Source organism: Actinophytocola xanthii (assembly GCF_001921205.1).
Classification (GTDB): Bacteria; Actinomycetota; Actinomycetes; order Mycobacteriales; family Pseudonocardiaceae; genus Actinophytocola; species Actinophytocola xanthii.
The window spans coordinates 56,649-171,991 of the sequence record NZ_MSIE01000008.1 but is presented as its reverse complement, the minus strand read 5'-3'; the positions used below and the strand labels follow the sequence as shown (position 1 = coordinate 171,991).

Annotated in this window: 103 protein-coding genes, 3 tRNA genes and 1 pseudogene (2 of these 107 cut by a window edge); 47 read left to right on the top strand and 60 right to left on the bottom strand. The window is 70.7% G+C overall.

Going from position 1 to position 115,343, the window contains the following annotated elements:
• From BU204_RS07230 to BU204_RS07220, 3 genes are all read left to right on the top strand, one after another.
• Window positions 1-164: the 3' portion of a hypothetical protein gene (locus BU204_RS07230; RefSeq protein ID WP_075124843.1), read on the top strand. Its footprint begins 79 nt before the window's first position; 164 of the gene's 243 nt are visible here — the last part of the coding sequence; the start codon falls outside the window, past its left edge; it ends in the stop codon at window positions 162-164.
• A 14-nt stretch (window positions 165-178) separates the two neighbouring features.
• A complete protein-coding gene (locus BU204_RS07225; protein ID WP_075124760.1) occupies window positions 179-541 on the top strand; it encodes a hypothetical protein in 363 nt (120 codons plus the stop codon).
• 302 nt (window positions 542-843) lie between these two features.
• Window positions 844-1,494, top strand: a complete 651-nt coding sequence (locus BU204_RS07220; RefSeq protein ID WP_075124759.1) for a TetR/AcrR family transcriptional regulator — start codon at window positions 844-846, stop codon at window positions 1,492-1,494.
• 9 nt (window positions 1,495-1,503) lie between these two features.
• Here BU204_RS07220 and BU204_RS07215 read toward each other — a convergent pair whose 3' ends face one another.
• Window positions 1,504-2,715, bottom strand: coding sequence for an alanine racemase (locus BU204_RS07215; protein ID WP_075124842.1), 1,212 nt, complete (start codon window positions 2,713-2,715; stop codon window positions 1,504-1,506).
• A gap of 71 nt (window positions 2,716-2,786) precedes the next feature.
• On the opposite strand from BU204_RS07215, the gene BU204_RS07210 reads away from it, so the two are divergent.
• The gene (locus BU204_RS07210) at window positions 2,787-4,106 is read left to right on the top strand and encodes a D-arabinono-1,4-lactone oxidase (protein ID WP_075124841.1); all 1,320 of its coding nucleotides are present in this window, start codon (window positions 2,787-2,789) and stop codon (window positions 4,104-4,106) included.
• A gap of 8 nt (window positions 4,107-4,114) precedes the next feature.
• Here the strand turns inward: BU204_RS07210 and BU204_RS07205 are convergent, their stop codons facing one another.
• From BU204_RS07205 to BU204_RS07195, 3 genes are all read right to left on the bottom strand, one after another.
• Window positions 4,115-4,762 carry an NAD(P)H-binding protein gene (locus BU204_RS07205; protein ID WP_075124758.1) on the bottom strand — a complete coding sequence of 216 codons (648 nt, stop codon included), beginning with the start codon at window positions 4,760-4,762 and terminating at the stop codon, window positions 4,115-4,117.
• On the bottom strand, window positions 4,762-5,382 hold the full coding sequence (locus BU204_RS07200) for a hypothetical protein (RefSeq protein WP_083661087.1): 621 nt from the start codon (window positions 5,380-5,382) through the stop codon (window positions 4,762-4,764). Before BU204_RS07200 ends, BU204_RS07205 begins: the two co-directional genes overlap by 1 nt.
• Before the next feature lie 381 nt (window positions 5,383-5,763).
• Window positions 5,764-5,846, bottom strand: a tRNA-Leu gene (locus tag BU204_RS07195).
• 115 nt (window positions 5,847-5,961) lie between these two features.
• Here BU204_RS07195 and BU204_RS07190 point away from each other — a divergent pair.
• The 8 genes from BU204_RS07190 to BU204_RS07155 all read left to right on the top strand — a co-directional run bounded on the left by BU204_RS07190 (window position 5,962) and on the right by BU204_RS07155 (window position 16,654).
• Window positions 5,962-7,062: a DUF3662 and FHA domain-containing protein gene (locus tag BU204_RS07190; protein WP_075124757.1), complete on the top strand. Its 1,101-nt coding sequence runs from the start codon at window positions 5,962-5,964 to the stop codon at window positions 7,060-7,062.
• 87 nt (window positions 7,063-7,149) lie between these two features.
• Complete coding sequence (locus tag BU204_RS07185) at window positions 7,150-7,608, top strand: FHA domain-containing protein FhaB/FipA (RefSeq protein WP_075124756.1); 459 nt, start codon at window positions 7,150-7,152, stop codon at window positions 7,606-7,608.
• Window positions 7,605-9,050: a PP2C family protein-serine/threonine phosphatase gene (locus BU204_RS07180; protein ID WP_075124755.1), complete on the top strand. Its 1,446-nt coding sequence runs from the start codon at window positions 7,605-7,607 to the stop codon at window positions 9,048-9,050. Before BU204_RS07185 ends, BU204_RS07180 begins: the two co-directional genes overlap by 4 nt.
• Window positions 9,050-10,498, top strand: coding sequence for an FtsW/RodA/SpoVE family cell cycle protein (locus BU204_RS07175; RefSeq protein WP_075124754.1), 1,449 nt, complete (start codon window positions 9,050-9,052; stop codon window positions 10,496-10,498). The genes BU204_RS07180 and BU204_RS07175 overlap by 1 nt, the downstream gene beginning before the upstream one ends.
• Complete coding sequence (locus BU204_RS07170) at window positions 10,495-12,015, top strand: peptidoglycan D,D-transpeptidase FtsI family protein (RefSeq protein ID WP_075124753.1); 1,521 nt, start codon at window positions 10,495-10,497, stop codon at window positions 12,013-12,015. Before BU204_RS07175 ends, BU204_RS07170 begins: the two co-directional genes overlap by 4 nt.
• A gap of 6 nt (window positions 12,016-12,021) precedes the next feature.
• Window positions 12,022-13,509, top strand: a complete 1,488-nt coding sequence (locus BU204_RS07165; protein WP_075124752.1) for a serine/threonine protein kinase — start codon at window positions 12,022-12,024, stop codon at window positions 13,507-13,509.
• 81 nt (window positions 13,510-13,590) lie between these two features.
• A complete protein-coding gene (gene pknB, locus BU204_RS07160) occupies window positions 13,591-15,615 on the top strand; it encodes a Stk1 family PASTA domain-containing Ser/Thr kinase (RefSeq protein WP_075124751.1) in 2,025 nt (674 codons plus the stop codon).
• A 4-nt stretch (window positions 15,616-15,619) separates the two neighbouring features.
• Window positions 15,620-16,654 (top strand): NAD(P)/FAD-dependent oxidoreductase, encoded by a 1,035-nt coding sequence (locus BU204_RS07155; protein WP_075124750.1) that lies wholly within the window; start codon window positions 15,620-15,622, stop codon window positions 16,652-16,654.
• 6 nt (window positions 16,655-16,660) lie between these two features.
• On the opposite strand, the gene BU204_RS07150 is transcribed toward BU204_RS07155, so the two are convergent.
• The 3 genes from BU204_RS07150 to BU204_RS07145 form a co-directional block, all read right to left on the bottom strand.
• Complete coding sequence (locus BU204_RS07150) at window positions 16,661-17,314, bottom strand: aminodeoxychorismate/anthranilate synthase component II (protein WP_075124749.1); 654 nt, start codon at window positions 17,312-17,314, stop codon at window positions 16,661-16,663.
• A 231-nt stretch (window positions 17,315-17,545) separates the two neighbouring features.
• On the bottom strand, window positions 17,546-17,701 hold the full coding sequence (locus BU204_RS40630; protein ID WP_198942793.1) for a hypothetical protein: 156 nt from the start codon (window positions 17,699-17,701) through the stop codon (window positions 17,546-17,548).
• Window positions 17,701-18,615, bottom strand: coding sequence for a class E sortase (locus tag BU204_RS07145; protein WP_233159568.1), 915 nt, complete (start codon window positions 18,613-18,615; stop codon window positions 17,701-17,703). Before BU204_RS07145 ends, BU204_RS40630 begins: the two co-directional genes overlap by 1 nt.
• 127 nt (window positions 18,616-18,742) lie before the next feature.
• Here BU204_RS07145 and crgA point away from each other — a divergent pair, with 127 nt between their 5' ends.
• Both crgA and BU204_RS07135 read left to right on the top strand, forming a co-directional pair.
• Complete coding sequence (crgA, locus tag BU204_RS07140; protein WP_075124748.1) at window positions 18,743-19,009, top strand: cell division protein CrgA; 267 nt, start codon at window positions 18,743-18,745, stop codon at window positions 19,007-19,009.
• Between the two features lie 106 nt (window positions 19,010-19,115).
• A complete protein-coding gene (locus BU204_RS07135; RefSeq protein WP_233159542.1) occupies window positions 19,116-19,544 on the top strand; it encodes a PH domain-containing protein in 429 nt (142 codons plus the stop codon).
• Between the two features lie 24 nt (window positions 19,545-19,568).
• Here BU204_RS07135 and BU204_RS07130 read toward each other — a convergent pair whose 3' ends face one another.
• Together BU204_RS07130 and BU204_RS07125 are read right to left on the bottom strand one after the other, a co-directional pair.
• Window positions 19,569-20,480, bottom strand: a complete 912-nt coding sequence (locus tag BU204_RS07130; RefSeq protein ID WP_075124747.1) for a rhomboid family intramembrane serine protease — start codon at window positions 20,478-20,480, stop codon at window positions 19,569-19,571.
• Window positions 20,481-21,041: a peptidylprolyl isomerase gene (locus BU204_RS07125; protein ID WP_233159679.1), complete on the bottom strand. Its 561-nt coding sequence runs from the start codon at window positions 21,039-21,041 to the stop codon at window positions 20,481-20,483. It abuts the gene before it with no gap.
• A gap of 82 nt (window positions 21,042-21,123) precedes the next feature.
• Here BU204_RS07125 and BU204_RS07120 point away from each other — a divergent pair, with 82 nt between their 5' ends.
• A complete protein-coding gene (locus BU204_RS07120) occupies window positions 21,124-21,978 on the top strand; it encodes a hypothetical protein (protein ID WP_075124746.1) in 855 nt (284 codons plus the stop codon).
• A gap of 63 nt (window positions 21,979-22,041) precedes the next feature.
• Here BU204_RS07120 and BU204_RS07115 read toward each other — a convergent pair whose 3' ends face one another.
• The 3 genes from BU204_RS07115 to BU204_RS39895 form a co-directional block, all read right to left on the bottom strand.
• Window positions 22,042-22,584 (bottom strand): DUF2020 domain-containing protein, encoded by a 543-nt coding sequence (locus tag BU204_RS07115; protein WP_075124745.1) that lies wholly within the window; start codon window positions 22,582-22,584, stop codon window positions 22,042-22,044.
• A gap of 139 nt (window positions 22,585-22,723) precedes the next feature.
• A tRNA-Ala gene (locus BU204_RS07110) sits at window positions 22,724-22,796 on the bottom strand.
• Between the two features lie 104 nt (window positions 22,797-22,900).
• The gene (locus BU204_RS39895; RefSeq protein ID WP_233159677.1) at window positions 22,901-23,044 is read right to left on the bottom strand and encodes a DLW-39 family protein; all 144 of its coding nucleotides are present in this window, start codon (window positions 23,042-23,044) and stop codon (window positions 22,901-22,903) included.
• Window positions 23,045-23,225: 181 nt separating this feature from the next.
• Here BU204_RS39895 and BU204_RS41110 point away from each other — a divergent pair.
• Window positions 23,226-23,489: pseudogene (locus tag BU204_RS41110) on the top strand (class I SAM-dependent methyltransferase); the annotation flags it as partial.
• 352 nt (window positions 23,490-23,841) lie between these two features.
• On the opposite strand, the gene BU204_RS07100 reads toward BU204_RS41110, so the two are convergent.
• The 9 genes from BU204_RS07100 to dnaA all read right to left on the bottom strand — a co-directional run bounded on the left by BU204_RS07100 (window position 23,842) and on the right by dnaA (window position 36,670).
• A tRNA-Ile gene (locus tag BU204_RS07100) sits at window positions 23,842-23,915 on the bottom strand.
• 57 nt (window positions 23,916-23,972) lie between these two features.
• Complete coding sequence (locus tag BU204_RS07095) at window positions 23,973-24,704, bottom strand: DUF3566 domain-containing protein (protein WP_408607991.1); 732 nt, start codon at window positions 24,702-24,704, stop codon at window positions 23,973-23,975.
• Window positions 24,705-24,923: 219 nt separating this feature from the next.
• Window positions 24,924-27,542, bottom strand: coding sequence for a DNA gyrase subunit A (gyrA, locus tag BU204_RS07090; protein WP_083661068.1), 2,619 nt, complete (start codon window positions 27,540-27,542; stop codon window positions 24,924-24,926).
• A 496-nt stretch (window positions 27,543-28,038) separates the two neighbouring features.
• Window positions 28,039-30,006, bottom strand: a complete 1,968-nt coding sequence (gene gyrB, locus BU204_RS07085) for a DNA topoisomerase (ATP-hydrolyzing) subunit B (protein WP_075124743.1) — start codon at window positions 30,004-30,006, stop codon at window positions 28,039-28,041.
• A gap of 185 nt (window positions 30,007-30,191) precedes the next feature.
• Window positions 30,192-30,725: a DciA family protein gene (locus BU204_RS07080; protein WP_075124742.1), complete on the bottom strand. Its 534-nt coding sequence runs from the start codon at window positions 30,723-30,725 to the stop codon at window positions 30,192-30,194.
• Window positions 30,726-30,891: 166 nt separating this feature from the next.
• Entirely contained in the window at window positions 30,892-32,049 is a 1,158-nt protein-coding gene (gene recF, locus BU204_RS07075) for a DNA replication/repair protein RecF (protein ID WP_075124741.1), read from the bottom strand.
• Window positions 32,050-32,051: 2 nt separating this feature from the next.
• Window positions 32,052-32,978 carry a phosphogluconate dehydrogenase (NAD(+)-dependent, decarboxylating) gene (gene gnd, locus BU204_RS07070; RefSeq protein WP_269844630.1) on the bottom strand — a complete coding sequence of 309 codons (927 nt, stop codon included), beginning with the start codon at window positions 32,976-32,978 and terminating at the stop codon, window positions 32,052-32,054.
• 17 nt (window positions 32,979-32,995) lie between these two features.
• The gene (dnaN, locus tag BU204_RS07065) at window positions 32,996-34,129 is read right to left on the bottom strand and encodes a DNA polymerase III subunit beta (protein ID WP_075124740.1); all 1,134 of its coding nucleotides are present in this window, start codon (window positions 34,127-34,129) and stop codon (window positions 32,996-32,998) included.
• 984 nt (window positions 34,130-35,113) lie between these two features.
• Window positions 35,114-36,670, bottom strand: coding sequence for a chromosomal replication initiator protein DnaA (dnaA, locus tag BU204_RS07060; protein ID WP_075124739.1), 1,557 nt, complete (start codon window positions 36,668-36,670; stop codon window positions 35,114-35,116).
• Window positions 36,671-37,118: 448 nt separating this feature from the next.
• Between dnaA and rpmH the strand changes: the two genes are divergently transcribed.
• The 8 genes from rpmH to BU204_RS07020 all read left to right on the top strand — a co-directional run bounded on the left by rpmH (window position 37,119) and on the right by BU204_RS07020 (window position 42,647).
• Window positions 37,119-37,256, top strand: a complete 138-nt coding sequence (gene rpmH, locus BU204_RS07055) for a 50S ribosomal protein L34 (RefSeq protein ID WP_075124738.1) — start codon at window positions 37,119-37,121, stop codon at window positions 37,254-37,256.
• A gap of 5 nt (window positions 37,257-37,261) precedes the next feature.
• Entirely contained in the window at window positions 37,262-37,651 is a 390-nt protein-coding gene (gene rnpA, locus BU204_RS07050) for a ribonuclease P protein component (protein ID WP_075124737.1), read from the top strand.
• Window positions 37,648-38,034, top strand: a complete 387-nt coding sequence (gene yidD, locus BU204_RS07045) for a membrane protein insertion efficiency factor YidD (protein ID WP_408607989.1) — start codon at window positions 37,648-37,650, stop codon at window positions 38,032-38,034. The genes rnpA and yidD overlap by 4 nt, the downstream gene beginning before the upstream one ends.
• A 4-nt stretch (window positions 38,035-38,038) precedes the next feature.
• Entirely contained in the window at window positions 38,039-39,226 is a 1,188-nt protein-coding gene (yidC, locus tag BU204_RS07040; RefSeq protein WP_075124736.1) for a membrane protein insertase YidC, read from the top strand.
• Window positions 39,227-39,348: 122 nt separating this feature from the next.
• Window positions 39,349-39,858, top strand: a complete 510-nt coding sequence (locus BU204_RS07035) for a Jag family protein (RefSeq protein ID WP_075124834.1) — start codon at window positions 39,349-39,351, stop codon at window positions 39,856-39,858.
• A gap of 49 nt (window positions 39,859-39,907) precedes the next feature.
• Window positions 39,908-40,618 carry a 16S rRNA (guanine(527)-N(7))-methyltransferase RsmG gene (gene rsmG / locus BU204_RS07030; RefSeq protein WP_075124735.1) on the top strand — a complete coding sequence of 237 codons (711 nt, stop codon included), beginning with the start codon at window positions 39,908-39,910 and terminating at the stop codon, window positions 40,616-40,618.
• 138 nt (window positions 40,619-40,756) lie between these two features.
• On the top strand, window positions 40,757-41,656 hold the full coding sequence (locus BU204_RS07025; protein ID WP_075124833.1) for a ParA family protein: 900 nt from the start codon (window positions 40,757-40,759) through the stop codon (window positions 41,654-41,656).
• Window positions 41,657-41,669: 13 nt separating this feature from the next.
• The gene (locus BU204_RS07020) at window positions 41,670-42,647 is read left to right on the top strand and encodes a ParB/RepB/Spo0J family partition protein (RefSeq protein ID WP_075124734.1); all 978 of its coding nucleotides are present in this window, start codon (window positions 41,670-41,672) and stop codon (window positions 42,645-42,647) included.
• 54 nt (window positions 42,648-42,701) lie between these two features.
• Here BU204_RS07020 and BU204_RS07015 read toward each other — a convergent pair whose 3' ends face one another.
• Together BU204_RS07015 and BU204_RS07010 are read right to left on the bottom strand one after the other, a co-directional pair.
• A complete protein-coding gene (locus BU204_RS07015) occupies window positions 42,702-43,664 on the bottom strand; it encodes a D-alanine--D-alanine ligase family protein (protein ID WP_075124733.1) in 963 nt (320 codons plus the stop codon).
• 87 nt (window positions 43,665-43,751) lie between these two features.
• The gene (locus BU204_RS07010; protein WP_075124732.1) at window positions 43,752-45,065 is read right to left on the bottom strand and encodes an aminotransferase-like domain-containing protein; all 1,314 of its coding nucleotides are present in this window, start codon (window positions 45,063-45,065) and stop codon (window positions 43,752-43,754) included.
• A gap of 139 nt (window positions 45,066-45,204) precedes the next feature.
• On the opposite strand from BU204_RS07010, the gene BU204_RS07005 reads away from it, so the two are divergent.
• The gene (locus BU204_RS07005) at window positions 45,205-45,840 is read left to right on the top strand and encodes a GNAT family N-acetyltransferase (protein WP_143229338.1); all 636 of its coding nucleotides are present in this window, start codon (window positions 45,205-45,207) and stop codon (window positions 45,838-45,840) included.
• Window positions 45,841-45,903: 63 nt separating this feature from the next.
• On the opposite strand, the gene BU204_RS07000 is transcribed toward BU204_RS07005, so the two are convergent.
• The 9 genes from BU204_RS07000 to BU204_RS06960 all read right to left on the bottom strand — a co-directional run bounded on the left by BU204_RS07000 (window position 45,904) and on the right by BU204_RS06960 (window position 56,421).
• Window positions 45,904-47,052 (bottom strand): N-acetylmuramoyl-L-alanine amidase, encoded by a 1,149-nt coding sequence (locus tag BU204_RS07000; protein ID WP_075124731.1) that lies wholly within the window; start codon window positions 47,050-47,052, stop codon window positions 45,904-45,906.
• 205 nt (window positions 47,053-47,257) lie between these two features.
• On the bottom strand, window positions 47,258-47,587 hold the full coding sequence (trxA, locus tag BU204_RS06995) for a thioredoxin (protein WP_075124730.1): 330 nt from the start codon (window positions 47,585-47,587) through the stop codon (window positions 47,258-47,260).
• 10 nt (window positions 47,588-47,597) lie between these two features.
• Entirely contained in the window at window positions 47,598-48,602 is a 1,005-nt protein-coding gene (gene trxB, locus BU204_RS06990; RefSeq protein WP_075124729.1) for a thioredoxin-disulfide reductase, read from the bottom strand.
• Window positions 48,603-48,761: 159 nt separating this feature from the next.
• Complete coding sequence (locus BU204_RS06985) at window positions 48,762-49,595, bottom strand: hypothetical protein (protein WP_075124728.1); 834 nt, start codon at window positions 49,593-49,595, stop codon at window positions 48,762-48,764.
• A complete protein-coding gene (gene sigM / locus BU204_RS06980; RefSeq protein WP_075124727.1) occupies window positions 49,592-50,218 on the bottom strand; it encodes an RNA polymerase sigma factor SigM in 627 nt (208 codons plus the stop codon). The genes BU204_RS06985 and sigM overlap by 4 nt, the downstream gene beginning before the upstream one ends.
• Before the next feature lie 57 nt (window positions 50,219-50,275).
• On the bottom strand, window positions 50,276-51,826 hold the full coding sequence (locus BU204_RS06975) for a protein kinase family protein (RefSeq protein ID WP_075124726.1): 1,551 nt from the start codon (window positions 51,824-51,826) through the stop codon (window positions 50,276-50,278).
• Between the two features lie 106 nt (window positions 51,827-51,932).
• Window positions 51,933-53,597 (bottom strand): murein biosynthesis integral membrane protein MurJ, encoded by a 1,665-nt coding sequence (murJ, locus tag BU204_RS06970; protein WP_075124725.1) that lies wholly within the window; start codon window positions 53,595-53,597, stop codon window positions 51,933-51,935.
• A gap of 43 nt (window positions 53,598-53,640) precedes the next feature.
• Window positions 53,641-55,851: a DUF6049 family protein gene (locus BU204_RS06965; protein ID WP_075124724.1), complete on the bottom strand. Its 2,211-nt coding sequence runs from the start codon at window positions 55,849-55,851 to the stop codon at window positions 53,641-53,643.
• Between the two features lie 6 nt (window positions 55,852-55,857).
• Window positions 55,858-56,421, bottom strand: coding sequence for an NUDIX hydrolase (locus BU204_RS06960; protein ID WP_075124723.1), 564 nt, complete (start codon window positions 56,419-56,421; stop codon window positions 55,858-55,860).
• 77 nt (window positions 56,422-56,498) lie between these two features.
• Here BU204_RS06960 and BU204_RS06955 point away from each other — a divergent pair, with 77 nt between their 5' ends.
• Window positions 56,499-57,938, top strand: a complete 1,440-nt coding sequence (locus tag BU204_RS06955; protein WP_233159540.1) for a CCA tRNA nucleotidyltransferase — start codon at window positions 56,499-56,501, stop codon at window positions 57,936-57,938.
• On the opposite strand, the gene BU204_RS06950 is transcribed toward BU204_RS06955, so the two are convergent.
• On the bottom strand, window positions 57,913-59,235 hold the full coding sequence (locus BU204_RS06950; RefSeq protein WP_233159525.1) for an MFS transporter: 1,323 nt from the start codon (window positions 59,233-59,235) through the stop codon (window positions 57,913-57,915). The two genes, BU204_RS06955 and BU204_RS06950, sit on opposite strands and share 26 nt — an antisense overlap.
• A gap of 272 nt (window positions 59,236-59,507) precedes the next feature.
• Here BU204_RS06950 and BU204_RS06945 point away from each other — a divergent pair, with 272 nt between their 5' ends.
• The gene (locus BU204_RS06945) at window positions 59,508-60,089 is read left to right on the top strand and encodes a YqgE/AlgH family protein (protein ID WP_075124721.1); all 582 of its coding nucleotides are present in this window, start codon (window positions 59,508-59,510) and stop codon (window positions 60,087-60,089) included.
• Here BU204_RS06945 and BU204_RS06940 read toward each other — a convergent pair.
• On the bottom strand, window positions 60,051-60,488 hold the full coding sequence (locus tag BU204_RS06940; protein WP_075124720.1) for an SdpI family protein: 438 nt from the start codon (window positions 60,486-60,488) through the stop codon (window positions 60,051-60,053). The two genes, BU204_RS06945 and BU204_RS06940, sit on opposite strands and share 39 nt — an antisense overlap.
• Before the next feature lie 196 nt (window positions 60,489-60,684).
• On the opposite strand from BU204_RS06940, the gene leuS reads away from it, so the two are divergent.
• Both leuS and bla read left to right on the top strand, forming a co-directional pair.
• Window positions 60,685-63,504: a leucine--tRNA ligase gene (gene leuS / locus BU204_RS06935; protein ID WP_075124719.1), complete on the top strand. Its 2,820-nt coding sequence runs from the start codon at window positions 60,685-60,687 to the stop codon at window positions 63,502-63,504.
• 2 nt (window positions 63,505-63,506) lie between these two features.
• Entirely contained in the window at window positions 63,507-64,409 is a 903-nt protein-coding gene (gene bla / locus BU204_RS06930; RefSeq protein ID WP_075124718.1) for a class A beta-lactamase, read from the top strand.
• A 354-nt stretch (window positions 64,410-64,763) separates the two neighbouring features.
• On the opposite strand, the gene BU204_RS06925 is transcribed toward bla, so the two are convergent.
• The 7 genes from BU204_RS06925 to BU204_RS06895 all read right to left on the bottom strand — a co-directional run bounded on the left by BU204_RS06925 (window position 64,764) and on the right by BU204_RS06895 (window position 72,007).
• Window positions 64,764-65,951, bottom strand: a complete 1,188-nt coding sequence (locus tag BU204_RS06925; RefSeq protein WP_075124717.1) for a glycine C-acetyltransferase — start codon at window positions 65,949-65,951, stop codon at window positions 64,764-64,766.
• Entirely contained in the window at window positions 65,951-66,994 is a 1,044-nt protein-coding gene (gene tdh, locus BU204_RS06920) for an L-threonine 3-dehydrogenase (RefSeq protein ID WP_075124716.1), read from the bottom strand. Before tdh ends, BU204_RS06925 begins: the two co-directional genes overlap by 1 nt.
• A 14-nt stretch (window positions 66,995-67,008) precedes the next feature.
• Complete coding sequence (locus BU204_RS06915) at window positions 67,009-67,584, bottom strand: DUF1707 SHOCT-like domain-containing protein (RefSeq protein ID WP_083661083.1); 576 nt, start codon at window positions 67,582-67,584, stop codon at window positions 67,009-67,011.
• Window positions 67,585-67,654: 70 nt separating this feature from the next.
• Window positions 67,655-68,944: a serine--tRNA ligase gene (gene serS / locus BU204_RS06910; protein ID WP_075124714.1), complete on the bottom strand. Its 1,290-nt coding sequence runs from the start codon at window positions 68,942-68,944 to the stop codon at window positions 67,655-67,657.
• A gap of 38 nt (window positions 68,945-68,982) precedes the next feature.
• The gene (locus tag BU204_RS06905; RefSeq protein ID WP_083661082.1) at window positions 68,983-69,642 is read right to left on the bottom strand and encodes a response regulator; all 660 of its coding nucleotides are present in this window, start codon (window positions 69,640-69,642) and stop codon (window positions 68,983-68,985) included.
• 8 nt (window positions 69,643-69,650) lie between these two features.
• Complete coding sequence (gene macS / locus BU204_RS06900; protein WP_408607990.1) at window positions 69,651-70,820, bottom strand: MacS family sensor histidine kinase; 1,170 nt, start codon at window positions 70,818-70,820, stop codon at window positions 69,651-69,653.
• Complete coding sequence (locus BU204_RS06895) at window positions 70,820-72,007, bottom strand: AI-2E family transporter (RefSeq protein ID WP_075124712.1); 1,188 nt, start codon at window positions 72,005-72,007, stop codon at window positions 70,820-70,822. Before BU204_RS06895 ends, macS begins: the two co-directional genes overlap by 1 nt.
• A 201-nt stretch (window positions 72,008-72,208) precedes the next feature.
• On the opposite strand from BU204_RS06895, the gene BU204_RS06890 reads away from it, so the two are divergent.
• Entirely contained in the window at window positions 72,209-72,952 is a 744-nt protein-coding gene (locus BU204_RS06890; RefSeq protein ID WP_075124711.1) for an SDR family oxidoreductase, read from the top strand.
• Window positions 72,953-72,960: 8 nt separating this feature from the next.
• A complete protein-coding gene (locus BU204_RS06885) occupies window positions 72,961-73,962 on the top strand; it encodes an RNA polymerase subunit sigma-70 (RefSeq protein WP_075124710.1) in 1,002 nt (333 codons plus the stop codon).
• Here the strand turns inward: BU204_RS06885 and dnaB are convergent.
• The 6 genes from dnaB to BU204_RS06855 form a co-directional block, all read right to left on the bottom strand.
• Entirely contained in the window at window positions 73,929-75,302 is a 1,374-nt protein-coding gene (gene dnaB / locus BU204_RS06880) for a replicative DNA helicase (protein WP_075124709.1), read from the bottom strand. The two genes, BU204_RS06885 and dnaB, sit on opposite strands and share 34 nt — an antisense overlap.
• Before the next feature lie 465 nt (window positions 75,303-75,767).
• The gene (gene rplI, locus BU204_RS06875; protein ID WP_075124708.1) at window positions 75,768-76,220 is read right to left on the bottom strand and encodes a 50S ribosomal protein L9; all 453 of its coding nucleotides are present in this window, start codon (window positions 76,218-76,220) and stop codon (window positions 75,768-75,770) included.
• 16 nt (window positions 76,221-76,236) lie between these two features.
• Window positions 76,237-76,482: a 30S ribosomal protein S18 gene (rpsR, locus tag BU204_RS06870; RefSeq protein ID WP_075124707.1), complete on the bottom strand. Its 246-nt coding sequence runs from the start codon at window positions 76,480-76,482 to the stop codon at window positions 76,237-76,239.
• A 44-nt stretch (window positions 76,483-76,526) separates the two neighbouring features.
• Window positions 76,527-77,009 (bottom strand): single-stranded DNA-binding protein, encoded by a 483-nt coding sequence (locus BU204_RS06865; RefSeq protein ID WP_075124706.1) that lies wholly within the window; start codon window positions 77,007-77,009, stop codon window positions 76,527-76,529.
• 13 nt (window positions 77,010-77,022) lie between these two features.
• Window positions 77,023-77,319 carry a 30S ribosomal protein S6 gene (gene rpsF, locus BU204_RS06860; RefSeq protein WP_075124829.1) on the bottom strand — a complete coding sequence of 99 codons (297 nt, stop codon included), beginning with the start codon at window positions 77,317-77,319 and terminating at the stop codon, window positions 77,023-77,025.
• A gap of 73 nt (window positions 77,320-77,392) precedes the next feature.
• Entirely contained in the window at window positions 77,393-78,403 is a 1,011-nt protein-coding gene (locus tag BU204_RS06855) for a hypothetical protein (protein WP_075124705.1), read from the bottom strand.
• 168 nt (window positions 78,404-78,571) lie between these two features.
• Here BU204_RS06855 and BU204_RS06850 point away from each other — a divergent pair, with 168 nt between their 5' ends.
• A complete protein-coding gene (locus BU204_RS06850; protein WP_075124704.1) occupies window positions 78,572-79,342 on the top strand; it encodes a deoxyribonuclease IV in 771 nt (256 codons plus the stop codon).
• Window positions 79,343-79,398: 56 nt separating this feature from the next.
• Window positions 79,399-80,844 (top strand): glycosyltransferase family 87 protein, encoded by a 1,446-nt coding sequence (locus BU204_RS06845; protein ID WP_408607988.1) that lies wholly within the window; start codon window positions 79,399-79,401, stop codon window positions 80,842-80,844.
• Window positions 80,845-80,871: 27 nt separating this feature from the next.
• Here BU204_RS06845 and BU204_RS06840 read toward each other — a convergent pair whose 3' ends face one another.
• The 3 genes from BU204_RS06840 to BU204_RS06830 form a co-directional block, all read right to left on the bottom strand.
• Window positions 80,872-82,464, bottom strand: a complete 1,593-nt coding sequence (locus tag BU204_RS06840; protein ID WP_075124703.1) for a glycosyltransferase family 87 protein — start codon at window positions 82,462-82,464, stop codon at window positions 80,872-80,874.
• A 129-nt stretch (window positions 82,465-82,593) separates the two neighbouring features.
• A complete protein-coding gene (locus BU204_RS06835) occupies window positions 82,594-85,527 on the bottom strand; it encodes a transglycosylase domain-containing protein (RefSeq protein WP_143229337.1) in 2,934 nt (977 codons plus the stop codon).
• Between the two features lie 70 nt (window positions 85,528-85,597).
• Window positions 85,598-86,002, bottom strand: coding sequence for a DUF5318 domain-containing protein (locus BU204_RS06830; RefSeq protein WP_075124702.1), 405 nt, complete (start codon window positions 86,000-86,002; stop codon window positions 85,598-85,600).
• A 231-nt stretch (window positions 86,003-86,233) separates the two neighbouring features.
• Here BU204_RS06830 and BU204_RS06825 point away from each other — a divergent pair, with 231 nt between their 5' ends.
• Together BU204_RS06825 and BU204_RS06820 are read left to right on the top strand one after the other, a co-directional pair.
• The gene (locus BU204_RS06825; protein ID WP_075124701.1) at window positions 86,234-86,803 is read left to right on the top strand and encodes a PadR family transcriptional regulator; all 570 of its coding nucleotides are present in this window, start codon (window positions 86,234-86,236) and stop codon (window positions 86,801-86,803) included.
• A 14-nt stretch (window positions 86,804-86,817) separates the two neighbouring features.
• Window positions 86,818-87,909 (top strand): inositol-3-phosphate synthase, encoded by a 1,092-nt coding sequence (locus BU204_RS06820; protein ID WP_075124700.1) that lies wholly within the window; start codon window positions 86,818-86,820, stop codon window positions 87,907-87,909.
• A gap of 8 nt (window positions 87,910-87,917) precedes the next feature.
• Here the strand turns inward: BU204_RS06820 and BU204_RS06815 are convergent, their stop codons facing one another.
• A complete protein-coding gene (locus BU204_RS06815) occupies window positions 87,918-88,298 on the bottom strand; it encodes a winged helix-turn-helix transcriptional regulator (protein ID WP_408607987.1) in 381 nt (126 codons plus the stop codon).
• A gap of 103 nt (window positions 88,299-88,401) precedes the next feature.
• On the opposite strand from BU204_RS06815, the gene BU204_RS06810 reads away from it, so the two are divergent.
• The 7 genes from BU204_RS06810 to BU204_RS06780 all read left to right on the top strand — a co-directional run bounded on the left by BU204_RS06810 (window position 88,402) and on the right by BU204_RS06780 (window position 99,424).
• A complete protein-coding gene (locus BU204_RS06810) occupies window positions 88,402-89,040 on the top strand; it encodes an LUD domain-containing protein (RefSeq protein WP_075124698.1) in 639 nt (212 codons plus the stop codon).
• 104 nt (window positions 89,041-89,144) lie between these two features.
• Window positions 89,145-91,193, top strand: a complete 2,049-nt coding sequence (locus tag BU204_RS06805) for a PhoX family protein (protein WP_075124697.1) — start codon at window positions 89,145-89,147, stop codon at window positions 91,191-91,193.
• 127 nt (window positions 91,194-91,320) lie between these two features.
• Window positions 91,321-93,381: a PhoX family protein gene (locus BU204_RS06800; protein ID WP_075124696.1), complete on the top strand. Its 2,061-nt coding sequence runs from the start codon at window positions 91,321-91,323 to the stop codon at window positions 93,379-93,381.
• A gap of 21 nt (window positions 93,382-93,402) precedes the next feature.
• Entirely contained in the window at window positions 93,403-94,083 is a 681-nt protein-coding gene (locus BU204_RS06795) for an SDR family oxidoreductase (protein WP_075124695.1), read from the top strand.
• 90 nt (window positions 94,084-94,173) lie between these two features.
• Entirely contained in the window at window positions 94,174-94,746 is a 573-nt protein-coding gene (locus tag BU204_RS06790) for an RNA polymerase sigma factor (protein ID WP_075124694.1), read from the top strand.
• Entirely contained in the window at window positions 94,743-95,684 is a 942-nt protein-coding gene (locus BU204_RS06785; RefSeq protein WP_075124693.1) for a CU044_5270 family protein, read from the top strand. The genes BU204_RS06790 and BU204_RS06785 overlap by 4 nt, the downstream gene beginning before the upstream one ends.
• A gap of 44 nt (window positions 95,685-95,728) precedes the next feature.
• Complete coding sequence (locus BU204_RS06780; protein WP_075124692.1) at window positions 95,729-99,424, top strand: S8 family serine peptidase; 3,696 nt, start codon at window positions 95,729-95,731, stop codon at window positions 99,422-99,424.
• Between the two features lie 33 nt (window positions 99,425-99,457).
• On the opposite strand, the gene BU204_RS06775 is transcribed toward BU204_RS06780, so the two are convergent.
• The 7 genes from BU204_RS06775 to BU204_RS06745 form a co-directional block, all read right to left on the bottom strand.
• Entirely contained in the window at window positions 99,458-100,768 is a 1,311-nt protein-coding gene (locus tag BU204_RS06775) for an amidohydrolase family protein (protein ID WP_075124691.1), read from the bottom strand.
• An 18-nt stretch (window positions 100,769-100,786) separates the two neighbouring features.
• A complete protein-coding gene (gene trmB / locus BU204_RS06770) occupies window positions 100,787-101,419 on the bottom strand; it encodes a tRNA (guanosine(46)-N7)-methyltransferase TrmB (RefSeq protein WP_233159642.1) in 633 nt (210 codons plus the stop codon).
• A gap of 240 nt (window positions 101,420-101,659) precedes the next feature.
• Entirely contained in the window at window positions 101,660-102,223 is a 564-nt protein-coding gene (locus tag BU204_RS06765) for a hypothetical protein (RefSeq protein ID WP_075124826.1), read from the bottom strand.
• 384 nt (window positions 102,224-102,607) lie between these two features.
• Entirely contained in the window at window positions 102,608-103,369 is a 762-nt protein-coding gene (locus BU204_RS06760; RefSeq protein ID WP_075124689.1) for an ABC transporter permease, read from the bottom strand.
• Window positions 103,370-103,373: 4 nt separating this feature from the next.
• On the bottom strand, window positions 103,374-104,342 hold the full coding sequence (locus tag BU204_RS06755; protein ID WP_075124688.1) for an ABC transporter ATP-binding protein: 969 nt from the start codon (window positions 104,340-104,342) through the stop codon (window positions 103,374-103,376).
• Window positions 104,343-104,586: 244 nt separating this feature from the next.
• Window positions 104,587-105,243 carry a response regulator gene (locus BU204_RS06750; protein WP_075124687.1) on the bottom strand — a complete coding sequence of 219 codons (657 nt, stop codon included), beginning with the start codon at window positions 105,241-105,243 and terminating at the stop codon, window positions 104,587-104,589.
• A 25-nt stretch (window positions 105,244-105,268) separates the two neighbouring features.
• Entirely contained in the window at window positions 105,269-106,423 is a 1,155-nt protein-coding gene (locus BU204_RS06745) for a sensor histidine kinase (RefSeq protein WP_456297877.1), read from the bottom strand.
• Window positions 106,424-106,560: 137 nt separating this feature from the next.
• Here BU204_RS06745 and BU204_RS06740 point away from each other — a divergent pair, with 137 nt between their 5' ends.
• The 5 genes from BU204_RS06740 to BU204_RS06720 all read left to right on the top strand — a co-directional run bounded on the left by BU204_RS06740 (window position 106,561) and on the right by BU204_RS06720 (window position 113,607).
• Window positions 106,561-108,153 (top strand): dynamin family protein, encoded by a 1,593-nt coding sequence (locus BU204_RS06740; protein WP_075124824.1) that lies wholly within the window; start codon window positions 106,561-106,563, stop codon window positions 108,151-108,153.
• Between the two features lie 7 nt (window positions 108,154-108,160).
• Window positions 108,161-108,670 carry a hypothetical protein gene (locus tag BU204_RS06735; RefSeq protein ID WP_075124686.1) on the top strand — a complete coding sequence of 170 codons (510 nt, stop codon included), beginning with the start codon at window positions 108,161-108,163 and terminating at the stop codon, window positions 108,668-108,670.
• Window positions 108,667-110,502, top strand: a complete 1,836-nt coding sequence (locus BU204_RS06730; protein WP_075124685.1) for a dynamin family protein — start codon at window positions 108,667-108,669, stop codon at window positions 110,500-110,502. Before BU204_RS06735 ends, BU204_RS06730 begins: the two co-directional genes overlap by 4 nt.
• Window positions 110,503-110,581: 79 nt before the next feature.
• The gene (locus tag BU204_RS06725; protein WP_075124684.1) at window positions 110,582-111,400 is read left to right on the top strand and encodes a hypothetical protein; all 819 of its coding nucleotides are present in this window, start codon (window positions 110,582-110,584) and stop codon (window positions 111,398-111,400) included.
• 383 nt (window positions 111,401-111,783) lie between these two features.
• On the top strand, window positions 111,784-113,607 hold the full coding sequence (locus BU204_RS06720) for a phosphoenolpyruvate carboxykinase (GTP) (protein WP_075124683.1): 1,824 nt from the start codon (window positions 111,784-111,786) through the stop codon (window positions 113,605-113,607).
• A gap of 183 nt (window positions 113,608-113,790) precedes the next feature.
• Here the strand turns inward: BU204_RS06720 and BU204_RS06715 are convergent, their stop codons facing one another.
• Together BU204_RS06715 and BU204_RS06710 are read right to left on the bottom strand one after the other, a co-directional pair.
• Window positions 113,791-115,131: an RNA polymerase sigma factor gene (locus BU204_RS06715; protein ID WP_075124682.1), complete on the bottom strand. Its 1,341-nt coding sequence runs from the start codon at window positions 115,129-115,131 to the stop codon at window positions 113,791-113,793.
• Window positions 115,119-115,343 carry the 3' portion of a YciI family protein gene (locus BU204_RS06710; protein WP_075124823.1) on the bottom strand. Its footprint extends 132 nt past the window's final position, so only the last 225 of its 357 coding nucleotides appear in the window; its start codon lies beyond the right edge, outside the window — the gene reads right to left on this strand; it ends in the stop codon at window positions 115,119-115,121. Before BU204_RS06710 ends, BU204_RS06715 begins: the two co-directional genes overlap by 13 nt.

Below are 115,343 nucleotides of genomic sequence, written 5' to 3'. Positions count from 1 at the left end.
GTTGCGGTGACATCGTCAACCGTGAGCGCTGCCTCACCGTGCTCGTCGAACGCAATCGGGTGGTCCTGGTAGGACCGCCGGGCGAAACCGCGGTCCTCACGGCCGGCCAGCTCGGCCAGCTTCGTAACGCGCTTCGCGAGGCCGCCGAGCAGGCGGAAAGGTAACGGTGACTCCTCCGATGGACGAGATACTCGGGCAGGTACTGCGCAACGCGGTGTGGGAGCGACTCGACATGCTCTCCGAGCTCGCCAACCGCGCCGACGCGCCGTCCCTGCTTTCGGTGGCCCGCTCCGAACTGCCCCGGCTCACCGAGGGCTGGCGTGCCATGCTCGCCGCCCACGAACCGGACGAGAAGGGCAACTGCCCCGTCTGCTCGACCCGCTGGCGGCAGCAGAAGGCCCCGTGTTCGGTGTGGCAGGCGGCCTACGAGCACCTGGTCGCCGGTGGTCTCGCCCCGAGCCAGAGCAACGCCCGGCACGCCGAGAAGAAGGCGAAGACCCGCCAGTCCTCGGCGCCCGGCCGGCTCGCGAACGCCCGCTGAGCCGCTCATCGCACGAACAGTCACAACCTGAACAGACACAGTGCGAACAGCCAGACTGTGAACTCGCACGAGCCGCCCAGGTGACAACTCAACAGGTATCCACTGGATAACCCCCAGTCTCCGCGAACCGGTGCTGTTGTACTCCCCCTCCCCCGACCAGCATCGGTTCGCGGCTCCACTTCGGGCGACCCCGCCAGCGCTCCCGCCGGCGGGGTCGTTCTGTATTTCCGCACTTCAATGGTCGTTTCCGACGATTTTTCGTGTACAAAGTTCTGTGGAGCTCGCGACCCATCTTGGGCACCATGGGGATAGGTCCGGGTCTAGGAGAACGTGTGGCAACATCTGTATCGTTGCGAAAGCAACCAGTTCAGCAGCGCAGTGCGAAACGCGTCGAGCTCATGCTTGAGGCATGCGCGGCGTTGATCGACGAGCTCGGCTACGACGGCGTCACCACGACGCTGATCGCCGAGCGCGCCGGGGTGGCCGTCGGCTCGCTCTACCAGTTCTTCCCTGACAAGCGCGCCGTCGTGCAGGCTCTCACCAAGCGCAACCTCGACCACTTCACGGCCGAGATCGACCGTCGCCTCGACTGGGCCAGCCTCGAGCACTGGTGGGACGGCGTCGACACGGTCATCGACATCTATGTCGAGATGTACCGCACGATCCCCGGGTTCTCCCGGGTCCGCTTCGGTGACGTGATCGACATGCGGTTCATCGAGGACGAGCGGGACAACAACACGGTCATCGCCGAGAAGCTCGCCGGCCTCATCTCGACGAAGGCGAACCTCCCGGTCGAGAGCCTCTTCCGGCAGATCACCATCGCCAACGACATCGGCGACACCATCCTCGCGCTCGCCTTCCGCCGCAAGCTGTTCGGCGAGCAGGACATGATCGACGAGGCCAAGCGAGTCGTCCGCGCCTACCTCGCCGAACAGCACGACCAGCACGCCTGAGGAAGCGCCCTAGCCGAAGCAGCGCCCCTCGCCCCGGTAGGTGGGCACGGTCGCGGTCACCCGGTCGCCCTCGACGAGGTGGTACTCGGTGAACCGCTCGGCGAGCTCACCGGCCTTGGTGTGGCGGAACCACACCCGGTCGCCCACCCGTAACCCGCGTGCCGCCCGACCGGCCACCGGGGTCTGCACCTCGCCAGCGCCCTCCGGCCCGAGCAGGGACAGCCCGGCCGGCAGGTACGGGCTGGGCAGGCGGTCCTTGCCGGCCGGTCCCGAGGCGATGTAGCCGCCGCCGAAGACCGTCGCGATCCCCCGCCTGGGCTTGCGCACCACCGGCAGCGCGAACAGCGCGGCCGGCGCGGGCGCGAAGCGGCGGTAGTTGTCGAACAGGGTCGGGCCGATCAACCCGGACCCGGCGGCGACCTCGGTGACCGAGGTGTCCTGGCCGGTGGTCTCGATGCTGCCGGTGCCACCGCCGTTGACGAACTCCAGGTCCGCCACGGCTCGGACGGCGGCGACCGCGTCGGCACGACGTCCGGTCAGCTCCGCTGCCGAGCGGGCCTGCATCCACCGCAGGACGGCACCCAGCAGCGGCCGGCCGCGCGGGTTGTCCCCGAGCCCGGCGATCTGGCCCTCGTAGCCCATCAACCCGACCAGCTCGAACCCCGGTCGCGAGGCCACCGCCGCGGCCAGGGCTCCCGCCTGCCCCGGCCCGAAGACCGGTGAGCGGCGGGTGCCGACGTGGGCGAGGTCCCGACCGAGCAGAGGGCGCCACGACACGTCCAGCTCGAGGCACACCCGGACGTCGGGGTGTCCCGCCCCCAACGCGGCGTCCACCAGGTCGAGGTGGGCCGTCGAGTCGATGACGACCGAGATCCGCGCCCGGGCGTGCGGGTCCGCGGCCAGGGCCCGCAGCGCGGTGTGGTCGACGGTCGGGTAGGCGACCAGGATGTCGGTGTCCGCGAGGTCCGTGCCGGCCCACTCACCGGCCAGCCACAGCGCCTCGGGCAGCGAGTACGCCATAACCCCGGCGAAGCCCGGTCGGCGCAGCACCCGCTCCAGCAGGAACCGGCAGCGGACCGACTTGCTCGCCACCCGGATCGGCCGACCGGCGGCGCGGCGCACCAACTCACTCGCGTTGTGGTCGAATGCCTCCAGATCGACGACGGCGAACGGCGCGTCGAGGTGCTTGGTCGCGGTGTTGAGCTGCTCGGCCTCCGGCACGCGCCAACCGTACGACCCCGGGAGGATCCTTGGCAGCCCCTCCGTCCCCAGCACCTCCGTCCACAGCACCTCTGTCCACAGCCTGGCGCAACTGGGCCGGGACCGAGGCCGCGGTGGCTACCGGTGTCAGTCGGCCCCGCCACCTCGAGGAGCTGAGCAGTGCCGTGCGCGCGGCGGCACAGGCCGGCGGGACCGTCCGGGCCCGCGGCAGCGGGCACTCGTTCACCGCCGTCGCCGCCGCTCACGACCTCGCGCTGGACCTCACCAACTGGACCGGTGTGGTGTCCGCCGACCAGGACAGCGGCCTGGTCACGGTGCGCGCCGGCACCACGCTGCGCGAGCTCAACGCCGAGCTGGACCGGCTCGGCCTCGCGATGACCAACCTCGGCGACATCGACGCGCAGACGATCGCGGGAGCCATCTCGACCGGGACCCACGGCACCGGTGCCCGGTTCGGCGGGATGGCCACCCAGGTCGCGGCGCTCCAGCTGGTGCTGGCCGACGGATCGGTGACGACCTGCTCGGCGGACGAGCGGCCCGAGCTGTTCGCCGCCGCCCGGGTCGGGCTCGGCGCACTGGGCGTGATCTCCACCGTGACGCTGCGAACCGAGCCGTCGTTCGTGCTGGAGGCCCAGGAGCGGCCCGAGCCGCTGGAGGAGGTGCTCGCGGCGCTGGAGGAGAACTGCGCGACCAACGACCACTTCGAGTTCTACTGGTTCCCCTACGGCCGCTACGCGCTCACGAAGCGGAACAACCGGCTGCCGGCGGGGACCTCGCCGCGGCCGCTGTCCCGGGCTCGCCGGTTCGTCGAGTACCGCCTGATGGAGAACACGGCGTTCGGGACGCTGTGCCGGGTCGGTCGCGCGGTGCCGGGGCTGGTGGCGCCGCTGAACCGGCTGTCCTCCTCCGCGCTCTCGACGCGGTCGTACTCCGACGTCTCGCACCGGGTGTTCGCGACCAACCGGAACGTGCGGTTCGTCGAGTCGGAGTACGCGGTTCCCCGCGCGGCACTCGGGGAGGTGCTCGCCGAACTGCGGGCGCGGGTGCCCAGGCTGGCGGACCCGGTGATGTTTCCGGCGGAGATCCGGGTCGCCGCGGCCGACGACATCTGGTTGTCCACCGCCTACCAGCGCGACTCGGCCTACATCGCGGTGCACCAGTTCGTCGGCATGCCCTACCGGGAGTACTTCGACCTGTTCGAGTCGGTGGCCGGTGCTGTCGGTGGCCGACCGCACTGGGGGAAGATGCACTCCCTGGACGCGGCCACGCTACGTGAGCGGTATCCCCGGTTCGACGATTTCGTCGCGCTCCGCGCCGAACTCGACCCGGCCGGCACGTTCAGCAACCCGTACCTGGACCGAGTGCTGGGAAAGGCAGCGGAGAAGCCCTAGCGCACGTCCTAGCCGCGCAGGGAGTCCTCGACCGGCGTGTCGCCGCCGACGAGCTCCAACACCTGCCCAGCGGTGTGTGGCGCGTCCAACAAAGCAACCAACACGGCGGCGACGTCGTCCCTGGGGACGCTGCCCGGTGTGACGCTCGTTCCCAGCTCGACGAGGCCGGTCGCCGGCTCGTCGGTGAGGTGGCCGGGGCGCAGGATCGTCCAGTCCAGGGTGCGAGCGGTCAGGTCCTGCTCGGCGGCGGCCTTGGCGCGAAGGTATGCGCCGAAGACGGGCTCGGTGTCCGGGTCGTCCGCGCGGTCCAGACCCATCGCGCTGACCTGGACGAAGCGGCGGACTCCCGCTTGCTCGGCCGCGTCGGCGGCGAGCACGGAAGCGGCCCGGTCGACGGTGTCCTTGCGGGCCGCGCCGCTGCCCGGGCCGGCACCGGCGGCGAACACCAGCGCGTCGGCCCCGGTGACCGCGGCCGCGACCTCCTCGACCGGAGTCGACTCGAGGTCGAGTACGAGGGCATCACCGCCGGCCGCGCGCACGTCGCCGACGTGGTCCGGATTGCGCACCAGTCCGATGACCGTGTCACCGCGAGCGGCGAGCCGGGCAGTGAGCAGCAACGCGATCTTGCCGTGCCCACCGGCGATGACCACGCGCATCAGGCGGCGGTGGCCAGGATCTGCTCGTAGGCCAGCTCGGTCAGCCACCGCTGGGTGCCGTCCACCGGCGCCGGAGCCCGCTCACCGCGCCCCGGCAGATCAAGGTCGACGTCGGGACCGGGTGCGGAGCTGATCACGCCCACGCCGTAGGCCCGGGCCCGCGGCAGACAGTTGACCAGGTAGTCATTGGTCAGCACGACCGACATCGGGAGCACCATCGCCGCGTCGGACCAGCGGAGGAACGGCACCGCGTTGACGAGGCCGGTCCGCCAGTGCCGAGCGACGGCGAGCACCCCCACCACGCGAACGGCCGGCTCCGGGACCCGGCCGCAGAACTCCGGCCAGACCCAGGTGGACACGGTCGCCCGGTCGACCTCCGGCCCCTGGCCGAGGCAGATTCGTTCGGCATGCGCGTCCGGGATGAGCTGCGCCACAAGACAGACCCTGCGGCCGAGCAGCTTCATCTCCGGCAACACAACCCCCTGCCAACCGAGCTCGCGCGCCGCGGTGGCGGCCAGCTCGTCGACCTGCGCGGGCAGCTCCACGGGAGGGACAAGAGGTGACGGCACAGCCGTCAGGTTGTCCACTGCCGCAGCCGCGCGCCCTGGAATGCCCGTCACGAACTCAGCCCTCTCCATTTACCGTCGCGCTTATCGGCTCGCCATCCCCTGCCAAGCGCGGCGTTTCCTGGTACATGTCTGGCCTACCAGGTGGTGCACGTGCAGACGCAGACGAGGCAGGTCCTCCTGCGACCGACGGCGCCCCGGGGGCGTTAACCGGTCGACGACCGGTATCAGAAGTTCGGCGCGGCAGTGCGGCCGTCTGGGTGAGTCGACAGTCGGGCGGTCGACGCCGCCGAGGCCCGGAATTCCGTGCTCCCGACCGGACGGAGTTGCTCAGTGCAACTGGTCGTCGGGCGTGGGAACGCCGGCGACGAGGTCCGGATATGACCGAGCCGGCAGGTCCGCGACCTCCGCGAACGACCTGCCGGCCAAGGGTTGTGGGCGAGGGGGGAGTTGAACCCCCACGTCCTTACGGACACACGGACCTGAACCGTGCGCGTCTGCCATTCCGCCACTCGCCCGAGTGGAACGACGCGAAGCCTACACGGTCCACGAGCGGGTTTGCACATCGCACTGTCCTACGCGCCGTACCCGGATACGATCGAACAAGGAGCACTCGTCTGGAAGGAGGTACCCATGGGCATCGGGGAGCGGCTCAACCGCAAGCTGGAGAACATCGTGGGTAACTCCTTCGCCCGGGTGTTCGGTGGCAGCGTGGTGCCCCAGGAGGTGGCGCAGGCGCTGCTGCGTGAAGGTGAGGCCAACGTCCGCGAGCTGGCTGGGGGCCGGTTACTCGTGCCGAACCACTACGTGGTGACGCTCGGCGCGACCGACCACCAGAACTTCGCCGGGGACGAGGCCCGTACAACCGCGCTGCTCGCGGACTGTGTGGCGGAGTACCTCTCCGAGCACCAGTGGGACACCTATGGTGACGTCGTAGTCTCCCTGGAGCGCTCCGACGCGCTGCACACCGGACAGTTTCGAATACGCTCGGCCGTCGACCCGGATGTGAAGGCATCCGGCAAACAGCGGTCAGCACCACCCCGCAACGCAGGAGACCGATCCATGAGCCAGCCTCCCGGCTACGGCCAGCCGCCCGAGGGCGATCCCTACGGTCAGCAGTACGGCTACGGCCAGCAGCAAGGTTACGATCAGGGCTACGGCCAGCAGGGCTATGGCCAACAGGGCTACGACCAGCAGCAGGGTTACGGCCAGCAAGGCGGCTACGACCAGGGCTACGGCCAACAGGGCTATGGCCAGCAGGGCGGCTACGACCAGCAGGGCTACGGCCAGCAGGGCGGCTACGACCAGGGCTACGGCCAACAGGGTTACGGCCAGCAGGGCGGCTACGACCAGGGCTACGGCCAGCAGGGCTACGGCCAGGGCGGCGGCGACCCCTACGCCCAGCAGGGCTACGCGCCCCCGGCCGTGCAGACCGGCCCCCGGCAGCTGAACGCGAGCCTGCAGCTCGACGACGGCTCCAACCGGACGTACTCGCTCAAGCAGGGCGGCAACGTCGTCGGTCGCGGACAGGACGCCGACTTCCGGCTGCCGGACACCGGGGTCTCCAGACGACACCTGGAGATCACCTGGGACGGGCAGAGTGCGACACTCGCTGACCTCGGCTCCACCAACGGGACGACGGTGAACGGCACCCCGGTCCAGACCTGGCAGCTCGCCGACGGCGATGTGATCCGCATCGGACACTCGTCGCTGGTGTTCCGCACCCAGGGCTGACCGCCGCCACCGGCAGACCCGACCACCGCAGGCACAGCGCCATGCGGTCCTCACCCATACCCCTACCGGCGGGAGCGTTCGCAACAGGTGCCAGAGCTGGTTGTGCAGCTGACCAGAGCAGGGTTTCTCGCCCTGCTCTGGTTGTTCGTGCTGGCCGCGTTGCGGGTCGTTCGCTCCGACCTGTACGCAGCGGCCGGCCTACGCGTTTCGGTCCCGGGATTCCGCCGGTCGGCGGCCAAGAAGACCCGGGGCAAGGCGCCCCGTCAGCTCGTGGTGACCCACGGGGCGCTGGCCGGAACCAGGATCTCCCTGGACGGCAGGCCGATCATGATCGGCCGGGCTGACGACTCAACCCTGGTGCTGGACGACGACTACGCGTCCACCCGGCACGCCAGGATCTCGTTGCGCGGAACCGACTGGTACGTCGAAGACCTGGGCTCGACGAACGGGACATACCTGGACCGGGCTAAGGTCACGGCACCCCTCCGGGTGCCCCTGGGCGTCCCGATCCGAATCGGCAAGACGGTGATCGAGCTACGGTCATGACCCTCGTCCTTCGCTATGCGGCCCGCAGCGACCGGGGCCTGGTCCGCTCCAACAACCAGGACTCCGTGTACGCCGGCCCTCGCCTGCTCTCACTCGCCGACGGAATGGGCGGGCACGCCGCGGGCGAGGTGGCCAGCAAGGTAGTCATCGCGGCACTCGCCCCCCTGGACGACGACGAGCCGGGCGAGGACCTGCTCGGACAGCTGCGCGAAGCAACCCAGGCCGGCAACGGCGCCATAGCCGAGCTCGTGGCGAGCGACCCCGAGCTGGACGGCATGGGCACCACGCTCACCGCCATCCTGTTCGCGGGCAACCGGATCGGCCTGGTGCACATCGGCGACTCGCGGGCCTACCTGCTGCGCAACGGCCAGTTCGCCCAGATCACCCATGACGACACGTTCGTCCAGTCGCTGATCGACGAGGGTCGTATCACCGAGGACGAGGCGGCCACCCATCCGCAGCGCTCGCTGCTGCTCAAGGCGCTCACCGGGCACGAGGTCGAGCCGAACCTGATGATCCGGGAGGCGCGGGCCGGCGACCGGTACCTCCTGTGCTCGGACGGGCTCTCCGGCGTGGTCACCCACGAGACGCTGGCCGACACGATCAAGATCCCGGACGCGCAGGCCTGCGCCGACCGGATGATCGAGCTCGCGCTGAAGGGCGGTGGGCCGGACAACGTCACGGTGATCGTCGCCGACGTGGTCGACATCGACTTCGGTGAGGACGTCCCGATCGTCGGCGGTGCCGCCGGCAACGGACAGGACGAGGTTCCCCAGCCGGACTCGCCGGCCTCCCGCGCCGGCGCCCTCACCGCGCCGAGGATGGAACCGGTCCGACCGGAGCCCACCCAGCCCCCACCGGACCCCAAGGCCAAGCGGCGCAAGCGGGTCCGGCTGTTCGTGATCCTGTTCCTGGTGCTGCTCGTGCTCGCCGGCGGCAGCGTGACCACCTGGATCGTGGTCAACAAGCAGTACTTCGTCGGCGAGGCCGAGGACGGCGAGATCGCGATCTTCCAAGGAGTCCGCGGCAGCGTCTTCGGCATCTCACTGAACAACCAGGTGCAGGGCTCGTGCGACCCCAACGCGCCGACCTGCGACCGCTTCTACGTCGATGACCTGCGCCCGCTCGGCCAGGAGACGGTGCGGTCCGGCACCGAGAGCTTCGACAACATCCCGGCCGCCCGCCAGTTCATCCAGGATCTGCGAACCAGGTACCCGCTGCCGACGTGTGACTCGTTGATGAAGCAGCAGGAGCGCGAGGTCAACCGGCCGACGAGCACGCCGAGGAACACCTCGGCGCCGCCCGCGACGGCCGGCACGTCCACGTCGGCCCCGTCGAGCGGCGCCAACGCCGCGAGCTCGTCGGCGGCCAGCACGCAGGCCGAGGAACCCGAGCCGGGAGTCAACTGCCGCGAGCCACGCGGGGACGAGGGCGGGGGCTGATGTCTCAGCCGGGGCCAGCGGGGTCGTTGGCAGCACAGGGCAGCGACACGCCAGGCAGTTCGACTCCGACCCGGCGCGGTACCGAACTGGCGATGCTCGCGTTCGCGGCCGGCCTGGTCACCGGCGCGCTGATGTTGGTCGAGGCCAACCAGGAACAGCAGCTCACGATGCGCCTGGTCTACTACGGCCTGGCCTACCTGGTGCTGTTCGCAGTCGCGCACGGCGCGGTTCGGCGGTGGGCACCGTACGCCGACCCGCTGATCCTGCCGTGCGTCGCGCTGCTGAACGGGATCGGCCTGGTCATGATCTACCGGATCGACCTGGCGCTGACCGAGCGGTACGGCGACAACTGGTCGGAGGCCGCACCCAAACAGGTGCTGTGGACGGCGATCGCGCTCGTGATGTTCATCGCCGTGCTGAAGTTCCTGCCCGACCACCGGACGCTGTCCCGCTACGCCTACATGTTCGGCCTGGCCGGCCTGGTCCTGCTGGCGCTGCCCGGCATGCTGCCCTCGAGCCTGTCCGAGGTCAACGGCGCCAAGATCTGGCTTCGGCTCGGCATCTTCTCGATCCAGCCGGGTGAGTTCGCGAAGATCCTGCTGATGGTGTTCTTCGCGGCCTTCCTGGTCTCCAAGCGGGACCTGTTCACCGTCGCCGGACGCCGCATCCTCGGGGTCGACCTGCCGCGTGCGCGCGACATGGGCCCGATCCTGTTCGCCTGGGGCATCTGCGTGGCGATCATGGTGTTCGAGAAGGACCTGGGCACCGCGCTGCTGTTCTTCGGCGTCGTGCTCGCGCTGCTGTACGTGGCCACCGAGCGGTTCATCTGGGTCGGTGTCGGGCTCGTCCTGTTCGTCGGCGGCTGCCTGCTGGCCTACCAGCTGTTCGGCCACGTGCAGGGCCGGGTGGAGAGCTGGCTGGACCCGTTCGGCAACTACGAGGGCGGCGGCTACCAGCTGGCGCAGGCGTTGTTCGGGTTCGGCACCGGCGGCATGTTCGGCACCGGGCTCGGCTCGGGCCGCCCGGAGATGCTGCTGCTGCAGGCCAACTCCGACTTCATCACCGCGGCGATCGGTGAGGAGCTCGGGTTCATCGGGCTGGCCGCACTGCTGCTGGTGTACATGCTGCTGGCCATGCGCGGCATGCGCAGCGCGGTCGCGGTCCGGGACAGCTTCGGCAAGCTGCTCGGCGGCGGCCTCTCGTTCACCCTGGTCATGCAGATCTTCCTGGTCGTCGGCGGGGTGACCACGCTGATCCCGCTGACCGGCATCACCGCGCCGTTCCTGTCCGCCGGTGGTTCCTCGCTGCTGGCGAACTACGTGTTGATCGCGCTGCTGCTGCGGATCTCCGACGCCGCACGCCGTCCGCAGACCGGTGCCAAGCCCAAGCCCGTCCAGCAGGCGCCGATCGCCGAGGCGCACACGGTGATGGTGGAGCGACCCTCATGAACACCCCGTTGCGCCGCGTCGGCCTGGTCATGCTCGCCATGGTCGTGCTGCTGCTCGGCAACACCACCTACATCCAGCTTGTCGACGCCGACGACTACCGCAGCGACGCCCGGAACCAACGCGTGCTCTACGAGGAGTACGCCCGCCAGCGGGGTCGGATCATCACCGCCGACGAGCAGATCATCGCCAACGTCAAGGCGACCGACGACCGGCTGCGCTTCCAGCGGACCTACGCCAACGGGCCGATGTACGCGCCGGTCACCGGGTTCTACTCGGTCCGCTACGGCGCCACCGGCCTGGAGCGGGCCGAGGACGAGATCCTCAACGGCTCCGACGACCGCCTGTTCGTCCGCCGGCTGTCCGACCTGGTCACCGGGCGGGACCCGCGCGGCGGCAACATCGTCCTGACGGTCGACTCGCGGGTGCAGAAGGCGGCCTACGACGCCATGACCCGCAACCAGTTCAAGGGCGCGGTCGTCGCGATCAAGCCGGACGACGGGCAGATCCTGGCGATGGTGTCCACCCCGTCGTTCGACCCGACCGGGCTCGCCGACCACGACCCGGACGTCCAGGAGAAGACCTACAACCAGTACCGGGACGAGAACAACCCGAACAAGCCGATGCTGAACCGGGCGATCTCCGACAACTACACCCCTGGATCGACCTTCAAGCTGGTCACGGCGGCCGCCGCGCTCGAGGACGGTCGGGACAAGGACACCCAGCTGATGGCGTCGCCCGGAATCGACGTCCTCACCGGCGACCCCTGCGACCCCTCCGACGGCAGCACCCGCTGCATGAGCAACTACAACGACAACCCCTGCGGCAGCGGCCAGACCGCCTCGCTGGCGACCGCCATCGAGCTGTCCTGCAACACCGCGTTCGCCCAGCTGGCCGGCGAGCTGGGGGTGGACAAGCTGCGCGACCAGGCGGTCCGCTTCGGGATCGGGCAGACCGACCTGACGATCCCGCTGTCGGTCGTGCCGTCCTGCATCGGACCGCTGAGCGACGGCAACTGTCTGAACATCCCCGACCGCCCGTCGCTGTTCCAGAGCGGTATCGGCCAGAAGGACGTGCGGGTGACCGCGCTGGAGAACGCGGTCGTCGCGGGGACCATCGCCAACGACGGCATCCGGATGCGCCCACAGCTCGTGCAGAAGATCCTCGCGCCGGACCTGGAGCTCATCTCCGACTACCACGCCGAGGAGGTCGGTGACGCGATGTCGCCGAGCTCGGCCGAGGCGTTGCGGGACATGATGATCCTGTCCGAGGACCACACCGGCGGCGACGGCAAGCGGGACGACATCCAGGTGGCCTCGAAGACCGGAACCGCGGAGACCGGCGCCGATCCCAAGAACACCCCGCCGTTCGCGTGGTACGTCGCCTTCGCACCTGCCGAAGACCCTCAGGTTGCCGTGGCAGTGGTGGTAGAAAGCAGGGATGTCGCGGCCACCGGTGGCAAGGTGTCGGCCGCCATCGGACGCGCGACCATGGACGCCGCGCTGGCCAGGGGGAACTGAGAGCACATGCTGACGTCAGGCCAGCTCCTCGCCGAGCGGTACCGGCTGTCACGCCGGATCGCCGTCGGCGGCATGGGCGAGGTCTGGGAAGCGGCGGACACCCGGCTCGACCGCCGGGTCGCCGTGAAGGTGCTCAAGCCCGAGCTGTGCGGGGACGCGGAGTTCCTGCACCGGTTCCGCACCGAGGCACGCACCACCGCCTCGCTCAACCACCCCGGCATCGCGGCCGTCCACGACTACGGCGAGACCGCCTCGATCGTCGACGGCCCCAAGGACACCGCCTACCTGGTGATGGAGCTCGTCGAGGGCGACCCGCTGGCGGCCATCCTGGCCAAGGAACGCCGGATCAACGCCGAGCGCACGCTCGAGATCCTCGAGCAGGCCGGCAACGCACTGCAGGCCGCACACGAGCGGGGCTACGTGCACCGCGACGTCAAGCCGGGCAACATCATGGTCACCCCCACGCCGGACGGCAGGGTCGTGGTCAAGTTGACCGACTTCGGCATCGCCAAGGCGGCCGACGCGGCACCGGTCACCCGCTCCGGCATGGTCATGGGCACGGCCCACTACATCGCCCCGGAGCAGGCGCTCGGGCACGAGGCCGAGCCGGCGAGCGATGTGTACTCGCTGGCCGTGGTTGGCTACGAGTGCCTCGCCGGGCATCGCCCGTTCCTCTCCGAGAACGCGGTGACCGTGGCGATGATGCACATCCGGGACATGCCGCCACCGCTGCCCCCGGACGTCCCCCCGCACGCCCGCGCGGTGGTCGAGGCGACCCTGGTGAAGGACCCCGCCCAGCGCTACGGCAGCGGAGGGGAGTTCGCCGCCGCGGTCGCGGCGGTGCGCGCCGGTCTGCCGCTGCCGGCACCCTCCGGTCGCGCGCTCGCCCCCGCTAGCATGGGTGGTCCGGCGAGTGCCAGCAACCCGCAGATGCTCGCCGTGGGACCGCCGAGCGCGCCGCACCAGACCACGGGCACCGGGTCGTTCCCACACACCTCGTACGCTCCGCCGCGTCGTAACCGGACGGCATTGTGGGTACTCGTCGTCGTGCTCTCGTTGGCGCTGCTCACGCTGGCCGGTTTCGGACTGGCGGCGCTGCTCGACGGCGACACCGGAGGCCAGTCCCAGCCGCAGACCTCCACTCCCGCCGGGGGGAACGAGGAGAGCGGCGAGGGTGGAGCGGGCGGGGCCGGGCAGAGTGGGGACGGCACCAGCGTCGGCAACGGCACGGAGCCGGGGAACCCGCCAATGCCCGGTGAGGTCCCGGCCGACATGGTTGTCGTGGACGGCGACGACTACGTGGGCCAACCCGCGAGCGAGGTCGCCGAGCGACTGTTCCGAGCGGGCCTGGAGCCGGTGGTGGAAGCCGAGGGTGGTCGGCTTCCGCAGGACCCGGACACCTGCATCGTGACCTCCGTCGAGGCGGACGGTCGGGTGCGGGTCGGTTCGGAGGTTCCCGTTCACTGCGTGGAGGAAGAAGGGCCGTCCCGATGAGCCGGGCAGGTGGCGACACATGACCGGCATGATTTGTCCGAGCGCCGCACATCCGCAGACGAGGATCGAGACGACAGACCGATGACCAGTCCTAGACTGCTCTCCAACCGGTATCAGCTGGGCGAGGTGCTCGGCTACGGCGGCATGTCCGAGGTGCACAAGGGTCGTGACGTCCGACTCGGTCGGGACGTCGCAGTGAAGGTGTTGCGCGCCGACCTGGCCCGCGACCCACAGTTCCAGGAGCGCTTCCGCCGCGAGGCGCAGAACGCGGCCGCGCTGAACCACCCGGCCATCGTCGCCGTCTACGACACCGGTGAGACCAGAACCGACCACGGTCCGCTGCCCTACATCGTCATGGAGTACGTCGACGGGCGGACGCTGCGCGACATCGTGAAGACCGAGGGCCCGCTGCCCGGTCAGCGCGCGATGGAGATCATGGCCGACGTCTGCGCGGCACTCGACTTCTCCCACCGGCACGGGATCGTGCACCGGGACGTGAAGCCGGCGAACGTCATGATCACCAAGACCGGCGCGGTCAAGGTGATGGACTTCGGCATCGCCCGCGCGGTCGCGGACGGCCAGGCCGCCGTCACCCAGACCGCCGCCGTCATCGGCACGGCGCAGTACCTGTCCCCGGAGCAGGCACGCGGCGAGGCGGTGGACGCGCGCAGCGACGTCTACGCCGCCGGGTGCGTGCTGTTCGAACTGCTCACCGGGGACCCGCCGTTCACCGGTGACTCCCCGGTCGCCGTGGCCTACCAGCACGTCCGAGAGGACCCGAAGCCGCCGTCGGCGCTCAACCCCCGGGTCTCCCCGGCGTTGGACGCGATCGTGCTGAAGGCGATGTCGAAGGGTGCGCCGAACCGGTACCAGTCGGCCGCGGAGATGCGTACCGACCTGGTTCGGGTGCTCTCCAACCAGCGGCCGCTGGCGCCGATGGTGATGACCGAGGAGGACCGCACCACGATCCTGGCCCAGGGTCGAGCTGCGGCCGAGCCGACCAGGGGTGGCCGGCACCGCCCGCAGACGCTGGCCAAGGACTACGACGACTACGACCCCTACGGGGACGAGGAGGCCGAGCGCCGGCGCCGGGCCAAGCGTGGCTGGTTGATCGCGCTGGTGACCGTGCTCGCGATCGCCCTGATCGGCACGCTGATCTGGCTGGTCAGCAGCACGCTCAACACCGAGGCTCCCTCCGACGAGGTCACGGTGCCGAACGTGATCGGCAAGAACGGCAACGACGTCCAGCGCGACCTGCAGGACCAGGGCTTCAACGTCCGGGTGGAGAACGTGCCCTGCCAGCAGGGTCCGGACGGTCAGCCCGGGCCCTGCGGCCCGGACAGCATCGGCAAGGTGATCGACACCAGGCCGAAGCCGGACCAGACGATGAAGAAGGGCGACCGGCTCGTGCTGATGGTCGGCGCCCCGGCCGAGCGGGTCGAGATACCCGACGTCGGCAGCCGCACGCCGGAGGAGGCCAAGCAGCTCCTCTCCGACGCCGGCCTCGCGGTTGCCCCGGACCAGCGGGAAGAGGAGACCGACGACGAGGACCTGGTCGGCAAGGTGATCCGCCAGGTCCCGGCGGCCGGTCAGCTGGTGGCGAAGGGCAGCCAGGTTCGGCTCACGATCGGCAAGGCGCCGGAGACGGTCACCGTCCCGGACCTGACCGGCCAGGACGTGGAGCGCGCCTCCACCAACCTGGAGAACCTCGGGTTCGACGTCAACGTGGAGGAAGTGTCCTCCGCGGAGCCGGCCGGCACCGTCCTCGAGCAGGACCCCAACGACGGCGAGCTCCCGCCGGGCAGCACGGTCACGCTCCGAGTCTCCAAGGGAGACCAGGAGGAGAAGATCACTATGCCCAACCTCGACGGCCTGCTGCCGCAGGAGGCCGAGGGCCGGCTGCGGGAGCTGGGCTGGAACGGCAGCCTGAACGTGCAGGGCGGCGGCGAGACCGACGACCCGGGTCAGCTCGGCCGCGTCGTCGAGCAGGAGTTCAGCGAGGGGCAGGAGATCGAGAAGGACCAGAACGTCGGGGTCCGGTTGGCCACCCAGGTGACCGACGGCGAAGGCGAAGGCGAAGGCAACGGCGAAGGCAACGGGAACTGAGGTCATGCGGGTCGCGGTCGTCGGTGCCGGTGTCATCGGCCTGGCCACCGCGGACGCACTGCTGCGCCGGGGCGCCGAGGTCGTCTGTCTCGAGGCCGACGAGCCGATGGCCGCGCGGTCGGCCGGCAGCTCGCGCATCTTCCGGCTGGCGCACGCCGATCCCGCCCTGGTCGCCTATGCGTCCCGTGCCCGCGAGCTCTGGTCGGTCTGGTCGCAGCGCCACGGCAGCCCGCTGGTCGGTACCGAGGGCGCGGTGCTCACCGGTCCGGTAGCCCCTGCCTGGGCGCTCGCGATGGCCGGTTTCGAGCACTCGTTCCTGGAGGAGACCGGGAGCCTGGACCTACCGGCCCGCTCGGTGCCCGGCCCGGCCCTGGTCGACCCGGCAGGCGGCGTGATCGACGTGCCGGCCACCGCAGCGTTCCTCCGCACCGCGGTGGGACCGGCGCTGCGCCGGGCCCACGTGTACCGGCTGACCGTGGGCGAGCAGACAGCGCGGCTGTCGTCGTCGGAAGGCGAGCTCGAGGTCGACCGGGTGGTGGTGGCCGCCGGTCGCGGCACCTGGCAGTTGGCGGCCCACGCAGGCGTGTACGTACCCACCGCGCTGGCCCACCACGTGCGGTTCACCTTCCGGCTGCGGGACCCCTCGGCGCGCCCGCCGTGCTGGATGGACCGGACGGAGTTCTGGCAGCCCGGCTTCACGACCTACCAGCAGTGTTCCGGGCCCGGGGAGTGGTCGGTCGGAGCCTCCCTGCCGCCCGAGGACCAGGCATGGGAACGGGGCCGGGCGGCGGTGACCGCGCGTTCGCGCGACCTGGTCCGCAGGTATGTCCGGGAGGCCCTGCCCGACGTCGAGGACGAGGTCCTCGCGGAGCTCTACTGCGATTTCCCGCCGGGCCTCGGGGACGGCATCCACCACGCGACCGCGGGTACGGCCACGTTCGTCTGGGGCGACAACCTGTTCAAGCACGCGCCCGCGATCGGCGACGCGTTGGCCGCGGCGACGCTGGCAGGCGGTGTGCCGGACATTCCGGCCGCGTGATGCGGGTCAGGGGATTGACGCGGCGTCGGCGAGCACGCGCATCTGCAGAGTCAGCTCGGCCACTCGCGGCTCCGGGACGACGTGGCCGCACACCGCGAGCCAGTTCGCCAGCATGCGGTGCCCGCCCTCGGTGAGGACCGACTCCGGGTGAAACTGCACACCCTCGACCGGCAGCTCCCGGTGCCGCATCGCCATCACGATGCCGCCTGCCGTCCGGGCGGTCACCTCGAACTCGTCCGGGATCGTCTCGGGCAGCACGGTCAGCGAGTGATACCTGGTCGCGGTGAACGGGTTCGGCAGCCCGGCCAGGACGCCGGCGTCACTGTGGTGCACGACGCTGGTCTTGCCGTGCAGCAGCTCCGGGGCACGGTCGACGGAGGCGCCCCAGGCAACGCCGATGGCCTGGTGGCCGAGGCAGACGCCGAGCACCGGTACGGCCTCGGCCGCGCAGCGGCGGACGACCTGGACGCTCGCGCCCGCGCGCTCCGGGGTGCTCGGACCGGGACTGACCAACACCCCGTCGAAGCCCGCCAGGGCGTCCGAGCCGGTCAGGGCATCGTCGTCGTTGCGCCGAACAACGCACTCCGCCCCGAGCTGGGCCAGGTACTGGACCAGGTTGTAGACGAAGCTGTCGTAGTTGTCGACCACCAGTACGCGCATGACTGAGCACCTTACCGAGAAGAGCGCCGGATAGCGGCCACTCTCTCGGGTACCACTCCCGACGACTCGCCCAGCGGCATGAACCTCGCGATCAACGCCACGGTGTTTGGCGCGTTTACGCCAGCCCGATCGGGATCGTCGTCGACGAAGTTGTTGCTATTTCTGGTCATTCATCTGTCCACATCAGACTAGTCTTCTGTGGACAGACCGTGTGGATAGACGACTACCAACTCACTCGGCGGTCACATTGTTGAACGGCAACAACGGCTCGAGCCAGGGGAACACGACGAACAGCAGCAGCGCCGCCACGCCGAGCGCGAGGACCACCGCGAGCGCCACCCGGACCGCGACCGGCCCGGGCAGATGCCGCCAGATCCACCCGTACATCAGCCGGTCTCCTCCAGCTCGACCGGCCGCTCGTCGGGCTTGCTCGGGTCCTTCGCCCACTGGTCGGTGAGCACCGCGTGCACGATGAGGCGCTCCTTGTCCGAGAAGCGGGGGTGGCAGGTGGTCAGCGTCATCAGCGAAGCCATCTCGCCGGAGCTGAGCGTGACGTCGGGGTTGTGCGGCACCGGAGCGATCACCCCGCCGTTGGTCGGGAGCACGATCTCCTGACCGACGAGGGCCTCGTACGGGCCGCCCAGGGGCTCGACGCCCTTGCAGCGCGGGTCCTTGCCCTTGCCCTCGGCCCAGCCGGCCTTCTCCTCCTCGAGCGGGACCATCCGGTAGACGAACCAGCTGTGCTGGGTCTCCACGACGATCGCGTCGCACGACTGGATGAGGTTGATGTCGTTGAACGGCGCACCCTTGCCGACGCGGTGTCCGGCGACCGAGAAGTTGCCTGGCTGGCCGGGGTAGGCGGTGTCGGTGTAGTGACCCGGGCCGACCTCGAGGCTCTCCGCCGTGGTCCCCTCCACGATCGTGAACTGGTAGTCGGCGCCGAAGGCGGGGATGTACATCTTGGCGAAGCCGTCACCCTCGCCGAGGCCCTCGAAGTGGTCGCTGCGCTGCGCTTCGGCGGTGTCCTGCTCGTGCCAGCGGTCGTCCAGCTGCGCGGTGGCCTCCCGCTGCTTGCCGGCCGAGATGAGGTCGGTTATGTAGACCTCATAGATCACGAACAGCAGGACCACCATGCCAAGGGTGATCAACACCTCGCCGACGGTCCGCACGATCGTCCGGGTACGGTCCTTCTCGGGCGGCGTGGGTCCGGGGCGGGGACGGGGTCGCGGAGACGGCGCCAGCTCGCCGAGATCGCCGGAGATCCGTCCTGCGCCGCGGCCGAGGTGCTCCACAGTGCCCACAGCGCGCTCCTTTCGGTCCTCGACCTGTTGGTTCGCCGCCCTACTGGGCTACGTTAACGTGTTGCACAGTGGCGGTGTTCGACGTGAACACTGTCGCGACCAAAGCTACACGCCAGGTGAGGACGAGATGCCCAAGTCCAAGGTCCGCAAGAAGGCGGTTTACACGGCCCCCGCCGACCGCCGCACCCCGGTGAAGGTGAAGGCGGCCGGCCCGTCACATCCTATCTACGTGGCCGTCATGCTCGGCGTGATGCTCCTCGGTCTGGCGTGGTTGGTGGTCAACTACATCGCCGGCGAGGACATCCCGTTCATGGCCGACCTGCAGAACTGGAACTTCGCGATCGGGTTCGCCCTGATGATCGGCGGTCTCCTGATGACGATGCGGTGGCGATGATACTCCGTTCGGAGCAGCGCCACTAAACCACACGGGTGTAAGTATCCCCAGTGTGGACAACCACTGTGGATAACTTTCCGAGGATGTCACCCGTCTGATCCGGAGTGTGACCGCCGTGTCCTCCCCGAGCGTCCAGACCTGGGCCCCCAGGCTCGAACTCGCGGTGCTGGCCTGGGTCCTGGCCGTCGCGGCCGGGACCTGGGCCGTGTTCACCGACGACGCGCCGGGCAGGATCCTGCTGGGAGCCGCGGCGCTGGTGTTCGCGCTGACCGGGCTGTTCTGCTCGATCGCCCGGCCCCGGCTCACGGCGGACGTGACGGGGGTCACGGTACGCGGACTCGCCGGGTCGCGGTCCTGGCCGTGGGCCGAGGTGAACGTACGGCTGGTCCGCACCCGCCGGCTTGGTCGGGAGAGCACGACGCTCGAGCTCGATGCGGACCGGGCCGAGGTCCCCGACCTGGTCGTGCTCGGCCGGCTGGACCTCGGCGCGGACCCGGAGGACGTCGTCGAGGCCTTGCTCGCGCTGCGGACCTGACCCGCTCTCGGCGCCGCCCCGGGGTCAGATGCCGAAGCAGCTGACCCCGAGCGGCGTCGTGATGCAGTCCATCGACATGCTCTGGACGGCGACGGCCACCAGCAACATCACGGTCAGCGCCACACAGGCACCGACCTGCACCTGGGTCCGGCTCCTCGCCGGCGCGTAGACCATCGCCGCGGTCGCCAGGGCGCCCGCGACCAGCCCCCCGACGTGGCCGAGCAGCGAGATCCCCGGTAACGCGACGCTGAGGAAGATGTTGATCGCGATCAGCGTGAGCACCGGACCGGGGTTCAGCTTGGCCTTGAACACCACCACGGCGATGCCGCCGAACAGCCCGTACACCGCGCCGGACGCGCCGGCGACGCCCCCGTCGGGTTCGCCGAACAGCATGATGGCCGTGGACCCGCCCAGCAGCGCCAGCAGGTACACGACCAGGAACCGGACACGACCGAGCGCGACCTCCAGGTCCTTGCCGATCACCCACAGGGCGACCATGTTGAACAGGAGGTGGACCGGTCCGTAGCCGCCGTAGTTGCCGAAGTGCAGGAAGCCCGAGGTGACCAGCCGCCACCACTCACCGGCCGACACGAACACGGGCCGCAGCACGCCCTCGATGAACGCCGTCGAGCGTTCGTTGTCGACGATGCTGCCCGCCTGTACGGCGGTGAGCACGAAGGCGGCGAGGTTGACCGCGACGAGCGCCGGCACCACGACGAGCCGGCGCGACCGGGACACCCGGGCGCCGGCGACCGTGCGAGGTGCCCGAACGGTTCGGGCTCCCTCCTGCACGCAGTCGACGCACTGGTAGCCGACCGAGGCCTCCCGGAGGCAGTCCGGGCAGGCCGGGCGGTCACAGCGGACGCAGCGCAGTCCCGTCGGCCGGTCCGGGTGCCGAACGCAGGCCGGGAGGTCGTGCTGCCGGTTGACCGACACTCAGCCCTCGGCGCGCTCGACGGTGACCCGCTCGACCACGATGTCCTCGACCGGCTTGTCGTGCGGCGGCGAGGTCTGGGTCCGGGCTATGCCGTCCACGACGTCGCGCGACTCCTGGTCGGCGACCTCGCCGAAGATCGTGTGCTTGAAGTTCAGCCAGGTCGTCGGGGCGACCGTGATGAAGAACTGCGAGCCGTTCGAGTCGGCGATGCCGGGGTTGGCCATCCCGAGCAGGTAAGGACGGTTGAACTGCAGCTCGGGGTGGAACTCATCGGCGAACGTGTAGCCGGGGCCGCCGCGGCCGGTACCGGTGGGATCGCCGGTCTGAATCATGAAACCGTCGATCACCCGGTGGAAGATCATGCCGTCGTAGTACGGACCGCTGCTCTCGCCCTTGGCATTGCGTTCGGTGTACTGCTTGGTGCCCTCGGCGAGGCCGACGAAGTTGGCCACCGTCTTGGGCGCGTGATCGGGGAAGAGAGTGATTCGGATGGGGCCCCGCGACGTGTGCAGGGTAGCCGTTACCTTCACTCCCACGAGGGATCCATTGCTGTCTGCCACCCGGCCATCGTGCCATCCGAGCGAGATCGGTCCGGAAGCGGCAGGATGGTAACTGTCCGATGAAGCCACCTGGGAGCGAAGTATGGACGAAGTGAAGGCCATGTCCCGAGCCGGGTCGCGTGCCGGCGAGACGGTCGGCAGGGCTGTCGGCTCCGGCTGGCTCGCGGTGCGGCGTGGGGCCACACGTGCTGGTCACGCCAGCGCCGAGGCCACCATGAAGGCCGCGCAGGCCGCTGATCGGAAGCTGACGGAGCGCGGTGTCGCGCCCCAACAGCTGACCGTGGCCCTGGCCGAGGGCGCCGAGCTGGCCCGCCAGGAGGTTGTGAAGACCACCCGGCGGACGCGCAAGAAGCTCGCGCGCACGGCGAAGAGCACCCGCAAGGAGCTGGCGAAGGCGGCCAAGCAGGCACGCAAGGACGCCAAGAAGAGCAAGCCGGCGAAGCGGGCGGCGAAGACGGCCAAGCAGGCCAGGGCGGACGCCAAGAAGCTGAAGGCGTCGCTCCGGGCCGAGGCCGGCAGGATGAAGGCGAGGGCCAGGGACGAGGCAGTGGCCCTGAAGCTGATGCAGGCGCCCAAGAAGCGCCGGCGTTGGCCGAAGGTGATGCTGTTCGCGATCATCGCCGCCGGGGTTGCCTACGTGGCACGCGGCAAGGCGACCACGCCGCCGGCGTCGGCCCCGGGGCGCGCCGCGTCCACGACGAAGAAGGACACGGCCGCCGCAGGCTCGACGGCTACCGGTTCGACCGCCGGTTCGACCGCCGGTTCGACCGCCGGTTCGGCGACCAGCCCGACCCCGGCCAGCTCGACGAAGACCGAGTCGACGACGGGTTCCACGGTGCCGGACAAGGCGCCCGGCTCGGCCGCGGGCGACGCGACGAGCGGGAACGGCCAGCAGAACGGCCGGCCGTCCAAGGAGTCGACGACCAAGCACGGCTGAGAGACCGGTTCGGCCCGCCAGGCCCCTCGCGCCTGGCGGGCCGAACCATGTCCGGAGCCGGGGTCAGAGCCCCAGCGCGCTGATCGTCTCCTCGGCGACGAGCTTGGCCTTGAGGCTCTGCTCCTGGTTGGTGACCACGACCACGGCGGTGCCCTCCTTGGCGACCGCGTAGACGGCGCCGTGTTCGGTGGGCTGGGCGCCCCCGCTCCACCCGCCGTCGAGCGTGGCGGGGTTGGCGGTGTCGACCGGCGCCAGCTGGTCGACGAAGGCCTTGGCCACGGCGGGGTCACCCCGGTAGATCTGGACACCCAGCTGCACGCTGCCGTCGGACCGGAAGAAGTGGCAGGCCGGCGGGTCGTCCGTGGTGATCTTGGTGTCGGCGACCCGCTGCCCGTTGGTCTCCTCGACGAACGCGTCATCGAGGTAGGGGCAGGGTCCTTCCTCCTGTGGATCCGCGATCGGCGGCGGCACCGCGGCGGGCGATGACTCGCTGGTGGCCTCGGTGGTCGGAGGGTTGATCGGGGTGGGATCGTCCGCCGCGTTCTCGGAACCACAGGCGACGAGCACGACCAGCAGCGGACCGAGCAGGAACGAAACGCGCCTCATGGCCGCGAAGTCAACCACATACCGTGTCATCGTCTTCGCGCACCGTCGCTCCCTGTGGACAAGCGCACGACGAAACGGCGTTGACCAGGGGATATGGCGATCTGTGAGGTGTGCACAGCCTGTGGACACCCGGCACTCGTGGAGACGAGGGGAATCGAACCCCTAACCCCTGCCTTGCAAAGGCAGTGCTCTGCCAATTGAGCTACGTCCCCGACCCGACGAAGGCAGGAAGACCCCCGTCGGCACTACATCAGGACTAGTCATGCATGAGGTAGCCATCCATTGGATGACTAGTCATACAGGCGCTGGGTGCGCCTCAGGCCTTCTTGACGTTGTTGGCCCCCGCGGCCGGAGCAGTAGCCTCGCGCCACAGGTCATCCTGCGCCTTGGCCGACTTGCTGCGCCGCACCACGAAGAGCACGCCACCAGCGACGGCCACCAGAGCGAGAAGCTTCTTCACGTCCATTGCCTCCTTCGGCAAGCCACAACGATCCACACACCGCGACCGGTCAGGACCTCCGCGGCGAGACCCCAAGTCTGCCACACCCCCGAATCACCACCCGGGGCCGCCTCGACGCCCTCCAGCCGGCTTCGAGGGCACGGAAACGGCGGTCTGGTTGCGGCGGACAGCCTTCCCTCTCGTGTCCGAGCCTGCCTATGTCACCAGGACCCGGGCCGCCTACGACACCGTCGCTGACCTGGGCTGCGGGCCGGGCCGGTTGACGGGCTACCTGGCCTCGCTCGGGCTCGACGTGTTCGGAGTCGATCTCTCCCCCCGGATGGTCCGAGCGGCCCGCCGCGCGCATCCGGAGCTGCGCTTCGAGATCGGTTCACTGGAGGCGTTGACGCTGGATGACGGCTGCCTGGCGGGCGCGTTGGCCTGGTACTCGCTGATCCACACTCCGCCGGAGCGGTTGGCGTCGGTGGTGGCGGAACTGGCGCGGGTGCTGGCACCGGGGGGGACGACTGCTGGCGACGTTCCAGGTCGGTCAGGAGGCTCGCCGCATCACCCATGGGTACGGCCATCGGGTCACCTTGGATGCCTACCGGTTGCAGCCGGACTTCGTCGCCGAGACGTGCACTGCCGCGGGCCTGGACGTGGAGGCACAGCTGACGCGACAACCGCGGCCGCCACACGAGAAGACACCACAGGCATACCTGCTGGCCCGCAAGCCGGGCGGCCCCCGGGCGCATGCCGGAGCGGGCGCAGACAAAGTCAGGGGCCGCCCACCCGGAGTGGACGGCCCCTGACATACGTGGGCCTAGGAGGACTTGAACCTCCGACCTCTTCGTTATCAGCGAAGCGCTCTAACCGCCTGAGCTATAGGCCCTCGACCAGCGAGACGAGACTATCGCACCGTGGTCGCGGGTCGCACACCAGTACCCCGTTACTCCCGTTCCGCGAGGGTGACCTCGAGACCCCCGGCGAGATCGGCGGAAACGTTGTAGATGAACGCTCCCACCGTGGCCAGCGCGCTGAACAGGACGATGTTCACCGCCCCGATGATGGCCGCGATGCCGAACACGCGCCCCGCGCTGATCAATGGTTCCGAGTTGCCCGCGGCGCCGCCGTCGTCGGAGATCTGGAGGAAGTCGCTGGAGATGCCGTTGAGCTTGTCCCAGACGCCCATTCCGCCGAGGACGGCGTAGAGCACCCCGACGGCGACCAGCCATACGAAGAACAACGCCACCGACAGCACGAGCGACAGCTTCAGCACCGACCACGGGTCGAACCGCTTGATCTGGAGGTTGGCTCGGCGTGGGCCGCGGCCGGGTCGGCGGAGGGCACTGGGGGTGGCACCGGCCCCGATGCGCAGCGGCCCGGTGGACGGGTTGCTGGCGTCGAGATGGACGGTGGTCCGGTTCTGCCCGCCGGCGCCGGGGAGGCTGCTGGCCGTCGGAACGCTGTCGGAGAACAGGCGGGCGGCCGCCGCACCGGTGAGCACCGGCCGCTCGACCTGCACGGTGGTCTCCCCCGGCCCGGTGCTCGGGCTGACCGGCATGGTCTGGTGCCCCGCCTGGGCCGGCGAGGACTGCGCCTGAACCGGCTGGCCGGACGATGCCGGCTTCGCGGGCTCGCTCGGGCCCCGCTGCCACGGGGGCGGGGTGCCCGGCCCCACCTCGAGATCGTCGCTGGTGAGGCGGGTGGTCGGCGGGTCCCCGGCCGGTTTGCCCTGCTCACCGTTCGCCCCGCCACTCCCACCGGTCTCCTGCTCGACCGACTTCGCCTGGCCGTCGGTAGCGACGCCGGACGGGCGTTCCGGCTCTCGCTCCGGGTTCTGACCGGTGCTGCCGGACTTCTCGGGTGGTGTCACGGGAATCCCCTACGTCTTCGCGGCTTACTGGGGCTGCTGGCCGTTGCCGGTCGGGTCGACCGGTCCCGTCTCGGTGGACGTCGGGCCCGGGGGCTCGGTTGCCTCGCCCGTCGGGTCGGCCGCGACGTCTCCGTCGGTCGGGATGTCCACCTCCGGCGCGGGAGCCGTGCCGGCGTTCTCGGCCGAGACCTCGGCACTGCGGGCGACCGCTACCAGGGTGGTGCCTTCACCCAGGTTCATCAAGCGCACCCCCTTGGTCTGCCGGCCGGCCTTGCGCACCTCACGGGCTGTGGTCCTGATCACTCCACCGGATGAAGTGATCGCGTACAGCTCGTCGTCGACGTCGACGATGAGTGCGCCTACCAGCCTCCCACGCCGCGTGTCGTGCTGAATCGTGAGCACGCCCTTCCCGCCGCGACCCTGGACCGAGTAGTCCTCGATCGGGGTGCGCTTGGCGTAGCCGCCGTCGGTGGCGACCAGGACGAACGTGCCCTCGCGGACCACGCCGAGGGTGAGCAGCTCGTCCCCGTGGTTGAACCGCATGCCGAGCACGCCGGAGGTCGCGCGACCCATCGGCCGCATCGCCTCGTCGGTGGCCTGGAACCGGATGGACTGGCCGCCGGCGGACACCAGCAGCAGGTCGTCCTCGGCGGCGCAGAGCACCGCGCCGACCAGCTCGTCGTCCTCACGCAGGTTGATACCGATGAGACCGCCGGCGCGGTTGCTGTCGAAGTCGGAGAGCCTGCTCTTCTTCACCAGGCCGCTCTTGGTGGCGAGCACGAGGTAGGGGGCTGCCTGGTAGTCCTTGATCTGGATGACCTGAGCGATGTGCTCGTCCGGCTGGAACGCCAGCAGGTTCGCCACGTGCTGGCCGCGGGCGTTGCGGTTGGCCTCCGGCAGCTCGTAGGCCTTGGCCCGGTAGACCCGCCCCTTGTTGGTGAAGAACAGGATCCAGTCGTGGGTCGAGCTGACGAAGAAGTGGGCGACGATGTCGTCCTGCTTGAGGCCCGCCCCCTGCACACCCTTGCCGCCGCGCTTCTGCGCCCGGTAGAGGTCGGTCTTGGTCCGCTTCGCGTACCCGGTGCGGGTGATCGTGACGACCACGTCCTCGACGGCGATCAGGTCCTCGATCGAGACCTCGCCGTCGAAGGGAATGATCTTTGTGCGCCGTTCGTCGCCGTGCTTCTCGACGATCTCCATCAGCTCGTCGCGGACGATCGTGCGCTGCCGCTCCGGCTTGGCGAGGATGTCCTGAAGCTCGGCGATGTAGCCCTCGATCTCGGCGAGCTCGTTGACGATCTTCTGCCGCTCGAGGGCGGCGAGTCGACGCAGCTGCATCTCGAGGATCGCGTTGGCCTGCAGCTCGTCCACGTCGAGCAGCGCGATCAGGCCGGTACGGGCCTCGTCGACCGTGGGTGAGCGGCGGATGAGCGCGATGACCTCGTCGAGCGCGTCGAGCGCCTTGACGTAGCCACGCAGGATGTGGGCCCGCTCCTCGGCCTTGCGCAGCCGGTAGCGGGTGCGTCGGACGATGACCTCGACCTGGTGGCGCACGTAGTGCCGGATCATCTGGTCCAGCCGCAGCGTGCGGGGCACGCCGTCGACCAGGGCCAGCATGTTCACCCCGAAGTTGTGCTGCAACTGGGTGTGCTTGTAGAGGTTGTTCAGCACGACCTTCGCGACCGCGTCCCGCTTGAGCGTGATCACGATCCGCATGCCGTTGCGCTTGTTGGACTCGTCGGCGACCTCGGAGATGCCCGTGATCCGGCCGTCGCGGACCAGCTGCGCGATGTTCTCGATCAGGTTGTCCGGGTTCACCTGGTAGGGAAGCTCGGTGACGACCAGGATCGTGCGGCCCTTGGCGTCCTCGTCGACCTCGATGACCGAGCGCATCCTGATCGAGCCGCGGCCGGTGCGGTAGCAGTCCTCGATGCCCTGGGTGCCGAGGATCTGGCCGTAGGTGGGGAAGTCGGGACCCTTGATCCGCTGCATCATCGCGGCCAGGGTCTCCTCGTCGGAGGCGTCCCAGTTCTCCAGGGCCCAGACGACGCCGGCGGCCACCTCGCGCAGGTTGTGCGGCGGGATGTTGGTCGCCATGCCGACCGCGATGCCGCCGCTCCCGTTGACCAGGAGGTTCGGGATGCGCGCGGGCAGGACGTCGGGTTCCTGGGTCTTGCCGTCGTAGTTGTCGGAGAAGTCGACGGTCTCCTCGTTGATGTCCTGGAGCATCGCCATGGCCAGCGGGGCCATCCGGGCCTCGGTGTACCGCATGGCGGCCTGCGGGTCGTTGCCCGGCGAGCCGAAGTTGCCCTGACCGTCGATCAGGGGGTAGCGCAGCGACCAGGGCTGGGCGAGGCGGACGAGCGCGTCGTAGATCGCGGAGTCACCGTGCGGGTGGTAGTTACCCATGACGTCGCCGACGATGCGCGAGCACTTGACGTGGCTGCGGTCGGGACGCAGGTTGGTGTCGTACATCGAGTACAGCACCCGGCGGTGCACCGGCTTGAGCCCGTCACGAACATCCGGCAGCGCCCGGCTGACGATGACGCTCATCGCGTAGTCGATGTAGGAGCGCTGCATCTCCTGCTGGATGTCGACCGGCTCGATCCGGTCACCCTCTGGCGGCACGGTTGTTTCCGTCACGGCGTGAAGCTTCCTTCCGCAGGCCAGCGCGATCGAGGATTCGCTGGTAACCAATGCAGTCTATCTGTGCTGGTCAGGACCGCTGTGCAAGGCTGGCTGAGCCGTCCGGGAGCACAGGTCTGAACAGCGCTTTCCGCCCTCCGACCCACCGCGCCCAGACACATCCCACGCGCCGCGAACCGCGACCCGCGGTGGCCCGGGGAGGCCGCACCACCCCCCTGCGCCGAACGCTCCGACGGTCTTCGCGCGCGTACGCACGATGCCCACCCCCCACCCGTTCCCGGGGGCGTCCCGCCGTGCCAGTTTATCGGGGTTGGGGGTGGTGTGGGGGGTGAAGGGGGTCGACTGTGGACAACTGGACCAGTTGTGGACAACTTGACGTACAGGCTGGTCGGGACGGAGGGGCGGGTGTGGATGGGGTGTGGATGGAGGTGTGGAGCCGGGCGCGAGCGCCCCGCCGCGGCGGGGTGGTGGTGGGCTCGGCGCACGGCGTTGGTCAGACGTCGAGGAAGCGGACGTCCTTGGCGTTCCGGGTGATGAACGAGCGCCTTGCCTCGACGTCCTCACCCATGAGCACGCTGAACAGCTCGTCGGCGGTTGCGGCGTCGTCGAGGGTGACCTGGAGGAGGAGGCGGTGCGCGGGGTCCATCGTGGTCTCCCAGAGCTCGTCGGCGTTCATCTCGCCGAGACCCTTGTAGCGCTGGATGCCGTCCTCTTTGTTGATCTTCTTGCCGGCCTCGAGGCCGGCCTTGATCAAGCCGTCGCGTTCCCGGTCGGAGTAGGCGAACTCGGGCTCGGCGCGCTGCCACTTGATCTTGTACAGCGGCGGCTGGGCCAGGTACACGTGACCGTGCTCGACCAGCGGGCGCATGAAGCGGAAGAGCAGCGTCAGCAACAGGGTTCGGATGTGCTGACCGTCCACGTCGGCGTCGGCCATCAGCACGATCTTGTGGTACCGCAGCTTGCTGACGTCGAACTCGTCGTGGATTCCGGTGCCCAGCGCCGTGATCAGGCTCTGCACCTCCGTGTTCTTGAGGACACGGTCGATCCTGGCCTTCTCGACGTTGATGATCTTGCCGCGGATCGGGAGGATGGCCTGGAACATCGACTCCCGGCCCTCCTTGGCCGAACCACCCGCGGAGTCGCCCTCGACGATGTAGAGCTCGCACTCCTCCGGGTTGGTGGAGCGGCAGTCCTTGAGCTTGCCGGGCAGGCCGCCGATGTCGAGGGCTCCCTTGCGGCGCACCAGTTCCTTGGCCTTGCGGGCCGCGATCCTCGCCGTGGCAGAGGAAACCGCCTTCGACACGATCGTGCGCGCGTCGTTGGGGTTGCGCTCGAACCAGTCGGCGAGCCACTCGTTGCAGGTGGTCTGGACGAAGGTCTTCGCCTCCGTGTTGCCCAGCTTCTGCTTGGTCTGGCCCTCGAACTGCGGCTCGGCCAGCTTGATCGAGATGATCGCGGCGAGCCCCTCGCGCACGTCGTCGCCGGTGAGGTTCTGGTCCTTCTCCTTGAGCAGCTTCTTCTCGCGCGCGTACACGTTCACAACGCGGGTGAGCGCGGCGCGGAAGCCCTCCTCGTGCGTGCCGCCCTCAGCTGTGTTGATCGTGTTGGCGAACGTGTACACCGACTCGCTGTAGCCGGTGTTCCACTGCATCGCGACCTCGACCTCGAGCCCTTCTCCCTTGGCCTCGAAGGAGATCACGGTCTTGTGGATCGACTCGCGGGTGTGGTTGATGTGCTTGACGAAGTCCTCGAGACCGCCCGGGTAGCAGTACGTGCGCTCCTTGACGCGCGCCGACTTGCCCTCGGCGTCGGCCTCACTGTCCTGATCGGACACACGCTCGTCGCGCAGCACGATCGTGAGGCCCTTGTTGAGGAACGCCATCTCCTGCAGGCGTCGGGCCACGGTCTCGGCGTTGTACTCGGTGGTCTCGAAGATGTCCGGGTCCGCCCAGAACGTGACCGAGGTGCCGGTGCGGTCGGTCTCCGGTCCCTCCACCAGCTCGCCGGGCTCCGACCGCTCGTAGTGCTGGTTCCACACCTTCCCGTGGCGGTAGACCTCGATGTCCAGCGCCGTCGACAGGGCGTTCACCACGGAGACGCCGACACCGTGCAGACCACCGGAGACCGCGTAGCTGTCGCTGTCGAACTTGCCGCCGGCGTGCAGCTGGGTGAGCACGATCTCCAGCGTCGACTTCTGGTGCACGGGGTGCGGCTCGACCGGGATGCCGCGGCCGTCGTCGACCACCCGGACGCCGCCGTTGCCGAGCAGGGTGACCTCGACCCTGGTCGCGTAGCCGGCCATCGCCTCGTCGACGGCGTTGTCGACGACCTCCCAGATCAGGTGGTGCAGGCCTCGCTCGCCGGTGGAGCCGATGTACATGCCAGGCCGCTTGCGGACGGCCTCCAGGCCCTCGAGAACAGTGATCGAGGACGCGTTGTATTCATGGTCGTTGGCTGCCACGGGCGTGGTGTCTCCCTCGTCAGGACGGGCGCAAAACTCCCCGCTGTCGATTGTACTTGGGCGCTCGCTCAGAAGTGGGCCAAGGACACCCCTAGCTTTGCCGCAGACGCTCTCGCCGGAACCCGTCCGAGGTCGGACGCCTGCGGGGATCCTCCCGGGGGAATCTGACAGCTTGTGGCGGCCGTTCACCCATAGGTGTCCCTGGGGCCGCGTCCCGGCACGCGGCGGGTGCCATGCCGCCAGCTCGGCGCGGCGGGACCGTTCACCTTCAGCTTCGTCACGACGCCGTCTCCCACCCCGGCCGCGATCTTGGCGAGCAGCTGCCGCTGCAGCAGGCGGAGCTGGGTTGCCCAGGCGGTGGAAACGGCCTGGATGGTGAGTTCGCCGTCGCGCAGGACGACCGGCTGGGTGTGCTCGGCCACGTCCTCCCCGACGATCGCGCTCCACCTGGCGAACAGTCGACCGGTCGCCAGCTGTCCGCTCCACCCGCGGTCAGCGGCCAGGCGGGAGGCGAGCCGGCCGAGGGGCTGCGGGTCCCGCTCGTCCGGACGCGGACCGGACCACCGGCGGCGGCGTCGGTTTCCGGTGAAGCCCCGCTTGGCCTGGTTGGTCCTGCGCGGTCCCGGACCGCTCGAGGCGTCCTTCGCCGCCTGGAGAGCCGCCTTGGCCAGGTCGGAGCCGCGAAGCTGTGGATAGTCACGCTGCGTGTTGGACAGCATGAGCTGTTCAATATCAACACCCTTTTGGGTGTTGGCGGTACCCGGATCTGCCCCCATCGAGCGCCCCTGGTCGCGGGGAGCATCAGTGTTATCCACACTATCCACAGGTTTGTCCCCAGATGTGGGGGGATTCACGCCGTTCGTGGTGAACTTGAGTCGATCATCGTCAGGCCGGTCCGACACGCGACACCTCCCCGTTGGACACGACGAAGCGCGCCCCGGCGAGCTCGTCCGGGACATCCTCCTCCACCGCCGCGGTCACGAGGACCTGTTCGGCGTTCGAAGCCACTTCGGCGAGTCGCGCGCGACGACGACGGTCCAGCTCGGCGAACACGTCGTCGAGCACGAGCACCGGCTCGTTCCCGTCGGACCGCAGCAGTTCGTAGGAGCCCAGTCGCAGCGCGAGTGCGAAGGACCACGACTCGCCGTGGCTCGCGTACCCCTTGGCGGCGAAGTCGGCGAGGGTCAGCTCGAGCTCGTCGCGGTGCGGGCCGACCAGGCTCACCCCGCGTTCGAGCTCGGCGTCGCGGCCGGCCACCATCGCCGCGAGCAGGGCGTCCTGCAGCACCTCACGGTCGGCCCGGGAGCCGGGAGTGCCGTAGTCGGGCGGGAACGAGTCGCCGATCCCGGACCGGTAGCGAATCCGCGCCGGCCGGGACTCGGGCGCGACCCCGGCGTAGGCGCTGGTCACGTGGTCGGCGAGGTCGGCGACGAGGTCCAGACGGGCGCCGAGCAGCTCGGCACCGTGCCGCGCGAGGTGACCGTCCCACACGTCGAGCGTGCCGATGTCCCCCTTCGCCCCGGCTCGGCGGGCATGGCCGGAGGACTTCAACAGGGCGTTGCGCTGCCGCAGTACCCGCTCGTAGTCCGCGCGCACGCCCGCGTACCGCGGCGCGCGTAAGACCAGCAGCTCGTCGAGGAACCGGCGCCGCTCGCCGGGGTCGCCGCGGACCAGCGCCAGGTCCTCGGGTGCGAACAGCACGGTGCGCAGGATCCCCAGCACGTCGCGCGTCTTGGGGACTGGGGCGCGGTTGACCCTGGCCCGGTTGGCCTTCCCCGCCGTTATCTCCAGCTCGATCGTCAGCTCGCGCCCCTCGTTGACCACAGCGAGGCGCACGATCGCCCGGGGGCAGCCGTGCCGGATCAGCGGCAGATCCACCGCGACGCGGTGCGAGCCGAGCGTTGCCGCGTACCCCACCGCCTCGACGAGGTTGGTCTTGCCCTGGCCGTTGCGCCCGACGAGAACGTTCGCACCGGGCTCCAGCTCCAGGTCGGCGTGCTCCCAGGAACGGAAGTCGGTGACCTGGAGGTGCCTGACCCGCACCGTCAGCCCTGGGTGCTGCCCGCACCCGAGGACGGCCCGGCGTGGATCACGGCGTGCCCACCGAACTGGTTGCGGAGCGAGGCCACCGCGCGCATTGCCGGCGAGTCCTCCTGACGGGAGCGGAACCGGGAGAACAACGCGGCGGAGATCACCGGCGCGGGCACGGCGAGGTTGATAGCCTCCTCCACGGTCCAGCGGCCCTCGCCGGAGTCCTCGACGTAACCACGCAGGTCGTCGAGCTCGGGATCGGAGTCGAGCGCGCGGACCAGGAGGTCGAGCAGCCAGGACCGGACGACCGTGCCACGCTGCCAGGCCTTGATCACCGACGGCACGTCCTCGATGACCTTGGCCGCCTCGAGCAGCTCGAAACCCTCGGCGTAGGCCTGCATGAGCCCGTACTCGATGCCGTTGTGAATCATCTTCGCGTAGTGGCCGGCGCCGACCGGACCGGCGTGGGCGAAGCCCTCCTCGCGCGGCCCCTCTGGACGCAGCGCGTCGAAGATCGGCATCGCCCGCTCGACGTGCTCGGCGGAGCCGCCGACCATGAGGGCGTAGCCGTTCTCCTTGCCCCACACCCCGCCGGAGACGCCGCAGTCGAGGTAGCCGACGCCCTTGCTGTCGAGCAGCTCGGAGTTGATCTTGTCGTCGGTGAAACGGGAGTTGCCGCCGTCGATCACCAGATCACCCTCGCTGAGCAGATCCGAGAGCTCGGCGATCGTCTGTCGGGTCGGATCTCCGGCCGGCACCATGACCCACACGACCCGCGGCGCCTCGAGCCGCTCCACCAGCTCGGTCAGCGACCCGACGTCGGTGACGTCCGGGTTGCGGTCGTAGCCCACCACCTCGTGACCGGCCGCGCGAATCCGGTCCCGCATGTTGAAGCCCATCTTGCCGAGACCGACGAGACCGAGCTGGACCTTGCTTGACACTGGGCGTTCCTCCGTTATCAGCCGGGCAGGCGCACGGGCATCAGCAGATGCAGGTACCCGGCGACCACGTTGCCCTCGTCGTCGACCGGCTTGATGAGGGCCGGCCGGCTCGGCGTGGTGAACGACAGCTCGGCCCGCTCGGCATGCAGCGCGCCGAGTCCCTCCTGGAGGAACGACGGGTTGAACGCGATGGTGACCGGCTCGCCGGTGTACTCCACCGCGAGCTCCTCCTCCGCGCTCCCCTCGTCGTCGCCACCGGCGGAAAGCCGCAGCCCGTTCTCCCCGAACTCGAGCCGAACCTGGGTACCACGCTCGGCGACCAACGACACGCGTTTGATCGCCTCGACGAGCGGGGCGACGTCGATGATCGCGGTCGAGGTCTGGTCGCTCGGCAGCAGCTGGCGGTACCGCGGGAACTCGGTGTCGAGGAGGCGGCTGGTGGTGCGCCGGCCGTTGCCGGACAGACCGATCAGGCCGTCACCGGGAGCGAGCGCGAGCTCGACGGTGGCGCCGGCGGTGCCGAGTGCCTTCGCTGCCTCGGCCAGGGTGCGGGCCGGCACGAGCACGGCGACGTCGCCGGCGTGGGCCAGGCTGCCGTCGGGCTGCCAGGTGAACTCGCGCATCGCGAGGCGGAAGCGGTCGGTGGCGACGAGCGTGAGCGTGTCGCCGTTGATCTCGACCCGCACGCCGGTGAGCATCGGCAGGGTGTCGTCCTTGCCGGCGGCGACGGCGACCTGGCTGACCGCGAGGCCGAACACCTCGCCGGTGAGCTCGCCCGCTCGGGGTGGCATCGCCGGAAGCTGGGGGTAGTCCTCGACCGGCATCGTGGGCAGGCTGAACTTCGCGCTGCCGCAGGTGATCGAGACGCGTGCGCCGTCGACCATGATCTCAACGGGTTGGGCCGGGAGGGCCTTGGTGATGTCCGCGAGCAACCGACCGGAGACGAGGGTCCGCCCACCGTCGGCCACGGTCGCGGCGACACCCACCGTCGCGGAGACCTCGTAGTCGAATCCGGAGATGGTCAGCGCATCCGAGTTGCCGGTGTCCAGCAGGATCCCGCCGAGTACCGGGACCGGCGGACGGGACGGCAACGAACGAGCCACCCAGGCGACGGCGTCGGCGAGACCGTCGCGCTCGACGCGGATCTTCATGACTGTCCTTTCCAGACACGAGGAGGAGCCGCGAGTGCGCGGGATCTCACTCGAGCGAACTCTCGTAGACCGCCACCGTACGGCTTGCCGGACGAGGGCGGTACTCGGGGCTGGCTGCGCGACCTCCTGCTCGAGCGCCTCGGCTCGCTCGACTCGCGGCCCCTGTTTTTGCTTTGTGAATCCCTTGAAAGAGAGAAAAACAGCCGTAGTGATAGGGGCTGTGGGTTGTGTGGATACTTCTCGTCCGCGCACGTCGCGGCGGGCGGCGGGATGTGGATGAACCTCATGCGCGGCCCGTGGACAACTCGGGGTGCCCGTGGATGGACCGAGAGGCGGTCAGGGTTGTCCACAGTTCACCCACAGTTGCACACAGCAGACTCCCCAGCCGGGTACCCGGGCGTACCCAAGTCATACACAGGGTTGGGGGCGATTTTGTCCCCTTTCGGGGTGACAGCGGGGTTTTCGGGGGCGGTGGGTGGCTTGGGGAGGCCAGGAGTTGGGCCGGGTGAGCGTGTGGACGACGGGTGGATGGACGACGCGTTCTGACGGGCTGACGGCGGCAAGAGGTGGGGGCGGGCAGTGGATCGGAGTGGCGGGCGGCCGGGCGGGAGGCGCGGCGGGCCGGGTTGAGTGAGCCGGGTTGAGTGGGCCGGGTCGAGTGGGCCGAGACAAGCGGGCTCGCGCACGGGGCAGTGCGCGGCGGCGCGCGGGGGCATCCGCCGGAAGCGAGGGGATGCCCGGAGCGATCGGGATGGCCGGCGAGAAGATCCGCCTGCCGAGCACCACGAGCATCGCCGGGAACTGCGACCTGTGAGGTGACCGGCGGGCGCCGTGAGGACGTGGCCCGGGTGCAGAGCGGGGGTGGGCACCGCTCGACAACAAGGAACAGCGGCGGGACAGGTACTTCGCGCGGCGCATGCACCGGGTCCCCAGGCGGGTGGGTACCGCTCGGCGACAGTACTTATAGGGGTGACGCGGTGAGGGTCAGCCGCGGGCGCGTTGCTTGATGCGGGAGGTCAGCTCCTGCACCTGGTCGTACACGCGCCGTCGCTCTGCCATCTCCTTGCGGATCTTCTTCTCGGCATGCATGACCGTCGTGTGGTCGCGGCCGCCGAAGGTCTGGCCGATCTTGGGGAGGGAGAGGTCGGTCAGCTCGCGGCAGAGGTACATCGAGATCTGGCGGGCCTGGGCGAGGGCCTTGGTCTTGCCCGGCCCGCAGAGGTCGTCAAGAGATACTGAGAAGAACTCCGCCGTCACGGCCATGATCGTGGTGGAGCTGATCTCCGGCACCTGCGAGTCGGGGATCAGGTCGCGCAGCACGATCTCGGCCAGGCCCAGGTCGACCGGTTGCTGGTTCAGCGACGCGAACGCGGTCACCCGGATCAGCGCACCCTCCAGCTCCCGGATGTTGTGCTCGATGCGTGCCGCGATGAACTCGAGGACCTCCGCCGGGGCCGCCAGCCGGTCCTGGGCCGCCTTCTTCCGCAGGATCGCGATCCGGGTCTCGAGCTCGGGGGGCTGGATGTCGGTGATCAGGCCCCACTCGAACCGCGTGCGGAGGCGGTCCTCCAGAGTCTCCAGGCGCTTGGGCGGTCGGTCCGAGGACACCACGATCTGCTTGTTCGCGTTGTGCAGCGTGTTGAACGTGTGGAAGAACTCCTCCTGGGTTCCTTCCTTGCCCTCCAGGAACTGGATGTCGTCCACCAGCAGGATGTCGATGTCGCGGTACCGCCGCTGGAACGCCACCTTGCGGTCGTCGCGCAGCGAGTTGATGAAGTCGTTGGTGAACTCCTCGGTCGACACGTAGCGCACCCGCATCCCCGGGAACAGACGCTGCGCGTAGTGGCCGACCGCGTGCAACAGGTGGGTCTTGCCCAACCCGGACTCGCCCCAGATGAACAGCGGGTTGTACGCACGCGCCGGCGCCTCGGCGACCGCCACCGCCGCGGCGTGGGCGAAGCGGTTGGACGCGCCGATCACGAACGTGTCGAACGTGTACTTCTCGTTCAGGCGGGTCTTCGAGGTCTGCGGCTGGGCCGGCGCCGTGAAGGGCTGCCCGCTCGCCGGCTGGCCGCTGGCGAACGTGGGCCAGATCTCGTGCACCGTCGCCAGGGCGTCCCCCTCCTCGTCCACCTCGTCGCTGTCGCCGTCGACCTCGCCGCCGTGCTCGGGGGCGCCGATCGGCGGAAGGATCGGGCGGCCGTCGACGATCGGGTCGCCGGTGCCGGGCAGGGGCGGTGGGGGAGCCGGAACCGCCGGGGTGGCCGTCACCGCGGGGGTGACCGTGTCCACCTTCACGGCCAGGGACACCGCCCACCCCAGGCGGCGGGACAGCGCGTCGGTGATCGGTTCGCGCAGCGCGCGTTCGATCGCGTCCTTGGCGAAGTCACTCGGTGCGGCGAGGAGCGCGGTGCCGTCGAGCAACCCGATCGGCCGCGTCACCCGCATCCACGCTCGCTGCTGGGGAGAAAGGGTGCCGGCGGACAGCTCCCGGACGACCTGTTCCCACACCACACCCAGGTTCACCTGCTGCTCGGACACCTATGAGCTCCCCTCCCCTCGCTGGCCTCGTTCACGACCAACCCCTTGCTGTACGACCGCAGAGCGGCCCGTCAATTCTGCACGGGCGGCATCCACAGGGTTGTCCACAACTGTGCACGAAGGCACAACGGACCGCAGCAGCAACCCCACCGCTGGATCGTCCACTCTGTGCGGCGCAGCAGGGCTCCCACTCCCCTCTGGCCCAACCAGGAGACCGCACGCTAACAAGCGCCGAGCCATGCCACAAGATGTGGTCGTGGGCAAGGATTCAACCGCACGCGGCGTGTCGTTGAACGGGCTGTTGATCTGCGGTTGAGCGACCCCGATTGAACAGCCCGATCGGGGGTGCGTACTCTCATAAGGTCTCCCGAGAGGTGTGGGTGAACTCTGCGCGCCGTCCGTCGGTGGAGACAGCGAAACTTGGCGAGCCATTACCGGGAGATCCACCGTGAGCAAGCGTACTTTCCAGCCGAACAACCGCCGCCGGGCGCGGACCCACGGGTTCCGGCTGCGCATGCGCACCCGCGCCGGTCGGGCCATCCTCGCGGCTCGTCGTGGCAAGGGTCGTAAGCGCCTTTCCGCCTGACTTGCGTGCTCCCCGCGTCCGCTCGGCTGACCGGTAGCGACAACTTTCGGCTGGTGACCAGGAAGGGTCGGCGTGTCGGCCGGCCCAGGCTCGTCGTGCACGCGATCACGGCTGAGGAGGTCGCTCGGCTCGGCGTGGCCGGAAGCGGGGAGCGGACTCGGGTCGGCTTCGTGGTCGGCAGGACAGTGGGCAACTCGGTGGTGCGGCATCGCGTCACCCGGCGCCTTCGCCACGTCGTGCGCGATCGGCTGGGAACCGTCCTCCCTGGTTGCACGTTGGTCGTCCGAGCGTTGCCAACCGCGGCGGAGGCGGCGAGCGCCGAGCTCGCGCGCGACTTCGACTCCGCGCTGCGGAAGCTGCGGCTCGCCGGTACGGACACTGGTGGTGTGGAGTGAGCCTCACGCATGACGACGAGGTCGTGCGCGGTACGGACGAGCCCGCCCCGGTACCCGCGGAGACCGACCGCCACCCCCGACCCAGTCTGCCGGCCAAGGTACTGCTGGCACCGGTCGGCTTCTACCGTTCGTGGATCTCACCGGTGCTCCCGCCGAGTTGCCGGTTCGAGCCCAGCTGCAGTGCCTATGCCGTCGAGGCGTTGTCGACCCACGGCGCACTGCGCGGCTTCTACCTGACCGTGCGCCGACTGCTGCGCTGCGGACCGTGGCACCCGGGTGGTTACGACCCCGTGCCGCCGCGCCGTGTGCGCCGCCGTGATCCCCACGTGACCGAAGAGACCGGAACGCCAGGCCCGGCTCGCGACCCCCTCCCCAAGGAGTAGCTCCGTGCTCGAGTTCATCTACTACCCCGTGTCCTTCATCCTCTGGTGCTGGCACTGGGTCTTCGGGCATGTGTTCGGTGAGGCGTCCGGCATCTCCTGGGTGCTGGGCATCATGTTCCTGGTCTTCACCCTGCGCGCGATCATGTTCAAGCCGTTCGTGAAGCAGGTCCGGTCGATGCGGGCGATGCAGGAGTTCGCCCCCGAGATCAAGAAGATCCAGAAGAAGTACGCCAACGACCGGCAGCGGCAGGCGCAGGAGATGCAGAAGCTCCAGCGCGAGCACGGGTTCAGCCCGCTCGGCGGCTGCCTGCCGATGCTCCTGCAGATCCCGGTGTTCATCGGTCTGTTCCACGTGCTCCGCTCGTTCGGCAACAGCCCGCACGAGAACTACTTCTTCGGTCCCGACGGCGTCAGCTCCTACCTCGCGGCCAACCTCTTCGGTGCCCGGCTCTCGAACTTCATCACCCAGCCCGAGGCGCAGCTGACCGCGCTGGGGGCGAACCGCACCTCGGTCATCATCGTGTCGATCCCGCTGATGATCCTCGCGAGCGTGCTGACCCACCTGACCGCGCGTCACTCGGTCGAGCGGCAGAACCCGGAGGCCGCCACCCCGCAGACCGCGATCATGAACAAGCTCACCCTCTACATCTTCCCGCTGGGCGTGCTGATCTTCGGTCTGTTCTTCCCGATCGGCCTTCTGCTCTACTGGCTCGCGAACAACACCTGGACCCTCGGCCAGCAGCGCCTGGTGTACCGGAAGATCGACGCCGAGGAGGAGGCCAAGAAGGCCGCCGTCGTCGAGAAGCGGAACACGCTCGCCCCGAAGCCCGGTCAGCGCCCGCAGCAGGCGAAGAAGCGTCCGGCTTCCGCTACCGACGGTCCCGCGAAGCCCGCCGCGGCCAAGCCCGCCGACCGGACCGGCAAGCAGCCCGGCGTCAAGCCCGCTCCGAACGCGAAGGCCGCCGGTACCGCCAAGCCGCGCACGACCAAGCCCGGTACGAAGCCGGCCGCCGGCACAGCGAAGACCGGCACAGCGAAGACCGGCGCAGCCAAGACCGGCGCAGCGAAGTCCGATGGTGGCACCGCGGCGGACAACGGCTCCGCCGCGAAGGCGACCGGGGGCGACGACAAGGTTTCCGGTCTGAGTGCAGACCGATCCCGCAAGAAGAACACAGGCCGGAAGAACCGCTGACGCGATAGTTCCGGACCTGGAGAGGAGAAGTCGTGCCGGAGACGGTGCAGTCGGGGACCGAGCAGGACAACGCCGAGGACGCCGCGGTCGCGCGGGCCACCAACGGCGATGCCCCTGCCGAGGTGGAGAACGACTCGGACGGCGAGGAGCGATCGGGGGCGAGCGAGGACCTGTTGGTCCGCGAGGGTGACATCGCCGGGGACTACCTCGAGCGGTTGCTGGACCTCGTCGACTACGACGGGGACATCGACCTCGACGTCGAGGCCGGTCGGGCGGTGGTGAGCATCGACGGCGGTGAGGACCTCGAGAAGCTCGTCGGGCCAAGGGGCAATGTCCTCGAGGCGCTCCAGGAGCTGACCAGGCTGGCGGTTCAGCAGGAGACCGGCACCCGTAGCCGCTTGATGCTCGACATCGCGGGCTGGCGCGCGGACCGTCGGGAGGAGCTGCGAGACCTCGGCCGCGCGACCGCCGAGCGGGTGCTCGCCGGTGGTGACGACCGGATTCGGCTCCAGCCGATGACGCCGTTCGAGCGCAAGGTCGTGCACGACGCCGTCGCCACGGTCGAGGGTGTGCACAGCGAGAGCGAGGGTGAGGACCCGCGACGTCGCGTCGTGGTGTTCCGGCAGTCCTGACTCCGCTCGGTTTCACGTGAAACAACGGACTAGCGAGGCGGGTTCCGCGGTGGACGAGAAGGCAGTAGCCCCAGTCCCCCCGGGACCCGCTTCCGTCGTCTTCGGGGACGCTCTGCCGCTCGCCGTCGAGTTCGCCGAGCGACTCGCCGCGGCCGGGGTGGAGCGCGGGCTGATCGGCCCGCGCGAGGTCGAACGGCTCTGGGATCGTCATCTTCTCAACTCCGCCGTCGTCGCCGAGCGCATCGACTCCGGCGCCCGGGTGGTTGACGTCGGGTCCGGGGCTGGACTACCGGGTATCCCCCTGGCCCTCGCGCGTCCGGATCTCGATCTCACGCTCCTGGAGCCGATGGCCCGACGAGTGGCCTGGCTCGAGGAGGTCGTAGGCGCCCTCGGGCTGACGGTGCGCGTCGTCCGCGGACGAGCGGAGGAGCCGGGGATCAAGCAGCGGCGTGCCGGCGCGGACGTCGTCATCGCGCGGGCGGTCGCTCCCCTGGATCGCCTCTGGGGCTGGTCAGCTCCCCTGCTTCGGCAGGGAGGTCGACTCCTCGCGCTCAAGGGTGAGAGCGCGGAGGCCGAGGCGACCCGGGACAGCGCCGCGGTCAGTCGCGCCGGCGGAGGAACCCCGAGAGTCGGTCGGTGTGGCGTCGGTGTCCTCGAGGTGCCGACCACCATCATTGAAGTCGAGCGTGTTGGGGTGAGACCGCGCACGGGGGTCCGTGGTCGTCGTCAACGAGTCAGCAGGCAGGATCAGGGACACTGACGCGTCGGCAGCGCCGACGCCCGACAGGTCCCGCCCATCAACGATCGGAGCGACCATGTTTCACGTGAAACCGCGGCAGCAGGACGCCCGCGAGGTGGTCTTGTGAGCGGGCGACACCAGCAGCATCCCGAGGTCGTCATGCACGAGAACGTGGAGGCCGCCGCGGCGGTCTCGGGCTGGACCCCCATCGCCGAGGAGGCCGCTCGCGCCACGCGCCTGCTGCACCCCAAGCACGATCTCCCCAAGCCGACGCGCAGGCGCGTGCTGACCGTGGCGAACCAGAAGGGCGGTGTCGGCAAGACGACCAGTGCGGTGAACCTCGCCGCTGCGCTCGCCATGCACGGCCTCAAGGTGTTGGTGATTGACCTCGACCCGCAGGGCAACGCCAGTACGGCGCTCGGCGTCGACCACCGATCCGGGGTCCCGTCGATCTACGAGGTGCTCATTGGCGAGGTCTCGCTGACCGATGCCGCCGCGGTGAGCGACCAGTCGGGCAACCTCTACTGCGTTCCGGCGACGATCGACCTGGCGGGCGCCGAGATCGAGCTGGTCTCGATGGAGGGTCGCGAGTCCCGGCTCAAGGAGGCCCTGCCCACCGGCGCGCTCGACCAGCTGAACCCCGACTATGTCTTCATCGACTGCCCGCCGTCCCTCGGCTTGCTCACGGTCAACGCGATGGTCGCTGCCGAGGAGGTCCTGATCCCGATCCAGTGCGAGTACTACGCACTGGAAGGTCTCTCCCAGCTGCTGCGCAATATCGAGCTGGTGCAGAACCACCTCAACCCGAACCTGCAGGTCTCGACGATCCTGCTGACCATGTACGACGGCCGGACCAAGCTCGCCGACCAGGTAACCGCCGAGGTCCGCAAGCACTTCGGTGACACCGTGCTGCGAACGGTCATCCCCCGCAGCGTGAAGGTTTCGGAGGCGCCGGGCTTCGGACAGACCGTTCTGGCGTACGACCCTGGTTCTCGGGGCGCGATGAGTTACCTTGACGCTGCCCGGGAAATGGCCGAGCGCGGCTTCGGCGGGGAGTAGAGAGCAGCACAGCATGACTGAACGCAAGGGTGGGCTGGGTCGTGGCCTCGCCGCACTGATTCCGCAGGGCCCGGCCGGGGGTAGCGACGGGGCGGTGAAGCTGCCGACGCCGGCCACCAGGACACCGAGCGCTCCCGCCGCACCGGCGGCAAAGGACGAGTCGGTGGCCGGTGCGGTCTACCGGGAGATCCCCACCAGTGCGATCCAGGCCAACCCGAAGCAGCCTCGTCAGGTCTTCGACGAGGACGCGTTGGCCGAGCTCGAGCACTCGATCCGTGAGTTCGGCCTGATGCAGCCGATCGTCGTCCGTGAGCTGGGCGGCGACAAGTACGAGCTGGTGATGGGCGAGCGACGGCTGCGCGCCGCCCAACAGGCGGAGATGGCCAGGATCCCGGCCATCGTCCGGCAGACGGCCGACGACGCGATGCTGCGCGACGCCCTGCTGGAGAACATTCACCGCGTCCAGCTGAACCCCCTCGAAGAGGCAGCGGCCTACCAGCAGCTGCTCGACGAGTTCGAGGTGACCCACGACGAGCTGGCATCGCGGATCGGTCGGAGCCGGCCGGTCATCACGAACACGATCCGGCTGCTGCGCCTGCCCCTGGCCGTGCAGCGGCGGGTGGCGGCCGGCGTCCTCTCCTCCGGCCACGCCAGGGCCCTGCTCGGTCTGGACGACGCCGGCATGCAGGAAGAGCTCGCCGCCCGAATCGTGGCGGAAGGACTCTCGGTGCGGGCCACCGAGGAAGCAGTCACCCTGCTCAAGAACCAGGCACCGCCCCGACCGAAGGCGCAACCGCGCAAGCCGATGCAGGCACCGGGTCTTCAGGACGTGGCCGACCGGCTCTCCAACACCTTCGACACCCGGGTCAAGGTTGAGCTGGGCCGCCGGAAAGGCAAGATCGTCGTCGAGTTCGGGTCGGTCGACGATCTCGAGCGCATCGTCGAGCTTATGTCCCAAAACGGGGCAAATCGGACATCAAAAACCGATTAGGGATCACCCCAGCCCCTTTTGTCACGGTGACGATGACAAGAAGTACCCGTACGGCTACGCAGAGCGCCTGACCGATCGACTCATCGCGCGGTCGATCAGGCCGGCATAGATGTCGGCGAGGGAGAGCCCGCCGGCCTCCGCCGCCATCGGCAGGAGCGAGGTCTCGGTCAGCCCGGGCGACAGGTTCACCTCGAGGAAGTGCACCGTGCCGTCCGCGTCGACGATCGCGTCCGTGCGCGAGACGTCTCGCAAGCCCAGCAGTCGGTGCGCGGCCACCGCGAGGTCCGCCACCGCGGCCGCGGCCCGCTCGTCGAGGCGGGCCGGCGTGTGGAACCGCGTCAAGCCCGCGGTGTAGCGAGCGGTGTAGTCGTAGACGCCGGTCTCCGGATCGATCTCCACGGCGGGCAGGGCGATGGGCCCGTCCGGCCCGTCAAGCACCGTGACGGCCACTTCGACACCCTCGACGAAACGCTCGGCGAGCACGGTCTCGCCATAGGCGAGGCAGCCCACCATCGCGGCCGGTAGGTCGGCGGCGTCCCGGACGACCTGTGCTCCCAGCGCCGAGCCGCCCTGGTCGGGCTTGAGCATCATCGGCAGGCCGAGCCGGGCGACCATCGCGTCGAGCACTGGCTGCGCCCCCAGCTCGCGGAACGTGCTGTGCGGAAGCACGACCCAGTCCGGGGTGGTGAGGCCGGCCGCGGCGAGCTCGGTCTTGGCCGTCGGCTTGTCCCAGGCTCGGCGGCAGGCGTGGGAGTCGGAGCCGACGAAGGGCACGTCCAGCATCTCCAGCACCGTCTGGATCGAGCCGCCCTCGCCCTCCCCGCCGTGCAGCGCGACGACGACGGCGTCCGGCCGGTGCTCCCGAAGCCGGCTCAGGAGCGAGGAGTCGGCGTCCCACTCCTCGACGCCGATCCCGGCCGAGCGCAGCGCGCTGGACAACCGGCGTCCCGACCGCAGCGACACGTCCCGCTCGTGCGAGAGCCCGCCGGACAGCACCGCGACACAGAGATCGGACACCAGACGCTCCTCGTCATTCCACAACAGACAGTCCATTGTGATCGGACGCAGGTGACGTCCGACCAGAAACCTTGCCAGGCAAGGATGTCAAGCAGTGTCAGGCGCCGGCACCTGCGGCCCGGAACCGATCCGCTGGCTGGTGGGACCGAAGGTCCTGGCGAGGTCGAGCTCGTCGGACAGCACGGCGGCCAGCCGGCGCACGCCCTCGGTGATGCGTTCGGGCGTCGGGTAGCAGAACGACAACCGCATCTGTCGGCTGCCCAACCCGTCCGCGTAGAACCCCGTGCCGGAGACGTAGGCGACCCGGGCGGTGACCGCGCGGGGAAGCATGGCCTTGGTGTCGACGCCCTCGGGAACCGTCACCCAGACGAAGAAACCCCCGGCGGGCACGGTCCAGGTGCAGCCGGGCGGGAAATGCTGCTCCAGCGCGGCGAGCATCGCGTCCCGGCGCTCGCGGTAGGTCTGCTGGAACGACTTGATCTGGCCCTTCCAGTCGTGGGTCGCCAGGTACCTGGAGACGATCATCTGGTTGAGCGTCGGCGGGCACAGCGTCGCCGACTCCGCGGCCAGCATCAGCTTCTCCCGCACCGCGTGCGGCGCCAGCGCCCAGCCCACCCGCAGCCCGGCGGCGAAGGTCTTGGAGAACGAGCCGAGGTAGACCACGTTGTCCGCGTCCATCGAGCGCAGCGCGGGGTAGGTCTGCCCGTCGAAGCCGAGCAGGCCGTACGGGTTGTCCTCGACCACCAGCACCCGGTGGGCGGCGCAGATCTCCAGGATCTCCGCCCGCCGCGGGACCGCCAGCGTCACGCCGGCCGGGTTCTGGAAGTTCGGGATCGTGTAGAGGAACTTGACCCGCCGCCCGGCCCGCTCGCACGCCGCGAGCGCCTCCCGCAGCGCGTCGGGCACCAGGCCGTCCGCGTCCATGCCGACGTGCACCACGTCGGCCTGGTAGGCGGCGAAGGTGCCGAGCGCGCCGACGTAGGAGGGACCCTCCGCCAGCACCACGTCCCCCGGGTCGCAGAAGATCCGGGTGACCATGTCCAGCGCCATTTGTGAGCCGACGGTCACCACCACGTCGTCGGGGTGTCCGTGCACCTCCTCCAGGCCCATGACCTCGCAGATCTGGTCCCGCAGCTCGGGCAGCCCGTGGGCCGAGCCGTACTGCAGGGCGACGAGGCCCTCGCCGCTCACCAGGCCGGCGATCTCGGTGGACAGCGAGTCCAGCGGCAGTGCGGTGAGGTTGGGCATGCCGCCGGCGAGCGAGACCACCTCGGGCCGGCTGGCCACGGAGAACAACGCGCGTACCTCGGAGGCCGTCATGCCAGCGGCACGGGCGGCGTAACGGCGCAGGTGGGGATCGAGGCTGCGTCCGGTATCGTCCGGCGGTCCGAGCGAGGTCATGGGAGAGCTCCATCGCGGATGGGCAGGATAGATCGATCGAGTGTAACCGGGCTCCCGATCGACCCCTCGTGGTTTCCGCTCCCCCCGTTCGGGGCTTATCCTGGCAAACGGCACGCGTAACACGGCAGGGGGAGGTCAGGTGTCGCGACGCGTCATCGGCGTCACGCTGGACAACCTCGAGGACCTGCCCAAGCACTCGCGGCAGTGTGTGTTCTGGGAGGTGGCTCCCCACCTGCGTGAGCAAGCCGAGGAGTTCGGCACCACCGACCTGGAGAAAGAGGCGTGGGTGTCCAGCGTCCTGCTGGAGTGGGGCTCCTGCGGGCGCATCGTCTACAGCGACAAGCTCCCGGTCGGCTTCGTGCTCTACGCACCGCCGACGGCAGTTCCCCGGGCGTCCGCCTTCCCCACCTCGCCGCCGAGCCCGGACGCGGTCCTGCTGACCGGGTTCCACGTGCTGCCGGAGTTCCGCGGCGGCGGGCTGGGCCGCATGCTCGTGCAGGCGGTGGCCAAGGACCTGACCCGCCGCGGGGTGAAGGCCATCGAGTCCTTCGGTGACGCCAGGCCGGACGAGGACGAGCCGACCTGTGTCCTGCCCGCGGACTTCCTGCTCGCGGTGGGCTTCAAGACCGTGCGTCAGCACCCCCGCTGGCCCCGGCTGCGCCTGGAGCTGCGTTCGGCGCTGTCCTGGAAGGAAGACGTCGAGGCGGCCCTGGAGCGCCTCCTGGGCACCGTGACCGTCACGACGGCGAGCCCCAGCCCGGCGCTCCAGCGCTGACGCCGGCGAACCCGGCAGAGGTTGTCCACAGGTGTTACCCCCAGCCTGTGGACAGATCCCCGGCTACTCGGCCTTGGCCAGCTCGTGGCGCAGGACGTCGGCGAAGGTGAACGTGCCGGTCGGCTGGTCGTTCTCGCCGAGCAGGTAGAGCCGCTTGACCGCGACGAGGATGCCCTCGGCGACCACGTCCCGGAAGGTCGGGTCGGCGAGCCTCGCCCGGTCATCGGCGTTGGTCAGGTAGCCGATCTCGATGCGCACCGCGGGGCAGCGGGTCAGCCGAAGCGTGTCCCAGGTCCTCGGGTGTGCCCGGCAGTCGCGCAGACCGGTCCGGACCACGAGCTCGCGCTGCACGAACCCGGCCAGCGTCTCACCGATCGTCGAGGTGTTCCCGCCGGCGGTGCCGAAGTGGAAGCTCGCGACGCCCTGGGCGGTGGGCGCCGAGTTCGCGTCGGAGTGCAGCGAGAGGTACAGGTCCGCGCCCACCTCGTTCGCGAAGTGCGCCCGGTCCGCCTCGGACGGGCACTGGTCCCGGCCGCGGGAGAGCAGGGCCTGCATCCCGGTGGCCACCATCCGGCCCTCAAGCCGACGGGCCAGGTCCCACACCAGGTCGGCCTCGCGGACCCCGGCGACCGAGACACCGGAGTCCGGCCCCCCGTGGCCCGGGTCGATCACGATGCGCTTGCCGCGCAGCCGCGGCCCGGCCTTGCGCACCCGCTCCTGCTCGCGCAGCAGCACCGGCGAGCCGCCACGGGCCCGCGGAGAGAGCTGGCGCAGGGCCCGCACGGTCGCGGCCCCGCAGATGCCGTCCACGGTCAGGCCGTAGTCGCGCTGGAAGTTGCGCAGCGCGCCCTCGGTCTGGACGCCGAACACACCGTTGGGCCGGCCGGCGTCGTAGCCGAGCTCCAGCAGCCGCTCCTGCAGGGCGAGCACGTCGTCCCCGGACACCGGGGACGACACGAGGTAGGCCAGCGGCCGCGCACCGAGCTGGTAGGTCGCGTCGCGCAGCGCCCGGTAGGTCGCCGGCCCGAGCACCCCGTCGGTGATCATGCCTCGCTGTTGCTGGAAGGTCCGCACCGCGTGCTCGACCAGCTCGTCGAAGACCTCGGCCGCCCCGTTGGGTGGCGGGTTCGACGGCAGCAGACCAAGCCCCGCAAGCGTGGCCCGGACCTCGGCAACTGCCGGCCCAGCATCACCGCGGCGGAGTACCCGCATGCACCCCTCGCTCGGGTCGGGCACCGACCTCGAGTCGGCGCGAATGACGGCTACGGCAGCACAACAGCTGCGCAACCATTGTGCCCTGCCAGTGTGAGTCCGGCGCGGAGGGTCACGTGGAGCGTCGGTTCGGTGACCCCCGCCACACGCCGGTTCACCCGGTAGACACTACGAGCCGTACCGAGAGTTGCCGTCCGCGACGCTGTCAGGCCAGGTAGTCGGACAGATCCGCGAGGAGCGCGGCCTTGGGCTTGGCGCCCACGATCTGCTTCACCGGCTCACCGCCCTTGAACAGGATCAGCGTCGGGATGGACAGTACCTGGTAGTCACGGGCGACCGTGGGGTTCTGGTCCACGTCGAGCTTGGCGACCGTGATCTTGTCCGAGTGCTCGCCCGCGATCTCCTCGAGGACCGGCGCGACCATCCGGCACGGACCGCACCAGGTCGCCCAGAAGTCCACCAGCACAGGCTTGTCGCTGCCCAGCACGTCGGTGGCGAACGAGCTGTCGGTCACGGTGACGGTGTTTCCGGCCATGTTCTCTCCTTCAGTTGTCCGTCGCGGCGTAACCGCCGCCGACCAGTTCTGGGGCCTTGTGGGCCTCGGGCGTCGCCTCGTGCTCGGCCAGCCACCGTTCCGCGTCGATGGCCGCGGCGCACCCCGAGCCGGCCGCGGTGATGGCCTGGCGGTAGGTCCGGTCGACCAGGTCGCCGGCGGCGAAGACGCCGTCCAGGTTGGTGACCGTGCTCTGCGGCGCGGTGCGGACGTAGCCGTCCTCGTCGGTGTCGACCTGCCCGGCGACCAGCGCACTGCGCGGGTCGTGGCCGATGGCCATGAACAGGCCGGTGACGTCGAGAACCGACTCCTCACCGGTGGCGGTGCTCCGCAGCCGCACCCCCTTGACCGAGCCCTCGCCGAGCACCTCGAGCACCTCCGAGTCCAGCTGCCAGCGGATCTTCTCGTTCGCGCGGGCGCGCTCGAGCATGATCCGCGAGGCGCGGAACTCCTGGCGCCGGTGGATGATCGTGACCGAGCGGGCGAACCGGGTGAGGAACGTGGCCTCCTCCATCGCCGAGTCGCCTCCGCCGACGACGGCGATGTCCTGGTCGCGGAAGAAGAACCCGTCGCAGGTCGCGCAGGCGGAGACGCCGCGGCCAAGCAGCTCCTGCTCGCCGGGAACGTGCAGGTACCGGGCCGCGGCCCCCATGGCGAGGATGACCGCGCGGGCGGCGTAGCGGACCCCGTTCGCCGTGACGTACTTCACCGGGCCGTCGAGCTGGATCTCGTCGACGTCCTCGGCCCGCAGCTCGGCACCGAACCGCTCGGCCTGGGCGCGCATCTGCTCCATGAGGTCGGGGCCCATGATCCCGTCCCGGAAGCCGGGGTAGTTCTCGACCTCGGTCGTGGTCATCAGCGCACCGCCGAACTGCGTCCCCTCGAACACCAGCGGTTCGAGCTGGGCACGGGCGGCGTAGACCGCCGCGGTGTAGCCGGCGGGGCCGGAGCCGACGACGATCACGTTGCGAACCGTCGTGTTGTCGATGGCTGGCATCAGACCTCCCGGTGGCGGTGCGAGTCGTCGCACTCGGTAGAACACGATCGTAGGGGCCCGTTGTTCCGCTTCGCGCGGGTGACCAAAGGCACGCACGGTGGAAGAAGAGGCCGCGCGGACGGTGTCCACGCGGCCTCTGCTCCGGATGTCCGACGATCGTCAGTTGCCCACGATGGCGTCGGCCATGATCTCGTCCGGGTTCCCGCCGGTACAGGTCGGTTCGACGACCACGACACGGAACTTGCCGGGCTCGGTACCGGCGCCGAGCAGTGCGGCGATCCCCTCCTGGCCGTCGAGCGTGACCGGGTGGACGCCGATGGTGTCGCCCGAGGGGATGTCGTTCCCGTCCAGGCAGGCCTTGAGGCCCTGCTCGTTCTCCAGCTGGCCGTAGTCCTTCTCACCGGTCAGCTGGCCGATCGCCGGGTTGAGGTCGTCCCCGGACAGGGCGAGCGGCGGCTCGGCGCCGTCCGGGGGCTCGGTGGCCTCGGTGGCGCCCTTGCCGGCCACCGGTGCGCCGTCGGTCGACGTCCCGGGAATCGCGATGAACGCGATCGCCGCCGCGGCGGCCGCGGCGGTCAGCAGCCCGGCACCCCAGGCGGCCATCCGGTTGCGCCGGCGGCGGGCCGCGGCGAGGTCGGTGACCGGGGCGAGGGACGGTCCGGCCGGTGGCTCGGTGGACCGCGGCGGAGCCGACGGCCGGGGTGGCGCGGCGGAGCCCGGCGGACCGAACCTGCTCCGCGCCTCGGCCGCGAGCGCGGCGTCGAGGCGGGCGGCAACGTGGGCCGGCATTGGCTCGACCGGGGCGTGCGCCAGCTGTCCGAGGCCCACCTTCACCGAGTCGAGTGCCTCGAGGACCGCACGAGCTTCCGGATCCGCGTTGACCCTCGGCCAGAGCCGGGCCGCGGTCTCGGCGTCGAGCACCCCCGCGTGCAGGTCCGCCAGCAGGTCGACAGACCACGGCGGCCCGTGAGCGCCCGTGACGCTCTCTGTCATCGTCCCTCCCCGCGGCGCCTCGCCGGCACACTCCGCCCTTCAACAGCGCCATCTGGGACGTTCGCTTCTGCATCCGGGTTCCGGAGATGCCCGAGAACTTTGGCGAGCTTGGCCCGCCCCCTGGCACACCGGCTCTTCACCGTGCCCTCCGCGATCCCGAGCAGTGCGGCGGTCTCGGCGACCGAGTACCCCTCCACGTCGACCAGCACGATCGGTACCCGTTGGTCCTCGGAGAGCTGGCTGAGCGCTTTCTGCACGACGAGCCGGGTCTCCCGCTCGGACATCGAGTCACGCGGGGCGGCCGGCTCACCCGGACCGGTCTCCGGCAGTGGAACGGTGGGCCGGGACTGGCGTCTTCGCACCCGGTCGAGGCAGGCGTTCACGACGATCCGGTGCAGCCAGGTCGTGACCTGCGACTCCGCCCGGAACGACGCGGCGGCGCGGAAGGCGGAGATGAACGCCTCCTGCAGAGCGTCGGAGGCCTCCTCGGGATCACGCAGCGTGCGCAGGGCGACGGCCCACATGCGGTCCCGGTGGCGGCGGACCAACTCAGCGAAGGCTCGCGGGTCACCGGCGGCGTGCGCCGCGATGAGGTCGGCGTCCGAGCTGGCGGCGGTGGTCACGGCACGAGGATATCGGTCGCCCCCCGGACCACCCGAGGTGTGGCCTCCACCACGTGCTCAGCTGGCCCGGACGAACCCCAGCTCGGCCAGCGCCGACTCGTTGCCCTCACCGAGCTTCGTGATCCAGACGATCAGGTACTGCGACGGTTCGGCGTTGGGCAGCTGGATCTCCGTACGGCCGGCGCTCAGCGTCGCGGAGGCGATCGTCTTGGTCTCCTCGAGCGTCGGTGTCGGCGACGGGGCGGTGCGGATCTCCACGACCGTGCCCGGGCTCGGCGACTCGACGGTGACCGCGGCGAAGCGGACCGGGTCGGCGAACGAGGCCATGATGCCGACGCCGGGCTTGAGCGCGGGGAACTGCTGCTTGTAGGTGTCGGTCTCCCAGAGGGTGCCTGGGTCACCGTCGGTGACGTTGGTGGCGTCCTTCTCGTCGTCCTCCGAGCCCTCCGGGTTGTACTCGGCGACCTGGGCCGGCTTGACCGGCCCGGCGGGCTTGGGTCGCGGCGGGGCCGTCTCCCCGTCCTTGGGCGGCGGCTGGCTGACCACGACCGTGTTGCCGGTCCCGCCGGAGTCGTCGCCGAAGAAGTCGATCAGCATCATGCCGATCCAGGCCAGAATGCCGACGGTGGCGACCGCCAGCGCGGTGACGCCGATCGCGAGCTTCCGGCGACGGGCCCGGTCCCGGGCCGGCGGCCGGGTGGTCCACACCGGCCCCTCGTCGTCCTCGGTACCCGGCACCACCGGGCGCAGGAACTCGGTCTGCTCGGCTGACTCCGCGGCCTGGTCGAGGACCGAGAGCAGGGTGGCGCTGGTCCTGATGCCGCCGATCGAGGTGTCCTCGAGGCTGCGCAGCGCCACCGCCGACAGCTCGTGCGGGATGGCGGGGTTCAGGGCCTCCGGCGGCGCGATCGAACCGTCCGGCGCGATCGGCGCCGACGCAACGGCCGCCGGTCCGCCCGGCAGCGGCCACTGCCCGGTGAGCAGCAGGTACAGCACGGCTCCGAGACCCTTGACGTCGTCGCGCGGCACCGCCTCGGGCAGCGGCGCGGGGAACGCCAGCCGCAACGTTCCGTCCGGGGTGACCCGGATCCGCTGCGGGTGGTCGACACCGAGCACGAGGCCGGCGACGTGGGCCCGCTCGACGGCCGCGGCCAGCGGCTCGAGCAGCCGGGCGGCCGTCGCCGCGGGCAGCGGGCGCTCGGCGACCAGGTCGACCAGGTCGGTTCCGGCCGACCAGTCGGCGACGACGATGCCGAGCAACCCCTCGTTGGGGGAGACGCCGTTGCCGAGGCTGAGCACGTCCAGCACCCGGGCCATGCCGGGGTGGGCGAACCGGGCGGCGTGCGCGGCCCGTTCCAGGGTCCGGCGGGCGTCGGCGGCGCGCTTGGCGTCGCTGGCCTGGCCGACCAGGACGGTCAGGGCCACGTCGCGACGGAGCTGGTTGTCCCGGGCTCGCCAGAGGTGCGCGCCCGCCCGTTCGTCCACGCCGAACTGGGCGAGCAACCGGTACCGGCCGTCCCCGATCACGGCTCCGGGCAGCAGGAACTGCTCCCCGGCGCCACCGGGGGCCAGCTCGCCGGTCAGGGATTCGGTTCGCCTCGTAGTCACTGCACTCTCCCCGCCCCCAGCCCCAGCGAGGTGGACAACGGACTGACGTGTTGGGCCGATCAGAACGAGCGTACGTGACCGGCGGGGGTTATTCCCGTCGTTCTCATCAACCTCGACGGACCAGACGGGTGATTCGTTGCACCGCGGGGTCGAGTTCGGGCACCTTGAACACCGCGAGCAGGGCGAACGCCGCCACCCCGGTGAGCAACGACTGGATGACGACCTTCACCCAGGCGACCAGGGTCGGGCCTGTCCCGTCGAGCACGAGGTCGACCAGCAGCCCGGCGCCGAACGCCAGGAGCACGCCGCCGGCGCCGGCGGCCGCGCTCTGCACGATCACCCGCACCACCCGCATGCTCTGCAGCCGGCCCAGCCGCACCCACAGCCACATCTGGCCGAGCACCGCACCGACGACGAAGGTCAGCGAGTTGACCAGCAGCACCCCGATGACCACGTGGTCGGGTCGGAGCAGCCCGCTGCACATGTACAGCAGCGGGATCTTGACCACGGTCATCACGACCATGATCAGGGTGGGCGTGCGTGCGTCCTTCATCGCGTAGAACACGCGCAGCTGCAGCATGACCAGGGCGTAGGGCAGGATGCCGAACGCCGAGAACGCGAGCGCGTCGCCGAGCCGCTGGGCGTCGGCGACGTCGGCGTTGCCGTAGTTGAACAGCGCGACGCCGATCGACGAGCCGGTCACGGTGAGGATCGCGGACAGCGGCACCAGCAGCACCGTGGACATCCGGCTTCCCAGCGAGAGGTCGGCGATCAGCTTGTCGGTGTCGCCGTCGGCTGCCGAGCGGCTCAGCCGGGGCATGATCGCGGTCAGCAGCGACACCCCGATCACCCCGTATGGCAGCTGGAACAGCAGCCAGGCGTTGGAGTAGATGGCCGCGCCGCCGGACGCCCCCGCGGTCAGCACCCGGGTGGTGAACACCATGCCCACCTGGCTGATCGCCACGTAGCCGACGATCCACAGCGCCAGCCCGCCGAACTCGCGGAACCGCTCGTCCAGGCCCCAGTTCCAGCGGAACCGGAACCCGACCCGGCGCAGCGCCGGCAGGAGCACCAGGGCCTGCACGGCGATGCCCAGCGTCACGCCGACGCCCAGCGTGAGCAGCTTCGCGTCGCCCATCCGAACCGGGTTCAGCGAGATCTCCCCCGGCAGCACCGCGTACACCCCGATCGTCGCCATGACGATCACGTTGTTCATGACCGGCGCCCAGGCCGGTGGGCCGAACACCTGCTTGGCCTGCAGGATCGCCGACAGGATGGCGAACAGGCCGTAGAAGATGATCTCCGGCAGCAGCAGGTAGGCGAACGCCGTGGCGAGCTCCGGGTTGGCCTCGCCGGTCGAGCCGTCCATGTACAGCCGGGTGAACAGCGGGGCCAGCGCCACCGCGACCACCGTGCCGACAGCGAGCATGCTCATGCCCATGGTGATCAGGCGCTGGGTGTAGGCGAGCCCGCCGTCCCGGTCGTCCTGCGCGCGCACCAGCAGCGGTACGACCACGCTCGCCAGCACCCCGCCGAACAGCAGCTCGTAGACGATGTTGGGCAGCGTGTTGGCCACGGTGAACGAGTCGTTGACCACGCCGAGGCTGGCCGCCCAGGCGAGCATGACCTTCCAGGCGAACCCGGTGATCCGGCTGACCAGGGTGGCGATCGCCATCGACCCGCTGGCCCTGGCGAGCGAGGGCGTCCCGTCGCTCCGGCCGGTGGTCGGTCGGGGCAGGTGCTCGGTCGCCTGGTCGGTTCGGTCGGTCACAGCGTCTGATTGTGTACTGCCCGGCCGGCGCGTCGTACCGCCGCTACGGCTCAACGCGGGCCTCGCCGTCCAGGATCGGCTCCGGTCCCGGACCCGGCCTGGCCGCTCGCGCCGTGCGGACCCGGCGGACGAGCCGGATGGCGACCAGCAGGACCAGCACCGCGCCGGCGGTGCCGGTGATGGCGACCGTGATGATCCCGTAGGAGGTGGAGCTCAGCTCCAGTTGGGCGGTGCTGCCCAGCTTGGTGCCCCCGGGGGTGGAGAGCTTGGCGTCCACCTTGAACCGGCCCGCCCTGGTGACCTCGGCCGAGATGTACCGGCTGATCGAGCTCAGCGGGGGGATCCGGACGTCCTGGGGGGGAGCGGGGGACAGCCCGGGCGGGGCGACCAGCCGGATCCGGACGACGATGCTCACCGGCAGCCCGTTGTAGACGTTGACCGGGATCGGGCTGTCCCCGGAGGCCAGCGCCAGCGGCCGGCCCTGGTTGTTCACCACGACCTGGTCGCACAGCGCGCCGAGCTGGTCGTCGACCTGCTCGACGGCCGCCTCCGCCCGCTCCGGGGCTCCACGCCAGGCGGTGGACGTGCCGCGGAGCAGCCCGTACTGCATGGGCGAGAGCAGCGTGTTCGGGTCGACGTCGCTGGTGTTGTCGTCGTCCATCGCGTTGAGCAGGTCGCGCTTGGTGCCGTTGATCCTGGCCACGTCGGCGGTGACGGCGGTGGGGATCTCGCGTGCGGCGTCCTGCGGGGTGTAGGCGAGACCGGCCGCGGTTCCCTGGTCGATTCCGGACAGCGTGCCGACCAGCGACTGCGGGACGGCCGAGCCGGAGTCGAACAGCCGCTGAGCCAGGTCGAGGTAGCCGGTCAGCTCCTGCTCGGAGGCCGTCCAGCGCCGGGGCGGGGCGACCAGGATCCGGGTCCCGTCGGCACCGCTGTCGAACAGGGCGCGGAAGGTGAGCGCGGCCAGTCCACGCTGCAGCGAGGTGTCCGCACCGGCCCCGGGCCGGTCGAGCTCGAGCGCGGAGGACACGAGCGAGTCGATCGGCAGCGCGCGGACCGGTGCCGGCGTCTGGTAGCCGGTGACCGTGAACGGCGGCTGACCTCGGACCTTCTGCAGGTGGGTGGGGTCGGCGAGCACGGTCGTCGGCCCCAACGCGGCGAGGTCGAGCAGCGTGCGCTGGTCGAACGAACCGCCGGCCGGCCAGTACAGCTCCTTGGCCGGCTGCACCGGGGACAGCAGTTCGGCGACGATCGCGGAGCTCGCGAGCGCGAGCTGGGTGAGGTCAACCGCACCGGAGCGGGACAGGGCGACCAGGTCGGTGTCCGCGAAGGGCACCGAGAGCACACACCGGCCCCTGGTCAGACCGGCGACCCTGGTCAGCCAGTCGGTCGCCACCGCGGCACCGCGGCCGGCGACGAGGCGTCCGTTCTCCCCGCGGACCCGGTAGCCGCCGGCCATCGCCGAGACCGTCTGCAGCAGGTCGGGATCGACCGCGAAGCACAACGAGCTGAGCAGCGTGCCGTCGTTGGCGGTGACCTTCGCCACCGAGTTGACCAGGCCGAACAGCCGTCCGCCCGGGGAGAGCGAGTCGGCCAGGTCGTCGTCGGTGAGGACCACGGAGCCGTCGGTGGTCGCCAGGCGCCGCGGTCGGGTGTCCAGGATGGGCCAGATGATCGAGATCCCCCGCGGACGTGGACCGACGGTGGCTGCGGGGCCACCGGGGACCGACAGCACCGGCAGCGGGAGCGACACCGCGGCCAGCCTGGCCTGGCCGCCGTAGTCCGGGCGCCCGTTCACGTTGACCAGGACCGGGTAGACGCCCGGCTCGGTGAGCGCGAGCGACTGCTCGGTGCCGCGGACCGTCGCCTCCAGCCGGACCGCCGCGGACTCGCCGGGCGCGAGCGACCGGCTCACGTCGACGAACGGGGAGCTCGCCGAGTCGGTGGCGAGCTTCGCGAGGTCACGCAGGTCGACGTCCCGTTCGACCGGCTCGCCGCGCTGGACCTTGACCCGGATGTCGTCCACCCGCCGGTCGCCGACGTTGGTGATCCGGCCGGTGACGGTCAGCTTCGGGGTGGCCGAGGTGACGAACCGGGGGGCAAGCGACTCGACCTCGAGCCGGAGCATCTCCTGGCCGTCCCGGGTCTGGGCGACCTGGTCGCCGATCGGCTCGGCCGCGGCGCCCGGCACCGGTCCGGCCGAGGCCAGGGCCAGCAGTGTGGCCGCGAGGAGGGCCGCCTTCCACCTGGTCACGCCGGATCAGCTCCCGTCCGCCCTGGCCGAGACGTCGCCGGCCGCGCCGGTGACGTCGTCGCCGGCCGGGACGTCCAACCGCACCTCCAGCAGCTTGAGCGCACGCAGCACCAGGCGGCGCTCGTCGGCATAGGCAAGGCGCTCCTCCAGCTCGTCGAGGGGGACCCAGGCGACCTCGGTCACCTCGACGTCGTCGTCGGAGAGCTCGCCGCCGAGCTCCTCCATCAGGAAGTGGTGCACGGTCTTGTGGATCCGGCGGCGGTCGGCGACGAACCAGTAGTCGATGGTGCCGAGCGGTCGGATTATCTCGCCCCGGATCCCGGTCTCCTCGGTGACCTCCCGAACCGCGGTCTGCTCGGGGGTCTCGCCCTCCTCGATGTGTCCCTTGGGCAGCGACCACAGCAACCGGCCGCGCCGGTCGAGGCGGCCGATCAGCACGATCCGGTCGCGCTGGACGTTGAACACCACGCCTCCGGCCGAGGTCTCGTCCACCGCCGCCATCCGCCGGCCACGCCTGCGACCGCGACGCCCGGAGCGGGCGCCCTGGGGCCGGCCGGACGACGAGGGCATGAACGCGATCGTAGTGCGAGCCGGGTCGCCGGGTCGGCGGTTAGTCTGGGCGTGACCGCCAGATACGCTCGTTCCCCGTGTCCAACCTGACCCAACCCGATGCCGTGCTCGAACGCCTGAGCTTCCCGGTGGCGGACGAGCTCGCCGCGCGGTTCAACGAGGCCGGCCACCGGCTGTACCTCGTCGGCGGAAGCGTGCGCGACGCGTTGCTCGGGCGCCTGGGAACAGACCTCGACTTCGCCACCGACGCCCGTCCGGAGCAGGTGCGGCGGTTGGTCACCGGCTGGGCGGACGCGATCTGGGACACCGGTATCGAGTTCGGCACGATCGGCGCGCGGCGGCGGGGTACCGACCTGGAGATCACCACCTTCCGCGCGGACACCTACGACCGGCAGAGCCGCAACCCGGAGGTCCGGTTCGGCGACTCGATCACCGAGGACCTGGTGCGGCGGGACTTCACCGTCAACGCGATGGCTGTCGAGCTGTCCACGAGGACCTTCGTCGACCCGCACGACGGGCTGGCCGCGCTGGCCGCCCGCCGGCTGGACACGCCGGCGACCCCCCAGGAGTCCTTCGCCGACGACCCGCTGCGGATGATGCGCGCGGTCCGGTTCGTCAGCCAGCTCGGCTTCGCCCCGGCACCCCGGGTGCTCGAGGCCATCCGGGAGATGACCGACGAGATCACCCGGATCACCGCGGAGCGGGTCCAGGCGGAGCTGTCCAAGTTGCTGACCGGCCGGTTCCCCCGCCGGGGCGTGGAGCTGATGGTGGACACGGGCCTCGCCGACCACGTGCTGCCCGAGGTGCCGGCCATGCGGCTGGAGATCGACGAGCACCACCAGCACAAGGACGTCTACCAGCACTCGCTGGTGGTGCTCGACCAGGCGATCGACCTCGAGGAGCAGGACAACGCCCCGGACCTCGTGCTCCGGCTGGCAGCCCTCCTGCACGACATCGGCAAGCCGGCCACCCGGCGGCACATCTCCGGTGGCGGAGTGAGCTTCCACCACCACGAGGTGGTCGGGGCGAAGATGGTCCGCAAGCGCTTGCGAGCCCTGCGGTACCCCAAGGACGTCATCGAGGACGTCGCCCAGCTCGTGTACCTGCACCTGCGGTTCCACGGCTACGGCCGCGGCGAGTGGACCGACTCCGCCGTCCGCCGGTACGTCACCGACGCCGGTCCCCTGCTCTCCCGGCTGCACAAGCTGGTTCGGGCCGACTGCACGACGCGCAACCGCCGCAAGGCGGCGGCGTTGCAGCGCACCTACGACGACCTCGAGGAGCGGATCGCGCGGATCGCCGCCGAGGAGGACCTGGCCAGGGTGCGGCCGGACCTGGACGGCAACGAGATCATGCGGCTGCTGGGCCTGCCGCCGGGACCGCTCGTGGGCAAGGCCTGGCGGTTCCTGAAGGAGCTGCGGCTGGACCGGGGACCGCTCGACCACGACGAGGCGGTCGCGGAGCTGCGGCGCTGGGCGGCCGAGCAGGGCATCACGCCCGCTGGTGACGACGCGTGACGGTCGCGAAGCCGGCCATCCCGACCAGGTAGACCACGGCCGCCGCGGCGATCAGCGCCGCCGACTCCCCGGTCTGCGGCACCAGCTCGGCCGCCAGGCCGATCGCGACCACCTGGGTGATGTTGAACAACATGTCGTACAGGGCGAACACCCGGCCGCGGGCCTCGTCGCCGATGTCCCGCTGCACTGCCGCGTCCACGCAGAGCTTGACCACCTGCCCGGCGTAGGAGAGCACGAACGCGGCGACCAGCGCGGTCGGCAGCACCATCGGCAGGCCGAAGGCAAGCTGGGCCAGGGCCGCGCCGGCCAGGCAGAGCAGGACGCTCCGCTTCCGGCCGAGCCGGCTGACCAGCCGCGCCGTGGTCAACCCGGCCACGAAGATACCCGCCGCGCCGAACCCGAGTACCACGCCCAGGCCGGGCAGGCCGGCCTCGATCGGGCCGAAGTCCTCGAAGCTGAACCGCATCAGCAGCACGGTCAGCAGCAGGGAGATGCCGAACGCGGCGCGGTGGGCGAGCAGTGCGCAGAACCCGGCGGCGACGCTGGGCGTGCGCAGGGCGACCCGCCCGCCGTCGAACAGTCCCTGCGCCACCGCGGCCAGCGCCGTCGGCGGTTCGTCCACCTTGTCCGGCCCCAGCGCGCCGCGGGCGAAGCGGGCCGCGAGGACGGCGGCCAGTACCGAGCCGACGAAGGCGATCCCGGTGGTGAGGCCCGATCCGGTGTCTCCCTCGCCGAGCAGCCCACGCAGCCCCACCGCGCAGCCGGCGCCGAGCACCGACACGACCGCTCCGAGCGTGACCGCGAGCGCGTTGGCCTCGACCAGGTTGGGTACCGGCACGACGTGTGGCAGCGCGGCGGACAGGCCGGCGCCGACGAACCGGCTGATCCCGACCACGACCAGGGCCAGCATGAGCAGCGGCAGACCGCTCGCTCCACCGGCGACGCAGCCGGCGGCGACCAGGATCAGCACGCCACGCAGCAGGTTGGCCGCGACCAGCACCCGGCGGCGGTCCCAGCGGTCGAGCAGGGCCCCGGCGAACGGTCCGACCAGGGAGTAGGGCAGCAGCAGCACCATGAAGCCGCCGGCGATCTCCTCCGGGGTGACCGCGCGCTCGGGGTTGAACACCACGAAGCCCGCCAGCCCGGTCTGGAACAGCCCGTCGCCCCACTGGGAGGCGAACCGGGACAGCAGCAGCCGGCGGAACCCGGCGAAGGCCAGCAGTCGCCGAGGCCCGATCCGGAGGTGATGGGCGGACTCGGAGTCCCCGCTGGCGTCGACCGGGACCGATGTGCTCACGACAGCCCAGCCTACGGCGGAGGGGGAAAGGTCCGAACGGCGTGTGCCCGGTGAGGACACACGCCGTTCGGCGCCGGAACGTCCGGTCGCCTCTCGGCGGCTAGGCGCGATGTGGCTCCAGCCTGACTGGTATTCCACAACGGCGGTTACTGGTTGAGCCCGGGGGACACAATGACGCTCCAGCGACCGACTCAACGAGCCGGCGCCGTCCATTGTTCCCCAAAAGCCGTAGGCCCGCTGGATTCCCACTCGACTGGTGGGATCATGTCCTGGTGCGATCCGACGCCCCCGACGCGGCCGTGGAGCCGGGCACGCTGCTCGTGGCGGCGCCCAGCCTGACCGACTCGAACTTCCGCCGCACCGTGGTGTTCGTGATCGACCACCGCGGCGAGGGCACCCTCGGCGTGGTGTTGAACCGGCCGAGCGAGGTACCGGTCGACGACGTCCTGCCCAACTGGGGGCCACACGTGACCACGCCCGGTTCGGTGTTCGTCGGCGGGCCGGTGGAGCAGAAGACGGCGCTGTGCCTCGCCGCGCTGCGCACCGGGGAGGAACCCAACGGGGTGAAGGGCCTCATCGGCGTGCGCGGTCCGGTGGCCCTGGTCGACCTGGACGCCGATCCCGATGTCCTGGTGCCCAAGTTCAAGGGGCTGCGGGTGTTCGCCGGCTACGCGGGCTGGGACGTCGGGCAGGTCGCCGGAGAGATCGAGCGCGGTGACTGGATCGTCGTGCCGGCCCTGCCCAACGACGTGCTCGCACCGGCCGACCAGGACCTGTGGGGGCGCGTACTGCGTAGGCAGGGCATGCCGCTCGCGCTACTCGCCACCCACCCGGGTGACGTCAGAACCAACTGACCGGCTGATCTCGCAGCCGCCGCAGGCACAGCCGCGGCACCCGTCGGGCAGTGCGCGCTCCTGCGCCGGCTTCTCGTCGGGGACTGCCTCGCCCGCCCGGTGCCCGAGCATGCCGCCGGCGACGGCGATCCCCACCAGGCCGGCGAACCCGACGGCGGCCAGCACCAGGCTCGAGGCCAGCAGCCCGAGGGCTCCACTCGCCACCCCGACCGCCCCGGCCACCGCGACCGGCAGCCCGGCGACCTTGTTGGCGACCAGGAACGCGCGGTCGCTGCGCAGCGTCGCGGGGGTCCGCACGCCCACGAACCGGTTGCGCGGCAGGCGCTCCAGCAGACCCAGGAGCCCGACGACGACCAGCGCCGACCCGACCACGAGCGGCACGAGCGCGAGAAGATGCACGCCCCGATGGTAGGTGGGCGCCTCCCGGCGGCGGAGCCGGCCCGACCGTCCGCGCTATCCTCATGACATGAGCACCGGACGCCTGCTCCTTAGGCGGCCGCGCTGACCGACGGCCGGCGCGGCGAGCCCCTCATGCCCTCCCAGGGCGGAGGGGTTTTGTTTTGTCCAGGAGCGAGCACCAGGGAAGGACCTCACGATGAGCGACGAGTCCACACCGGCGCACCGGTACACGGCGGCGGTGGCCAACTCGATCGAGTCGCGGTGGCAGCGGTACTGGGAGGAGCACGGCACTTTCCACGCGCCGAACCCGACCGGCCCGCTCGCCGGTGACGTGCCGCCGGACAAGCTGTTCGTGCAGGACATGTTCCCCTACCCGTCCGGCGCCGGACTGCACGTGGGTCACCCGCTCGGGTTCATCGGCACCGACACGTTCGCCCGGTACCACCGGATGAACGGCCGCAACGTGCTGCACACCATGGGGTTCGACGCGTTCGGCCTGCCCGCCGAGCAGTACGCGGTGCAGACCGGGCAGCACCCGCGGATCACCACCGAGCAGAACATCGCCCGGTACCTGAGCCAGATCCGCCGGCTGGGGCTCGGCCACGACGAGCGTCGCCGGATCGCCACGACCGACCTGTCCTACTACCGCTGGACGCAGTGGATCTTCCTGCAGATCTACAACGCCTGGTTCGACGAGAGGGTGAGCAAGGCCCGCCCGATCGCCGAACTGGAGGCCGAGTACGAGCGCGGCGACCGGGCCACGCCGGACGGTCGCGCCTGGTCCGAGCTGAGCCGGATCGAGCAGCGCAAGCTCGTCGACTCGCACCGGCTGGTCTACCAGTCCGAGGCACCGGTCAACTGGTGCCCGGGGCTGGGCACGGTGGTCGCCAACGAGGAGGTCACCCCCGATGGGCGCAGCGACCGGGGGAACTTCCCGGTGTTCCGGAAGAACCTGCGCCAGTGGATGATGCGGATCACCGCCTACTCCGACCGCCTGATCGACGACCTGGACATGCTGGACTGGCCGGAGAAGGTCAAGACCATGCAGCGGAACTGGATCGGCCGCTCGGCCGGCGCGCACATCCGGTTCCCCGTCGGGGACGCGGCGGTCGAGGTGTTCACCACCCGCCCCGACACCGTGTTCGGCGCCACCTACCTGGTGCTGGCGCCCGAGCACCCGCTGGGGGACGCGCTGACCCCGGCCGCGTGGCCGGCGGGCGTCGACGAGCGCTGGACCGGCGGTGGCGCCACCCCGGCCGAGGCCGTCGCCGCCTACCGGCGCGCGGCCGCGCAGAAGTCCGAGCTGGACCGGCAGGAGAGCCGGGACAAGACCGGCGTGTTCGTCGGCGTCCACGCCGTCAACCCGGTCAACGGCGCCGAGATCCCCGTGTTCGTCGCCGACTACGTGCTGATGGGCTACGGCACCGGGGCGATCATGGCCGTGCCCGGCCAGGACCAGCGTGACTGGGACTTCGCCACCGTGTTCGGGCTGCCGATCGTGCGGACCGTCCAGCCCACCGCCGGCTTCAGCGGCGAGGCGTTCACCGGCGACGGGCCGGCGATCAACTCGGCCTTCCTGGACGGCATGGACGTCGCCGAGGCCAAGAAGACGATCATCGCCTGGCTCGAGCAGAACGGGCACGGCGAGGGGCGCCTGCAGTACAAGCTGCGGGACTGGCTGTTCGCCCGGCAGCGTTACTGGGGCGAGCCGTTCCCGATCGTCTACGACTCCGACGGCCTGCCCGTCGCCCTGCCGGAGAGCATGCTGCCGGTGGCGCTGCCCGAGGTCGAGGACTACTCCCCCCGCACGTTCGACCCGGACGACGCCGACAGCGAGCCGTCCCCGCCGCTGTCCCGCGCCGCCGACTGGATCGAGGTCGAGCTGGACCTGGGCGAGGGGCGCAAGACCTACCGGCGCGACGCCAACGTGATGCCGCAGTGGGCGGGTTCGAGCTGGTACCAGCTGCGGTACGTGGACCCGACCAACGAGGAGCGGTTCAGCGAGCCGGAGAACGAGCGGTACTGGCTGGGGCCGCGACCGCAGGAGCACGGGGAGTCCGACCCGGGCGGTGTCGACCTGTACATCGGCGGCATCGAGCACGCTGTGCTGCACCTGCTGTACTCCCGCTTCTGGCAGAAGGTGCTCTACGACCTGGGCCACGTCTCGGGGCCGGAGCCCTACCGCCGGCTGTTCAACCAGGGCTATATCCAGGCCTACGCCTACACCGACTCCCGCGGGGTCTACGTGCCGGCCGAGGAGGTGACCGAGCGGGACGGGCGGTTCTTCCACAACGGCCAGGAGGTCCGCCAGGAGTACGGCAAGATGGGCAAGAGCCTGAAGAACGTCGTCACCCCGGACGAGATGTGCGATCGGTACGGCGCGGACACCTTCCGCTTCTACGAGATGTCGATGGGTCCGATGGAGGTCTCCCGCCCCTGGGCCACCAAGGACGTCATCGGCGCCCAGCGGTTCCTGCAGCGCATGTGGCGCAACGTCGTCGACGAGACCACCGGCGAAGTGCGGTTCACCGACGAGGTTCCCGACGACGACACGCTGCGTGCCCTGCACCGCACGATCGACGGCATCCACGCGGACTACGCCGCGATGCGGTTCAACACCGCGGGCGCCAAGCTGATCGAGCTGAACAACCACGTGACCAAGGTCTACGGCGGCCGGCCCTGCCCCCGTTCGGTGCTCGAGCCGATGATCCTCATGCTGGCGCCGCTGTGCCCGCACATCGCCGAGGAGATGTGGGCCGCGCTCGGCCACACCGAGTCCCTGGCGCACGGTCCGTTCCCGCGGGCCGACGAGCGCTACCTGGTCGAGGAGACCGTCGAGTACCCGGTCCAGGTCAACGGGAAGGTCAGGGCTCGGGTGACCGTTGCGGCCGACGCCGGTCAGGACGAGGTGCGGGCGGCCGCGCTGGCCGAGGAGAAGATCGCCGCGCTGACCGAGGGGATGGAGCCACGCAAGGTGATCGTGGTGCCCGGCCGGCTGGTCAACGTCGTGCTGTAGCGGTGGCGGTCTCCCGGCGGGCGGTGCTGTCCGGGTTGTCCGGCCTGCTCGCGACCTCGACCGTGCTGGCCTCGCCGGCGGCCGCAGCCGGCCGGTGGGTGGTCGCTGCGCCGACCGGGCTGGCGCGGCTGCGGGAGCTGGAGGCGGGCTTCGGCGGTCGGATCGGCGTGGCGGCCCGGCGCGGGGGCCGAACGCTGCACTACCGGGCCGGCGAGCGGTTCGCGATGCTGTCCACGGCCAAGGCGCTGGTCGTGGCGGCGGTCCTGCACCGGGCGTGGCCGTGCGACCCCGGCCTTCTCGACCTGGTCGTGCGCTACGGCGCGGACGACCTGGTGGAGCACTCGCCGGTCACCGAGCGGCACGTGGACGCCGGGATGACCGTCGAGGCGCTCTGCGACGCAGCCATCCGCCAGTCCGACAACACCGCTGCCAACCTGCTGCTGCGCCAGCTCGGCGGACCGGACGACCTCACCCGGTTCGCCCGGTTCATCGGCGACCGCGTCACCCGGCTGGACCGGTGGGAGACCGAGCTGAACAGCAACCTGCCCGGCGACCCGCGCGACACGACCACCCCGGCCGCCATGGCCGCCGACCTGGAGGCGCTGGTGCTTGGCGACGTGCTGGCGGCCGAGGACCGGGAGCGGCTGACCGGGTGGCTGGTCGGGAACACCACGGGCGACGCCCGCGTCCGGGCCGGGTTGCCCGGCTGGCGGGTCGGCGACAAGACCGGCACCGGCGCCTATGGGGCCGCCAACGACATCGGGGTCGCCTGGCCACCGTCCGGGTCACCGGCAGGGCCGCCGCTGGTGCTCGCCGTGTTCACGACGCGTCCGGAGGAGGCCGCGGAACCGGCCGACGAGGTCGTGGCGGAGATCGCCCGGGTCGTCGCCGAGGAGCTGCGGTAGGCCCGCTCCCCGACGCGGTCCGGGCACGAGGCCACGGACCGCGCCGCCGGCACCGATCGCTCGGGGGGCTACGCGACCGGTACCGGCGGCGCGAAGCCCGGCCGTTGCCGGCCGGGCCCCGACGCTCGGCATGGTGCGCCGGCGTGGGGACTCTAGTGTGACGGCACCGGTCTCCCGGCGCCGTCACCTGTGAGAGTTGACGAACATTGTGGCATTTCGGGCGGCTGGTGCTGACTAATCGTTAGCACTTGCGCACGTCTCGCGCTATCCGTGTTCGGGTCACTCCGTTCCGTGCGCCCGGCTGCCTGCCCGGGCGCTCGTTGCCGACATTTGTGCGCATAGAAACACGGAGTCTCACACCCGCCCGAGCTGGTCCCGGGCCGCCACGAACGCCTCGACCGCTCGCCGGACGTCGTCGGTGGAGTGCGCGGCCGACATCTGCGTGCGGATGCGCGCCTTGCCCCGCGGCACCACCGGGTAGGAGAACCCGATGACGTAGATCCCCTGGGCCAGCAGCAGGTCCGCCATGCGCCCGGCCTTCGCCGCGTCGCCGACCATCACCGGGATGATGGGGTGCTCCCCCGGCAGCAGGTCGAAGCCCGCCTCGGTCATCAGCGAGCGGAACAGCGAGGTGTTCTCCCGCAGCCGCTCGAGCAGCTCCCCGGACGAGGACAACAGGTCCAGCGCGGCCAGTGCGGTCGCGGTGATCGACGGTGCGAGCGAGTTCGAGAACAGGTAGGGCCTGGACCGCTGGCGCAGCATCGCGACGATCTCCGCACGGCCCGAGGTGTAGCCGCCGCTCGCTCCCCCCAGCGCCTTGCCCAGCGTCCCGGTGACCACGTCCACCCGGTCGGTCACCCCGAACAGCTCCGGGGTGCCGCGCCCGGTCGGGCCGACGAACCCGACGGCGTGCGAGTCGTCCACCATCACGAGCGCGTCGTGTGCGTCGGCCAGCGCGCAGATCTCGTCCAGCGGCGCCAGGTAGCCGTCCATCGAGAACACGCCGTCGGTGGCGATCAGCCGGTACCGCGCGTCGGCGGCCTCCTTGAGCTGGCGCTCCAGATCGGCCAGGTCCCGGTTGCGGTAGCGCAGCCGCCTGGCCTTGCACAGCCGGATCCCGTCGATCACCGAGGCGTGGTTGAGCTCGTCGGAGATCACCGCGTCCTCCGGACCCAGGATCGTCTCGAAGAGCCCGGTGTTCGCGTCGAAGCACGAGCTGTAGAGGATCGTGTCCTCGGTGCCCAGGAAGGAGGACAGCCTGGTCTCCAGCTCCTTGTGCGGCACCTGGGTACCGCAGATGAACCGCACCGAGGCCATGCCGAACCCCCAGCGGTCCAGCGCCTGTTTGGCCGCCTCCACCAGGGCGGGATGGTCGGCCAGCCCGAGGTAGTTGTTGGCGCAGAAGTTCAGCACCTCGGGCTCGGCGCCCACCCGCACCGCCGCGTGCTGCGGGGTGCTGATCACGCGCTCGGCCTTGAACAGGCCGTCCGCGCGGATCTGGTCGAGCTCGGCCAGCAGGTGCTCCCGCATCGCGCCGTACATCAGGCACGTCCTCCGTCCCGGGTCCAGTCGAGAATGACCTTGCCGCACCGTCCGTCACGTGCCGTCGCGAACGCCTCGGCGTGGTCGGTGTGGTCGAACCGGTGAGTGATCACCGGGGAGATGTCCAAGCCCGCCCGCAGCAGGACCGACATCGCGTACCAGGTCTCGAACATCTCGCGGCCGTAGACGCCCTTGATCGTGAGCATCTTGAGGACCACGCTGCTCCAGTCCACCGCGATCTCGGTGGCCGGCAGGCCGAGCATGGCGATCCGCCCGCCGTGGGTCATGTTGGCGATCATCTCCCGCAGCGCCGAGGGCTGGCCGGACATCTCCATGCCAACGTCGAAGCCCTCGGACATGTCGAGCTCCGGGTAGACCTCGCCGATCGCGTGCCGGCTCACGTTCAGCGCCAGGTCCACCCCGATCTTGCGGGCCAGGTCCAGCCGGGGCTCGCTCACGTCGGTGATCACCACGTGCCGGGCGCCGGCATGCTTGGCGACGGCAGCGGCCATCAACCCGATCGGTCCGGCACCGGTGATCAACACGTCCTCGCCGAGCACCGGGAACGACAGCGCGGTGTGCACCGCGTTGCCGAACGGGTCGAAGATCGCCGCCACGTCCAGGTCGAGCTCGTGGGTGTGCACCCAGGCGTTCTGTTCGGGCAGCACGGTGTACTCGGCGAACGCGCCGGCGGTGTGCACACCGAGTCCGATCGTGTTCGCGCACAGGTGTCGGCGCCCTGCCTTGCAGTTGCGGCAGGTGCCGCAGATGAGGTGCCCCTCGCCGGAGACCAGGTCGCCGACCTTCACCTTGGTCACGGCCGCGCCGACCTCGACGACCTCGCCGACGAACTCGTGGCCGAGCACCAGCGGCGGCCGGATCGTCGCGGCGGCCCACTCGTCCCACGACTCGATGTGCAGGTCGGTGCCGCAGATCCCGGTCCGCAGAACCCGGATCAGGACCTCGCCCGGTCCCGGCCGTGGCTCGGGTACCTCGGTGAGCTCCAGCCCTGGACCCTGGGCCACCTTGACCAGAGCCTTCACGACAGTCCTCCGCACTAGTCCGTGGTGGTGTCCCAGGAGAGCTTCCAGGGAGAGCGGACCAGCAACCGGCCGATCCGCACGTAGTTGGCCCGCCGCACCTGAAGCGAGCCGGCGGTGACGGTACCCGACAGCACGAAGTGCGGGTGGCCGCCACGGGCCTGGTGCAGCTTGTCGGTCACGCTGCCCGCGGTGACCCGTACGCCGTGGACGTCCGCGGACGCCCGCTCCGGCAGCAGCAGCTTCACCGCACCGCCCGCCACCTCGATCTTGATCCGGACCTCGTCGTGCGGGATCACCGCCTCGGTGAAGTCGAGGTCGGTCGAGCCGAGGCGGTTGCTGATCAGGAGGTCCGAGGGCACGGTCCACCGACCGACCCGGCGCACGCTCGACATCACCGCGCGCAGCTCCACCTGCTGCGGGCGCACGGGTGAGTTCGAGTCGCGGTGGGTGAGCCCGGGCAGGTCGACGAGCAGCGCGTTCAGCTCACCCCGGGTCTTCGCGGCCAGCGCCTGGTCGGTCCGCGCGGTGAACTCGTCGAGGTTCAGCATGCCGTGCCCGATCGCCTTCTGCAGCACGTTGACGACGTGCATGCGCTCGGCGTCGGACACCCTCAGCTCACGGGGGTCGAAAGGGCTGTCGCTCACCACCCCACGGTATCGCTCAGCTCGTGGTGCCGTCCGGGGCGATGCGCTCGAACCGGACGTAGGGCACGAGCGCGTCCGGGACCCGCAGGGAGCCGTCGGCCTGCTGGTACTGCTCGAGGATGGCGACCAGGGTCCGGCCGATGGGCAGACCGGAACCGTTGAGGGTGTTCGCGAAACCCTTCGTGCCGTCCTTCGCCCTGGTCCGGATGCCCGCCCGCCGCGCCTGGAAGGTGCCGAAGTCGGACACGCTGGAGATTTCCCGGTAGCGGCCCTGGCCGGGGAGCCACACCTCGAGGTCGTAGGTGACCCGGGCGGAGAACCCGGTGTCGCCGGCGGCCAGCCGCACGACCCGGTAGGGCAGCCCCAGCAGGCGCAGTGCGGTCTCGGCGTGCCCCCGGAGCACCGCCAGCTCCTCGGTGGCCCGCTCCTCCGAGCAGAACCGGACCAGCTCCACCTTGGCGAACTGGTGCTGGCGGATCAGCCCACGGGTGTCCTTGCCGTAGGAGCCGGCCTCCGACCGGAAGCACTGGGTCAGCCCGGTGTAGGCCAGGGGTAGGTCCTCGGCACGCAGCGTCTCGCCCGCGTGCAGGTTGGTCAGCGGGACCTCGGCGGTGGGGATCAGGAACAGCTCGCGGTCGGCGACCCCGGTCCGGAACAGGTCCGACTCGAACTTCGGCAGCTGTCCCGTTCCGGTCATCGTCGGGCGGTTGACGAGCACGGGGACGGAGAACTCGGTGTAGCCGTGCCGCTCGGTGTGCAGTTCGAGCAGGAACTGGCCGATCCCGCGCTCCAGCCGGGCGCCGGCTCCGCGCAGGACGCTGAACCGGGGGCCGGAGAGGCGGGTCGCCCGGGCGAAGTCGAGGATGCCCAGGCGCTCGCCGAGGTCGACGTGGTCGACCGGCTCGAAGTCGAACCGGGTCGGCTCGCCCCACGTGTCGACGACCTCGGCGTCCTCGTCGCTCGTCCCGTCCGGCGACTCGTCGCTGGGCAGGTTGGGCACGCCGAGGAGGAACTCCTCGAGCTCGGCGGCGACCGTGCGCTGCTGGTCCTCCAGCTCCTGGATCCGGGCCTTCAGGGCGCGGGCGTCCTCGCGCAGCGCGGTGACGTCCTCGCCGCGCTTGGCGGCCGCGCCGACCTCCTTGGCGACCCGGTTGGACTCCGCGCGTGCGTCGTCCGCGGCGGACACGGTCGCCGTGCGCCGGGTGAACAGCTTCTCCAGCAGGTCGAGGTCCAGGTCGAAGCCGCGGCGGGCGAGCTTGCGCACTGCCTCGGTCGCCGGGTCGAGGAGAACCCGCGGGTCGTGCATCGCCAGCTCCAGGAGAGGGGGTGTCGGGACACCCCAGCCTATTGCGGCGTCCGCTCGGCCTCCGGGTCGGCGTCGAGTCCGTGCTCGATCGCGTACCTGGCCAGCTCGACCCGGTTGTGCAGCTGGAGCTTGCGCAGCGTCGACTGCACGTGGTTCTCGACGGTCCGGTGCGACAGGACCAGCCGGGCGGCGATCTGCCGGGCGGTCAGCCCCTTGGCCACCAGCCGCAGCACCTCGGTCTCGCGCTGGGTGAGGCTGGGCAACCGTTCGTCCCGCTCGGCGGGCTCGGCCGCCATCCGCCGGTACTCGCCGAGCACCAGCCCGGCCAGGCCAGGGGTGAACACCGCGTCGCCGGCCGCGGTCCGCCGGACGGCGTCCACGAGCTCCTCGACCGACGCCGACTTGACCAGGTAGCCGGACGCACCGGCCTTCACCGCCTCCAGAACGTCGCCATGGTCGCCGCTGGCCGAGAGGACCAGTACGCGGGTTCCGGCCAGCGTGCCGGTGATCTGCCGGATCGCCTCGACCCCGGACACCGCGCCCAGGTTCAGGTCCATCAGCACGACAGCGGGGCGCGCGGTGGTCGCGATCCGCACGGCGGCAGCGGCGTCGCCGGCCGTGGCCAGCACCTCGAAACCACGCTCACCCAGGTCGCGGGCCACCCCGTCCCGCCACATCGGGTGGTCGTCGACGACCATCACGCTGATCACCGCGCTACCGCCACCCGCGCGCCGGGCCGCGGCACCCGCAGCTCCCACTCGACACCCGCTCCCGGTGCGGTCTCCACCGCGATGGTCCCGCCGAGCCCGGCCACGCGGCCGCGCATCGACAGCGCGACACCCATCCGGCCCTCCCGCTCCGCTTCGTCCAGCCTGCCCGGCGGAATCCCGACGCCGTCGTCGCGCACGCTCAGCACCACCTCGTCGCCGAGGTCCTCCAGCAGTACCCAGGCCCGAGCGGCGGGCCCGGCGTGGTTGGCGACGTTCGTCAGCGCCTCGCGGGTGATCCCCTCCAGCTCGCCGGCCAGCGCGACCGGCAGGCGTACCGCGGTCGCCGGTACCGACACCTCGACCCGGTCGGTGGCCAGCAGGCGCAGGCGCGCGCCGAGGTCGACCGTGCCGTCCTCGCGGACCACGCTCCCGGTGGACACCAGCGCCCGCAGCGCGATCTCCTGCTCGCCGGCGAGCCTGGCCAGCTCGGCGGCCTCCCCGCCCAGCTCGGCGCCGCGCCGGCGCACCCTGGCGAGCACCTGCAACACGCTGTCGTGGATCGACCTGGCCAGCCGCTCCCGCTCGGCCGTGGCCGCCTCCGCCCGCAGTGCCTGTTCCAGTCGTTCCGCGGACCGGCGCGACGTGGACGCGGCCAGGCCGAGGACGAACCCCACCCCGACCAGCAGGATCAGGTCACGGGTCAGGTCGGTGTCGACGTAGCCGCGCACGCCGTAGTTGAACGCCGCGACCACGGCGCCGAAGCCGGCGCCGACAGCCGGTCCGGCGCACACCGCGCCGGCCGCGACCACCCCGGTCACCCACACCGTGGTGATCAGCGGGACCTGTCCGCCGGCGAGCTGCGCCGGGGTGAGGACCAGCGGGGACAGGCACATCGTCGCGCAGCTGACCACGAGGTCGGCGACGGTGAACCCCAACCGCCGGCCGGCGGGGCGCAGGTAGCCGGCCGTGACAGCCGCCGTCCACACCGCCATCAGGCCGATCGCGACCAGCGCGAGCCAGGGCCGGGCGTACTCCCCGACGTGGACGACCACGACACCGGCGGCGAACACGAGAGTGAGCACCCGCAGCAGGACCGCCGCGCGCCAGAGCGGGGTCGTCGGGTCCTTGGCCTCGGGCACGCCGGCCTCGGGAGCGCCGCCGGTGATCACGGCCGTTCCCAGGTCGCCTCGGTGTCGTCGGGCTTCGCGTCCACCTCCGGTGCCGCGGCCTCCTGCTCGTGCAGTACGTCGATCTCGTCCGGGTCGGTGTCGCCCTCGTTGACCAGGGACTTGATCCCGGCGTTGAGCACGGCCAGCAGCGGCACGGAGAGCAGGGCACCGGCGATCCCGGCGGCGATCAGGCCGGCGGCGATGGCGAGCACCACGGCCAGCGGGTGCAGGCGCACCGCCCGGCCGAGCAGCCAGGGCTGCAGGACGTGGCCCTCGAGCTGCATGACCGCGATGACGATCGCGAGCACGATCAGGGCCTGGATGAACCCGTTGGCGACAAGGGCGATCAGCACGGCCACCGTGCCGGCCACCACCGCGCCGATGATCGGCACGAATGCGGACAGGAACACCAGCGCGGCCAGCGGGATCACCAGCGGGACGCCGACGATCGCGAGCCCGATGCCGATGCCCACCGCGTCGACCAGGGCGACGGCCGCGGTCGCCCGCACGTAGCTGACCAGTGCGGCGAACGCGCGACGCCCGGCGACGTCCACGCGCGTGCGCACCCGACCGGGTACGCCGCGGGTGACGAAGCGCCAGATGCCGGGGCCGTCGTAGAGGAAGAAGATCAGGATGAACAGCGTCAGCAGCAGGCCGGTGAGGATCTCACCGATCGTGGTCGCGGTGGTGATCGCGCCCTCGGTGATGGCGGACTGGTTGTCCTGGATCACGGCGATCGTGTCGTCGATGAAGTCGGTGATCTGCTGCTGGCGCAGGTGCAGCGGACCCTCCACCAGCCACGTGCGGATCTGGTCGAGGCTGTCGGAAACCTGTTGCTGCAGCTGGGGCAGGCCGTTGGTGAACTGGACGATCACGAAGGTGATGAGCCCGCCGACCACGGCGATGCCACCAACGAGCACTATCGCTGCCGCCGCTCCCCTGGGTACGCCCACCTGTCCCAGGCGGTCGACACCGGGCGCCATCAGCGCGGCCAGCAGTAAAGCGATGGCCAGCGGCACGATGAGGTGCGAGAAGTAGCCCGCGAGCCAGGCCAGCACATAGAGGGCGGCGATCACGAACAGGAAGCGCCAGGCGAGCGCCCCGCTCACCCGCAGACCGGTCGGGACGAGTGGTGTCACGTCCGCCGGCGGAAGCCGGCGCCGGGGCTTTCGTGAATCTGTCACGCACGAACGTTACCCAGCCGGCCGGTGGTTCGCGGCCCAACCACGTCACGCCGGGAAGAATTTCTCGCGCCCGGGGGAGGTCGCCCTTCCGGCGTCGAACCATCCGTCGTGACGCACGTCACTGCCCGCGCGGAGACGGGTTCAGCTCCGCCAGGTGGTCTTGATACCGACCCGACCCGACAACCATCCTCGGAGTGACCGATGTCCGTTCCCTTCCAGACCGCTGTCGTCACCGGGGCCAGTCGCGGCTTCGGCCGCGCGATCGCCGCCGCGCTCGTCGCCAGGGAGGTCGGCGTCGTCGGTATCGCGCGCGACGAGAACGACCTGCGCGCCGTGCGCGACGAGCTCGGCCCGCGGTTCACGGCCGTGGCCGCCGACGCCACCGACGAAACGCTCACCCAGGAGGTGGTGCGTGAACACCGTCCCGGCCTGCTCGTCCTCAACGCCGGGGTCGTCCCACACATGGCACCCGTGCACGAACAGACCTGGGAGACCTTCAGCCGCAACTGGAACGCCGACACCCGCCACGTCTTCACCTGGACCAGGGCAGCTCTGCGGGAGCCGCTGGCGCCGGGCAGCGTCGTGGTCTCGTTGTCCAGCGGAGCCGTACTGGGGGGATCCCCGCTCAGTGGCGGGTACGCCAGCGCCAAGGCCGCCATCCGCTACCTGCGCGGGTACGCGGCCGAGGAGTCCCGGCGGGCGGGCCTCGACGTCCGGTTCCACGTGTTGCTCCCGGACATGACGCCGAGCGGCGGCATCGGTGCGGTGGCGGTCGACGGTTACGCCGCGCGCCAGGGTGTCGACCGGGACACCTTCGTCGCCAGCCGCGAGCAGCCGATCCTCACCCCCGACCAGGTCGCCGCGGCCGTCCTGGACGTCGCCGAGAACCGCGACAGCGACGCGGAGTACCGGGTCGCCGGCGCCGGGCTCCGCCCGATCGGCTGAGCACCGCCATGCCCTCGGACGACGAGTTCGCCGCCCTGGTCGAGCCGTTCCGGCCGGAACTGGTCGCGCACTGCTACCGGCTCCTCGGCTCGATCCACGACGCCGAGGACCTGGTGCAGGAGACCTACCTGCGCGCCTGGCGGGCGTTCGGCCGGTTCGAAGGACGCTCCTCGGTGCGGCGATGGCTGTACAAGATCGCCACCATGGCCTGCCTGACGGCGTTGGAGACACGCTCTCGACGGCCCCTCCCGTCCGGGTTGGGCGCGCCGGCGGAGGACCACCGGACGCCCGTGGCTGCTCGCGAGCCCGCGGTGGCATGGCTCCAGCCGGCGCCCGACGTGCTGCTCGGCGCCGAGGACCCGGCGGCGGTGGCGGCCGGGCGTGCGGGCGTGCGGCTCGCCTTCGTCGCCGCGCTCCAGCTGCTGTCCGCCCGGCAACGGGCCGTGCTGACCCTGCGTGATGTGCTGGCGTTCCGGACGGCCGAGGTCGCCGAGATCCTGGACACGACGGTCACCGCCGTCGACAGCGCACTGCGCCGCGCCCGCGTCCGCATGGCCGAGGCCGGCCTCGTCGAGGACGACCTGGTCGAGCCGGAGGAGGAAACCCGGCGGACGCTCCTCGAGGGCTACGTCGACGCGTTCACCCGCGCCGACCCCGACGCCCTGGTGACGCTGCTGCGGGCCGATGTCGAGCTGGAGATGCCGCCGACTCCGACCTGGTTCACCGGGCAACGGGCGGTGGTCGGGTTCCTGGTCAGCCGCGTCCTGCGCCGGGACCGGTGGCGGATGATCCCCACCCGCGCCAACGGTCAGCCCGCCGTCGTCGTCCACGGGCGCGCGCCGGACGGCCGGTACGAGGCCTACGGCGTCCAGGTCCTCACGCTCATCGGGTCCCGGATCGCCCGGATCACCGCGTTCAACGACCCGAGCCTGGTTCCGACGTTCACCCCTGGCGCCAGTGCTGGCGGTCAGAGGGGTCAGCCCTGGGCGAGGTCGGCGAAGCGGGAGTAGTGCAGCTGGTGGGCCACGGTGACCGTGGTGGTGGGGCCGGCGCGGTGCTTGGCCAGGATCAGGTCGGCCTCGCCGGCGCGGGGGTCGTCGCGTTCCCAGGCGTCGGGGCGGTGGATGAGGATGACCATGTCCGCGTCCTGCTCCAGGGAGCCGGACTCACGCAGGTCGGCCAGCATGGGGCGCTTGTCCGTGCGCTGTTCGGGCCCTCGGTTCAGCTGGCTGATGGCCACGACCGGCACCTCGAGCTCCTTGGCCAGCAGCTTCAGCTGCCGGGAGAACTCCGAGACCTCCTGCTGGCGGGACTCCACCCGCTTGCCGGAGGTCATCAGCTGCATGTAGTCGACGACGATCAGCTTCAGGTCGTGGCGCTGCTTGAGGCGCCGTGCCTTGGCCCGGATCTCCATCATCGTCATGTTCGGCGAGTCGTCGACGAACAGCGGCGCCTCGCTGACCTCGCTCATCCGCCTGGCCAGCCTGGTCCAGTCGTCGTCGGTCATGCGGCCGCCGCGCATGTCGGCCAGCCGGATCTTCGCCTCGGCGGAGAGCATGCGCATCACGATCTCGGTACGGCTCATCTCCAGCGAGAAGATCACGCTGGTCATGCCGTGCTTCACGCTGCACGAGCGGGTGAAGTCCAGGCCGAGGGTGGACTTGCCGATACCCGGCCGGGCAGCGACGATGATCATCTGCCCCGGGTGCAGGCCGTTGGTCACCGCGTCGAGGTCCTCGAAGCCGGTGGGCACGCCGAGCGAGGAGCCGCCGCGCGAGGCGATCGCGTCGATCTCGTCCATGGTCGGCTGGAGCAGCTCCTCGAGCGAGACGTAGTCCTCGCTCATCCGCCGCTCGGTCACCTCGTAGATGGACGACTGCGCGCGGTCCACGATCTCGTTCACGTCCGCGCCCTCGGCGCCGGCGTAGCCGAGCTGCACGATCCTGGTGCCGGCCTCCACCAGACGACGCAGGATGGCCTTCTCGGCGACGATCTCCGCGTAGTAGCCGGCGTTGGCGGCGGTGGGCACGGTGGCGATCAATGTGTGCAGGTAGGGCGCGCCACCCATCCGGCGGATCTCGCCCCGGCGTTCGAGCTCGGCGGCCACGGTGATGGCGTCGGCCGGCTCGCCCCGCCCGTACAGGTCGAGGACGCAGTCGTAGACGAGCTGGTGCGCGGGGCGGTAGAAGTCACCGGGGCGGAGCACCTCGACGACGTCGGCGATGGCGTCCTTGGACAGCATCATCCCGCCGAGCACGCTCTGCTCCGCGGCGAGATCCTGCGGCGGCTGCCGGTCGAGCGCGCCCTCCCCCGAGACCGCTGCGGGCGGACGGTCGTCGGTCATCGCCACCGAGAACCCCTCCTAACTCTCGAACATGTGTTCGAGTATAGCCGACGGCTGCACTGCCTGGGCGACGCCGGGAGGCGTGCCTCGAGTACGCAGAGCGAGGATGTAGGCGCGACGTTAGAGGGCAGTGCGGGTGGAGGCAAACACCGCTGGGGACGCCACTGTGGACAACCTGGGGACGTTGTAGCGCAACGAACCACAGCGCGGAGGACCACTGTTGACAACCTGTGGACAGCTGCCGAGATCCACGACGAAGCAGCAGGTCAGGGCCTGTGTACAGGGTGTGGAAGAACTTGCCGGAAAATTGCCCGGCGTGTCGGGTGAAACCTCTTCCTCGGCGTGTCGCGGAGGGCTCGTCTCACCCGGGCAGCCCACAGCTGTGGACAACTGGGGCGGCACGCCGGCAACCCCGCGCCGTGGTGTGCGGCACGGGTTGCCGGAGAGAAATGTGACTCTACGTGAGCAGAATCAGCTGGCGGTGACGTCGACCCGGAACGAGACCGTGACCTCGGGGTGCAGGCGCACGTTCACCGGGTGCTTGCCGACCGTCTTGATGTGGCCGGGCAGCTCGACCATCCGCTTGTCGAGCACCGGACCACCGGCGGCCTTGACGGCCGACACGACGTCCGCGGTGGTGACCGAGCCGAACAGCTTGCCGGAGCCGGCAGCCGCCTTGGCCTTCATCGGCACCGGGTCGACGGCCTGGAGCGCGGCCTTGACCTCCTGCGCGTGGTCCAGCCCGCGGATGGCACGGGCCGTCTGAGCCCGGCGGATGGTCTGCACCTGGCGCTCGGCGCCCTTGGTGGCGACGATCGCCAGCCGGCGGGGCAGCAGGTAGTTGCGCCCGTAGCCGTCCTTGACCTCGACGACGTCGCCCGGCCCACCGAGGCCGGAGACGTCAGCGGTGAGAATGAGCTTCATCTGTGGACTCCCCGGATCAGCGCGCGGTCGAGGTATAGGGCAGCAGCGCCATCTCCCGAGCGTTCTTCACCGCGATGGCGACGTCACGCTGGTGCTGGCTGCAGTTGCCGGTCACCCGGCGGGCACGGATCTTGCCGCGGTCGGAGATGTACTTCCGCAGCAGCGTGGTGTCCTTGTAGTCGATCTGCTGCGCGTCCGCCTTCTTGGACTTGCAGAACACGCAGACCTTCTTCTTCGGCTTGCGAATGGGTGGCTTGGCCACTGTGAAACTCCTGGTCTTCCTCGTGAGGTGCGTGGGGGTGTCGGTCAGAAGGGAGGCTCGTCGGAGAACCCGCCACCGCCGGAACCGGCGGGGGGCGCGGAGCCCCAGGGGTCGTCCGCGGGAGCGCCGGAGCCGCCGCCGAAGCCGCCCCCGCCGCTGCCCCGGCTCACCTTGTTGACCTTCGCGGTCGCGTACCGCAGCGACGGGCCGATCTCGTCGACCTCCAGCTCGACGACGGTGCGCTTCTCGCCCTCACGGGTCTCGAAGGACCGCTGCTTGAGCCGCCCGCTGACGATCACGCGCGCCCCGCGGGTGAGCGACTCGGCCACGTTCTCGGCCGACTGCCGCCAGATGTTGCACCGCAGGAACAGCGCCTCGCCGTCCTTCCACTCGCCGCTCTGGCGGTCGAAGGTCCGGGGCGTCGACGCGACGGTGAAGTTCGCCACCGCTGCCCCCGACTGCGTGAACCGCAGCTCGGGGTCGGCGGTCAGGTTGCCGATCACGGTGATGACGGTGTCGCCGGCCATGGCGCTACCTCCCTCAGGCCCCGGCCGGGTCGCGCCGCAGGACCTTGGTCCGCAGCACCGACTCCTGGAGACCGAGCTGGCGGTCCAGCTCCTTGACCGCGTCCGGGTCGGCGTTCACGTCGAGGACCGCGTAGATGCCCTCGGTGTGCTTGGCGATCTCGAACGACAACCGGCGCTTGCCCCACACGTCGACCTTCTCGACGTTGCCACCCGACGTGCGGATGACGTTGAGGAACGTGTCCAGCGACGGTGCGACCGTGCGCTCGTCGAGCGTGGGGTCGAGGATGACCATTACCTCGTAATGACGCATGAAGACCACTCACCTCCTGTGGACTCTGCGGCCACGGGCTCTCCGTGGCAGGAGGGGTCTTGCGGAAGACAGGTTACAGGGCCGCGCCCGGGGCTTTGCGCAGCACCCAGGTGCGTACCAAAGCGGCGGTGACCACGGACAACGCGAGCACCGCGAGCAGCACCGCGAACTCGATGCGTTGGCCAGCCGGTGGGGTCAGGGCCTCCGCCCGCCCGGCGGCCTGCACCCCGTCGCCGGGGTCGTCGGTGCCGAGCACGCCGAACTGGGGGTTGTAGCCGGGCACGGCGCCGCCGTAGCGGACGCCGGGCGAGGGTGCGTACAGGCCGGGGGTGGCGAACGGGATCGAGCCGTAGAAGTCCAGCGGCGACATGGCCAGCCCGCGCAGGCCAGCCGGGTACAATGACCAGCCGCTGGGCGCGAGCCCGCCGATCGCCGGCTGGTTGGGTACGGGGGAGCCCTTCGCGCCGCCCCCCGGGGTGCCGCCGTTGCCGCCGGCGCCGGGGTTGCCGCCAGGCTTCTCGGTACCGGGACTCTCCGGCGGAGCGCCGGGAACGCCCTCGGGCAGTACCTGCTCGACCGCGCGTTCGGACGCGTCGGCAGCCGCGTCGACGCCGTCCTGGACGGGCGCGGCGACCGCGTTCACACCCTTCACGCCGATCTCGCAGACCGAGGTCAGGGTGGGGCGGACGGAGGTGACCACGGCTCCGAGTACGGGGCCGAGCAGCGGGATCTTCTTGAGCTGGGCGACAACCGCGTCGGCGATGACGGCGCCGGAGATGACGCCGGAGCCGGTGGGCAGCACGCCGACGGGGATCGGCGCGAGCGCGCCGAAGGCCTGGTTGGCCGAGGCGGCCAGCGGCGGACCCAGGACGGGCACCGCGCGCACCGCGTCGGTGACGATGCCGAGTACCGCCGCCGGGGCCAGCGAGACCGGCTGACCGGGCTTGCCGACCACGTTGGTCGCGCAACTGCCGACGACGATGGGCTCGGCCGCGCTCGCGGTACCGACGCCGACCAGCCCGAACGTGCACACCGACAGGACGAGTGCCGCAGCGGCCGCGGCACCGCGCATGCGCCGTCGCATGGTGAACCTCCCGCCGTACCCGCCGGTAGCACTTACCGGTTCAACGACGGTAACCCCTGGAGGTCACGCGTGACCAGTTGAGCGGGGGTGCTCCAGGCGCGAGGTAGGCCGACCGGAGTAGCGGGCGCCTCCCGTTCCCGCCGCACCAGCCGACTACGCTCGCGGGCCATGAGCATCGGCGCCCACATCCACAGTGACGACCCGCTCGGCGCCGCGCGCGAGCGGAACGCGGACGTGGTGCAGTTCTTCCTCGGCGACCCGCAGAGCTGGAAGGCGCAGAAGCCCCATCCCCAGGCGGAGGCCCTGCGTGAAGCGGGCATCGACGTCTTCGTGCACTCCCCGTACCCGGTGAACATCGCCTCGACGAACAACCGCATCCGGATCCCGTCGCGCAAGACGGTCACCCAGTACGCCGAGGCGGCCGCGGCCACCGGCGCGAAGGGCCTGATCGTCCACGGCGGGCACGTGACGCAGGGCGAGGACCCGGCCGCCGGCCTGGCGAACTGGCGCAAGTTCTTCGAGCGTCAGGCGCAGGCCGGGGGTTTCCCGCTGCCGGTCCTGATCGAGAACACCGCGGGCGGGGACAACGCCATGGCCCGCAAGTTCGAGATGCTCGCCCGCCTCTGGGACGAGGTCGGCGAGTTCGGTGCCGGCTTCTGCCTGGACACCTGCCACGCCCACGCGGCGGGCGAGAGCCTGGACGGGATCGTCGACCGGGTCAGGGCGATCACCGGTCGGATCGACCTGGTCCACCTGAACAACTCCCGCGACGAGTTCGACTCCGCCCGGGACCGCCATGCCAACATCAAGACTGGCATGATCGAGCCAGAGCTGCTGGCCGCGGTGGCCAAGGAGGCCGGGGCCCCGGTCGTGGTGGAGACACCGGCCGACGGGCAGGCCGAGGACATCGCGTTCCTGCGTGCCGCCACGGGCCGGTGAAGATGCTGCCGGCCGGGGCGGCGGCGGACCCGAGGTCAGGAAAGGCGGAGGGGGCAGTGTCCGAGGAGGTCGGCGCGCCGCCCGAGGGCGACGAGCCCGGCGCGCGGCCCACCGGCCGGGCCCGGCGGCTCGGCGCGTTCGCTCTCGCCGCGCTCGTGGTGCTGTGCGGGATCACCCTGGTGCTCGGCTTCGTCAACAAGAACCGCTGCACCGGTCCCGAGTTCGACGAGTTCGGGCGCAGTGGTCCGGACTACGACCTGCGCAGCAAGCAGGACGTGTGCTATTCGGACATCCAGTTCCTGTGGATCGGCCGGGACATCGACCGGCACGTGTTCCCCTACGTCAACGGAAAGCTCAACGAGGACGGCCAGCCGGTCGGTGGGGTCGTCGAGTACCCGGTGCTGACCGGGGTGGTGATCTGGGCGTCGGCGCTGCTCGCGCAGACCGACGCCGAGTTCCTGCTGTTGTCGGCGTTGGTGCTCGCGCCGTTCGGGTTGGTGACGGCCTGGATGCTCGGGCGGTTGTCCGGCTGGCGGGCGCTGCTCTGGGCGGTCGGGCCGCCGCTGGTGCTCTACGCGTTCCACAACTGGGAGCTGCCCGTCGTGCTGTGCGCGGTGGCCGCGGTGTACGTCGTGCACCGGGGCTGGGGCAGGCGCGGCGTCGAGCGGCCCCTGCTGACCCGCGCCACGGTCGCGGCCGTGCTGCTCGGGCTCGGGTTCGCGTTCAAGGTCTACCCGGCGATCTTCGTCCTGCCGCTGATGCTCTATGTGCTCACCGGCGGGCGGGACGGTCGGGAGTTCGCCGGCCGGGTGACCCGCTGGACGCTGGACTGGTTCGGCGCGCTGCGGGTCGCGTTGGTCGCATTGGGTACCGCGGTCGCCGCCAACGTGCCGTTCGCGGTGGCCGGCTTCGAGGGCTGGCAGGCCTCGTTCACGTTCCAGCTGCTGCGCAAGGCGGACATCACCACCAACTCGATCTGGTTCTGGGGGCTGCGGCCCGACTCGGACTCGGACAACACCGGCGTTCAGGAGCTCATCGGGGCCCTCTCGCCGACGCTGATGCTGCTGTCGTTCGTCGTCGCCTGCGCGTTGGGCTGGCTGCGGTACCAGAAGGAGGGGACCTACCCCTGGATCGCCGTGTCGGCGGCCATGCTCTGCGGGTTCCTGCTGCTGCACAAGGTGCACTCCCCGCAGTACACGCTCTGGCTGGTCCCGATGTTCGTCCTGATGCGGGTGCGGTGGGGCTGGGTCGTCGCGTACCTGGTGGCCGACCTCGCCATGGGGATCGGGATCTTCCGGTGGTTCTACGAGATCTTCTACGGCAGCCACGGCGGGATCTACGACGGTCTGGCGGCCCAGGCGGTGATGGTCGGCGTGTGGGGCAGGGCCGCCCTGCTGGTCGGGCTCTTCTACGCGTTCCTGGTCGCGCGCTCCACCGTGGACGACGATCCCCTGCCGGAGGAGCCGAGGACACCGGCCGAGATCGGCACGCGGTCGCCGTGACGGCCTGAGCGCGGCCGGGTGGCCTCGCTACCCGGCGTCCTGACCGGGAACGGCACCGACGGCCACGTCCCGGCCGTCCCGCCGTTCTCGTCGTTCCCCCCGTTCCCGCCGTGACGACCGCCGGACGGTGACCCTGTCCTCGGCGCCGTCCAGGACCCCGCCGTGCGGGTCGTCCTGGTCGTGCTGGCGGACCAGGTCCCTGGCCGGGTGGTAGATCTCGTAGATCACCAGCACGCAGAGGGCGATCACCGCCAGGTCGCGCACGATGACGAACGAGAGGAACCAGTCGATCGGCAGGCCCTTCTTGTCGTCGCCGAGGTAGAAGGCCATCCGCGGCGCCCAGATCAGGGCGTCGACGACCATCCAGGCCAGCAGCAGGCGCCAGCGGGGGACGGCGAGCACGGCCAGGGGCACCAGCCACAGGCTGTACTGCGGGCTCCAGACCTTGTTGGTCAGCAGGAACGCGGCCAACACCAGGAAGCCCAGCTGGGCCAGGCGCGGCCGGGTCGGGGCGTGCAGGCCGACGAAGGCGATACCGGCGCAGCAGAGCAGGAACAGCGCAGCGCTGACCACGTTCAGCCAGAACGGGGTCTGGCCGAACGCCAGTGGGCCGTCGAAGCCCTCCCAGTCGGCGAACTGGACGAACACGTTGTAGATCGAGTCCGGGTCGGCCCCGCGCAGACTGTTGCGGTGGAAGAACTCCCACCATCCCCGCGGGAACGCGAGCAGGATCGGCAGGTTCACCAGGGCCCAGGTCAGCAGTGCCGCGAGGGTGGTCCTGCCCCAGGCACGCATCCGGCCGGCACGCAGGCACAGCACGAGCAGCGGACCGAGCAGGAAGAGCGGGTAGAGCTTGGCCGCGGCGCCGATGCCGAGCAGGACCCCGGCCAGCCCTGGCCTGCGCCGCGACCAGGCCAGCACGCCGGCCGCGGCACAGGCCGTGGCAAGCGTGTCGAAGTTGGTGAACGCGTGCACCATGACCAGCGGGGACGCGGCGATGAGGGCCGCGTCCCACGGCCGTCGCCGTGCCGTGCGGGCCACCGCCCAGACCGTCACCAGCCAGGCGAGCGCGAGCCAGAAGGCCGAGATGTCGAAGAAGATCGTGACCGGCAGCCCGGTCGGCAGCCACCCCGCGTTCGCGACGGCCAGCCAGCCCTCGGTGAACTTCGCGTTGACCCACTGGAACAGCCCGGTCAGCACCGGGTACTCCATGTACCGGGTGTGAGCGGTCGGTTTGCCCTCGTCGTCGACCCAGCTGGTCTGGTAGGGGAAGCCGCCCTCGTTGAGGCGCTCGGCCGAGTAGAGCGGGATGATGTCCGAGTAGCACATCGCGACGAACGGACGGCTGGAGCGCCAGTCGAGTTCGAGCTGCTTCGCGTCCTCGTTGTAGAACTGCTGGACGCACGCCGCCTTGCCGAACCACCCGATGGTCAGCGCGATCACGGCGAGCAGCAGAGCCACCCGCAGCGGCGTCCAGAACCAGTGCCGACCGATCGCCGCGTGGGTGCCGAGCGGGCCCCCGACGGGCCCGCTGGCCGAGGCGACCAGGGGCTCGGTCCACGTGGGAACGACGCGCTGGTCGGGGGTCAGCGTCGCGGTGTCGCCGACCTCCCCGTCCACCGTCTCCCCGGGAGAACGCCTGTCGGCCTCCGGCTGATCCGATTCGCCTGGCACGCGCGCGATGCTACGGGGCGTGCCCGGAAGCCGGCCGCGAGACCTCGGTACCGGTCCCGGGCCGGCTGACCATCATCAGGACCTGGGCCGGGCGATGTTCTGGTTGCCCGGGTTGCCGCCACCCGGACCGGGGATGCCGGGGAACGGGTCGGTGGGATCTGTCGGGTCGGTCGGGTCCGTCGGGTCGGTCGGGTCGGTCGGGTCCGTCGGGTCGGTGGGATCCGTCGGGTCGGTGGGCTCCGTCGGTTCCTGGGGCTCCTCCGGTTCCTGGGGCTCCTCCGGCTCCTCCTCGACGACTTCCTCCTCCTCCTGGACCGGTTCCCCGATCGGGTCGAACTCGCCGAACGTCAGCTTCGGCGCGTTCCGGAGGTAGTCGTTCATGAACTTGAGCCAGATCTGGCCGGGCAGCCCGCTGCCGTAGACGATGTCGCCGTCCTTGTCCTTCAGCGGGAGCTGTCTGCCCTTCTCGTCCTGCGCGCTCATCGAGACGGCCGTCGAGACCTGGGGCGCGTAGCCCACCATCCACGCCTTCGAGTTGTCCTCGGTTTCGCCCAGCTGGTGGGTACCGGTCTTGCCGGCGCACTGGCGGCCGTCGTCACACTCGAGTTCGGAGTACTTGAGCACGGGCATCAGCGACTCGGTGACGTTGCGGGCGATCTTCTGGTTGTTCTCCGGGTTCGAGTCGAACGCCTGCTTGTCCTCCGGCTGCCGCTTCCACCTGATCTGGCCGTCGGGGTAGCGCACCTCGGTCACCAGGTGCGGCTTGTGGTAAATGCCGCCCGAGGCGAACGTGCTGTAGGCGGACGCCATCTCCAGGGTCGAGACGCGGGTCTGACCACCGCCGATCGAGATGTTGCCGTCCGGTCCCTGCTCGTCGGCGGCCTCGCCGTTCAGGTCCGAGGTGATCCCGGCGGCGCGAGCTGCCTTCTCGACGCCCTTGGGACCGACGGTGTTCACGACCATGTCGTAGAAGACGGTGTTGATCGAACGCTCCATGGCCTCGGCCACGGTGCACTCGGTACCGCACGAGGCGCCGCCCGAGTTGCGCACGGTGATGCCGTTGTTGCCGAAAGACCGGCCGGAGGTGCCGTCGTACCGCTCGTTGAGGCCCTTGCCCTGCTGCAGCAGGGCGACGAGGTCGAAGGGCTTGAACGACGAGCCGGGCTCCTGGGGGGCGTCGGCCCAGTCGAGCCCGACGCCGTTCTCGCCGCCGTAGTACGCGAGGACGCCACCGTCCTTGGGGCTGACCGCGACCAGTGCCGGCATGTTCACCTTCGGCTGGTCCTTCATCACCTCGCGCACCGAACGCAGCGCGATGTCCTGGGCCGGGCGGTGGATCGTGGTCTTGATGACGAGGCCCTCGCGGTAGATCTCCTCCTCGGTCAGCCCGATGTTCAACGCCTCGAGCTCTTCGAACGCGGCGCGCTGGATGTGCGCGTTCGGGCCGGTGAAGGCCTTGGGCTTGGACTTCTCGATGTTCTGCAGCTTGGGGAACGTCTCGGTCTTGGCCTGCTCGGCCGGGAACCAGCCCTTGTCGACCATCTGGCCGAGGACGAACTTCCAGCGCCGGTCCATGTACTCCTGGTCGTCGAACCGGCTGGGGCTCTGGATCATCCCCGCGAGCAGCGCGGCCTCGGACGGCGTGACGTTCTTGAGCTCCTTGCCGTAGTACGCGTGTGCGGCGGCGGAGATGCCGTAGGCGCCACGGCCGAAGTAGATCGTGTTGAGGTAGGCCGTGATGATGTCTTCCTTGGAGTAGGTGTTGTTCATCTTGTAGGCCGTGACCACTTCGAGCGCCTTGCGGCTGATCGACTTCTCTTCGTTGCCGGTCGCCTTCTTGATGTACTGCTGGGTGATCGTGGAACCGCCACCCGAGCCGCCGGTGACCTGGTTCCAGGCGGCCCGCAGCACGCCGGCGATGTCGAAGCCCGGGTTGGTCATGAAGTCGGCGTCCTCCGCGGCGAACACCGCGTTCTTCACGTGCTCCGGGATCTCCTCGTACTTGACCAGCCGGCGGTTTTCCCCACCCGTCGGGACCACCTCGCCGAGCAGGGACTTGTCGCTGTACTCGAGCTTGACGACCTGGCGCTGGTCCTCCGCAACCTGCTGGGGCGGCGGCACGCGCACGACCTGGTAGGCGACGAAGAAGCCGATGAGCGGCAGGATGATCATCAGCGCGGTCAGCACGTAGCCGGTGCGGCGGACCCGGCGCCAGATCTTCTTCCGCCGGAGGCGCTTCTGGTCGGCGCTGAGCGGGGTGTCCTCGTCCTCGTCGTAGTACTCGTCGTCGAGGTACTGATCCTCGCGCGGATCGTGCAGGTCGTCGTCGTAGGCCGGCTCGCGGTGGGTCAGCAGCTCCGGTTCCGGCTTGGAGCGGCCGTGTACCGACGGCAGCATCTCGGTGGGACCGTCGGGGTCGGCTTCCGGCACGGCGCCAGGCGCGGGGGGACCGCCGGGGCGGGCGCCACCGGGCCGGGGCGGGCCACCGGGGCGAGACCGCACCACGCGGGTCCTGGGGTCGACCGCCGGGCGGCCGCCGGGTGGCGTGGCTGGGCCGTGGCCGTTCGCGTTGGGCACGGGAGGCTGGGCACCCGGGCGCGGCGCGGGGGGTACGGGGCCGGGTGCCGGCAGGCCCGGGGCCCCGTTGGGACCGGCACCGTTCGGGCCGGGGGCGGCGCGGCGGGCCGGTGGCTCCTCCGTCGGCCAGGCCGGGCCGCGGGCGGGACGGGGGGCCGGCCTGGACGGGGGTGGCGGCGGGGACGCGTGGTGCGCGCCCTGGTCCTCGGGGAGACGGTGGGAGCCTCGGCCGTGGGAACCGGCGGCATGGGTGCCGTTCGACGAGGCGCCGGGAGTGGGCTCGTCGTCGTCCTCCCACAGAGGGCTCCAGAACCCGGTGCGGTCCTGCTGCTCACCGGGCGGCTGCTGGCGCCGGCCCGACGAGTCGGGGTCGTCACCGGTCGGCCACTCCGGCTGGCTGGAACGTCGCCGGTGGCTGCTGTGGTCGTTCACGAAACGGCCTCCCAGAGCGGCGCGGTGAACTGCTGCGCCGTGCGGTGGTCATTCGCGCCGGAGCGATGGCTCACTCCGCCGCGGTCCTTCTACGTGCCTTCGGGGTGTCGAGTCCACGCGTACCCAGGACGTATGACTGCACCAGGTGGTTCCACCCGCAGGTGCGACATACCTCTACTACGTAGACGGTGAACTCTTCGAAGAGGTTCGCCATTCTGGCGAGTTCCTCCGGCGCCCGCGCCGACCCGGAGGCGTGCTTCAGCTCGTCACCGTAGACCCATGACACTCGCGTCACGGGCTCTTTGCGGCAGACGGGGCAGGTGACCTCGCTCGGGTCGCCGTGGAACTTCGCGGCCCGCAGCAGGTACGGGTTGGCGTCGCACACCTCCGCGGTGCCGACGCGGCCAGCGTAGACCTCGGCCAGCAGCGCCCTGCGCTGCAGCACGTAGTCGACGACCTGCCGCTGTGTTCGCACGCCCAACAGGGTACGCGGCGCCGTTATCACGTCGAGATGCCGTTTGGTACACGGCGCGCGGGCGGTTCGCGACCCTGCGTTAGAGCCGTGATCTGACCAGCGGCCATTCCGCAGGCGAGCCGGCGTTGCCGACAGACCAGTGATCAACGCCACGTCATCCATCGTTGGCCTGCCTGATGTATCGGCGCGATATAGTGAAGCGGTAGATCGGCATCACGAGAAAGGGCAACGGTGCTCGAGTTCGCGATCCTCGGCCTGCTGCACGAGGCGCCAATGCACGGCTATGAGCTGCGCAAACGGCTGTCCGAGTTGCTCGGGACGCTGCGGGCGTTCTCGTACGGATCGCTGTATCCGACGCTACGGCGGCTGCTGAAGGCGGGCCTCATCGTCGAGGAGACCCCGCCGGTCGAGAGCGCGGACCGCGCGGCCAGGAGCTGGGGAAAGCGAGCGAAGCGGGTCTACAAGCTCTCCGCCGAGGGCAAGGAGCGGTTCGCCGAGATGGCCGTCGACGTCGGGCCCCAGGCCTATGACGACGAGGGTTTCGGCGTCCACCTGGCCTTCTTCTCGCGGACGCCGGCCGACGTCAGGATGCGCATCCTGGAAGGTCGCCGGCGGCGGGTCGAGGAGCGGCGTGAGGGTCTGCGTAGCTCGCTGGGGCGAGCGGGTGAGCAGATCGACCGCTACACCCGTGAGCTGCACCGGCTGGGGCTCGAGCACAGCGAGCGGGAGGTTCGCTGGCTCAACGAGCTCATCGCGAGCGAGCAGCGCGAGCAGAAGGAACGACAGGACAACGATCAGTGAGAAGGAGAACCGGCATGGGCGAACAGCGCCGCAGCGTCCGGGTGGCCATCGTCGGCGTCGGCAACTGCGCGGCGTCCCTGGTCCAGGGGGTGCACTACTACCGCGACGCCGATCCGGCCGCCCGGGTTCCCGGCCTCATGCACGTGCAGTTCGGGGACTACCACGTTCGCGACATCGAGTTCGTCGCCGCGTTCGACGTCGACGCCAAGAAGGTCGGGCGTGACCTGTCCGAGGCGATCGTGGCCAGCGAGAACAACACGATCAAGATCTGCGACGTGCCGCCGCTGGGGGTCACGGTGCAGCGCGGGCACACCTTCGACGGGCTCGGCGAGTTCTACCGCGACATCATCACCGAGTCCGACGAGAAGCCGGTGGACATCGTCGCGGCGCTGCGCGAGGCCCAGGTCGACGTGCTGGTGTCCTACCTGCCGGTCGGCTCGGAGGAGGCGGACCGGTTCTACGCCCAGTGCGCGATCGACGCGGGCGTCGCGTTCGTCAACGCCCTGCCGGTCTTCATCGCCTCCGACCCGGCATGGGCCGCCAAGTTCACCGAGGCCGGTGTGCCGATCGTCGGTGACGACATCAAGTCGCAGGTCGGTGCCACGATCACGCACCGGGTGATGGCGAAGCTGTTCGAGGACCGCGGGGTCGAGCTGCTGCGTACCTACCAGCTCAACTTCGGCGGCAACATGGACTTCATGAACATGCTGGAGCGCAAGCGGCTCCAGTCGAAGAAGATCTCCAAGACCCAGGCCGTCACCTCGCAGATCCCGCACGAGATGGAGCGCGCCTCGGTGCACATCGGTCCCTCGGACCACGTTCCGTGGCTCGACGACCGGAAGTGGGCCTACGTGCGGCTGGAGGGCAAGTCCTTCGGCGACACGCCGCTGAACCTGGAGTACAAGCTCGAGGTCTGGGACTCCCCCAACTCCGCCGGAGTGATCATCGACGCGGTCCGGGCGGCGAAGATCGCACTTGACCGCGGTATCGGCGGTCCGATCCTGTCGGCCTCCTCGTACTTCATGAAGTCGCCGCCCGAGCAGTACGCCGACGACGACGCGCGGGACGCGGTGGAGAAGTTCATCGCCGGCGAGGTCGACCGGTAGCTCGGCCCTCAGCCCGTAGGCGATCCGGCGGGGCGCGCGTCGTACGCGGCGCGTGCCTCGTCGATGGCGTCGCCGTGCTCGACCGCCCACCCCATCAGGCTGCAGACGATGCCGAGCAGCGTCATCCCCAGCTCGGTGAGCTCGTAGTCCACCCGCGGCGGGACCACGGGGTGGACCGTGCGCCGGACGAGGCCGTCCCGCTCGAGGGTGCGCAGGGTCGCGGTCAGCATGCGCTGGCTGATTCCGTGGATCGTCCGCTTGAGCTCGGTGAACCGCAGCGTGTCCGCCCCGAGGGCGTGGATCACCGCGATCGACCACTTGTCACCCACCCGGTCCAGGATCTGTCGCGCGTGACACATCCTGGCCGTGTCCACTTCCGGTAGCTGCACGGTTACCTCCACCTGCCTGAGGCAGATTGAAGTGCCTTCTGGTGTCTCCACCCATGGTTCCTGACGATGGGGTCAGTTACCAAACGGAACCAGGAGAAACCTCATGAGCATCGAGCCGATCCCCGCCGACCTGTCCTTCGCCGTCCCGGGGTCGGAGGACCAGCTCACGCGGGCGGCGAAGGGGCTGACCGAGCGCGGGTACACCGCTCATGTCGTCGACACTCCCGAGCAGGCCCGTGACCTCGTCCGCGACCTGCTCCGGGAGATCGGCACGGACAAGGTCGTGTTCACCGCCAACAGCGAGACCCTCCGCGTCTCGGGCATCCAGGACGAGGTCGACGGGTCCGGGGAGTTCCGTTCGTTGCGCACCGAGCTGGCCGCGGTCGACCCGCAGGACATCCGGACGATGATCAAGGCCGGCGCCGCCCCCGACGTGATCGTCGGCAGCGTGCAGGCGGTCACCGAGGACGGCGTGCTCGTGGCCGTGTCGGCGAGCGGCAGCCAGCTGGGTCCCTACGCGGCCGGTGCGGAGAAGGTGGTCTGGGTGGTCGGCGCGCAGAAGGTCGTGCCGGACCTCGAGACCGCGCTGCGGCGGGTGTGGACCTACAGCTACCCGCGCGAGCACGAGCGTTGGCGGGTCAAGGGCATGGAGTCCTTCGTCGGCAAGCTCCTGATCCTGGAGCGCGAGTACCAGGCCGGCCGCGCGACCGTGGTCCTGGTGCGCACCGAGATCGGCTTCTGAACAGCGGGAACGGCAGATTGTTCGCCCGCTGTTCACCCGTAGGGCGGGTCCCGCTGGTCTTCGCCTCCTAGCGTCGGCGCGTTCCCACTGACCAGGAGGATCTCGTGTCTGCCGACAAGCCCCGGCTCCTTCCGTTGCTACCCGTCACCAACACCTTCGGACGTGCCGCGGTCACCTGCCGCTACCGCTGCGGCGACGCCTGCTCCCACGAGGTGCCCAACACCTCCGACAACGCCTACTTCGGCGACGTCGTGGCCGAGGTCGTCAGCCGGCGCACGATGCTGCGGGCGGGCGCCGTGCTCTCCGTCGCCGCCGCGGGGGCGGCCACCGGCGTGGCCGCCACCGCCGGCGCGGCGGCCGCGACGACCGGCCACGGCTGGCACGGCGGCGGGTGGAACTCGCTCAACTTCCAGCCGGTCGCCCCGAACACCGAGGACCGGGTCGTCGTGCCGCGGGGGTACGAGCAGGGCGTGGTGATCCGCTGGGGCGACCCGGTTCTCCCGGGCGCCCCGCGGTTCGACTTCAACCGGCAGACCGCGTCGGCCCAGGCCGCGCAGTTCGGCTACAACAACGACTTCTGCGGCCTGGTGCCCGTCCCGGGTCGCCGCGACCGCTGGCTCATGGTCAGCAACCACGAGTACACCACCGAGTCGCACATGCACCGCGGCTACGACGAGGCCAACCCCACCCGCGAGCAGGTGGAGATCGCCTGGGCGGCACACGGCATGTCCGTGGTGGTCGTCGAGCAGGCCCGGCGTGGCGGCCTCGAGGTCAGGCTCGACCGGCACTACAACCGGCGGGTCACCGTCCGCACGCCGTTCGCGGTCACCGGCCCGGCCGCCGGTTCGCAGTACCTGCGCACCTCGGCCGACCCGACCGGGCGACGGGTGCTCGGCACGCTGAACAACTGCGCCGGCGGGGTCACGCCGTGGGGCACGATCCTGTCCGGCGAGGAGAACTTCAACCAGTACCTGGCCAACGCCCAGGCGGTCACCGACCCCACCACCAAGGCGCGGCTGGCCCGCTACGGGATCTCCGGCGGCGCCTCGGTGCGCAAGTGGGAGCGCTTCGACCGGCGGTTCGACCTGGCCCAGGAGCCGAACGAGGCGAACCGGTTCGGCTGGATCGTCGAGATCGACCCGCTCGACCCGAACTCCACGCCGGTCAAGCACACGGCGCTGGGGCGGTTCAAGCACGAGGGCGCCAACGTGATCGTCGCCCGGGACGGCCGGGTCGTCGCGTACATGGGTGACGACGAGCGCTTCGACTACATGTACAAGTTCGTCTCCGACGAGCGGATGAAGCGCGGGAACAGCAGGCACGCCCGCGAGCACAACAAGCGGCTGCTCGACTCGGGCACGCTGTACGTGGCCCGGTTCCGCGGGGACAGCCCGGCGGCGGAGATCGACGGGTCGGGGACGTTGCCGTCGGACGGGGAGTTCGACGGGTGGGGCGAATGGGTCCCGCTCGCGCACAACAACCGGTCGTTCGTGGAGGGCTTCACCGCCGAGGAGGTGTACGTCTTCACCCGGCTGGCCGCCGACGCGGTCGGCGCCACCAAGATGGACCGTCCCGAGGACGTCGAGGCCAGCCTGCGGAGCGGTCGGATCTACGCCGCGCTGACCAACAACACCGACCGCGGCAAGCCGGGCAAGGAGGGGCCGACCGAGATCAACCCGCGCCCGGCCAACCGGCACGGGCACGTGCTCGAGATCGAGGAGAGCCGGCGGGACAACACGGCGACCAGGTTCTCCTGGCGCCTGCTGCTGGTCTGCGGGGATCCGAACTCGTCGGACACGTACTTCGGCGGGTACGACAAGTCGCAGGTGAGCCCCATCTCCTGCCCGGACAACCTGGCCTTCGACAGCCGGGGCAACCTCTGGATCTCCACCGACGGCAACGCGCTCTCGACCAACGACGGCCTGTTCGCCGTCCCCGTGGAGGGCCGCGAGCGCGGGCACGTCAAGCAGTTCCTGACCGTGCCGCACGGAGCGGAGACCTGCGGCCCGGTCATCACCGACGACTTCGTGCTGGTCTCGGTGCAGCACCCGGGTGAGCTGGACGGGGCGAGCGCGGACAACCCGCTGTCGCACTGGCCGGACGGCGGCACCAGCCACCCGCGCCCGTCGGTCGTCGCGGTGTGGAAGAAGTAGCCCTCGACGAACCCGCGAACGCGGAGCCGTACCCGAAACGGGTACGGCTCCGCTGCGTTGACGGGTTGTCTACGACGCGTGGCTTGCCTAACGTCGGCGGCGTTCCCGCCTGACCTGGAGGCTTCACGTGTCGTTCACCTCAAAGCCACGTTTCCTTCCCCTGCTGCCCACCACTCACCAGGGCGGGCGGTCGGCGATCACCTGCGAGTACCGCTGCGGCAGCGCCTGCTCCCACGAGGCGCCCAACACCTCCGACAACCCCTACTTCGGGGACATCGTCGGCGAGGTCGTCGAGCGGCGGAAGGTCCTCAAGGCGGGCGTGGTACTGGCCGTCGCCGGTGCCGCGACCGGTGCCGCGGCACCCGCCGCGGTGGCCGCCCCGCCCACCTCGTCCAGGCACGCCGGTGGCTGGGGCGGGCCGGGCATCAACCTGGACTTCCGGCCGGTCGCACCCAACGTCCTGGACGCGGTGGTGGTGCCGCCCGGGCACGAGCAGGAGGTGCTGATCCGGTGGGGTGATCCGGTGCTGCCCGGGGCGCCCGAGTTCGACTTCGCCAACCAGACCGCCGCGGCCCAGGCCATGCAGTTCGGCTTCAACAACGACTTCTGCGGCCTGGTTCCGATGCCGGGCCACCGGGACCGCTGGCTCATGGTGAGCAACCACGAGTACAGCAGCGAAGGGTTCATGTTCCACGGCTGGGACAGCGCGAACCCGACCCGCGAGCAGTTCGAGATCGGTATCGCCGCGCACGGACTCTCGGTCGTCGTACTCGACCGCGACCGCCGCGGGCGGCTCGAGGTCCGGATCGACCGGCACTTCAACCGCCGGATCACGATGACGACGCCGTTCACCGTCCGCGGCCCGGCCGCCGGCTCGCGCTACCTGCGGACCTCCGCCGACCCCGCTGGCAGAACGGTGCTCGGCACGATGAACAACTGCGCCGGCGGGGTGACGCCGTGGGGCACGATCCTGTCCGGCGAGGAGAACGTCAACCAGTACTTCGCCAACGCCGACTCGGTCACCGACCCGCAGGCACGGACCCGGCTCGCCCGCTACGGGTTCCCGGCCGCGGCGACGGGCCGCAAGTGGGAGCGCTTCGACCGGCGGTTCGACCTGGCCCAGGAGCCGAACGAGGCCAACCGGTTCGGCTGGATCGTCGAGATCGACCCGCTGAAGCCGCACGAGAACCCGGTCAAGCACACGGCGCTGGGGCGGTTCAAGCACGAGGGCGCGAACGTGATCGTGGCGAAGGACGGCCGGGTCGTCGCGTACCTGGGGGACGACGAGCGGTTCGAGTACCTGTACAAGTTCGTCTCCGACGGCAGGTACAAGCGCGGCGACGGCCAGCTCGCACGGGAGCACAACAAGCGGCTGCTCGACTCGGGGACCCTCTACGTCGCCCGGTTCCGGGGCGACAGCCCTGCCGCGGAGATCGACGGGTCGGGGAGGCTCCCCTCGGACGGGGAGTTCGACGGCTCGGGTGAGTGGATCCCGCTCGCGCACAACGACCGGTCGTTCGTGGAGGGCTTCACCGCCGAGGAGGTGTACGTCTTCACCCGCCAGGCCGCGGACGCGGTCGGCGCCACGAAGATGGACCGCCCGGAGGACGTGCAGCCCAGCCCCCGGACCGGCCGGATGTACGCGCCGCTGACCAACAACACCGACCGCGGCAACCCGGGCAAGGAGGGCCCGACCGAGGTCAACCCCAGGGTGCGCAACCGGCACGGCCACGTCCTGGAGCTGGAGGAGGCCCGGCGGGACAACACGGCGACCCGGTTCTCCTGGCAGCTGCTGCTGGTCTGCGGGGATCCGAACTCGCCGGACACGTACTTCGGCGGGTACGACAAGTCGCAGGTGAGCCCGATCTCCTGCCCGGACAACCTGGCCTTCGACAGCCGGGGCAACCTCTGGGTCTCCACCGACGGCAACGCCCTTGGCTCCAACGACGGGCTGTTCGCGGTGCCGGTGGAGGGTCGGGAGCGCGGGCACGTCAAGCAGTTCCTGACGGTGCCCATCGGCGCGGAGACCTGTGGGCCGGTCATCACCGACGACTTCGTGCTGGTGTCGGTGCAGCACCCGGGCGAGGTGGACGGGGCGAGCGCGGACAACCCGGTGTCGCACTGGCCGGACGGCGGCGCGACCCAGCCCCGGCCGTCCGTTGTGGCGGTGTACCGCACGCGGCGGTGAGCGGCCCCCTACGGTGGTGACATGGCCGCTCGTCCCGTCGCACTCATCACCGGCGCCTCCCGCGGCATCGGCGCCGCGGTCGCGGCAGCCCTGGCCGGCTCCCACGACCTGCTGCTCGGCGGGCGGGACGAGACCGCCCTGGCCGAGGTCGCCGCGACCCTGCCGGCGGCCAGGCCGTGGCCGGTGGAGCTGACCGACCAGGTCGCCGTCGAGGCCGCCGCGGCGTCGGTCACGCGGTTGGACGTGCTGGTGCACTCGGCGGGCATCGCCCGGCTGGGTGGGCTCGGCGATCTCTCCGCCGCCGACTGGCGTGACTCGTTCGAGGTCAACGTGGTCGCGGTGGCCGAGCTCACCCGGCTGCTGCTACCGGCCCTGCGGGCCGCCGCCGGCCACGTCGTGCTGATCAACTCCGGTTCGGGGCTCAAGGCGAACCCGCGGTGGGGTGCCTACGCGGCGAGCAAGTTCGCCCTGCGTGCCTATGCCGACGTGCTCCGCGCCGAGGAACCGGGCCTGCGGGTCACCTCGGTGCACCCGGGCCGGACGGCGACCGACATGCAGCGGGCCGTCCGCGAGTTCGAGGCCGGCGAGTTCGAGCCGGACAAGTACATGAGCTCCGCCTCGGTGGCCGCGCTCGTCCATGCGGCTATCACTACCCCGCCGGACGCGCACGTGCACGAGGTCGTCATCCGCCAGCGACCGTAGGAACTCGAGCGGGAACTCGAGCGGGAACTCGAAGCACGGCTCACGCAGATACCGGTTGTCAGGAACACCGGATCGACGTGAGGAGCGCGTGTGCACCCCAGTGACGGGGAGGTCATCCGGGCGTCGCTGGTCGACGCCGAGCGGTTCGGGGTGGTCTACGACCGGTACTCCACCCAGCTGTACCGCTATGCCTACCGCCGCGTCGGGCCGGAGTTCGCCGAGGACGCCGTCGCCGAGACGTTCCTCGCGGCGTTCCGCCGGCGCGCCAGCTACGACCTCCGCCGGCCAGACGCCCGACCCTGGCTGTTCGGGATCCTCAGCCGGGAGATCTCCATGCGGCACCGGGCCGAGGACGCCCGGTACCGGGCACTGGCGAAGGCGCGGGTGAGCGAGGTCGCCGAGGGCTTCGTCGACGAGGTCGTCGCCGCGGTGACCGCGCAGGGCGCGGGTGCGGCCATCGCCGAGGCCCTGCGGAACCTGCCCGGCGGGGACCGGGACGTCGTGCTGCTCATCGCGTGGAACGACTTCAACTACGCCGAGGTCGCCGAGGCGCTCGGGATCAAGCTCGGCACCGTGCGGTCCCGCCTGCACCGCGCCCGCCGCCGGCTCCGTGCCGCGCTCGGCGACGACAGCCCCATCGACCTGTTCGAGGTGACCGGATGAACGACCTGAACGTACTGCGTGAGCTTGGTACCGCCCTCGACCCGTCCGGCCCCGCACCGGCGGAGCTGCGGAGGCGGGTGTTCGACGGGCTCGGCGCGGCGGAGCCCAAGCGCCGCGGGCGCCGGTTCGCCATCGGCGCCGCCTCGGTCGCCGCGGTCGCCGTCGTGACGGCGGGCATCCTGCTCGCTCCGGGTGCGGAGCCCACGGCGAGCGCCGCGCAGGTCCTGCACGACGCCGCGCGACAGGTGAAGCGGCAGCCGGTCGCCGAGGACGACCAGTTCATCTACGTCAGGTCCGAGGTCGTCGCGCTCACCAGGAACGAGAGCGCCCCGGACCCTGGCCGCCTGGTCGAGACGGAGCGACAGGTCTGGCTCTCGGCCGACGGCACCCGCGACGGGTTGGTCCGCCAGCGGGAGGCCGGCGGCGCCTGGGTCGACAGCCCGCTCCCCGGGTGCCGGGACGGCGTGACCACCCACACCAAGGGGGGCAAGACGTTCACCGAGCCGTGCACGCCGGCCCCCGCCTACCGGACCGACCTGCCGACCGACGCCGAGGCGATGCTGGACCACCTGCGGCGGCAGGGCGCGGGAACGAAGGCCCCGGCCGACGAGCGGGTGTTCGTCGCCGCGGCCGACCTGCTCCGCGAGGGCGGCCGGTCCCCGGCGGTGACCGCGGCGATCTTCGACGCGCTGGCGACCCTGCCGTCCGCGACGCTCGCCGAGGACGTGACCGACCCGACCGGTCGCCGGGCGGTCGCGGTGGCCGCCCGCTCGGCTGACCTCCGTACCGAGCTGTTCTTCGACCGGGAGACGTTCGCCTACCTGGGGCAGCGAACCGTGCTCGAACGCGACCAGGACGGCCGCCGGGCCGGCGACGTCGTCGACTCGTCGACGGAGCTGACCGTCGCCGTCGCCGCTGAGGCCGGGCAGACGCCCTAGTTACGGATAGCACCCCAGAACCCCGGAGAACTCTCGGAGAACCCATGAACAGCAGACCCCTCCGGCGCTGCCTGCTCGCGCTCGGCATCGCGCTGAGCGTCACCGCCGGCGTCGTCCTCGTCGGGAACGCCGCGGAACCGGCGAACCCGGCGGAACCCGCCCGCTCCCCGGTGGCCGAGCAGGTCACCCAGGTCACCATGATCACCGGCGATCGGGTACTGGCCAGCACGAGCTCCCTGCGGGTCGAGTTCGCCGACCCGCTGCGCCCCAGGAGCTACCAGCAGCTCACCATCCACGGTGACCGGTACCTGATCCCGGCCGACGCCGCCGCCCTGATCGACTCGGGAACTCTCGACCGGGAGCTGTTCAACATCACCGGTCTGGTGCGACAGGGCTACGACGACCGGCACTCCGCCTCGATCCCGCTGCTGACCCGGGACGCCACCGTTGGCGACACCGGGCGCAACGCGCTCCCCGCCGTCGGTATCACCGCGTCACGCCTGGAGAAGTCGCACGCGGCGACCGCCTGGCGGGACATCACCGGGGTCGGTACCCGTCGCGCCGGCACGGCTCGGATCTGGCTCGACCGAGAGGTCACGGCGAGCACCGACGCGAGCGTGCCGCGGATCGGTGCGCGGGCTGCCTGGGAGCGCGGTCTGACCGGGCGGGGTGTGACCGTGGCCGTGCTCGACACCGGCATCGACACCGACCACCCGGACTTCGCCGGCCGGGTGCGGGAGTCCCGGGACTTCACGGGAGCGGGCGGCGTCGAGGACCGCAACGGGCACGGCACCCACGTCGCCTCGGTCGCGGCCGGTACGGGCGCCGCTTCGGGAGGTCGGTACCGAGGTGTCGCGCCGGAGGCGGACCTGGCGATCGGCAAGGTGCTCGACGACGAGGGCCGGGGCACGATGTCCTCCGTGCTCGCCGGCATGGTGTGGGCGGCGGCCGAGACCGACGCCGACGTGGTCAACCTGAGCCTGGGCGCCGATGCCACCGACGGCACCGACCCGCTGTCGGTGGCGGTCGACACCCTGAGCGCCGAGCACGACACGCTGTTCGTCGCCGCCACCGGCAACGACGGTGCCGACCGGGGCGTGGCCACGCCCGCCGCGGCGAACACGGCGCTCGCCGTCGGAAGTGTGGGCGAGGCGGACGCGCCGAGCCCGTTCTCCAACCGAGGCCCGCGCCTGCGCGACGGCGTGGCGAAGCCCGACCTCGCGGCACCGGGCGAGGGCATCGTCGCAGCCGCACCCGCGGACGTACCGCCGCTGGGTGAACCGGTTGGCGAGGCCTACCAACGCATGGACGGCACGTCGATGGCCGCGCCACACGTCAGCGGCGCCGCCGCCCTGCTCGCCCAGCAGCACCGGGACTGGACACCCGACCGGCTGAAAGCGGCGCTGACGAGCACCGCAACGGAGACGTCAACGGAGGTGTCAAAGGAGGCGTCAGATGACCCCCACGCCGTGGGCACGGGTCGCGTCGACATCGACCGGGCGACCCGGCAGAGCGTGATCGCCACCGGCAGCGTGTCGGCCTTCCTGGCCTGGCCGACCGCCGGCCGGCGCGAGACCCGGGCGGTGACCTGGCACAACTCGGGAACCGAACCGGTCACGCTGTCGTTGGCGGCCGAGCTGCGCGACAGCGTTGGCGGGACAGCGCCGGCGGGCATGCTGACGCTGTCCGCCGACACGGTGACCGTGGCACCCGGCGCGGATGCCGAGGTGGAGGTGACCGTCGCCGCCACGGCCCCCGGCACCTACGCCGGCACGCTCGTCGCGACCGGTCCGGACGGCCTGCGCACCCGCACCACCCTGTCGGTCGAGCAGGAACCGGAGATGTACGACCTGACCGTCCACCTGGTGAACCGGGACGGGGCACCCGCGACGGGCGACCGGGACGGCGCGCTCGCGCTCGCCCTCGACGACCCGCGTGGCCGGATCGAGGCCCTGACCGACGGCACGGCCCGGGTACCGGCCGGCCGGTACTCGGTCACGGCCCGGATCAGGACCCCGGTGCCGGGACGGGAGGCGAGCCTCACCGTGCTTACCCACCCGGAGCTGGTGGTCGACCGCGACACCGAGATCACGCTCGACGCCAGGACCGGGCAGCCGGCCTCGATCAGCCCGGACAACCCGGCGGCGCGCGGCGGTAGCCACCTGTCCCAGGTGATCACCAGAGCGCCGGGCTGCGCCTGCGTGCTCGTGTTCTACGACGAGCTCGAGCCGCGGAGCGAGGCCCTGTACGTCGGCACCGCACCCGGCACCTCCTCGGACGGGTACGCCTTCGCGCTGTCCCGCCAGGCCACCGAACCGAGGGTCGAGCTGCACGTCGACGGACCGGACCCGTTCGAGGTCGCCGCCGACTGGTTCGACACCTCACCGGTGCCGACCGAGCGCGGGAACCTGCGCGCGGTGTACGCCGGCAGGGCGACCCCCGCGGAACTGGCGGCGCTCGACGTGCGGGGCAAGCTGGTGCTGTTCGACATGCCGCCGGACACGACGTACGGCCAGCTGCGGCAGACGACGCTCGGCATCCGCGACGCGGGCGCGTCGCTCGCCATGGTGGTGGCCGAGGGCGACCCGGCGCCGAGGGCCGCCGGCGAGGACGACGAGGTGGCCACCGCGCTGCCGACCTTGTGGGGCGGCTCGGTCTCGGCCGGTCGGTTCCGGTCGGTGCTGGCCGAGGACGAGGCGTCGGTGCGGTTCGCCAGCACCCCGCATCCGGCGCTGCGGTACGAGCTGTGGATCGGCGTCACCGGGCGGGTCACGACGCCGCAGGTGCACCGGCCCCGCACCCGCGACCTCGCGGCCGTAGCCACCTCCTACCACGACAACGGCGGGCAGCACCGCTTCCTGGGGGCGTCGGCGCACTTCTTCGGCACGACGGTCTCGGTGGTCAACAGCTATGCCATCACCGCGCCCCAGCAGCGGACCGAGTACTTCACCCCCGGCGAATGGGCGTTGAGCGTGCACGGCAGCCTGGACCTCGGCCAGCTGAGCGAGACCAGGAGGCTCCACGCCGGGCGGAACCGGCCGATCGAGTGGGACAGGGCGGTGATCGGCCCCTCGTTTCGCGGCACGACGCTGACCGGCAAGGAGACCGGGGGGCCGCCGCGCCCCCGGCCGTGGGCCTGGCGGACCGAGGACGTGGTCGACGTGGTCCTGCCCATGCACGGGGACGCGGCCGGCCGCCCGCGCGTGCCCAGCCGGGAGATCACCGGTTCGATCAGCCTGTACCGGGAGGACGCCCTGGTGGCGACCGTCGACTCCCCGACGCACGCGAGGATCGAGGTGCTCCCCGCGGCGGCCCGCTACCGGTTGACCGCGACCGCGACCCGCACCGCGGCCTGGTGGCCGCTGGCAACCACGGTCAGCGCGGACTGGACCTTCCGGTCCTCGGGCGCTGAGCCGCGGAACCAACCCCTGCCCCTGCTCACCGCGCGGTTCGCACCGGAGCTTGACCTGGCCAACCGCGCACCGGGCGGTCGCCGGTTCAGCTTCCCGTCCTATGTGGAACGGCAGGACGGCGAACCGGAGGTGGTCGGGCACCGGGTCGAGGTGTCCTACGACGACGGCGCCAGCTGGCGGCAGGCCCAGGTCAGGAGGTCCGGCAAGCACTGGGAGGTCACCGTCACCCATCCGGCGAGTGGCTTCGTCTCGCTGCGGGCGACGGCCACCGACAGCGACGGCAACACGGTCCGCCAGACCGTCCTGCGCGCCTACCAGCTCGGCTGAGGCGAGCGCGGCGAGGTGTCCCGGCGCACCGGCTCAGGCCAGGCGCCGGGTCACCGCGCCGGCGGCGGCCTGCGCCTGCGCCCGGTCCACACCCGTCGGCTCGCCGTCGGCGACGACCTGGTCCCCGGCCACCCAGACGTCGCGGACCAGGCGCTGGCCGCCGGCCCAGACCAGGTTCGCCAGCAGGTGCTCGTCGGATACGTCGAAGCCCCCGGTGAACGCGGGGTCGTCCACCGACACGTGCACCAGGTCGGCCCACCGACCGGGTTCCAGCGCCCCGATGTCGTCCCGGCCCACGGCCTCGGCGCCGCCACGGGTCGCCAGGAGCAGCACGTCGGCGGCGACCAGCGCGGCGGAGTCCATCGCGGCGAGCCGGGCGAACAGCGCCGAGAGCCGCATCTCCTCCCACAGGTCCAGGTCGTCGTTGCTGGCCGGACCGTCCGTGCCGAGCCCCACCGACACCCCGGCCCGGCGCAGGTCGGCGAGCCGGGCCACGCCCGAGGCCAGCTTGGCGTTCGAGCCGGGACAGTGCGCCACGCCCACCCCGTTCTCGGCGAAGATCGCGATGTCCTCGTCGGAGAGGTGCACCGAGTGCGCGGCCAGCACCCGGCCGCCGTACAGGCCGACCTCGGCGAGCATCCGCGGGACCGAGCCGTACCGCTCGCGCTGCACGGCGTCCTCCGCCGCCGACTCGGCGACATGGATCAGCACCAGCGCGTCCCGGGCCCTGGCCGCCTCCCCGATGAGGGTCAGTGCCTCTGGCGGCAGCGTGTAGGCGGCGTGCGGGCCGTAGCCGATCTCGATCCGGTCGTCGGCACCGCAGAACCGGCCGGCGGTGTCGATCCGGGCACTGATCTCCTCCAGCTGGGTGCGCCAGTCGTGGCCGGGGGTGTCCACGACCGCCGGGCCGAGCAACGCCCGCTGGCCGGTGGCGGTGAGCGCCCGGACGAGGTGCTCGGTCTGGAAGTACTGCTCGACGCTGGTGGTGATGCCACCCCGCAGCATCTCCACCGAACCGAGCACCATCCCGGCCTCGATGTCGGCCGGGGTCAGCTTCGCCTCGGCCGGCCAGACGATCTCCTGGAGCCACCGCAGCAGCGGCAGGTCGCCGCCCATCCCGCGGAGCACGGTCATCGGGCTGTGCGCGTGGATGTTCACCAGCCCGGGCAGCAGGATGCCGGGCAGCGTGCGCTCCGCGAACTCGGTGTCCGGGGCCTCGGCGCGGGGGCCGCAGTAGGTGATGCGCCCGTCGGCACCCACGTCGACGACGGCGTCGCGCAGCACGGAACAGGACGGGTCGCAGGGCAGCACGACGGGGGCGCGGAAGCGGACGGGTGTACGCATGACCAGATCCTGCCAGCCTCAGCGCCGCTCGAAGACGATGTCCCGGCTCGCCCGGCCGACCTCCTCGGCGCGGCTCTCGAACTTGGTCAGCGGCCGCCAGTCGGGCCGCGGGGCCCAGTCGGTGTGGAGGTTGCGCAGCAGCGGCTCCGCGGAGAGCACCTCGAGCATCTGCTCGGCGTAGTTCTCCCAGTCGGTGGCCAGGTGCAGCCGCCCGCCCGGGGCGAGGCGCGAGGCGACCAGGGCCACGAACGAGGGCTGTACCAGGCGCCGCTTGTGGTGCTTCTTCTTCGGCCAGGGATCGGGGTAGAAGATCCGCACCCCGTGCAGCGAGTCCGGCGGGAGGTGCCGCTCGAGCAGGACGACGGCGTCCCCGCGCAGCAGCCGCAGGTTCGTCACCCCGAGGGCCTCGGCCCGCATCATCAGCTGCGCGAGACCCGGCTGGTAGACCTCCACGGCCAGGTAGTTGACCTCGGGTTCGGCCTGCGCGAGCCGCGCCGTCGTCTCCCCCATGCCCGAGCCGATCTCGAGCAGTACCGGCGCCGACCGGCCGAACCAGCCGTCGAGGTCGAGCGGGCCCGCGGGCAGGTCCGCCACGTTCCGGCCGAGCCGGTCCCAGTGCCGTTCCCACGCCCGGGTCTGGCCGACCGTCATCCGGCCGCCGCGGTTGACGAAGCTGACGACGGTGCGACGGCCGGTCAGGTCGGGGGGAGAGTCCACCCGCGAGAGACTAGGGCGCGTCCGCGCAGTCCCGGTCGATGGGCTTCGTGATCCAGGTCGTCGCTGGCAAGGCGGAGGGCAGGCCTCGTACCGGGTCGTACTCGGCCTGTCCGACAACGCCGCCAGCGGCGGGCTGGGCGCGAAGACCGCGATCGAGGGCTGTGCGGACGTGCCCTAGGCGGGCCCCATCGACTCGAACCGGGCGAGGTTCGCGCGGAGGTCGGGGAGACCGCCGACGGCCACGGGGTCGGGCGTCTCGCCGACGTGCACCCGCAGGATGTCGATCCATCCCGGATGGCGGTCGGTGAGGATCAGCGTCGTCGGCATGCCGGGCTCGAGCAGCTTGCGCTCCGAGGGGACGTACTCCCAGTACCCCGATGAGCCCTCGGTGGCCCAGGGCACGAACACCCAGCCCGGCCGCGCCGACAGCAGCTTGGCGACCCGGTCCTCGACGGCGAACCCCTCGGCGCGGGAGCTCAGGTTCCCGGCCGCCAGCGCGCGCAGCCACCAGGGTGCGGGAACGTCGGTGCCGGAGCGCCGGATGGTCCGGTACAGCGCCATCACCTGCGGCTCCGGAGCACGGTGTACCCAGGCACGCCGGGTTTCGGAGGGCACCGTGGCGTCCTCCGCACCCCACATCTCGATGGCCTGGGACCATTCGAGACCGATCAGCGGCTCGACCCGCAGGGCCGGCGACTCGTCGATCGCCGACCTGGCCGGGGGCACGGACGGGGGAATGGACGGCGGGTTGGACGAGCGTCGTTGCTCCGCCGCTGCCGCGGCTTCGGAAAACGGGCCGGTGTCAACCACCGTCACAAGTCCACCTCCATGGGACGCCCGGAACCACATCTGAAGTTGGGCGTGCGTGTGCGGGGGAGTGCTGTCCTTCGATATGACCGCTTTGGGCGGCGCTTGTCCGCAGAATGTGATCTGAATCACATATGCTTAACGTGGTCTTAATCGAAACGTCTGGTGTAAAACACCGCGGCGCATCGAACCGACGGTCCCACACAACGTAGAGCCCGGACCACCTGGGACGGTGGTCCGGGCTCCTCCCCCTGACTGCCGTGGTCCCCCGGACCGCCACCCCCTGCGGGCCGCGGGACCACGACGTCGGTCCTCCTAGGCGTCCCGCTTGTTCGCGGTGAACAGCGCGATGGCGAGCAGCACCAGCGCGAACCCGACGAAGTAGGCAGCCGCCCCCCACGGGCTCAGCGGGGTCACCGACGCCGGCGGCCCCTCGGCGACCGCCCGGCTGGTGACGTCCGGGTCCCCGGTCAGGAAGCGGTTGGCAACGTAGAACGGCATCCACTTCTGGATGTCGTCGCCGACCTTCGGGATCAGGGCGATCAGGCTCTCCACGAGCTGGCTGTAGATCAGCACGAGCGACACCGCGCCGGCCGAGTGCCGGATCAGGATGCCGACCGCCACCGCGATGATCGCGGCCGCCGCGTAGACCAGTCCGGTGCCGGCGGTGGCCCGCCACTCGAAGGCGGTGTTGATCGCGAGATCGGCGTTGGACTTGATGGCCTTCGTGATGGCGACCGAGCCGAACGCGGTGACCAGACCGACCAGGGCGGCGAACCCGGCCACGACCGTCGTCTTGGCCAGCAGTGCGGAGATCCTGTTCGGCACGGCCTGGAAGGTCGCCCGGATCGTGCCGAAGCGGTACTCGGTCGTGATCGCCAGCGTGGCCATCACCATGATCACTACGAGGCCGAAGCCGTAGCCGAACTGGCTGGAGGCGATCGTCGCGGGGTTCTCGTTGTCGACGCCGGCGACCAGCGCGGCGAACCCGATGGTGACCGCGAGCGCGGCCAGCGTGCACCAGATCGGCGAGCGAGTGGTGAACAGCTTGATTCGTTCAACGGCGAGCAGAGTCATGTCGTCACTTCCCGGCGGGCTGGAGGTCGGTGGACCCGGTGGTCTGCGCCTCGGCGATCGGGTCGGCGTCCACGCCCATCGCGTGGTACTCGACGGAGTCGCCGGTGAGCTGGATGAACGCCTCCTCGAGCGAGCCGCGCTGCTGGCTCAGCTCGTGCAGGACGACACCCTTGGCCGCGGCCAGCTCGCCGATCTCGGCCATCTCCATCCCGGAGACGACCAGACCGTCCTTGTCCTCCCGGACGCCCGCGCCCTGCTCGTCCAGCGCCGAGCGCATCAGCGCGAGCTGCGGGCTGCGCACGGTGACCGTGTTCTCGGTGGCCTGGGCCACGAACTCCTCGGTGCTGCACTGCGCGATCAGCTTGCCTCGGCCGATCACCACGAGCTCCTGGGCGGTCAGCGCCATTTCGGAGAGCAGGTGGCTCGAGACGAACACCGTGCGGCCCTCGTCGGCCAGCCGGTGCATGAACCGGCGGATCCAGAGGATGCCCTCCGGGTCCAGACCGTTGACCGGCTCGTCGAACAGGAGCACCTGCGGGTCGCCCAGCAGGGCCGCGGCGATGCCGAGCCGCTGGGACATGCCGAGCGAGAACCCGCCCGCCCGGCGGTTGGCGACCCCGGTGAGGCCGACGGTCTCCAGCACCTCGTCGACCCGCTTTGAGGGCAGTCGGTTCGACTTGGCGAGCCACCGTAAGTGGGCGCGGGCCGAGCGGTTCGGGTGTACCCACTTCGCGTCGAGCAGCGCGCCGACCGTCCGCAACGGCTGGTGCAGCTCCCGGTAGCGCTTGCCGTCGATCCGGACGCTGCCCGCGCTGGGCGCGTCGAGCCCGAGGATCATCCGCATGGTGGTGGACTTGCCCGCGCCGTTCGGACCGAGGAACCCGGTGACCCGGCCGGCCTGGACGGTGAAGGACAGATCGTCGACGGCCACCGTCTTGCCGTAGCGCTTGCTGAGGCCGACTGCCTCAATCATGGTCTCTCCCTGTTTTGTCTTGCTTCCCCGTGGAGCACTTTCACGTTGGAGCAATGGTGGCGTCGAGCCGACGTCCACGTCCTCCACCTTTGGTCGCCACTTCGGGTCAACATCTGGAGGTAGCCTCCATCAGTCCTCAGGTGGGCGGGATCCGTAATCGCCCTGACTCGACCCTGATTCGTGGCTGTCCTCGGGTAGGGGACGCGAGGAAGTCTCGCCCACCCTCCCTGAGCCCGCCCTCAGGTCAGTGCTCGCCCGGGCGCACCAGGCCGGTCTCGTAGGCGAGGACCACGGCCTGGACCCGGTCGCGCAGGTCCAACTTGGCCAGGACCCGGCCGACGTGGGTCTTCACCGTCGCCTCGGAGAGGAACAGCTTGCGGGCGATCTCGGTGTTCGACAGGCCCTGGGCGATCAGCAGCAGTACCTCGCGCTCCCGCTCGGTCAGCGCGTCCAGCACGGCGGCGTCGCGCAGCTGGCCGCCGGCCGCACCGAGGAACCGGTCCAGCAGCCGGCGGGTCACGCTCGGCGAGACGACCGCGTCGCCGAGGGCCACCGAGCGCAGCGCCGAGACCAGGTGTGCGGGCGGAGTGTCCTTGAGCAGGAACCCGCTCGCCCCGTTGCGCAGCGCGGACAGCGCGTACTCGTCGAGGTCGAAGGTGGTCATCACGAGCACCTTGGCCAGGCCCTGTTCGGTGATCTGCCTGGTGGCCTCGACCCCGTCGAGCACCGGCATCCGCACGTCCATCAGCACCACGTCCGGGCTCAGCGAGGCGGCGAGCTCGACTGCGTCCCGGCCGTTGCCCGCCTCCCCGACGACCTCCATGTCCTCCTGCGCGCCGAGCACCATCCGGAACCCGACCCGCATCAACTCCTGGTCGTCGACGAGAACCACCCTGATCACATACGTCAACGTAGTGCCTCGGTACTCACTCGGCGGTCAGCGGCAGGCTCGCCAGCACCCGCCAGCCGCCCTCTGGACGCGGTCCCGCGTCCAGCGAACCGCCGAACACCAGGGCCCGCTCCCGCATACCGATCAGGCCGTTCCCGCCGGACACCCCGACCAGCGGCCGAACCGCCTGGTGCCCGTCGTCACAGATCTCGAGCTCCACCCGGTCGCCGCTCCGCTCCACCCGGACGACCGCACGCGTGCCAGGACCCGCGTGCTTGAGCGTGTTGGTCAGCGCCTCCTGCACGATCCGGTAGACGCCCAGGCCCACCCCGGCGGGCAGGTCGTCGACGGCACCGGTGATCTCCAGGTGGACCGGCAGCCCCACCGCTCGCACCCGCTCCGCCAGCTCGGCCAGCGACTCCGCGCCCGGCTGAGGGGTCAGGTCGTCCCGCGCGTCCTCGCTGCGGAGCACCCCGAGCAGCCTGCGCAGCTCGGTAAGCGCCTCACGGCCGGTCGCCGAGATCGTCCGCACGGCGCGTTCGGCCAGCTCGGGCTGGGTGCGCACGGCATAGGCGGCCCCGTCGGCCTGCACGACGATCACGCTCACCGCATGCGCCACGACGTCGTGCAGCTCCCTGGCGATCCTGGCGCGCTCGGCGGCGACGGCCATCCTGGCCTGGTGGTCCCGCTCGACCTCGAGCAGCGCGAGCCGCTGTTCGACGGCCGCGTGGTAGGCCCGCCGGGCCCCGACGAACTCGCCGAGCACCCAGCACAGGGCGAACATCAACGCCACGACGATCAGCAGGATCACCATCTGGGCGGAGTACTGCAGCCACGCCTGGACGCCGGTGACCACGGCGTTCGCCAGCACGTACAGCAGCCCCTGGCGACGACTGACGTAGGCGACGAGGGTGTAGACCGAGATGCAGGTCGTGAACAGGCTCGCGATGCCCAGCTCGAGGATCGAGTGCGGCACGCCGAACAGCAGGGTGGCGTACGCCGCCGCGACCGGATACTTGCGGCGGAACCCGACCGGCACGACCACGCCGAGGGTGAGCGGCACCGCGACGTACCAGGGCGGCGGGGTGGTCGGATCCTCCGGTGTCACCACCTGGACGACGTAGAGGAACAGGTCGATGGCCAGGAGGTGGGCGGCGATCAGGCTGTCGCCGAACACCGGGTGCCCCTTCATCCACAGGCTCAACCGCCGCACGCCTCCGAGCGTAGGCATGCTCCGCGCACCCGGCATCCGGCCGAGGTCGCATCCCGGGTACGCCGCTGGGCTGAGCGTGGGACGATCAGGGCAGCGCCTTGGTGAGGGGAGTGAACGTGACCACGGCCACCGATCAGCCGCACCTCGCCGGGCCGTTGTCGGCCGCGGTGGCCAACCTGTGCACGCGCCTCCAACCGCAGGTGTCCGCGCGCACCGCGGCGGGGTTCCGCGAGGTGCTCCGGCGGCTGTCCGCCCCGTTGCAGGTGGCCGTCGCCGGCCGGATCAAGTCGGGCAAGTCCACTCTGGTCAACGCCCTGATCGGCCGCCGGGTCGCGCCAACCGACGTGGGCGAGTGCACACGCCTGGTCACCCGGTTCCAGTACGGGACGGTCGACCGGGTCGAGCTGGTCTTCCTCGACGGGCGCAAGCAGGTACTGCCGTTCGACGCGACCGGGATGATCCCCGGCGACCTCGACGTCGACTTCGACCAGGTCTCCCACCTCGAGGCGTACCTCACCAACGCCGTGCTCCGCGACCTCACCGTGATCGACACCCCGGGCCTCGGCTCGCTGGACGCGGCCTCGGTCAGGCGCACCGAGCAGCTGCTGGGTGCGGCCAAGCACCGCAAGCCCGACGAGGACGACGACGAGGCCGGCGGGAACGGAGCCGACGGCGGCGACGAGCTGGACCCGACCTCCCGCAACGCCGTGGCCGGTGCCGAGGCCGTGCTCTACGTCGTGACCCAGGGCGTGCGCGCCGACGACCAGCAGGCGCTCGCCGCGTTCACCGCCGCCACCGCGAGCCGCGAGGCGGGACCGGTCAACGCGATCGCCGTGTTGAACAAGGCCGACACGATCGCGCCGGAGTCGGTCACCGGCGCGGACGGCGACGTGTGGAAGGCCGCGAGCCTGCTGGCCGAGAAGCAGGCCCAGACGCTGCGGCCGCGCGTCGCCGACGTGATCCCGGTGATCGGCCTGCTGGCGGAGTCGGCGGAGTCCGGCGGGTTCACCTCCGCGGACGCGGACGCGCTGCGCTCGTTGTCCAAACTGGACGACGCGACCTGGGAGACGATGCTGCTGTCCGCGGACATCTTCACCACCTGGGACTGCGAGGTGCCGCCCGGGACCCGCGCGCGGCTGCTGGAGAAGCTCGACCTCTACGGCGTCCGCTGCGCCGTCGACGCGCTGCGTGCGGACCCCGAGCTGACCGCGGGCGCGTTGCGGCGGACGCTGCTCAACGCCTCCGGGCTCGCCGGGGTGCGCAGCCGGCTCGACGCGGTGTTCCGCGCCAGGGCCGACGGCATCAAGGCCGCCGCCGCGCTCGCGTCGGTCACCGCGCTCGCCCACGCCTCGGGCGACCCCGGCGAACGGCAACGCGTGCACGACGCGATCGAGGTGCTGCTGGCCAAGCCGGAGGCGCACCAGCTGCGCCTGCTCGAGGCGCTGACGCTGGTCACCTCCGGCGCGGTGGCGATGCCGGAGGACCTCGCCGAGGAGGTGCTGCGGGTCGGCAGCAGCGCGGACATCGGCGAGCAGCTCGGCATGAGGGGCCGTCCGGTCAAGGAGCTCTCGGCCTACGCGCTGGAACGGGCCGGCTGGTGGCGCTCCTTCGCCTCCTTCGGTGCGACGCCGGCGCAGAGCCGCGTCGCGCATGTGGTGCACCGCGCATATTTCCTCATCTGGCAACAACTTCGCGAGCAGGCGGGGTGAGTAGGACATGGCTTCCTGGTTCAGGCGCGGCAAGGACGAGACCGAGGACGGGTCGGAGTCGACGATCGAGGTGAAGGCCTCGGTGATCGCGGACGCGGCCCGTGGCGCCGGCGACCCGCCGAGCCCTCCGACCCCACCGAGCCCCCGGCCGACCGACGCCGGAGAGGCGCCCGCCGAGGGGCCACCGGAGGCAGGGCCCGCGGTGGACGGAGCGCTCGAGGCGGCACTCGCCGAGCGCCGCTCGCTGGTGCAGCTGTGCCTCTACGCGCTCGACCGCGCCCGCAGTGCCGGCGTCGCCGAGCGGATCGAGGAGGGCCTGGCCGGGGTCGGGGTGTCCGCGGTGCGGCCGGACGGCGTCCGGTTCGACCCGGCCCACCACGAGGCGGGCGGTACCGTCGCCACCGCCGACGACTCGCTGGACGGCCTCGTCGCGGAGACCGAGGTGGTCGGCTTCTCCGACCGGGGCGAGCTGCTCCGCGCACCCGTCGTCACTGTCTACAGCAAGGCAGGGCGATGAGCGCCCCGGCTCAGCCCATGTCCCTGCCCAAGCAGGTCGCCCAGGCCCGGGAGAAGCTGCTCACGCTGCTGCGCGAGAGCGACCCCGACGCGGCGCGGTGGGTCGAGGAGATCCGGGCCAAGCGCAGGGGGAAGCCGTCGGCGGTGGTCGTCGGCGAGACCAACCGGGGCAAGAGCTCGCTGGTCAACGCGCTGCTCGGGCAGCCGTCGCTGTCCCCGGTCGACGCCGACGTGGCGACGGCGACCTACCTGGTGTTCGGGCACGCGGAGAGCTGGCAGGCCCGCGCCTGCTACCCCGGCCAGCTCGCGCCGGTGCCGGTGGAGCTCGCCGAGCTGAACCACTGGGTCTCCGCGTCGCACCAGCTGCCCGCCGGCGAGCTCCCGCCGCGGTACGTCGAGGTCGACGGTCCGCTCGAGCTGCTGGACAAGATGACCCTTGTGGACACCCCAGGGGTGGGCGGGCTGGACTCGGTGCACGGCGAGCTCGCCGCCGAGGCTGCCTCCTCGGCGACCGCGCTCCTGTTCGTGGTGGACGCCTCGGCACCGTTCACGTTGGGAGAGCTCAACTTTCTCGCCAACATCGGCGAGCGTGTGGAGACCGTGGTGTTCGCTCTGTCCAAAGTGGATGCCTACCGCGGTTGGCGTCAGGTGCTGGAGTCCGACCAGGCGCTGCTCGCCGAGTACGCGCCCCGCTTCGCCGGCGCGCGGTTCTACCCGGTCTCCGCGCGCATGTACGAGATGGCCGGCAAGGCACCGAGCGCGGAGGCCGCGGCCATGCTGGAGGAGCGCTCGGGCGTCGTGGAGCTGCGCACCGCGCTGACCGACCTGCTGGTCGGCCGGTCGGTGATGCTGGGTGAGGCCAACACCCTGCGTGCGCTGTCCAGCGCCCTCGGCACGCTCGGGGTCAAGCTGGACAACGAGCGCCGCGCCCTGTCGACAGGCGAGGAGGAGGCCGAGTCACTGCGGGCGCGCAAGGACGAGCTGACCACCGAGCGCCGCTCGTCCACCAAGGGCTGGCAGGTGCGGATGCGCAGCGAGATCCAGCGCACCCGGGTGGAGAACAACCACGAGGTCGCCCGCCAGATGCGCGACGTCCAGTCCTGGTTCCGGCAGGCCATCGACGCAGCCGACAAGGACCGGCTGCGCGAGCTCCCCGCCCAGGTGGACGCGGCGCTGCAGATGGTCTCCGGCCGGATCAGCATGTCGGTGTCCTACCGACTCAACCAGGTCACCGAGACCGTGCTCGGTGAGCTGTTCCGGCCGGACGAGCTGGAGGTCATCCGCGGCCAGTTCGCCAGGGCCGGCGGGTCGCCGATCATCGTGCGGCCGGCGGACAAGCGCCCACCCACGGCCGAGGACAAGCTGCTGGTGTTCATGGGGGTCACCGGTGGGTTCAGCGCGGGCAAGATGGCGCTGCTGCCGCTCGCCGGCGCCGTCGCCGCCCCCATCCTGCTGGTCCCGACGATCATGATCGGGCTCGGCGCGGGGTGGTGGCTGGCCAAGACGCGCCGCCACACCGCGGACAAGCAGCACATGAAGCAGTGGCTGTCCGAGTCGATCGCCGACGCCCGCTCCACCCTCGACCAGCTGGTGGCCGAGCAGCTGATCGAGGCCGAGTCCCAGCTCGCCCTCGCGCTCGACGAGGCCCTCGGCAAGCGGATCACCGGCATCGAGGAAGAGCTACGCGAGGTCGACAAGGCGTTACGGCTTGACACGGCCGAGCGCTCCAAGCGGCTGGCCGTGGTAGACAAGCGCCTGGCAGAGGTGAGCTCGGGCCGCGAGCGGGCGGAGAAGCTGCTGGCCAGCATCCGGTCGGTTCGCGACCGCGCCTGAGAAACGCGGAACCGGCGGAGCCCGTCGACAGTCATACCCGCGCACAACGCACCAGAGACCGCGAAAGAGGGGGCGACCCGTGTACGTGGACGACGACACGACCACCGAGGACACCACCGCGACCGAGACCGACGCGGGGCAGGACGCGCTCACTGTCGAGGTCGATGGTGAGGAGTACTCGGTCGAGGAGAACTACGACATGGACGGCGACGGCCAGAACGACACCGCCGTGGTCCAGACCGAGGACGGCAGCTTCGTGGCGTTCGCGGACACCGACAGCGACGGCACGGCCGACGTCGCGGTGCAGTACGACAGCGAGGGCAACGTCGTGGCGGGGGCCGAGTACGACGAGTCCACCGGTGAGTGGCGGGACGAGAGCGTCGAGACCCTGCCCACCCCGAGCGGCGACGGTGCGGACGACGCGACCGGTGGTGGCGACACGGGAACCGACACCGGCTCGGACACGGACACCGGCACTGACACCGGAACTGACACGGGCACCGACGCCGGTGTCGACACCACGGGCACGGACACGACGGGCACGGACACCACGGGCACGGACACCAGCGGCACCGACACCAGCGGCGAGAGCATCTCGGTCGACGTCCCCGGCGAGGACATCAACGCCGGGCCGGCCACCTACGACACCGACGGCGACGGCCAGAACGACACCGCGGTCGTCACCGACTCGGACGGCACCACCTACGCCTTCACCGACGTCGACGGCGACGGCGAGGCCGATGTCGCCGTCAAGATGGAGCAGGACGGCACCGTGACGGTTGCCGAGCACACCGGTGAGGACGAGTGGACCGTCACCGAGGAAGGCACCCTCGGCACCGACGGCACCTACGCCCCCGAGGCTTCCAGCGGCTCGGACGCCGTGTGGGCAGAGCGCTGATCAGATCGCTTATGCCTGGGTGAAAACACCCGTCAGAACGATCCCGGCAGCCTTCGGGTGCCGGGATCGTCGTTTTCCAGCCACCGTAAATCTTGTTCAGGGCGCTGTCGAGTGCCGAAGAACACGCAGGCCAGAGCGCATCGACTCGTACATCTGAGTGCTGAATCGATTCCCGAATCGGTCTTGTGAGCCACCAGACAGGCTTGAAACCGGTTAGACGCCGAACATCTGGTTAACCTCACTACATCCCCAATGCGGCAAACCCGTCCGAGCCTCGGGCGGGGGCTTTGCCGTTTCATGCAGGACGCCGACGTCCGGCGCGACAGCGCATGGGACAACGGGGTCCTGTTTGGCTTTCGGCGTCAGTCAGGAGACGAAGCGAGATGACGGCAGTGGCAATCCCGGGTGTGGACAACGCACCGACGACGCACCAGCAGCTTCTGTCTTGGGTTCGTGAGGTGGCTGAGCTGACCACGCCGGACGAGGTGGTCTGGGTCGACGGCTCCGACGAGGAATGGACCCGCCTGACCGACCGGCTCGTCGAGACCGGCACCCTCACGCGCCTGGCGAAGAAGCCGAACTCGTTCTGGGCCGCCTCGGACCCGGACGACGTGGCCAGGGTCGAGGAGCGGACCTTCATCTGCTCGGTCGACGCCGCCGACGCCGGTCCGACGAACAACTGGGTGGACCCGGCGGAGATGAAGGCGACCATGACCGAGCTCTACCGGGGCTGCATGCGTGGTCGCACGATGTACGTGATCCCGTTCTGCATGGGGCCGCTGTCGGCGGAGAAGCCGATGCTGGGCGTCGAGATCACCGACTCCGCCTACGTCGTGACCTCGATGAAGATCATGACGCGGATGGGCACCGGCGTGCTGGAGAAGTTCTTCGACGCGGAGGGCAACGAGCGCGACTTCGTGCCGGCCCTGCACTCGGTCGGGGCGCCGCTGGAGCCGGGTGAGCAGGACGTTCCGTGGCCGTGCAGCGACACCAAGTACATCTCGCACTTCCCGGAGACGCGGGAGATCTGGAGCTACGGTTCCGGCTACGGCGGCAACGCCCTGCTCGGCAAGAAGTGCTACTCGCTGCGCATCGCCTCGACCATCGGCCGCGACGAGGGCTGGCTGGCCGAGCACATGCTGATCCTCAAGCTGATCTCGCCCGAGCAGAAGGTGTACTACGTCGCCGCCGCCTTCCCGAGCGCCTGCGGCAAGACCAACCTCGCGATGCTCGAGCCGACCATCCCCGGCTGGAAGGTCGAGACGCTCGGCGACGACATCGCCTGGATGCGCTTCGGTGAGGACGGCCGGCTCTACGCGGTGAACCCGGAGGCCGGGTTCTTCGGCGTGGCGCCGGGAACCGACTACCACACCAACCCGAACGCGATGCGCACGATCGAGCGGGGCAACTCGCTGTTCACCAACGTCGCCCTGACCGACGACGGTGACATCTGGTGGGAGGGCATGGGGGAGCCGCCGGCCCACCTGACCTCGTGGAAGAAGCGGGACTGGACCCCGGACAGCGACGAGCCGTCCTCGCACCCGAACTCGCGGTACTGCACGCCGATGGCGCAGTGCCCGATCCTCGCCCCGGAGTGGGACGACCCGAAGGGCGTGCCGATCTCGGCGATCTTCTTCGGTGGGCGCCGGGCCACGACGATCCCGCTGATCACCGAGTCCCGCGACTGGCAGCACGGCACGTTCATGGGCGCCACGCTCTCCTCGGAGACCACGGCCGCGGCCAAGGGCAAGGTCGGTGTGGTGCGCCGGGACCCGATGGCCATGCTGCCGTTCATCGGCTACCACGTTGGTGACTACTTCCAGCACTGGATCGACACCGGCAAGCGGGCCGACGCCACGAAGCTGCCGAAGATCTTCTACGTCAACTGGTTCCGCAGGGGCGAGGACAAGCGCTTCCTGTGGCCCGGGTTCGGGGAGAACTCCCGCGTGCTGAAGTGGGCGGTCGAGCGGATCGAGGGCACCGCGGCCGCCCAGGAGACCCCGATCGGCTACGTGCCCACCGCCGACGACCTCGACCTGGCGGAGCTGGACGCCGCCCGCGAGGACATCGAGGCCGCGCTCGAGGTCGACGTCGAGGAGTGGCGGGCCGAGGTGCCGATGATCGAGGAGTGGTTCGACACGATTGGCGAGAAGCTCCCGACCCTGCTCCGCGAGGAGCTGGAGGTGCTCAAGCAGCGGCTCGGCTGAGCCAGCCGGCCGAAGCGGCGGGGGCCACCGGACCGGGTGGCCCCCGCCGCTGCGTTCTGCGTCATCGATCGCCTCAGGGTGGCCATGAGTGGCCGCCAGCGGAGCTGTCCACCGGAGTTGTCCCCAGGCTGTGGATGAAGCTGTGCACAGCCTGTGGAGCTCGCTGCCCGCCGCAGACCGACGTCACGTCGCCGTCCGACCCTCCCCGTCCGGCGATCGGGCCGGGACGTCAGGTTTGTCCACAGTGGTATGTGGACAGCGACCCGCGCAGTGCTCGAGCCGGTCGAGCAGGAACCTCCTGGCCGGTGCGGAACAGGGCTTGCCGAGGGCCTCGCGGTAGTACCGGGCGGCGAGGTCGGGACGGCCGGCGCGCAGCCAGAGCGCCCCGAGCGCGGCGGGCAGCAGGTGGTAGTCCCGCAGCGCCGGCTCCTCACGGAGCCGGTCGAGCTCGGCGGCGGCGGTCGCGGTGGCAGCCGGGCCCAGCGCCATGGCCGAGGCAATGGCCCGGTTCAGGGCGGCGACCGGCGAGTAGCGCGTCGCGAGCAGGTCGTCGTAGAGCGCGACGACCCGTGCCCAGTCCGTGCCCTCGATGTCGGGCGCCATCGCGTGGCACAGCGCGATAGCGGCCTCCACGTGGTAGGTGGACCGCTCCTCGCCGACACAGGAACTGGCGAACACCCGGACGCCCTCGGTGATCATCGCCTGATCCCAGCGCCCCCTGTCCTGGTCGGCGAGCAGGCGCAGGTCACCGTCCTCGTCGGTGCGTGCGGCGAGCCGGCTCGCCTGCAGCAGCATCAGCGCCAGCAGGGCACGGACCCTGGGGAGGTCGGTCCTCGGGTCCCGGCACAGCAGCCGGGTCAGCCGGATCGCCTCGGCACACAGCTCGCCGCGTACCGCGGACTCCCCGACCGCCGCGTCGTACCCCGCGTCGAACAGCAGGTACAGCACGGTCAGCACGCTGTCCACCCGGGAACCGAGCTCGTCGACGCCGGGGACCTCGATCGCCTCCGCGTGGTCCCGCAGCCACCGCTTCGCCCGCACCAACCGCTGGGCCACCGCCGCCGGCCGGGTGAGCAGGGCGGCGGCTACCTCGTCCACGCCCAGGCCGCCCACCGTCCGCAGGGTCAGCGCCACCTGGGAGGCCAGCGGCAATCCCGGGTGGCAGCAGAGGAACACCATGGCCAGCTCGTCGTCGGCCAGCTCGGCGGGCTCGTCCCGGCCGGCCGGCCGGTCCTCGACCAGCAGGGGCAGCTTGGCGCGCACGACCTCGTCGTGGCGCACCAGGTCGAGGGCGGTGTTGCGGGCGACCTGGTAGAGCCAGCCCAGCGGGTTGTCCGGGACGCCGGTGAACGGCCAGCGCCGCAGCGCCCGCAGCAGGGCCTCCTGGACCGCCTCCTCGACGAGGTCGATGCGGGCCGGACCGAGCGCCCTGGCCAGGGTCGAGGTCAGCCGCCCGGCGCTGTGCCGGAAGAGCCGCTCGACGACCTGGCCCGGGCCTTCCCCCTCGGCCGTCAGGGCTCGCACCCCTGCTCACCGATCTTGCGCACCTCGATGACGCCGAAGTCGAGGTGTGGATGGCTGGAGAAGAGCTTCTCCGCCTCGTCGAGGTCGGCGGCCTCCAGGGTGATGAAACCGCCGAGGATCTCGGTGCCCTCGACGAACGGCCCGTCGGTGACGCCGAGCCCTCCGCCGTTGCGCGGCAGCACTCGACCGCCGCGGGACAGTCCGCCGCCCCC

Excerpts from the sequence above, each read along its gene's own strand:
- BU204_RS06745 (WP_456297877.1), bottom strand. The coding sequence starts at position 106,423 with ATGAAGGGGCACCCGGTGTTCGGCGACAGCCTGATCGCCGCCCACCTC.
- BU204_RS06735 (WP_075124686.1), top strand. The coding sequence starts at position 108,161 with ATGGCTTCCTGGTTCAGGCGCGGCAAGGACGAGACCGAGGACGGGTCG.
- BU204_RS07220 (WP_075124759.1), top strand. The coding sequence starts at position 844 with ATGGGGATAGGTCCGGGTCTAGGAGAACGTGTGGCAACATCTGTATCG.
- BU204_RS06820 (WP_075124700.1), top strand. The coding sequence starts at position 86,818 with ATGGGCGAACAGCGCCGCAGCGTCCGGGTGGCCATCGTCGGCGTCGGC.
- BU204_RS07170 (WP_075124753.1), top strand. The coding sequence starts at position 10,495 with ATGAACACCCCGTTGCGCCGCGTCGGCCTGGTCATGCTCGCCATGGTC.
- crgA (WP_075124748.1), top strand. The coding sequence starts at position 18,743 with ATGCCCAAGTCCAAGGTCCGCAAGAAGGCGGTTTACACGGCCCCCGCC.
- rpsF (WP_075124829.1), bottom strand. The coding sequence starts at position 77,319 with ATGCGTCATTACGAGGTAATGGTCATCCTCGACCCCACGCTCGACGAG.
- BU204_RS06775 (WP_075124691.1), bottom strand. The coding sequence starts at position 100,768 with ATGCGTACACCCGTCCGCTTCCGCGCCCCCGTCGTGCTGCCCTGCGAC.
- BU204_RS06760 (WP_075124689.1), bottom strand. The coding sequence starts at position 103,369 with ATGACTCTGCTCGCCGTTGAACGAATCAAGCTGTTCACCACTCGCTCG.
- BU204_RS06795 (WP_075124695.1), top strand. The coding sequence starts at position 93,403 with ATGGCCGCTCGTCCCGTCGCACTCATCACCGGCGCCTCCCGCGGCATC.
- BU204_RS07120 (WP_075124746.1), top strand. The coding sequence starts at position 21,124 with ATGGACGAAGTGAAGGCCATGTCCCGAGCCGGGTCGCGTGCCGGCGAG.
- BU204_RS06960 (WP_075124723.1), bottom strand. The coding sequence starts at position 56,421 with ATGCCCTCGTCGTCCGGCCGGCCCCAGGGCGCCCGCTCCGGGCGTCGC.
- BU204_RS07205 (WP_075124758.1), bottom strand. The coding sequence starts at position 4,762 with ATGCGCGTGGTCATCGCCGGTGGGCACGGCAAGATCGCGTTGCTGCTC.
- rplI (WP_075124708.1), bottom strand. The coding sequence starts at position 76,220 with ATGAAGCTCATTCTCACCGCTGACGTCTCCGGCCTCGGTGGGCCGGGC.
- BU204_RS07225 (WP_075124760.1), top strand. The coding sequence starts at position 179 with ATGGACGAGATACTCGGGCAGGTACTGCGCAACGCGGTGTGGGAGCGA.
- BU204_RS40630 (WP_198942793.1), bottom strand. The coding sequence starts at position 17,701 with ATGTACGGGTGGATCTGGCGGCATCTGCCCGGGCCGGTCGCGGTCCGG.
- BU204_RS07175 (WP_075124754.1), top strand. The coding sequence starts at position 9,050 with ATGTCTCAGCCGGGGCCAGCGGGGTCGTTGGCAGCACAGGGCAGCGAC.
- BU204_RS06885 (WP_075124710.1), top strand. The coding sequence starts at position 72,961 with ATGCCCTCGGACGACGAGTTCGCCGCCCTGGTCGAGCCGTTCCGGCCG.
- serS (WP_075124714.1), bottom strand. The coding sequence starts at position 68,944 with ATGCACGACCCGCGGGTTCTCCTCGACCCGGCGACCGAGGCAGTGCGC.
- BU204_RS06850 (WP_075124704.1), top strand. The coding sequence starts at position 78,572 with ATGAGCATCGGCGCCCACATCCACAGTGACGACCCGCTCGGCGCCGCG.
- BU204_RS06985 (WP_075124728.1), bottom strand. The coding sequence starts at position 49,595 with ATGACAGAGAGCGTCACGGGCGCTCACGGGCCGCCGTGGTCTGTCGAC.
- leuS (WP_075124719.1), top strand. The coding sequence starts at position 60,685 with ATGAGCGACGAGTCCACACCGGCGCACCGGTACACGGCGGCGGTGGCC.
- trmB (WP_233159642.1), bottom strand. The coding sequence starts at position 101,419 with ATGACGGTCGGCCAGACCCGGGCGTGGGAACGGCACTGGGACCGGCTC.
- BU204_RS07165 (WP_075124752.1), top strand. The coding sequence starts at position 12,022 with ATGCTGACGTCAGGCCAGCTCCTCGCCGAGCGGTACCGGCTGTCACGC.
- BU204_RS06730 (WP_075124685.1), top strand. The coding sequence starts at position 108,667 with ATGAGCGCCCCGGCTCAGCCCATGTCCCTGCCCAAGCAGGTCGCCCAG.
- pknB (WP_075124751.1), top strand. The coding sequence starts at position 13,591 with ATGACCAGTCCTAGACTGCTCTCCAACCGGTATCAGCTGGGCGAGGTG.
- BU204_RS07180 (WP_075124755.1), top strand. The coding sequence starts at position 7,605 with ATGACCCTCGTCCTTCGCTATGCGGCCCGCAGCGACCGGGGCCTGGTC.
- BU204_RS07115 (WP_075124745.1), bottom strand. The coding sequence starts at position 22,584 with ATGAGGCGCGTTTCGTTCCTGCTCGGTCCGCTGCTGGTCGTGCTCGTC.
- BU204_RS06780 (WP_075124692.1), top strand. The coding sequence starts at position 95,729 with ATGAACAGCAGACCCCTCCGGCGCTGCCTGCTCGCGCTCGGCATCGCG.
- BU204_RS06855 (WP_075124705.1), bottom strand. The coding sequence starts at position 78,403 with ATGCGACGGCGCATGCGCGGTGCCGCGGCCGCTGCGGCACTCGTCCTG.
- trxB (WP_075124729.1), bottom strand. The coding sequence starts at position 48,602 with ATGCCAGCCATCGACAACACGACGGTTCGCAACGTGATCGTCGTCGGC.
- BU204_RS07010 (WP_075124732.1), bottom strand. The coding sequence starts at position 45,065 with ATGACCTCGCTCGGACCGCCGGACGATACCGGACGCAGCCTCGATCCC.
- BU204_RS06785 (WP_075124693.1), top strand. The coding sequence starts at position 94,743 with ATGAACGACCTGAACGTACTGCGTGAGCTTGGTACCGCCCTCGACCCG.
- BU204_RS07150 (WP_075124749.1), bottom strand. The coding sequence starts at position 17,314 with ATGCGCGTACTGGTGGTCGACAACTACGACAGCTTCGTCTACAACCTG.
- trxA (WP_075124730.1), bottom strand. The coding sequence starts at position 47,587 with ATGGCCGGAAACACCGTCACCGTGACCGACAGCTCGTTCGCCACCGAC.
- BU204_RS07190 (WP_075124757.1), top strand. The coding sequence starts at position 5,962 with ATGGGCATCGGGGAGCGGCTCAACCGCAAGCTGGAGAACATCGTGGGT.
- BU204_RS06720 (WP_075124683.1), top strand. The coding sequence starts at position 111,784 with ATGACGGCAGTGGCAATCCCGGGTGTGGACAACGCACCGACGACGCAC.
- BU204_RS06755 (WP_075124688.1), bottom strand. The coding sequence starts at position 104,342 with ATGATTGAGGCAGTCGGCCTCAGCAAGCGCTACGGCAAGACGGTGGCC.
- dnaN (WP_075124740.1), bottom strand. The coding sequence starts at position 34,129 with ATGAAGATCCGCGTCGAGCGCGACGGTCTCGCCGACGCCGTCGCCTGG.
- BU204_RS06915 (WP_083661083.1), bottom strand. The coding sequence starts at position 67,584 with ATGCACGTCGTCAACGTGCTGCAGAAGGCGATCGGGCACGGCATGCTG.
- BU204_RS07000 (WP_075124731.1), bottom strand. The coding sequence starts at position 47,052 with ATGCGGGTACTCCGCCGCGGTGATGCTGGGCCGGCAGTTGCCGAGGTC.
- BU204_RS06810 (WP_075124698.1), top strand. The coding sequence starts at position 88,402 with ATGAGCATCGAGCCGATCCCCGCCGACCTGTCCTTCGCCGTCCCGGGG.
- BU204_RS07080 (WP_075124742.1), bottom strand. The coding sequence starts at position 30,725 with ATGCTGTCCAACACGCAGCGTGACTATCCACAGCTTCGCGGCTCCGAC.
- BU204_RS07155 (WP_075124750.1), top strand. The coding sequence starts at position 15,620 with ATGCGGGTCGCGGTCGTCGGTGCCGGTGTCATCGGCCTGGCCACCGCG.
- BU204_RS06890 (WP_075124711.1), top strand. The coding sequence starts at position 72,209 with ATGTCCGTTCCCTTCCAGACCGCTGTCGTCACCGGGGCCAGTCGCGGC.
- BU204_RS06925 (WP_075124717.1), bottom strand. The coding sequence starts at position 65,951 with ATGTACGGCGCGATGCGGGAGCACCTGCTGGCCGAGCTCGACCAGATC.
- BU204_RS07020 (WP_075124734.1), top strand. The coding sequence starts at position 41,670 with ATGACTGAACGCAAGGGTGGGCTGGGTCGTGGCCTCGCCGCACTGATT.
- BU204_RS06905 (WP_083661082.1), bottom strand. The coding sequence starts at position 69,642 with ATGGTCGTCGACGACCACCCGATGTGGCGGGACGGGGTGGCCCGCGAC.
- BU204_RS06865 (WP_075124706.1), bottom strand. The coding sequence starts at position 77,009 with ATGGCCGGCGACACCGTCATCACCGTGATCGGCAACCTGACCGCCGAC.
- BU204_RS07025 (WP_075124833.1), top strand. The coding sequence starts at position 40,757 with ATGCACGAGAACGTGGAGGCCGCCGCGGCGGTCTCGGGCTGGACCCCC.